Source organism: Dickeya undicola, assembly GCF_000784735.1.
In the GTDB taxonomy this organism is placed as follows: domain Bacteria; phylum Pseudomonadota; class Gammaproteobacteria; order Enterobacterales; family Enterobacteriaceae; genus Dickeya; species Dickeya undicola.
Genome location: NZ_JSYG01000009.1, coordinates 115,344 through 230,686 on the forward strand (window position 1 = coordinate 115,344; position 115,343 = coordinate 230,686).

Sequence of the window (115,343 nt, forward strand, 5' to 3'; positions counted from 1 at the left end):
TAATAGCTGAAACGATTCAACTTCAGCAAGAGAGGAGCATTATGTTTCAGTTGTCACAGCACGATATTCATTTAGGTGCTTCCGCCGACAGTAAAGAGGAAGCCATCCGTCAGGTGGCTGCCGCACTGACCGAAGCCGGTTGTGTGAGCGAGGGCTATGTCGAGGGGATGCTTCAGCGCGAACAGCAGACCTCTACTTATCTTGGCAGCGGTATTGCCATTCCGCACGGCACCACCGATACGCGCGATCTGGTGCAGAAAACCGGTGTTCAGGTGTTCCAGTTCCCGCAAGGGATCGCGTGGGGCGAAGACCAGACCGCGTATGTGGTGCTGGGGATTGCCGCCCGTTCTGATGAACATCTGGCGCTGTTGCGTCAATTGACCCATGTGCTGAGCGATGATCGCGTCGCGGCCCGTCTGGCCAGCACCACGTCAGCCGATGAACTGCGTGGGCTCTTGATGGGTGAGCAACTGGCGGGAGCATTCCGTTTTGACACCTCGCTGATTAGCCTGAACGTGGCGACCGATAACCTGATGACGCTGCAAGCGCTGAACGCCGGTCGTCTGCAACAGATTGGTGCGGTCGATGCCAGCTTTGTCAGCCATGTGGTCGGCAACAAGCCGGTACATTTGGGGCAAGGTGTCTGGCTGAACGACAGCCTGAACGGCAATCTGGTCAGTGCGCTGGCGGTGAGCCGCCCGGCGGCACCGTTCACGGTGGATGGCGAAAGCGTAGCACTGTTGCTGACAGTTTCGGCCGCTGATGAGCAGGTATTCGCATCGCTGGATTATCTCAGCAAGCTGCTGATCGCCGGTAAGGCCGACAGTCTGTTGTCCGCCGACGAAGCTACCTTACTGGCGCTGCTGACCAGCGAAGAAGAGGAAGAAGAGAGCAATGCGCTGACGGCGGAATTTACCATCCGCAACGAGCACGGGCTACATGCGCGTCCGGGCGCGATGCTGGTTAACGTCATCAAGCAGTTCTCCAGCGAGATCACTGTGGCAAACCTCGACGGCACCGGCAAACCGGCCAATGGCCGCAGCCTGATGAAAGTGGTGGCGCTGGGCGTCAAGAGCGGTCACCGCCTGCGCTTTACCGCTAACGGCAGCGATGCTGAAGTAGCGCTGAAAGCCATTGGCGATGCCATTCAGTCCGGCCTTGGGGAGGGTGCAGCATGAGCAGGCGCGTTGCCACCATCACCCTGAATCCCGCCTATGATTTAGTTGGGTACACCCCGGAAATTGAACGCGGCGAAGTCAATCTGGTTCAGACCACTGGCCTACATGCCGCAGGTAAAGGCATTAATGTCGCCAAGGTACTGAAAGATCTTGGGATTGATGTCACCGTGGGTGGCTTTCTGGGTAAAGACAATCAGGATGGTTTCCAGCAACTGTTCAGTGAACTGGGCATTGCTAACCGTTTCCAGGTGGTGCCGGGGCGTACTCGCATTAATGTCAAACTCACCGAACAAAATGGTGATGTGACCGACCTGAATTTCTCCGGTTTTGAGGTAACACAGCAGGACTGGCAGCGTTTCGTCAACGATTCGCTGAGCTGGCTGGGGCAGTTTGACATGGTTGCCGTTAGCGGCAGTCTGCCGAGTGGTGTTGACCCGGATGCGTTTACCGACTGGATGTCGCGTCTGCGCAGTCAGTGTCCGTGTATTATTTTTGACAGCAGCCGCGAAGCGCTGGTGGCAGGTTTGAAAGCCTCGCCGTGGCTGGTGAAACCTAACCGCCGGGAACTGGAAATTTGGGCTGGACGTAAGTTGCCCACGCTGGCGGATGTGGTGGATGCGGCGCACGCGCTGCGTGAACAGGGTATTGCCCATGTCGTGATTTCGCTGGGAGCGGAAGGTGCGCTGTGGGTTAATGCGTCCGGTGCGTGGTTAGCGAAACCACCGGCCTGTGAAGTGATCAGTACAGTAGGTGCGGGTGACTCCATGGTGGGGGGATTGATATATGGCTTATTGATGCGTGAGTCCAGTGAACACACGTTGCGCCTGGCTACTGCGGTGGCAGCATTGGCCGTCAGTCAGAGCAACGTAGGCATTAGCGATCGTCCGCAGCTGGCTGCGATGATGGCGCGTGTCGATCTAAAACCATTTAACTGACAGCAGGAGATAAACAATGAAAACGCTGCTGATACTTGATAAATCACTGGGACTGGCGAAAAGCCGTCTGGTGAAAAATTTGCTTGGTGCTGCTGCTGCTAACGCAGGACTTACCCTCACTGAGCAGTTTGCCGATGCGGAGCTGGCCATTGTGCTGGGCGCACCCGTACAGGCAGACAGTGGTCTGAATGGCAAGAAAGTGTTCGCCGGGGATAGTGAACTGGCGTTGAGCCAACCGGCGGTGTTTCTGGAACAGGCTAAAGCGCAAGCTCAGCCGTATCAGGCACCTGCTGCCGCTGTGGCAACGGCTGCGGCCCCGGCTGCGGCTAAGCGCATCGTGGCGGTGACCGCCTGCCCAACCGGGGTAGCGCATACCTTCATGGCGGCAGAAGCGATTGAAAGCGAAGCGAAAAAACGCGGCTGGTGGGTGAAAGTGGAAACCCGCGGTTCCGTGGGCGCTGGCAACCCGATAAGCCCGGAAGAAGTGGAACAGGCTGATCTGGTGATTGTCGCGGCGGACATCGAAGTTGATCTCGGCAAGTTTGCGGGCAAAAAGATGTATCGCACCTCCACCGGTCTGGCACTGAAGAAGACCGCGCAGGAGTTTGACAAAGCGCTGTCCGAAGCCACAGTGTTCCAGCCGTCTGCGCAAAGCGGTGCAGCGGCCGGTGGCGAGTCCGCCAAGAAAGGCGGCGCAGGTCCGTATCGTCACCTGCTGACCGGCGTGTCCTACATGCTGCCGATGGTGGTGGCCGGTGGTTTGTGTATCGCCTTGTCGTTCGTGTTCGGTATTACCGCGTTCAAAGAAGAGGGGACGCTGGCTGCTGCGCTGATGAAAATCGGTGGTGGTTCGGCCTTTGCCCTGATGGTGCCGATTCTGGCCGGTTATATCGCGTTCTCGATTGCTGACCGTCCCGGTCTGACGCCAGGTCTGGTCGGCGGTATGCTGGCTGTTAGCACCGGTGCAGGTTTCCTCGGGGGGATTATCGCTGGTTTCCTGGCCGGTTATCTGGCGCGTGCTATCAGTAATCATGTGACGCTGCCGCAAAGTATGTCGGCGCTGAAACCGATACTGATTATCCCGCTAGTCGCTACGTTGATCACCGGTTTGATCATGATTTATGTGGTGGGCACGCCAGTGGCGAAAATCCTGACCGGTCTGACCGGCTGGTTGCAGTCCATGGGCACCGCCAATGCGGTTATCCTGGGCGCGATTCTGGGTGGCATGATGTGTACCGACATGGGTGGCCCGGTGAACAAGGTGGCCTATGTATTCGGCACGACGCTGCTGAGTAGCCAGGTGTATGCGCCGATGGCCGCTGTTATGGCTGCCGGTATGGTGCCGCCGTTGGCGATGGGTCTGGCGACCTTTATCGCCGCGAAGAAATTCACTGCCAACGAACGTGAAGGTGGTAAAGCGGCGGTGGTGCTGGGGCTGTGCTTCATCTCCGAAGGGGCCATTCCTTATGCTGCTCGTGACCCGATGCGTGTGCTGCCGTGCTGTATCCTGGGCGGCGCGCTGACTGGCGCGATCTCCATGGCGATTGGCGCGAAGCTGATGGCACCGCATGGTGGTCTGTTTGTGCTGCTGATTCCGGGTGCGATTACACCGGTACTGGGTTATCTGCTCTCCATCATTGCCGGTACGGTAGTGGCTGGCGTGCTGTACGCGGTGCTGAAACGTCCGGAAGAGCAATTGGCTAAAGCCTGATTGCTGTTAACCTGATGACCAACGCCAGTCTTGCGACTGGCGTTTTTTTTATGTTTTTTCCGCCGCGTCGGGTAATAGCGGTATGATTTTGCCGTGCAGTAAAGGGAATAAGGAGAGCCGTATGCCGCGTCATCATGCCAGTCGTGGAATTTTGGTGCTGGAATCACCCTGGGAGCTGGATGAGCACGATGCTAACCGTTCATCCGTTGTACCATTTATTGAAGGCATTGCCAAAATCGCCGGTGATACCGAGGTGTATTACGCGAATTTCTACGATAAGACGAGTTTTCACACTGCGCTGCATTGCCTGTGCAAGATCCCGTTCAAGAACATTATTATTTATGTCGCCGCCCACGGTCAGGGAAAAAAGCTTGGCGGTACACATATTCGGGATGTTCTCGTACCGATTGGTAAATTGTCCCACCATTTCAATATTACCGGGCTGTTACTCGGCGCGTGCTTCGTGGGTGCCCATACCGACTTGATAGAAACGTTCACCAGCGGTAATCATCTGCGCTGGTGCGCCGGATATGCGTCAGAAACCGAATGGCTTACCGGCACGTTGATTGACTGCGCCATCATCAATCAGATGCTGTCGCTAAAAAAGAGTGCATTCGCCGATCGCGATACGATTATCGAGAATCTGGCGCTGGCGATTTCTCCCTTCCACGATAAATACGCGATTGGGCGTGATACGCACAGCAAGCCGATGCAACTGCGCGATGCCTTTCAGTGTGTGGTGCAACCCAGCGGCCAGGGGCATAAACCGCGCACGGTATCGGACAAGATATTCCAGCGGGCAGTACAATTGCGGCGGCAGGAAGTCGAGTAGGTGGAATTAGAGCGGTTAGGCGGCCTAAAAACAGGCCGCGACGTGAGGGTTCAGGCGATGTCGGCAGACGATTGCTGTGATTTCAGCCAGGCGATTTCCTGCGCCCAGATATCTGGGTTGATGGTTTCCAGAATCAGTGGAATACCGTCAAAGCGTGGGTCGCGCATAATATAGCTGAACACGGTTTTACCGATATTGCCTTCCCCCAGGCTGTGGTGACGGTCAACCCGGCTGTTGAATTCGCTTTTCGCGTCATTCAGGTGCATACCGCGCAAATAGCGGAAACCGACCAGTCGCTCTAGCTCGGCGAATGTACGCTCGCAATCCGCTTCGGTACGCAGGTCATAGCCGCCCGCAAAAGCGTGGCAGGTATCGATGCAAACGCCGACCCGACTTTTGTCTTCCACCTGATCAATAATTTCTGCCAGATGTTCAAATCGAAATCCCAGGTTGCTGCCCTGACCGGCGGTGTTTTCGATCACTGCAGTCACGCCGCGGGTGGCCTCCAGCGCCAGATTAATCGACTGGGCGATGCGGCTCAGACAGGCACTTTCGTCGATCTGACGCAGGTGACTGCCGGGATGGAAATTCAGCAGTGTGAGCCCCAGTTGCTGACAGCGTGACATTTCGTCGATAAACGCCGTCTGGGATTTCTGCAACGCGTCGTCGTCCGGGTGCCCCAGATTGATCAGGTAACTGTCGTGCGGCAGAATCTGCGCCGGGGTGAACCGATACTGTGCGCAGGCGGCCTGGAAACGATCGATGACATCTGCCGCTAACGGCGGTGCCTGCCACTGGCGCTGATTTTTGGTAAACAGCGCAAATGCGGTGGCACCGATGTCATGGGCGCGGGCAACCGCTTGGTCCACGCCGCCCGAGGCGCTGACGTGGGCTCCGACATATTTCATGCTTTTCTCCTTTTTATGCCCGCGCATTATGACATTACAGCCTGACTGGCTGTAGGTTTGTTTCACTCCTGTTGTTTCAGTCATGTTGTTTCGCTCAGGCGAAAAGATGTTGCACTCCAAGGTTGATGGCCGCGCCGCCGATCACCAGCCAGATAAATAAAACCGCGGCCAGCAGCAATGGCTTGATACCGGCCTGTCGCAATGTGCTCATGCGCGTAGCCAGACCCAGTGCCACCATCGCCATGGTCAACAACGCATTATCCAGTTGCGTCAACATGGCGACCCAGCTTGCTGGTAGTACGTTCAGCGAATTCACCCCGCACATCAGTATAAAACCCAGGGCGAACCACGGATAACCAGCGGTAACGGATGCCGTGGCCTGCTGCGTGGGTTGATGCTGTTTCACCCACAGGCCGAGAAGGAACAGAAACGGTGCCAGCATCATCACACGCAGCATCTTGCCGATAACCGCGGTGTTCTCGGTCACCGGCGCAATGGCGTGACCGGCGGCCACCACCTGCGCGACTTCATGTACCGTTGAGCCGAGGTAGAGTCCGAAAGTCTGCGGGGTAAATAACCAGCCGCTATACTGGATAAAATGCTGATACAGCCACGGGTAAAGAAACATGGCGGTGGTGCCGAACAGCACCACCGTTGATACTGCCACCGCCACTTTGTCAGCGCTGCTTTTCAGTACCGGTGCGGTAGCCAGCACGGCTGCGGCACCGCAAATGCTGCTGCCAGCGCCGATCAGCAACACCGTGTGTTTATCCAGCCGGAACCAGCGTTGTCCCAGCCAGCAGGCGAGCAGCAGGGTTGAGGAGAGCGTCAGCAGGTCGATCACCAGACCGGTGGCACCGATGGCGGTGAGTTGCTGAAAGCTGAGTTTAAAACCGTACAGGATGATGCCCCAGCGCAGCAGGTGATGCCGGGACCACTGAACGCCAGTTTCGCACCAGGGTTGCAGATGCGCATAGACCGTATTGCCCAGTATCATCCCAACCAGTATGGCCAGCGTCAGGGAACCCAGCCCCAATCCCGCTATGGCTGGCTGGCCGGATAACCCTAGCACGCCTCGTGCCAGCAGACCGGTCAGGATGATGCCGGTCAACAGGTGGCCGATGGCGGATAAGGGAGAAAAACGTTGTGCCCTGGAAGCAAATGAAAACATAGTCATACCCACTCTGGGTGATAGAGGTTGAGGGCACAGCCTATGATCAGCAGACTTAAAATAGAAATTGATTATATATTTATAACCTATAGATATTTACGATAAGAGCCCCTATGCATATTACGTTACGTCAACTGGAAGTGTTTACCGAAGTCCTGAAAAGTGGTTCAACAACGCAGGCATCGGTGGTGTTGTCGCTGTCACAGTCGGCTGTCAGCGCGGCGCTGGCTGATCTTGAAAGTCAGTTGGGGGTACAACTGTTTGACCGTGTTGGCAAACGGCTGGTAGTCAATGAACACGGCCGCCTGTTGTATCCTAAAGCGTTGGCGTTGCTGGAGCAGTCGGCGGAAATCGAGCAACTGTTCCGGCGCGATAATGGCGCGCTGCGTATTTATGCCAGTAGTACCATCGGCAATTATTTGATGCCCGCGATGATCGCTCGTTACCGTCAGGATTTTCCGGCCATTCCGCTGGAGCTGTACGTGGGCAATACGCAGGATGTGGTCAATGCCGTTTCCGAATTTCGGGTCGATCTGGGGTTGATTGAAGGGCCGTGCCACCATCCCGACCTGATTACCCAGCCCTGGCGGGAAGATGAGCTGGTGGTGTTTTGTGCGCCAGGCAACCCGATGATTCATCATGAATTTACGTTGCATATGCTGGCGGATGCCCCCTGGATCCTGCGTGAGCACGGCTCGGGAACGCGCGAAGTGCTGGACCACCTGCTGTTGGCGCGCCTGCCGCATTTCCGGCTGGTGATGGAGTTGGGCAATTCGGAGGCGATCAAGCACGCGGTGCGGCACGGTATTGGCATCAGCTGTCTGTCGCGCCATGTGATTGCTGACCAGCTTGAGGCTGGCACGCTGGTGGAACTGCCGGTTCCGTTGCCGCCGCTAAATCGCACACTGTATCTGGTGCATCACCGTCAGAAACATTTATCCGGCGTGTTGCAATGCTTCCTGGGGTACTGTCAGGGTGATGACGGTATCTAAACAGACTGGCAACACCGATGTAACGAACCGGGTATCAAGTCAGAGGGATTTCTTATGATACCGGGTGAGTTATGAAGCTCTCTTATAATCCGCGCGGTGCGCTATTCAGCGGGTAGCGGATTGCCTACAATCCGCCCTCAAATTTTCAAGGGCATGGATTGTAATGGCTCAACATGACACTCACTCCGCCGAACAGCGGGGAACCACACTGCGCCGTGAGTTGAAAGCGCGGCATTTGACGATGATCGCCATCGGCGGCTCGATCGGCACCGGATTGTTTGTCGCGTCTGGCGCGACGGTGTCGCAAGCCGGCCCCGGCGGTGCGCTGCTGTCCTATGCGCTGATCGGCCTGATGGTCTATTTCCTGATGACCAGCCTTGGCGAGCTGGCGGCATTCATGCCGGTTTCCGGCTCGTTCTCCACCTATGGCGCGCGCTATGTGGAGGAGGGGTTTGGCTTCGCGCTGGGCTGGAACTACTGGTACAACTGGGCGGTGACCATCGCGGTTGACCTGGTGGCAGCGCAACTGGTGATGGGATACTGGTTCCCGTCGGTGCCCGGCTGGGTGTGGAGTGCGCTATTCCTGTCGCTGATGTTTTTACTGAATTACATCTCCGTCAAAGGGTTTGGCGAAGCGGAGTACTGGTTCTCGCTGATTAAAGTGACCACCGTCATTCTGTTTATTGGGGTTGGGCTGCTGATGATCACCGGTATTCTGCGCGGTGGCGAGCACGCGGGCTGGCACAACTGGCAGATTGGTGATGCGCCGTTCGCCGGTGGTTTTTCCGCCATGATCGGCGTGGCGATGATTGTCGGCTTCTCGTTCCAGGGCACCGAGCTGATTGGCGTAGCGGCGGGAGAATCAAAAGACCCGCAGACCAACATTCCGCGTGCGGTTCGTCAGGTGTTCTGGCGTATTCTGCTGTTCTATATTTTTGCCATCCTGATCATCAGCCTGCTGGTTCCTTACACCGATCCGAACCTGCTGCGCAATGATGTGAAAGATATCAGCGTTAGCCCGTTCACGTTGGTGTTCGAGAACGCGGGCCTGTTGTCGGCAGCGGCGGTGATGAATGCGGTGATCCTGACGGCGGTGTTGTCAGCAGGGAATTCCGGCATGTACGCGTCTACCCGTATGCTGTTTACCCTGGCGCAGGAAGGTAAAGCCCCCGCGTGTTTTGCCCGGTTGTCTAAAGGCGGTGTGCCGCGCAATGCGCTCTATGCCACCACGGTAGTGGCAGGGATGTGCTTCCTGTCTTCCATGTTCGGTAACCAGACGGTGTACCTGTGGCTGCTGAATACCTCCGGTATGACCGGGTTTATCGCCTGGTTGGGGATTGCTATCAGCCACTACCGTTTCCGCCGTGGTTACGTCATGCAGGGGCGTGATTTGCGCTCGCTGCCGTACCGTTCCGGTTTCTTCCCGCTGGGCCCGATCTTCGCTTTCGTCCTGTGCCTGATTATTACACTGGGGCAGAACTATCAGGCGTTTCTGGCTGACAAGATCGACTGGTACGCGGTGACGGCGACTTACATCGGTATTCCGTTGTTCCTGGTTATCTGGCTTGGCTACCGGGTAGTAAGAGGATCGCGGATGGTGAAATACAGCGAGATGACGTTCCCAGAGCATTCATCGTCAGAACACCAGTAATCATGTATTAAGAAACAAAAAAGCCAGTCGGGTTTTTCGACTGGCTTTTTTTATGCGTGCGGGTTAATAACGCGTTTTATGAACGAGAACGACGCCACTCAAACGCGGGAATGCACCAGCCGCACGTGGCGGTAAACGCTGAGCAGGGTGGCGAACAGTGCCACCAGCACCAGCGGTGCGCCGACATAACCGATTTTATCCATCCCCAGATGCAGGCTGACCTGGCTACCCAGCAGCGCGCCGCCGCCGATACCAAGGTTGAACAGGCCGGAGAAAATCGACATGGCAACATCACTGGCGTCAGGCGCGAGCGACAGCACTTTGGCCTGCATTGCCAGCCCGATGGACATCATCGCCAGCCCCCACACCAGACACAACAGCGTCAGGCCGAACGGATAACCGGACAGCGGCATCAGTAGTATCAGGCAGGCCAGCAACAACAACATGGCGGTCACCAGAAAGCCAATCGGGAAACGTTCGCTGTAACGGCTGTAGAGCATACTGCCCACGATCCCGGCGCAACCGAACAGCAGCAATATCAGGGTGGTGAAGTTTTCCGGCAGACGGGCCACCGTTTGGATAAAGGGTTCGATGTAGCTGTAAGCGGTGAAATGCGCGGTCACCACCACCACGGTCAGCAGGTAGATGCCGACCAGCGCCGGGCGGCGGAACAGCTTAGGCACGCTGGATAACGAGCCGGAATGTTCGCTTGGCAGCAACGGCAGCAAGCGCGCCAGCATCATCATAGCGACTGTGGCACCGGCGGCAATGGTCAGGAAGGTGACGCGCCAACCCAGATACTGACCAATCACCCGCCCTAACGGCAACCCCAGCACCATCGCCAGCGACGACCCGGTGGCGATCAGCCCCAGTGCCTGCGCGCGTTTGCCGGGCGGCGCCATGCGAATCGCCAGCGAGGCGGTAATCGACCAGAATACTGAGTGCGCCAGCGCCACCCCGGCACGGGAAATCACCAGCACGGTAAAGTTCCAGGCCACGGCAGACAACAGGTGGCTGACAATAAACAGGCCAAACAGGCCAATCAGCAATTTACGACGTTCAATACCGCTGGTCAGCAACATACAGATCAGCGAAGCCACCGCCACGATCCAGGCATAAATAGTAATCATCAGGCCGACATCTTCGGTTTTCATGGTAAAGGTGTTGGCGATGTCGCTCAGCAGCCCCACCGGAATAAATTCCGTGGTGTTGAAGATAAACGCGGCTACAGCCAGCGTCACCACGCGTAACCAGGCGGTGGAGCGTGAGGAGGGAGCGGATGTCATAGTCAGGTTCCAGTCGGGTATTGCACATTGCGGACGGCCTATTGTAGTCAATGGATGATGACAATGCGATGTAGATCACACTTATGCGTGGAGTTTTTTTGTGTGCAGCGGGGGATGTTAACACGGTGGAATAACACCCACCGATGCGAGCCGGTGGGTGGGGGCGACGGTGTTTCTGGCGTCAGCGTTTCTGGAAATAAGTCATCGCCAGCGCCAGCGCCAGTACCAGACCTTTGATGATATCCATGGCGTAGTACGGCACGGACAGCATCACCAGCCCGTTTTGCAGCACGCCGAGGATCACCGCGCCGATCAGCGTACCCAGCGCATTGGGTTTGCCGGAGCCCGCCAGCGAAAAACCGATATAGGCGGCGGCCACCGCGTCCATCAGGTAACCCCCGCCCGCGTTGACCTGCGAAGAACCGATACGAGACGCCAGCAGAATGCCGCCCAGCGCGGCCAGCAGTGACGACAGCAGATAAGCCAGCACGCGGTAGCGAGCGGTGCGAATCCCGGCCAGCCGGGCAGCTTCCGGATTACCGCCAATCGCGTACATGCGGCGGCCGTGCTTGGTCAGCGACATATACAACTGCACCAGCACCGTCACCACCAGCATGATCACCACAATCACCGGCACCTGTCCTAGCGTGGCGAACACCTCGGGGATCACGCCTTCCGCCATTTCGCCGCTCGGCAACAGCATATTTTGGGTGATGGAGCCGCCGTAGCTGTAGGTCATGGCGACGCCCTGAATCACGAACAGGCTGGCTAGCGTTGCCAGCATGTCGGGAATCCGCAACACCACAATCAAAAAGGCATTGAACAGCCCCACCAGCAAACACAGCGTCAGTGTCAACACAATCGCACCGGTGGTGCCAAACCCGTGCCAGACGAACAGTGAGATAACCAGCGCGTTCGCCAGCGAGGCGGTGGAGCCGACCGACAGGTCGAAACCGCCGACCGACAGTGAAATGGAAACGGCTATCGCGATCACCGTGACGATGGCGATAGAACGCAGGATGTTGATGATGTTGTTCGGATCCAGGAAATTGTCCGACGCCAGCCCGAACAGGGCGATCAGCGCGACGACGGTAATCAGCATCCCCCATTTGTAGAACAGGTCAAACAGGCGGTGATGGAAAGGAAGCGCACCGTTGGGCGCGTCGTTGGATGCAAGTGGCTGACTCACGCGGGAGTTCCTCCGGTTGAATAAAGTAACAATGTCTCTTCGTCGGCGTCGGTGCCGTCCAGTTCGGCGACGATACGCCCGTCCCACAGCACACAGATCCGGTCGCACAGGCCGACCAGCTCGGAGAACTCACCGGAGGCGTAAATCACGCCTTTGCCTTGCTGCGCCAGCGAATCGATCAGCGTAAACAAATCCTGCTTGGCCTTGATATCCACGCCTTTGGTGGGCTCATCCAGAATCAGCACCTGCACGTCACTGCGCAGCCATTTACCGATCGCCACCTTTTGTTGATTGCCGCCGGACAGGCGGCGCAACCGCTGTTGTGGCCCACTGGTGCGGATGGTCAGCCGCTGGATCAGCTCGCGGGCCCAGGCCAGTGCCTGACCGTGCCCGAAAACGCCGTAGCGGGAAAAGCTGTCGCTGGCGCTGATGCTGAGATTCATGGTGACGGATTCGTCAATAAAGATGCCTTCTTTGCGTCGCTCTTCCGGCACCAGCGCGATACCTTGCTGGACCGCGTCGGCCGGTGACGTCGGGTGCCAGGCTTTCCCCTGATAGCGCCCGGAATCGATGCGGCTGCGGGCGGCCCCGAACAGCGCCTTGCACAGCTCGGTCTTACCCGCACCAGCAAGACCGGCGATACCGAGAATCTCGCCTTTACGTAGCCGGAGCGAAATGTTGTGCAGCAGGGTATCGTCATGCAGGCCATCCACCTGTAATAACGTCTCTGCGTCAGTGAGCGTGCGACGAGGCGGGAAAATATCATTCAACTGATGGCCCAACATCCGCTCGACAATTTCTCCGCCACTCAGCCCTTGCATGGGGCCGCTGCTGACAAATTGCCCATCGCGCAACACGGTCAAGGTATCGCAGATGGCTTTCAGCTCGTGGATACGGTGCGAAATAAAAACGATGCCGATGCCTTCCTGTTGCAGACGACGCACAACGGTGAACAGCCGGGCGCTTTCTTCCTGGTCGAGCGGGGCGGTGGGTTCGTCAAGAATCAGAAACCGGCAGCGGTGGGAGAGCGCGCGTGCCAGCAGGATTTGCTGTTTTTCCGCCAGCGTGCACTGCTCCAGCCGCTGGCGGACATTGATGCTGACCCCCAGTTGCGTCAATAAGGCTTGTGCCTGTTGGTAAAGCGCTGACCAGTTGAGCACGTGACCACGCTGTGCCAGCTGGTCCAGCATGATATTTTCCGCCACCGACAGTGTAGGGACCAGGGCGGCGTCGACTTCCTGCTGAACCAGATGAATACCGTGGCGTTTGGCGTCGCGGGGAGAATGAATTGCAACTTTTTCGCCATCCAGCAGGATATCTCCACTGTAATGGTCATAAGATCCAGAAAGAATCGCCATCAGCGTGGATTTTCCCGCGCCGTTAGCACCGGTCAGCGCGTGGATAGATCCGCCTTCCAGCGTGAAATTCACCTGTCTGAGTGCCGGGAATCCGGCAAAAGAGATGGAAATGTAGCGCATTTCCAGACGCGAATGCGATTGTATGGACATAATTGACAACAACGGGTTCTTAACAGCGATAATGACGGGAGGTCGACGTTGAAAAATATCACATTAACCGCAGAATGGAATGCCTGAATGGGCTTGCGGACGTCCCAGCGCAGAAATGAAAAGGCATAACTTAAGTAAAAACGTTATTAAGACTGGAACGGCTTATCCGTAAAGATGGTTTTTTTACGCCGGGTTTCAGGCTAAGCAGCGCGTTATTAATACAAAAAATTTATTCAGACAGGAAGATATCCGTAATGAGTACCACTGATATTCGGGTCCAGGTGGGGCCGGCCAACTACTTTTCTTTCCCAGGGGCTATCGACAAGCTGAACGAGTTTTATCCGGACGAGATACTGTCGCGTGCGTTCTGGATACATGGCGAGCGTGCGCTGGCGGCGACGCGTGAGTATTTGCCGACGGCGTTCTCTGCGCCAACGGCCCGGTCAGCCAGTTTTGATGCACATTGCAGCGAAAATGAAATTGCGCGCTTGACGGCGGCGGCGGGGGATGACCGCACTCTGGTGATTGGCATTGGTGGCGGTGCGGTGCTGGATACCGCCAAAGTGGTGGCGCGTCGTCTTGGTTTGCCGCTGGTGGCGATTCCGACCATTGCCGCGACCTGCGCCGCCTGGACACCGCTCTCGGTCTGGTACAACGAGGCTGGGCAAGCGCTGCGATTCGAGATTTTCAACGATGCCAACCATCTGGTCTTGGTGGAACCGCGTATTTTGCTGGCGGCACCGGTGGAATATCTGCTGGCGGGGATCGGCGATACGCTGGCGAAATGGTATGAAGCCGTGGTGTTAAGTCCTCAGCCGGAAACCCTGTCGCTGACGGTGCGTCTGGGCTTGCAGACCGCGCAGGATATCCGCGACGTGCTGCTGAATCAGAGTGAATCCGCGTTGAAGGCGGCGCAGAGCGCCACGCTGAACCAGGATTTTCTGGATGTTGTCGACGCGATTATTGCTGGCGGCGGCATGGTCGGGGGCTTGGGCGAGCGTTACACCCGAGTGGCGGCGGCACATGCGGTTCATAACGGGTTGACGGTATTGCCACAGACGGCGCATTTTCTGCATGGCACCAAAGTGGCCTACGGCATTCTGGTGCAGTGTGCGCTGTTGGGGCAAACCGATACATTGCGCCAGTTGAAAGCGGCGTTTCGGGTCTTCGGGCTGCCGGTATCGCTGGCGGAGCTGGATGTGGACATTAGCGATGAAGCGGCATTGCAGGCGGTTATCGCCCGGACGTTGCAGACTGGCGAATCCATTCATTATCTGCCCGGTCCGCTGGATGCTGACACGCTACTGACCGCGTTCCAGACCGTGGAACAGGTAAGGTAAACGGCTGATAAAGCAACGGGGCGGTTTTTAAACCGCCCCGTCATTGAGGATTGTGTTATTGCAGTTTGTCATACGGAAAGGAATTCCTGATGTAACGTGCGTAATAACGCGCTTTGGCGTTAGAGGCCATCAACTCCTCATAAATCATTCGTGCTACGTTTTTGTACTGATACAAACTACCGTTCAGTAATTCTACTTCTAATGTGCTGGTTTCCGAATCGTAACCTACGGCAAACAACTCGGTGGAAGATACACGTTTGCGTTGCAAAACAAATTGCTCCCTGTTGGTAGTTGCGGCGTAACGGCAATGTTACTTGCTGTATTTTTTTTGGTCAATGTCGACGCCAGAGGGTCGAAAAATCGTCAAACAAAACAGACGAAAACATACAAGAAAAGCCTGGATCCTAATCCCAATAGGTGTAATTAGCGCAGCCAGTTTGGGCTCGGAACAGCACGCAGAACCTGGTTCGTACACGCAGTACGTGAAGATTTAGAGCACAGCCCAGAGACAAAACGGCAAGTAAAATAGCCTATTGGATAGGCTCTTATTATTTCTCTATTTCACCTGCATCTCAGCAGGTGATGTCACGTTTACAGGAATCTATCCGTCAGTCAATGATTGGCTGTCAGGATGGATTCCCGCTTTGGTGGCGATCACGTTTTTAATGCCATACCGGCATATCAGTGGTGGTTCAATCTGAACCGTCTGCTGTGCCGGGTATCGCATTATTAAACAACTCTGATCAGTTCGACTGCAAGTGCTTTGCATGAAAACGCAGATGGTCTTCGATAAAGCTGGCGATGAAGTAGTAGCTGTGGTCATAACCCGGCTGAATCCGCAGCGTCAGCGGCCATTGCCGTGCGCTGGCGACGGCTTCCAACTGCTCAGGCTGAAGCTGGACTGGCAGGAAGCTGTCGCTGTCGCCCTGGTCTATCAACGTCGGCAGCGGCGCGTCGCTGTGAGCGAGCAGGTGGCAACTGTCGTACTGCAACCACTGCTGCTGGTCATCGCCCAGATAGGCGCTGAAGGCTTTTTGCCCCCAAGGCACCTGCGTCGGGTTGACGATCGGCGCGAAGGCCGATACCGAACGAAAACGCCCCGGATGGCGCAGCGCCAGCATCAGCGCGCCGTGCCCGCCCATCGAATGACCGCTAATAGCGACGCGATCGCTGGCGCTGACGTGCTGACGCACCAGCGACGGCAGTTCGTCGCTGATATAGTCGAACATACGGAAATGCCGGTCCCAGGGCGATTGCGTGGCGTTGACATAAAAGCCTGCGCCTTTACCCAGGTCGTACTGGGCATCGTCCGCAACGTCATCGCCGCGCGGGCTGGTGTCTGGCATCACCAGCACCAACCCCAGTTCCGCCGCTACCCGCTGGGCACCGGATTTAGTCGTAAAGTTCTCGTCGTTGCAGGTCAGCCCCGACAGCCAGTACAGCACCGGCGGCGGAGCCTCCCCGGCGAGGGGAGGATAAAATACGCTGAAAGTCATGTCGCAGTTCAACGTGGTGGAGGCATGGCGGTAACGCCGTTGCCAGCCGCCGAACAACCGGTGTTCTTCCAGCAATTCCAGTGACGCAGTCATGGTGTGCGAGTGTCCCGTCATCAGTTGAAATGAACCACGGAGCGAATGGATTTCCCTTCGTGCATCAGATCGAATGCTTCGTTGATCTGCTCAAGCGGCATGGTGTGAGTGATGAAGTCGTTGAGCTGGAATTCACCGTCCAGATAGCGCTGAACGATTCCCGGCAACTGGCTACGGCCTTTGACGCCACCGAAGGCGGAACCGCGCCATACGCGCCCGGTCACCAACTGGAACGGACGGGTGGCGATCTCTTCGCCAGCGCCCGCCACGCCGATGATGACCGACTCGCCCCAACCTTTATGGCAACATTCCAGCGCAGAACGCATCACGTTGACATTACCGATACACTCGAAGGAGAAATCCACGCCGCCGTCGGTCATGTCGACGATCACGTCCTGAATCGGTTTGTCGTAGTCTTTCGGATTGACCAGATCGGTCGCGCCCAGTTTGCGGGCCAGCTCGAACTTGCTGGTGTTAAGGTCGATACCGATGATGCGACCGGCACCCGCCATTTTCGCACCGATAATGGCGGACAGACCGATGCCGCCCAGACCGAAGATCGCCACGGTGTCGCCCGGTTTCACCTTGGCGGTGTTGGTCACAGCACCCATGCCGGTGGTCACGCCGCAACCCAGCAGGCACACTTCTTCCAGCGGTGCTTCCTTATTGATTTTCGCCAGCGAGATCTCCGCCACCACGGTACGCTCGGCAAAGGTCGAGGTGCCCATGTAGTGGAAAATCGGCTTGCCGTCTTTGAAGAAACGGGTAGTGCCGTCCGGCATCAGACCTTTGCCCTGGGTGGCGCGGATGGACTGACACAGGTTGGTTTTGCCTGAACGACAGAATTTGCACTCGCCGCACTCCGGGGTGTACAGCGGGATGACGTGGTCACCGACCGCCACGCTGGTCACGCCTTCGCCTACCGCTTCCACGATACCTGCGCCTTCATGGCCGAGGATCGTCGGGAAAACGCCTTCGGGATCCTTACCCGACAGGGTGTAGGCATCGGTGTGGCAAACGCCACTGGCGAGAATACGCACCAGCACTTCGCCTTTCTGCGGCGGCATCAGGTCCACTTCTTCAATAGACAACGGCTGGTTGGGACCCCAGGCGACAGCGGCACGGGTTTTGATCATTTGCATGGTGAAGCTCCTTTATTCAGAGTGGCATAGCCGCTGGAGTAACAACGCGGCTACCAGGGATAATGCGGCATTGACATTGAATGCCGACAAGAAATGCATCAGGCGCCGATTTCAATCATCAGTTTCTTCAACGCCTCGACATTGGGACCGAAGGCGTCCCGCCGCCAGATAAGCCAGGTGCCAACGGATGCGATGTCCGTTGGCAGGTGGTGGACCTGGACTTGCTGACCGGCAGGCAGTGCTTCCAGTACGCTGAGTGGCACCATCGCCACGCCGCTGCCGCTCGCGACACCCGCCAGCAGGGCGCTATACGACGGCATTTCCAGCACGGCGGTAGGGGAGATGCCCTGCCCGCGAAACCAGCCTTCCAGCCGCTGGCGGTAGCCGCAGCCGGATGAGAAAACCAGCAACGGCAGGTTACGCACCTGCTCCGCCTGAGAAACGGGCGGCAGGCCGACGGCGGTAATCAGTGCCAGTTGCTGCGAAAAAACCCGACAGCTGTTGATGGCGTCATGATTAATCGGCCCGGTCACCAGCGCCGTAGCCAGTTCACCGGCGTTCACGGCGTCCAGCAACGCGCCGCAGGTGTCGCTACGTAGTGCGACCTGAACCTGCGGATAGCGGCGGTGGTACAGCGCCAGTAATTCCGGCAATACCGTGATCAGCAGACTTTCCACTGCGCCCAGCGCGAACAGACCGGCGGGTTCACTGGTGTGCGCCATCGCCAGTGCTTCATCGCTCAACGCCAGAATACGCTGGGCGTAACACAGGAAATTATGGCCTGCGGGTGAAAGGCGAACGCGCTGGCGCTCACGAATAAACAGATCTGTCCCCAACTCCTGTTCCAACTGGCGCAACCGGGTGGTGAGGTTGGAAGGCACGCGGCTGAGTTGTGCAGCGGCACGCACCAGTGAGCCGGTTTCCGCCACCAGACAGAACATACGCAGTTGAGTGAGGTCCATATATTCTCTTTTTGTGAATAACTTTGTGTGAGTTGTTTATTTTTATTGAGTGTAGCGGTTGTGGACGACGCTGGCAACCAGGTTATTTGCCTGTTTAGGGTTTTACCGGTGTAGTGCCTTAGCATTCGCGTTATTGGGGGGCTGAGTACGACATCCTTACGTACTGCGCTTACGCCTCGCACCGTCCGAGTACGAACGGGCTACGTGAATGACACCGGGTGGGATAGGCGCTTATTTTTTGTGACATTTAAATCCGCCGTTGGGTCATAGCGCGGCTTTTTTTTTATCGCAGACTAAGGATAAGATGGGATTCGGGTTTTGGCACGGAGCCTGTTTATTCCCCTTTTTTCCTTGTGACATCCAATGGACGACATAGACGGTCGTAATTGACTGATCTCCTACCCGTTATACCCGCCATATTTCAATTGCGGATGTGTTGGCCGCGTTCCCTGAATCCCGTCTCTTACCCGTGTAAGTGACAGGGGGCCGCTGGGTGGCCGCCTGAGCGCGACTTGAATGACTTAGGGTAAATAGCTCCATGCATCCTTGCGCCATCGCGTTTTCTGCGCTGCGGATGAAACATTATTCAAATCAGACACACACTATCTGGATATCATGATGCGCATGTTAAAAAATATCACCATCAGGGCCATGCTGTTAATCATCCTCATCGGATTGACCTTAATCTGGGGAGGGAGCGCGATTACCACTATCGTGTCATTAAATAAAATCGAGTCCTTATTGGATATCAACCAGACCGAGAAAAAGAATTACACGCTGCTGTCCAATGGCCGTGAAGCTTTTACCCAGTCCATTGCGCTGATTAACCGCAGTACGCTGTTCCAGCAACGGGGGGATAGTGCGCAAGCGCAGGCGTTGTTGCAAAACGTGCAGAGTAACCTTGATAGCACCCGAGCGCTGCTGACAGCTTTTCGCGCGGCCAGCCATGACGGCATCAACGCCACGCTGGCGGGACAAGTCGCCGAGGCGTGGGATAACGCCATTTCCCAGGCGCTGATGCCGATGCTGAGCGCCAGCCGCGCCGGTCGTATCGACGAATACCAGCACTATTATCTGGACGTGTACCCCGCGCTGGCGCAGGCGTTTGGCAGCAAGGTGGCGCAGTACGGCGAGGCGATACAGGTCGACGACTCGTTGAGCAAAGCGAATCGTCTGGCCGCCATCAGCCGGGATGTGCTGAGCGCCGCCCTGATGTTGGGATTGCTGACATTGCTCCTGTGCGATCGCTATCTGGTTAACTATTTGGTGAAACCGGTAGGAGATATCAAACGTCATCTGACGGCCCTGACGGAAGGGCGTCTTGGTGCGGATCTGCAGGAATTCGGCCGTAACTGCGTCGGGCAACTGATTCCCTACATCCGGCAGATGCAAGGCAATCTGCGCGATACCGTGAGTGTGATTCGTGACAGTTCGGCGGCATTGCATGTCGGTGCGAGCGAGATTAAAAGCGGCAATGACGAACTGGCTAGCCGGACGGAAGAACAAGCCGCAGCGTTGCAACAAACCGCCGCCAGTATGGAACAGTTGAGTTCTACGGTTATCCAGAACGCGGACAACCTGAAGCAGGCAAGTAAACTGGCGCAGGAAGCCACCGAGCGCGCGCTCAGCGGCGGTGAAGCGGGTAAATCGCTGGAAGCGATGATGAAAGGGATTTCTGACAGCTCACGTCAAATCAATGACATTATCACCCTGATCAACGGTATCGCGTTCCAGACCAATATTCTGGCGTTGAACGCGGCGGTGGAAGCCGCTCGTGCTGGTGAGGCCGGGCGTGGTTTCGCCGTGGTCGCGGGCGAGGTGCGGAATCTGGCGCAGCGTAGCGGCCAGGCGGCCAAGGATATCGGCGCACTGATTGGTGATTCCGTTCAGCGCGTTGAAGCAGGCTCGATCCAATTGACGCAGGCTGGCGCGGCAATGAGCGATATTATTAACAGCATTATGAGCGTGGATGCGTTGATCCGCGATATCGCTTCAGCGTCTGAAGAGCAGAAAAATGGCATCATGCAGGTCAGTCAGGCGGTGACAGAAATGGACAGTGTGACCCAGCAAAACGCGGCGCTGGTAGAGGAAGCGGCATCATCGGCGGCATCGCTGGAATCCCAGGCCCAACAACTGGCGGACGCCGTTACCGTCTTCAGTTTGTCAGAAGAGGAGCACCGCTATTCCACTCACGGAATGCGGCCTTCTTCACCCCTGGCATTGGGCGCATCGCTGTCCCGATAATGTTTATGGCTGGGTCGTGAACGCCACGGCATCTTGCTGAGCAATCGTGTAATAAGAACCACCTGTCCAGTACCGGTGGTTTTTTTATGCCTGATGCGTATTCGTTCAATACGTTCCTGTTACCTGACGAGGTTAGGAACGCATGATGACAGCAATAGGTAATATTAATAAAGTGAGAAACTAATGGGTATATTAAATGAGTAGCGCGTAGATAGTTAATAATGTGATCGTCGACGACATTGCCTTTTTTAATTTAAGGCTTGCTTAATTTTTATAGAATAGTCTTCTTAATAAATATCACAGGGCTGTAAATTGATTTGTTGAGTGACAAAAATAATAAATTGAAGTGCAAGTGCACTCGTTTAATGGGTAATGGTTTATACCGGAAGGATTAGTGCTGTGACTAAATTGCATTGCTGAGCTTACCGGATTCATCAGGGTTTTTCTTGTCCCAACGCGTAAATAGGTAAGTGATATTAAAGGATCTGCATGATTGCATGGTGGCAACTAACGCAGGTGACTATTGGCTAATAGACGTGCCATGCACGCAGAGAATGATTTGGAGGCTGTCATGAACTTCTTAAAAAATATTACTGTCAGAAAAATGATGTTAATTATCCTGGCGCTGTTTACTGTCGTGTGGGGAGTTGCAGCCGCATTTACTTTGTATTCAATTGACAATGTCAATGGTTTATTAGGTGACAATCAGGATCAAAAGAAAAGCTATGCCATTCTGGTTCACGGCAGTGATCAATCTTCCCGTGCGGTAACACGTATGTCGCGCGTACTGGAATTTATACATCAAAGCGATGTGGATAGCGCCCGCAAAACATTAAGCTCTGCGACGGATGCGCTGAACAGTGCCAAAGAAGCGTTGGTGCAGTTTAAGCAGAGTCGGCAGGTTGGTGTCAGCAATGAACTGGTTCAGCAACTTATTGCCTCATGGGAACAGGTGCTCAGCAAGGCAGTCGAGCCGATGATGAACGACTTGAAAGACGGGCGCATTGATGAGTTTGAAAAAATATTCCTGAAGCAGTATCCAGCGATGAGTGTGGCATTTGGTGAATTAACCGAAAAATACGCTGCCGCTATCCAGTCTGACAACAGCATGATGGAGGTTGAAAGCCAACTCATGGTGAGCCGAAATGTATTACTGGCTGCACTGATTCTCGGTGTTATCGTGCTGTTCCTGAGCGACCGCTACATGGTGAATTATCTGGTCACGCCGATCGGCCAAATCAAGCGTCATCTGGAATTGCTGACTAACGGGAAACTTGGTGTAGAACTGAACGAATTCGGCCGTAACTGCGCCGGTCAGTTAATCCCCTACATCCGGGCGATGCAGCACAGTCTGCGTAATACGGTACAGACTATTCACACTAGCTCGTCGGTGATTTATACCGGCACCAGCGAAATCCGCCTGGGAAATGACGAGCTGTCGCGCCGTACTGACCAGCAAGCGGCGGCGTTGCAGGAAACCGCCGCCAGCATGGAAGAGTTGACCTCGACGGTGAAAAACAACGCCGATAACGTGCATCAGGCACGGCAGATTTCGGACCAGGCGCAGCAAATGGCGCGGCAAGGTGGGGACATTACCGACAGCGTAGTGACCACGATGCAGAGCATTTCCGACAGTTCCCGTAAGATTGCGGATATCACCAATGTGATTAACGGTATCGCGTTCCAGACCAATATTCTGGCGCTGAACGCCGCGGTAGAGGCCGCTCGGGCTGGCGAGCAAGGGCGTGGTTTCGCGGTGGTGGCCGGGGAGGTGAGAAATCTGGCGCAGCGCAGTGCGCAGGCGGCTAAAGAAATTGAGACGCTGATTGGCGAGTCGGTCAGCCGGGTAAATACCGGCTCGGAACTGGTGCAGGAAGCGGGTAACGCGATGAAAGTGATTATTTCCTCGGTGTCGCGGGTACACGACCTGATGGGTGAGATTTCGGCGGCCTCTGATGAACAAAGCCGGGGGATTGCGCAAATCGGTCAGGCGGTAACTGAAATGGATGGCGTGACGCAGCAAAATGCCGCACTGGTGGAGGAAGCCACCACGGCGGCGGCCTCACTGGAAGAGCAGGCGCGGAGTCTGACTGCGGCGGTGGCGGCGTTTGACCTCGGTGATGAGCCTATGACACAGCGCACCCCGCGAGTGAGTACACCGGCGCTGAAACGGCCTGCGAAAACTGCTTCGGTTAGTGCGCGGTCAGTTGTTACGACGTCCTCCCAGGAGGGGTGGGAAACGTTCTGATTCACTTCGATTGTCTCATGCTCTCTCAGAATGAATGCATCGGCTTGCCGATGCATTCTACTTTATGGGGACAGCGTCATTTTTATGTAGTGGTTACCGTCAAGATGGTTACCCGGTTTTCAATAACGGGAGAAATTAAAAATAAGGAAAAACAAAGAGCCAATAACGTGATCCTGGTCGGTTTTGCTGTTTTATTTTAAGGCTTACTTAATTTTCAAACGGTAGTCTTAACGATGAAGGTACATTGAACGTATCGCGGTCATGAGAGTGAGTACGGTGACTAAAAAGGAGTGTAGGTTTATTTCACCGTTATCATGATGGAGTAAATATTGTTATTAGCTTGTAGTAAATAATTTTATTGAATTGGGGTTTTTCTTGTCACAATGAGCAGCAGGTGCACAGTGATGAACAATGCATCTCTTTACACTGGGGAATACCAACTGCAGGTGGCTATAACTAAGCAAGCGCTGATGCGCGACTAATTATCTGGAGCCTGTCATGAACATTTTACGACACATTACTGTCAGACGAATGATGTTAATTATTCTGGTGCTGTTTACCGTCATCTGGGGGATTGCATCCATTTTTACGTTGAATTCATTTAGCAGCATGAGCAGTTTGCTGAATGATGGCATGGCGCAAAAAAAGACTTATTCGGTGCTGGTTAAAGGCAACGATCAATATTTTCGTTCGGTAACCCGGATGTTGCGTGCAGTAGATTTCCTGCAAACGGGGGATACCGACAATGCACAGAAAACTCTCAGCTCCTCTGCCACTGCGCTAAAAAATAGCCAAGAGGCGCTGGTGCAGTTTAAAAGCAGCGAACATATTGGCGTGGACAAAGCTGTCGTGCAGCAGATGGCCGATGTCTGGGGACAGTTGCTGCAAAGTGGCGTGGAGCCGATGCTGACAGCAGCTAAAGAAGGTCGGATGGACGATTTTCGCCAACTGTTCCGCAAACAGTACCCGCCATTGAGCGTGGAATTTGGCAACGTGGCGGAGAAATACGCAACGGCAATTCAGTCTGACGACGCGATTATCGCTGCATCGAAGCATATTGCCCTCAACAAGAATTTACTGTTGGTGGCCCTGATTATTGGCGTTATCGTGCTGTTCCTGAGTGACCGCTATCTGGTGAATTATCTGGTTACGCCGATTGGTCAGATCAAGCGTCATCTGGAATTGCTGACCAGCGGCAAATTGGGTGTGGAACTGGATGAGTTCGGCCGTAACTGTGCGGGTCAACTGATCCCCTACATCCGGGCGATGCAGCACAGCCTGCGTAATACGGTACAGACCATCCACGCCAGTTCATCGGTGATTTACACCGGCACCAGCGAAATCCGCCAGGGTAATGACGAGCTGTCGCGTCGTACTGACCAGCAGGCCGCCGCGTTGCAGGAAACCGCCGCCAGCATGGAAGAGTTGACCTCGACGGTGAAAAACAATGCGGATAATGTGCGTCAGGCACGGCAGATTTCAGACGAAGCACAGCAAATGGCGCGGCAAGGTGGGGATATTACCGACAGCGTGGTGACCACCATGCAGAGTATCTCCGACAGTTCCCGCAAGATTGCGGATATTACCAACGTGATTAACGGAATCGCTTTCCAGACTAATATTCTGGCGCTGAACGCGGCGGTAGAAGCGGCACGAGCGGGCGAACAAGGGCGTGGTTTCGCGGTGGTGGCTGGAGAAGTGAGAAATCTGGCGCAGCGCAGTGCGCAGGCGGCCAAAGAAATTGAGACACTGATTGGCGAGTCCGTTAGCCGGGTGAGTACCGGGTCGGAACTGGTGCGGGAAGCGGGTAGCGCCATGGAAGTGATTATCTCCTCGGTGTCACGAGTACATGACCTGATGGGTGAGATTTCGGCGGCGTCTGACGAACAAAGCCGGGGCATTGCGCAAATCGGTCAGGCCGTGACGGAAATGGACGGCGTGACGCAGCAAAACGCGGCGCTGGTACAGGAATCCACCATGGCGGCGGCCTCGCTGGAAGAACAGGCGCAGAACCTGGCAACGGCGGTGGCGGCGTTTGACCTCGGCGATGCACCTGCGGCGCTGCGCTCACCGCGAGCGAGTGCTCCGGTGCTGAAACGACCGACGATGAAGGCTTCGCTGCCAGCGACGGCCAGTTCATCTAACGGTGACTGGGAAACGTTCTGACGTATTCACAATACTGGCTTTATCTTCTTCAATGCACCGGCTAGCCGGTGCATTTGTTTTTTATACGCCAAACTGCTCACCACGAAGCGCGACCTCTGGATAGCGTGAGACGGTTAATGAGACGCCTGCGCACTTTAATAATTTCTTATCGCTTCTATACTCGTTTGACACAGACTGAAATATTTGGAAACCAGATGTTGAGCACCAGCGATGCCGTCGGGCTGGTGCGGCTGTGCCGTTCTGGTGTCGAGTTGAATATCATTTTGATTTTTCAAACAGTATTCGTACCAGAAACCGTCATTGTCGGGACTGACGTTTTCCGATGATTTTTGTTGAGTCCGCTATTTTCTTGTCAGGGTATGAAGTGGATGGCTGTGGCGAGGGATGCGTCTGGCTACAGTCAGGGTTGACCCAACGCAGGTGGCTACTATTAAACATGTGCTTAACGCGCGATTCATTGTCCGGAGCCTGTTATGACTTTTTTAAGAAATATTACGGTCAGAAGAATGATGCTGGTAATTCTGGCACTGTTTACCGTTATCTGGGGTATCGCCTCTATTTATACATTGAATTCTTTCAGCGGTATGAACAGCTTGCTGGATAACACAATAGAACAAAAGAAAAGCTATTCGAATCTGGTCACTGGCAATGATCAGTATTTCCGCTCGGTAACACGGATGATGCGGGTGGTCGATTACCGGCAGGCTGGTGATACTGACAATGCGCAAAAAACGCTGATCTCGGCGACCACCGCCCTGAAAAATAGCGAAGAGGCGCTGGCGCAGTTTAGAAGCAGCGGGCATGTTGGTGTGGATGAAGCACTGATGAAACAGATGATTGATGTCTGGAGCCGACTATTGCAGAACGGCATGGCTCCGATGTTGGCAGCGGTTAACGAAGGTCGGAATGCTGATTTCCAGCAGCTTTATCGCCAGCAATATATGGCGCTAAGCGTGGAGTTCGGCGATGTAGCGAATAAATACGTCAACGCTATCCAGTCGGACAATACCATCACGGCGTTGAAGGAACACATTGCCTTTAATAAAAACGTGTTGGTGGTTGCCCTGATCTTTGGCGTTATCGTGTTATTCCTGAGCGACCGCTATCTGGTGGCTTATCTGGTGAAACCGATTGGTCAGATTAAGCGTCATCTGGAATTGCTGACCAGCGGTAAGCTTGGCGTAGAGTTGGATGAGTTTGGCCGTAACTGCGCCGGTCAGTTGATCCCCTACATCCGGGCGATGCAGCATAGTCTGAGTGATACGGTGCAGACCATCCATGACAGTTCATCGGTCATCCATACCGGCACTGGCGAAATCCGTCAGGGTAATGACGAATTGTCGCGTCGTACTGACCAGCAGGCGTCTGCGCTACAGGAAACCGCCGCCAGCATGGAAGAGTTGACCTCGACGGTGAAAAACAACGCGGATAACGTGCGTCAGGCTCGACAAATTTCGGAAGAAGCACAGCAAATGGCGCGGCAAGGCGGGGATATTACCGACAGCGTGGTGACCACCATGCAGAGCATCTCCGACAGTTCCCGCAAGATTGCCGATATTACCAGCGTGATCAACGGTATCGCCTTCCAGACTAATATTCTGGCGCTGAACGCGGCGGTGGAAGCCGCGCGGGCTGGCGAGCAGGGGCGTGGTTTTGCGGTGGTGGCCGGGGAAGTGCGCAGTCTGGCGCAGCGCAGTGCGCAGGCCGCCAAAGAAATTGAGACGCTGATCAGTGAATCGGTTGGCCGGGTGAATACCGGGTCTGAGCTGGTGCGGGAAGCCGGTAGTGCCATGGAGATGATTATCTCTTCGGTGTCGCGGGTGCATGACCTGATGGGGGAAATTTCGGCGGCGTCTGACGAACAAAGCCGGGGCATTGCGCAAATTGGTCAGGCCGTGACGGAAATGGACGGCGTGACGCAGCAAAACGCCGCGCTGGTACAGGAAGCCACCACGGCAGCGGCCTCGCTGGAAGAACAGGCGCAGAATCTGGCGGCGGCGGTGTCGGCGTTTGACCTGGGGAATCGGGGCTCACTATCATCACCTGCCCGCATTGCTGCTCCGGCGTTAAAACGGCCTGAACTAAAACGACCTGCATTGAAAGCAGCGTCCTCCTCTCAGGGAGACTGGGAGACGTTCTGAGCCGATGACAGGTCAAGGCGTTATTTGTGCACCGGTTTTCCGGTGCATTTTTTATCCAAGCGACGGGTTTTTGGGGATGATTTTTTGTGAATTGTCAGGCGGATTCTCTCATTTTTTTCATCCCTGCCTATACTTGCAATGAGTTAACAGCAGTCGGCGGCGGCAGAAATAGTTTATTGCTGCGGGATAGGCTGATTGAGGCTGTTCTCGTTATTCGCCATCTCTTTCCCTTTGGGGAAATGGACTCTGAAAGTTATGCACAGCCGTATTTAAAACGTAACCGCTGTTCTGTTAATCAATGAACTCTGGAAATAGCCAATAACGTTCGGGAGTGATTATGACCTTTCTAAGAAATATCAGCATAAGATTTATGATGCTGTTTATAATGGGTTTTTTTGTAGTGTTGTGGGGGGGCGTGTCGGGATATAGTTTGTATTCATTAAAGCAGGTCACGCTATTACTCAATGCTAACTCAGACCAGGGAAGAACCTATAGTTATCTCACGTATGGTAATGACCAATACTTTCGGTCGGTAACACGCATGGCGCGAGTGATGGATTATTTGCAATTTAACGATGCTGAAAATGCCAAAAAAACATTAGATATGGCACTGACAGCAATCAATAACAGTAAAAATGCACTGAATAAATTTAAAGAAGCGCCACAGATTGGTATTGATAAAAAGATTTCAGATGAAATGGTATCAAGTTGGTCAGCATTGCTTACAACGGCAATTGAACCTATGTATTCCGCCTTGCAAAAAAATGATTTAGATACCTTCCGCAGTATATTTCGTAAGATCTACCCACCAGCCAGTTGGGCGTTTGGTGACGCAGCGCAAAAATATACGGCGATAGTGACCAGCTCTGATTTCATTAAAACGGTGAACTCACACAATAGCTGGACGCAGAATATCCTGATTCTGGCGTTGATTATCAGCGTGTCGATTTTTTTGGTTAGCGAACGCTACCTGACTAAGTATCTGGTCAATCCGGTTGCCATGATCAAAGCACATCTGGGGCAGCTCATCGCGGGGCGATTGGATCTGCATCTTGCGGAATTTGGCCGCAACTGTGCTGGGCGTATTATTCCAGATATCAAACAGTTGCAACATAGTTTGAAAGATACTGTCTCGTTGATTCGTGATACCGCTGAGGGGATTTATCAGGGGGCGACCGAAATCAGGCAAGGCAATAATGACCTGTCTGGTCGAACCGAACAGCAAGCCTCGGCATTGCAGGAAACCGCCGCCAGTATGGAACAGCTCAGTTCCACCGTGCAGCACAATGCGGAAAACGTGCATCAGGCAACCAAGCTGGCGCATGAAGCCACCGATGCAGCGAAGCAAGGCGGGAAAATTACCGATAGCGTGGTGGAAACCATGGACAGTATTACCGCCAGCTCCCGCAAAATTGCCGATATTACCTCCGTCATCAACGGTATTGCCTTCCAGACCAATATTCTGGCGCTGAATGCTGCGGTGGAAGCTGCACGAGCCGGTGAGCAGGGGAGAGGATTTGCGGTGGTGGCCGGAGAAGTGCGTAGTTTGGCACAGCGTAGTGCGCAGGCGGCCAAAGAGATCGAGGGGTTGATCGCTGAATCGGTATCTCGGGTGGACATCGGATCATCGCAGGTCAAACAGGCGGGGGACGCGATGGGGACGATTATCACTGCCGTGTCGCATGTTAGCGACCTGATAGCGGAAATAGCCTCGGCATCGGACGAACAGAGCCGGGGGATTTCGCAAATCGGGCAAGCGGTTAACGAAATGGACGGCGTAACCCAGCAGAACGCCACACTGGTGCAGCAGGCGATGGCGGCGATTACCTCGCTGGAAGAGCAGGCGCGGCAATTGACGCAGGCTGTCGAGGTATTCCATCTTGGGTCTGAACACCAGACAACCGCCGCGCGTACACGTCCGGCGGATAACATGGCGTTGAAGCGCCCAGCACTGAGGGGCTCTACCCCGGCGCTGCCACCAGCCCGCCAGGCTAACGGGCAGGATAACTGGGAAAAATTCTGATCCGGCCTGATCGCTCGCCGTGTTCGTGGTAACGGAGACGGCGAGCGTGGTGTGTGTCGTGGTCAGAACGGTGGCAAGTTGAAGTCTTTTCATCAGTCATGACGCACAATCACTGGATAATCATCATACACTCCATTAGAGTTGTGGCCGACGTTAGCCCCAGGCAACGTCAGACTGAGAGACACCTGCTGGAGAAAAACATGTCGGTTGTATTAACCAAAGAAGCGGCTATGGTTCACGAGGCGCTGCTGGCGCGTGGCCTGGAAACCCCTCTGCGCGGCAAGATGCTGGAGAGTGAAACCCGTAAGCGCCTCATCGCTGAGCACATGACGGAAATCATGAACCTGCTGAATCTCGATCTGGAAGACGATAGCCTGGCAGAAACGCCTCACCGCATCGCCAAAATGTATGTAGAAGAGATCTTTTCCGGTCTGGATTACGCCAATTTCCCGAAAATCACCATTATCGAAAACAAAATGAACGTGGATGAAATGGTGACGGTGCGCGACATCACCCTGACCAGCACCTGCGAGCACCATTTTGTGACCATCGATGGGAAAGCCACGGTGGCGTACATCCCGAAAGAGGGCGTGATTGGGCTGTCTAAAATTAACCGCATTGTGCAGTTTTTCTCCCAACGTCCACAAGTGCAAGAGCGCCTGACTCAGCAGATTCTGGTGGCGTTGCAGACACTGCTCGGCACCACCAACGTGGCGGTGTCGATTGACGCGGTGCATTATTGTGTCAAAGCGCGCGGCATTCGCGACGCGACCAGCGCCACCACCACCACGTCGCTGGGCGGCCTGTTCAAGTCCAGTCAGAATACCCGGCAGGAGTTCCTGCGCGCGGTACGCCACCATCAACACTGATCACCCCGGCGGTGTGTCTTCTGGCGGCCGGTGTCGGCCGCTATAAAATCATGGGCATTTGCCGTGCCAGTCACTACAATTCGCTGATACTTCCCTGTATTTGCTAAAAGTCATGTCGTTACCGCCGCATTCTTCATCCCGTATCCCTATGTTGGACTTCGCCCGTGGCCTGGCGATGCTCGGCATTCTGTTAATGAATATTGTCTCGTTCGGCCTGCCGCACGCCGCCTACCTCAACCCAGCGTGGCAGGGGCCGCCTTCCACAGCGGATGCCTGGACGTGGGCGCTGATGGATATGCTGGCACAGGGAAAATTTCTCACCCTGCTTGCCTTGTTGTTTGGTGCCGGATTGCAGCTGTTGCTCAACCGCGGCAAACGGTGGATCCACGCGCGCTTGTTCTGGTTGATGGTGTTTGGTCTGTTTCACAGCATCTTTATGTGGGACGGTGACATCCTGCTGGATTATGGCCTGATCGGCCTGGTGTGTTATGGCCTGTTGCGACACGCCGACAGTACCCGCATGTTGCTGCGTACCGGTGTGGTGTTGTACCTGATGGGGCTGGCGATGTTGGTGGTGTTGAGTCAGGTGCTCAGCCCGGACGGCGGTAGTTTCTGGCAGCCGGGGGCGGCCGAGGTCAGTTATGAAGCCTGGTGGCTGGCGCAAGGTGGGGCGGAAGCCTGGCGTAATCGACTGTCGCTGCTGAATGAAAGCCTGCTGTCGTTGAGTATCCAGTATGGCTGGTTGCTGGCGGGGGCGATGTTAATGGGGGCGGCGCTGATGCGCAGCGGCTGGCTAAGAGGGCAGTTCAGCCAGCGGCATTATCGCCGCGTTGCGTTATGGTTGCTGCCGTTGGCGTTGTTGATTAATGGGTTGGGTGTTGTCGCACAATGGCAACTGCAATGGGACTACCGCTGGTGCGGCTTGCTGTTACAAATCCCGCGGGAAGCGGGTGCCCCCCTGCAGGCAATTGCGTATCTGGCACTGTGTTACGGCTTTTGGCCGACATTGGCGAACTGGCGGCTGACTCGCTGGATTGTTGATGTCGGGCGTATGGCGTTAAGTAGTTATCTGTTACAAACCCTGATTTGTACCACGCTGTTCAACCGCTTCGGTTGGTTTATGCAATTGGATCGCTCACAGCTCCTGCTGGTGGTGCCTGCGGTATGGCTCTGTAATCTGCTGGTGGCTCGTTTCTGGCTGAGAACTTTCCGTCAAGGGCCCGTAGAGAGCATTTGGCGCTGGCTGACGGCTCGGGTTGCCGGGCCGGTTTCAGCGCCATCGACGCGTGAGTCCTGATCAGCGGGATGTTGACGGTGACGGTTTCTGCCGTAGCGGTGGCTCTACGCGTGAATCCTGGTCACTCATGAATTCCGGTGGCACCGCCGGGTAACTGGGTTCGTCATCCGAAATCTTGTACTCGGACGGAATCGGCACCTGCGGCCCCAGAAAGCGTGGCTCACGCTTGAGAATATAGAGATCGAACAGGGTGCCCAAACGGGCACCGAATTCCCGCATTCGTACCTGCCAGATATCCTTGGGTGACGGCACCGCGAAGCACTGTGCCTGAATGCCTTTGTGCAGCGCGATAAAGAGCGCCCGTTCACAGTGGAATCGCTGGGTAATAATGGTGAAGTCGTTGGTATCGAACACTTTGCGGGTTCGCACGATGGAGTCCAGCGTGCGGAATCCGGCATAGTCCAGCACAATATTGGTGGGCGGCACCCCGGCGGCGATCAGGTCGCGCCGCATGGTCATAGGTTCATTATAACTTTGTTGGGCATTGTCACCGCTCAGCAGCAGGTAGCTGACCTTACCACTGTTGTAGGCGTTGAGCGCGCCCTGAATCCGGAACAGATAATACTGGTTGATAACACCTGCGCGATAATATTTGGCGGTGCCTAATACTACCCCCACCTGACGTGGCGGCAGATCCTGCACATCCTCGTAAATGTAGGGCGCGGTGCGCCAGCTGATACAACGATCAAGCAGAAAAGCGCCGCAGGCCATCACCAGAATGGCGGTGAAAAGACCGAATATCAGGCGTTTCCACATGCTGCTGCCTTTGTCCGCATGGAGTAAATAGTCATGAGGCAAGGCTACTTGAGGTGTCAGAGCGACGCAAGGTGAACTGTCCGGAAGCGATAAACGTTGCTGGTTTTTTGGTCAGGATGGCAGGGGGAAAGCACCAGTCGGGTTATTAACCCGACTGGTTGAGACGGTATCAGACCAGGCTGCCCCACAGGTCGTATTCGTCAGCGTATTCGATTTTCACGGTAACCAGGTCGCCTACTTTGACTCGGTTTTCGCCGTTCAGGTAGACGGCACCGTCGATCTCCGGCGCATCTGCCATACTGCGGCCAATCGCGCCTTCTTCGTCGACTTCATCGATCAACACTTTCAGTTCGCGGCCCACTTTGGCTTGCAGACGCTGGCTGGAAATCTGTTGTTGTATCTGCATGAAACGGTGATAACGTTCTTCTTTCACCGCTTCCGGCACCTGATCCGGCAGGTCGTTTGCTGCCGCGCCTTCTACCGGGCTGTAACGGAAACAGCCTACGCGATCCAACTGCGCTTCCTGCAAGAAATCCAGCAGCATCTGGAAATCGTCTTCGGTTTCGCCGGGGAAGCCGACGATAAAGGTTGAACGCAACGTCAACTCCGGGCAAATCTCGCGCCAGCGCTTGATGCGTTCCAGCGTTCGTTCCACCGCACCGGGGCGCTTCATCAGCTTGAGGATTTTCGGGCTGGCGTGTTGCAGCGGAATATCCAGATACGGCAGCACCTTACCGGCCGCCATCAGCGGAATAATCTCATCTACATGCGGGTAGGGATAAACATAGTGCAGACGTACCCACAGCCCCAGTGTCGACAATTGTTCGCACAGGCTGACCATGCTGGTTTTCACCGGTTGCCCGTTCCAGAAACCGGTACGGTGCTTGACGTCGGCACCATAGGCAGAGGTGTCCTGGGAGATAACCAGCAGTTCCTTCACGCCTGCATCCGCCAGTCGTTTAGCTTCATCCAGCACGGAACCGATTGGACGGCTGTCCAAATCGCCGCGCATCGACGGAATGATACAGAAGGTGCAACGGTGATCGCAGCCTTCGGAAATTTTCAGATAGGCATAGTGGCGTGGGGTCAGTTTCACGCCTTGTGCCGGAATCAAGCTGGTGAACGGGTCGTGTTCCGGCTTGGGGACGTAGTGGTGCACATGGTTCAGCACCTGCTCGTAGCTGTGCGGACCGGTGATCTCCAGCACGTTGGGGTGCACTTCGCGAATCTGATTCTCTTTTGCGCCCAGACAGCCGGTGACAATCACCTTGCCGTTCTCATTGAGCGCTTCACCAATCGCTTCCAGTGATTCCTGCACCGCACTGTCGATGAAACCGCAGGTATTGACGATCACCAGGTCGGCGTCATCGTAGTTTGGCACCACCTGATACCCTTCAGTACGCAGTTCGGTCAGGATGCGTTCAGAATCCACCAGATTTTTCGGGCAACCGAGGCTGACAAAGCCAATCTTGCGGGACAGGTCTTTGCCGACACCACCGGATTGATCGCCCAAGGCTTTTTGCGGAGCCGATAGCGTGGTGGTCTGGGATGGATCGAAGGTGTTAACAGTCATAGCGTCTCATACGTCGGTTTGGGGCGGAAAAATGCGGCGGATTATACCTGAATCATCGCCAGGAAACAGTCCCGTATGATTATAAAATAATCAGCAAGAACCGCGAACCGGTGACCGGCCCGGTTTGGGGGAACAGGATGCAAATTTGAGTAAATTTTACCTGGCAGTTTGGTTCAACATGCTATTTAGTTTTACGTTCTATGTCGTTTTACATGTGGTGGTTTTATCGCCACACCTATAACAGGGAGAACCTGCATGTTTTTTCCCCGCATTCGTCTTCTTACCCTGCCGTTGCTGGCGGTGGGCTGGTTATATTCCATGAATCTGTTTGCCGCACCAACCGTCACGGTGTTGCAGGATAATCTTAATCATCCGTGGTCGCTGGCGTTTTTACCGGATGATCAGGGATTGTTATTGACGGAGCGATCCGGCCAGTTGCGGTACTGGCAGGCTGGTAAAGGGCTGTCGGCACCTATCGACGGCGTTCCGGCGGTGTTTGCCCGTTCACAAGGCGGCTTGCTGGATGTGGTACTGTCACCGAATTTCCGGTTGGATCGCCGCGTATACCTGAGTTATGCCGAACCGGGGCCGGAAGGGCTGGCAGGCACGACGGTGGGATTTGGCGTGCTGTCGGATGACCTGCGGCAGTTGAATAACTTCACCGTGATTTTCCGGCAACTGCCGAAGCGTTCGACCGGTGCGCATTTTGGTGGGCGCATGGCGTTTGACCGAGAGGGGCATCTGTTTATCGCACTGGGCGAAAATCAGCAGCGTATGCTGGCTCAGGATCTGGGCAGCCTGCAGGGCAAACTGGTGCGCCTTACCCCCGAAGGCGAAGTGCCGGTGGATAATCCGTTTGTTAACCACTCCGGTGCCAGGCCGGAAATCTGGTCCTACGGATTGCGCAATCCACAGGGATTGGCGTTGAATCCGTGGTCCGGTGATATCTGGGAAAGTGAACACGGACCACGCGGTGGTGATGAAGTGAATATCCCCCGGCCGGGCGAAAATTACGGCTGGCCACTGGCGACCTACGGTATCGATTATTCAGGGCAAAAGATTACTGAATTTCAGGGAACGGAAGTCGCTGGCACGGCCAATCCGGTCTATTACTGGAAAGTGTCGCCCGCCATCAGCGGGATGGCATTTTATAACAGTGGTCGTTTCCCAGCCTGGCGGCATTCGTTATTCATTGGTGCATTGGCCGGTACGAGTCTGATCCGGCTGTCACTGGAAGGGGATCGGGTTGTGGCGGAAGAGCGTCTGCTGGCGGAGAGAGAAGAGCGTATCCGTGATGTGCGGGTGGGGCCGGATGGCTATCTTTATGTGCTGACCGATCAGGATAACGGTAAATTGCTGAAAGTCGGGCTAGCGGAGTGATGACTCCGGTATAACGGAGCACCCGGATGGGTGCTCCGTGCAAAATTAGGTTAGTGGCAGCATCACGGTCTGACGGAATGCGTCTCGTTCGGTTAACTGCTGATACCAGCGTTCCAGATGCGGACGAGGCTGGCGGCTAATCGGCAGGTTAAACCAGCTATAAGCGATGCACCCTAACGGAATGTCGCCAATACCGAATTCATCACCGGAAAGCCAGCGCTGTTTTGCCAGCACCTCATCGGCGATAGCAAACAATTTTTCGCATCCGGTGATACCGGTTTCGACATCTTGCATATTGCGTTTTTCCGGCGCGGTGCGCACCAGGTTGATAAAGACCTGCTTGTAAGGCTCAGTGAACCCCGCAGCCCAATCCAGCCATTTATCGATACCGGCCTGTGTCTTCGGGTCGTGATGCCAGAAGCGGTCCTGACCGTATTGCGCAGCGAGGTAACGCACGATGGCATGAGATTCCCACAACACCAGGTCGTCATCCTGTAGGCAGGGCACCAGCCCGTTGGGGTTCATGGACAGATAGTCCGGGTCACGGTTGCGGCCGAATTGCCCGCCCGCTGGCACCAGTTCATACGCCAACCCGAGTTCTGCCGCACACCAGCGTGCCTTCTTCACATTGGTCGAATTTTCACGACCCCAGATTGTCAGCATCACATCACTCCTTACCGTTGGTTTTTTACGCAATGACGTCGTGGTTATCATACCGCCTGACGCTCATGTGCATGTCAGTGCTTTAATAACGCGGTTATCACTATACCCATAGCCGTGGAGGGATGTAACCGCTTCTGAGGTGGCGATTTATTCGTCATTCTGTGTAACAGACAGACAGGAAATATTGATATAGCTTTTTTCTATTTACCAATCAGACTGATATTTCCAATAATAACCGCTATTTATTAGCAGACGGGATAACTATTACATGACATTAACCCATAGTATGACATTCACCCATTCGATTCGCGCCGTGCTGACGGTCGCGCTTTTGGCTTCTGGGACCTCGCTGGCGCTGGCGCAGAGCGACCCGCACACTATCGTATTTGGCGTGGCACCTGGGCCATACGGGGATATGGTGAATCAGGCCATTAAGCCGGAATTGACCAAAAAAGGTTACAAGGTGGTGGTGCGTGAATTCAGCGACTACGTGCAGCCCAATCTGGCGCTCTCTAACGGCAGCATTGACGCTAACCTGTTCCAGCATACGCTGTATCTGGAAAAATTCTCCGCCGACAAAGGGCTGAAACTCACGCGTCTGATCACGGTGCCGACCGCCAGTATGGGGTTCTACTCCCGTAAAATTACCTCGCTGGATCAACTGAAGAAAGGCGATGTGATCACCCTGTCCAACGACCCGACCAATCTGGCGCGTGGCTTGCGTTTCTTGCAATCGTTGGGGCTGATCACCATCAAACCGAATATCGATCCGACCAAAGCATCGGAAAAAGATATTCAGGACAACCCGCGTGAACTGGTGTTCAAGCCACTGGAGGCGGCACAACTGCCGCGCACGCTGGATAGCGTGACCGCGTCGCTGGTGAACGGCAATTTTGCCATCGCCGCCGGGCTGAAACTCTCCTCCGCGTTGAAGCTGGAAACGCTGGATGAAAACCTGAAAAACGTGATTGCGGTACGTACCGATGATCTGGACAAGCCGTTTGTGAAAGAGATTAAAGCGGTGGTGGAGTCCCCGGCGTATGCTGCGGTGATTAACGATCCGGCGACAATGTTTAGCCAGTTTCAGCGTCCTGACTGGATGACGGCACAAACACCGGTGGCAGCCAAATAACACCCACCTGAAGCTGATGGTGACTGAGGTATGACGCTATCGCAGTACGTCGATTCAGAATAAGGGTCGCGTAGTTTCAGTATGAGCCGGTCTTCGACCGGCTTTCTGTTTTTCTTCTATTGGTTATCAGGAGTCATGCGGATAATGATTCAATTAGAAAATATCTGCGTAGCATTTCCCCAGGAAAAAGGCGCGAGTGCGCGTGTAGTGGATGATGTCAGCCTGCACATTCGCCAGGGAGAGGTGTACGGAATTGTCGGAGCCAGTGGGGCGGGGAAAAGTACGTTGCTGCGCACCATTAATCTGTTGCAACGCCCGGTTTCCGGCCAGGTGCGGGTCAATGGCGTGCAGGTCAGTGACCTGAGTGGTCAAGCGCTGCGTACCGAGCGCCAGAAGATTGGTATGATTTTTCAGCATTTCAATTTGATGCAGACGCGCACCGTGGCGCAGAACGTGGCATTCAGCCTACGCGCCGCCGGTAAACCGACATCGGTTATCGATCAGCGGGTTCCGGAAATTCTGGCGCTGGTCGGGCTGGCGGATAAAGCAGAGGCCTATCCTTCACAGTTGAGCGGCGGCCAGAAACAGCGTGTGGGCATCGCCCGTGCTATCGCCAATCACCCGGACGTGTTGCTGTGTGATGAGCCGACGTCGGCATTGGATCTGGAAACGTCGTCGGCGATTCTGGCGTTGCTGAAAGAGATTAATCAGAAGCTGGGTATCACTATCGTGTTGATCTCCCACGAAATGAGTGTGATCAAGGCGATTTGCGATCGGGTGGCGGTGATGACCGGCGGTCGTGTCGTGGAGGAGGGGGATGTGTTCGATATTTTTGCCACGCCGCAACATGCTTTTACCCGGCAACTGGTGTCGCATACCCTCAATCTGGAACTACCGGCACGGTTGAAGGAGGAACTGCGTGGCACCTTGCTGAAAATCCTGTTCATTGGCGAGTCGGCCGAGCAACCGGTGCTGTCGGATGTGGCGACCCGATATGGCGTATCGGTCAATATCCTGCACGGTAAAATCGAGTACATCGGTCATCGGGCGTTAGGCATTCTGGTCGCGCTGCTGACCCATCCCAACGACGAGCAGGTCGTGGCGGATGCGGTGAAACATATTCAACAACGCACGGCTCAGGTGGAGGTGCTGCATGGCTGATTTGCTGGTCGATCTGTTCAATGCTTTTGGTGAAACCTTCCAGATGGTAGGGATTTCGACACTGTTTGCCCTGTTGGGCGGCTTACCGCTGGGATTCCTGATCTATGTAACCGACCGACATCTGTTCTGGGAAAATCGGTTTCTCTATTTGTTCGGTACGGTGCTGGTGAATATCATCCGTTCGATTCCGTTCGTCATTTTGCTGGTACTGTTGTTGCCGCTGACCCAGTTCCTGCTGGGGAATACCATCGGTCCGGTAGCGGCGGCGGTGCCGATGTCAGTGGCGGCCATTGCGTTTTACGCACGTCTGGTCGACAGCGCCCTGCGTGACGTGGATCCGGGAATTGTTGAAGCGGCGGAAGCGTTTGGTGCCAGTCCGTTGCGTATCATTTGTACGGTGCTGTTGCCGGAAGCTCGCGCAGGGTTGCTACGCGGGTTGACCATTACGCTGGTCAGTCTGATTGGCTACTCTGCAATGGCCGGGATTGTCGGCGGTGGTGGTGTGGGCGACCTGGCGATTCGTTTCGGCTATTACCGCTACGAAACCCAGGTGATGGTGATGACGGTGATTGCGTTGGTTATCCTGGTTCAAATCGTACAAACGTTCGGTGACTGGCTGGCAAAACGGGCAGACAAACGCGAACGTCGTCGATAATTAAACATTACTGGATAATCTACTTAGTAACCAGGCCGCGGATATCGTTCTACCGCGGCCTGGAAAATAAGTTTTCGTTATGCGAAAAATGATATTATTCTTTCTGCTACCTGTTTTGCGGCTTTTCTGTTTTCGAGGTCAAGGAAGTGGCCCGCTTCAGGAATCGTACTGAATTCGCAAACCCTGATATATTTTTCCATTTTCTTGATATCGTCAGCGGTAGTGTACTCGTCATTTTCGCCGTTCAGGAAAAGCACTTCAGCATTAATGTCTTTGAATATCTCGATATACTGCTCTTCCTTGAGTGTGAGTACCTGATCAATATGGAAGTTGACCTGCTGGAACGCAAATTCGCTCATGGAAGAAATGTGTTTCAGATTAATGTGCTTTAATAAAGGCGGCAGGAATTTACCCACTTCATTATTGAGCAGCTCTGCTGCATTTTCGAATTCTTTCGAGTGAATATAATGCCTTGCGCGTTGGATATAATCCCGCATCTTGTCGTTAAGATGCGCAGAGAATGACGCGATTACCGCTTTCTTGATGTGTTTGGGCTTGTTTGACAGCGCAAGCATTGAAGACAGGCCACCCCACGAAATCGACAGGATATGGTCTGGTTCAAATGTGTCAATGAGATGAAGCAAAATGTTGACTTCATCATTTTTTGTTATGACTCTATCCAGCGTATTGTGAGGCAGGGATTCACCGATAAATGGCAAATCAAAAAGAATGATATTAAACCTGCCGGACAGGTTTTTGACGGTATTTTTGAATGCTGCTGTTGTCGATAGTGCTCCGTTAACCATAATAATGGTTTCATGTGCAGGATCGGAAATATGCTTTTCAACATATATTTTCCATGAGTCATATGTGACAATGCATTTTTCTATGGACATGATAAATTCCCTTTTGTTTGCCCGGCCAAGGCATGGCGCTATCGTTAGATCGTTTCTATTTGTGAGTTTTAACCGAATTAATAATTCTCCCTCTGAAAAAAATGAAGGAAAACCGGTTCCATCCTTGTTATTAATATATTGACATGATTAATTTATCACATTATTTGGGATGAGATAAATGCCACTTTATTTATTCGCAGCATTAAGCTTTCCAAAAAGAAATAATGGATTAAAAATGTTGACTTAAGCAGTATGTGAAGATGATTTGGTAAGTAATTTTTATGATTTCGACAGGTGTGCCGGTGCGGGCAAACTTTGGTGGTGTAAACAGGGGCATTATCGCCTGTTAGTAGTGAATCTGACTGTGCTTTTGGGTCAGATTTGGCTGATTTTTTATTTTCTTTGACGAACTTTACAGAGTGAATGATTTTATTCTCAGGTATGGCGGGCTACCTTAGTACAGGTCGGACTGGGTAAACCTTTTGATCCTCTTCACTTTTAACCATTTATGGGCAGCGCGCATGAAGATAGTGACACCTCTCATTTCCTGGGGGCGGCTGGTCGTGGTCGCCGCCGCAGTGCTGATGATGGCTTCGCCGGTACTTCGAGCTGAGCAGATGCCGCCTCCGCCGCAAATCGAGGCTAAAGCCTTTATTCTGATTGACTCCGCCAGCGGGCGGGTACTGGCTGAGTCGAATGCCGATGCCCGGTTGGATCCCGCCAGCCTGACTAAAATCATGTCCAGCTATGTGATTGGGCAGGCCATCAAAGTGGGGAAGATCACGCCGGAAGACAAAGTCACCGTGGGGAAAGACGCCTGGGCTACTGGTAACCCGGCGCTGCGCGGTTCATCGCTGATGTTCCTCAAACCGGGTGATCAGATTGCGGTGTCCGATCTTAATAAAGGCATTGTGATTCAATCCGGCAACGATGCCAGTATCGCACTGGCGGATTATGTTGCTGGCAGTCAGGATGCGTTTGTCAGTCTGATGAACCAATACGCTGCCAGGCTTGGGTTGACGAATACCCATTTTCTCACTGTTCATGGGCTGGATACGCCAGGGCAATACAGTACCGCGCGCGACATGGCGCGCCTGACGCAGGCGCTGATCCGCGACGTGCCCAGCGAATACGCGCTGCACAGTGAAAAAGAATTTACGTTCAATAATATCCGCCAGCCGAATCGTAACCGCCTATTGTGGAGCAGCAATCTGCGTGTGGATGGTGTGAAAACCGGGTATACCGATGGGGCGGGGCACAGTCTGGTGGCGTCCGCTGTTGAGGGTGACATGCGGCTGATTTCGGTCGTGCTGGGTGCGCCGTCCGACGCGGTGCGCTTTCGGGAAAGTGAAAAGTTGCTGACCTGGGGATTCCGCTTCTTTGAAACCGTGACGCCAGTGCGTAGTGATACGCCATTCACCACGTCGCGGGTATGGTTCGGCACGGAAAAACAGGCCAGGCTGAGTGTCGCGCAGGATGCCGCACTCACTGTACCGAAAGGGCAAATGAAAAATCTGAAGGCCAGTTTCACGTTGGCGCAGCCACAATTGCGGGCACCGTTGAAGAAAGGGCAGGTGGTCGGCACCATTGATTTCCAACTGGATGGCAACAGTATCGGCCAGCGCCCGCTGGTGGTGATGGAGGATATACCGGAAGCCGGTTTCTTCAGCCGGTTGTGGGATCGCGTGCTGATGACGCTGTCCGGTTGGTTGGGCGGGTTATTCGGTTAACCGGCTTTGAACGTGAGCGGATGGCCTTGTCGGGTCATCCGCCGGGTGGACCGCGCTAGTCTCTGGGGGTTAGCAACCGAATGTTGTTAGCTTTGAGATAATGTGTGCAGCCAGCATCTGGTGTGCGATTGGTAATCACCGTATCAAATAAGGTCAGCGCACCGATGCGTGCCGGTTTGCGTTTGCCGAACTTGCTGCTATCCGCCACCAGAATCACTCGTTGGGATAACGCCATCGCGCGGTGTTTCATCGCCAACTCAGCGAAGTTAAAACAGGTGGCACCGGCCTCTGGGTCGATTCCTCCCGCTGAGATGAATGCTTTGGTCGGGCAGATCTGATCCAGTTCATGCTGGCGTCCCAGCGGAGTGAAAATAGCATTGTCAGGATGGAATTCCCCACCGCATAGGATTACCCGGCCGTTCGGCTTGCTCTGTAATGCCAGAAACGTGTTGAGCGAATAGCAAATACCGGTGAACGGCAGATCATCGGGAATAGCGGCAATGATAAAAGGAATGGTGGTGCCGCAGTCAAAAAACACGGTATCGTTCGGTTCGATGCAGGCGGCGGACAGTTCGCCCACGATACTTTTTTCCACCACGTGCTTGGTCTGCTGGTCGGAGACAAAATAACTGGTTGCGCCGTTGGTTTTCAGGTCACAAACCACGTAGCCGCCTAACAGCACGACCGATGCTTCCGGTTGAGCGTTCAGGTCGCGTCGGACGGTCATCTCTGAGACGCCGAGCAGAAGCGCTGCTTCTTTCAGGTGCAGTTTATCGGCCTTTTTTAAAGCCTGAGCCAGTTTGTTGAGCCGTGCTGCACGACGCGTTTCCATGTTTTTCCTCGATTATGCCTGTCAGACGTGCCCCGATGCAGGATCTCCACCATGCACTACGCCATCCTTCATGGCAATTGCCTGAATGGTGATACGTGATGGGGGTGAAAGTGAATGCACCGGGGATGGTTAACCGCAGGCCATGTGCGCTGACTGCTCAGCAGATGGGACATTAATATAACCTTCATGAAAGGTGGGGCGCAAATCCATCATGAAAATGTTATAACGCACCGGACCTTATTAGATCGGCTAATTAACGTAGATAAAACAATGGGAAATTGTGTGGCGGGGATGGATGACAACAGCGGTCGCCATTAAAGCCATTAAAAAAGAAAATGCCCGTCGCTCTTGAACCTAACCGGCGTGAACGACGGGCTCCTCAATTCAGGGATATCAAAGAAAAGCAGTGGCACTTATTCAGACTTTACCTCTGGAAAAAAGTTCTGCGCTTTTCGAAAAAAAAATTGACGTTGATTTACAAACCGACTCAACCGGGCAGTTGCGGCCAGATGATCACAATCAACGACCCGGCCAGCGTCAACAAGACGTTGGCGATGGCGTAAGTACCGGCGTAGCCCAATGCCGGAATATTACTGCGAGCGACATCGCTGATGATCTCCATCGCCGGGGCACAGGTACGTGCGCCCATAATGGCGCCGAACAGTAATGCCCGGTTCATGCGCAACACATAAGCGCCAAACAGAAAACAGATGACGACCGGCAACAGGCTGACGAGCAGTCCGGACAACACCATCTGGATGCCGATGTCGCCGAAGCTATGGTTGATAGTGCTGCCAGCACTGAGCCCGACACCGGCCATGAAAACCATCAAACCGAACTCTTTCACCATATTCAGCGCACCCTGTGGGATGTAACCGAACGTCGGGTGGTTAGCGCGCAGAAAACCGAGCATGATGCCGGAAAACAGCAGGCCTGCCGCGTTACCGATGCCGAAAGAGAAATTGCGGAACTGAAAAGTGATCAGCCCCACCATGATGCCGATGATGAAAAAGGCGCAGAAAGCCAGCAGGTCGGTAACCTGGCTATGAATGGAAATAAACCCGATGCGGTCAGCGATGCTTTTTACCCGGCGAGCGTCACCGCTAACCTGTAAGACGTCGCCTTTGTTCAGCACCACACCGTCGTCGATCGGCATTTCAATCTGGCTGCGGACGATGCGGTTGAGGAAGCAACCGTGGTCGGTCAATTTCAGTTGGCTCAGGCGTTTACCCACGGCGTTGTGGTTTTTCACCACAATTTCCTCGGTCACGATCCGCATATCCAGCAGGTCGCGCTCAAACACTTCCTTGCCATCACGGAAATTAGGATTGAGGCGGGCGTGAGCGTCCGGGTAGCCCACCAGTGCGATTTCATCGCCTAATTGCAGTACGGCATCACCATCCGGCGTTGCCAGAATGCCATTGCGGCGGATACGCTCAATGTAGCAGCCGGTTTGACGGTAAATGCCCAGTTCGCGCAGGTTTTTGCCGTCAGCCCAGGCCACCAGCTCAGGCCCGACCCGGTAGGCGCGAATGATTGGTAAGTAGATCTTGCGCTGACTGTCGGCATCCAGCCCACGTTCGCGAGCAATCTGTTGGGCGCTGGTTGGCAGATCCTGATGTTGCAGTTTGGGCAGATAGCGGGCACCGAAAATCAAACTGACCAGGCCTATCAGGTAGGTCAACGCGTAGCCCAGGCTCAATTGTTCCTGCGTCATCGCGAGCTGTGGTCCGAGACTGATGGTGTTGCGCAGCGTATCCCCGGCCCCCACCAGCACCGGTGTTGATGTCATGGCACCGGCGAGCATACCGGCAGTCAGGCCGATTCCCCAGCCGAATACCTTGCCCAGCACCAGCGCGATCAGCAATGCGCTAGCGACCATCACCAGCGCCAGCATCAGGTAATTTTTGCCGTCACGAAAAAAAATTGAGAAAAAATTGGGCCCAGCTTCTATGCCAACGCAGAAAATAAACAGCATAAAGCCGAGGTTGAGCGCGTCGGTATTGATAGCGAAATGCTGTTGCCCGAGTAACAACGACACCACCAGAACGCCAATAGAATTGCCGAGTTGAACCGAACCAAGCCGCAATTTCCCCAGACAAAGACCTAAACAGAGAACCACGAACAGCAGCAGAATGTAATTCCCGTTTAACAAATCAGCGACGTTTATATTCATGGAATGTAACTTGTTGTTTACTGGTAAATTATTGATATAAAAAATAATTTAGACTAAATTTACCCCATTGCAGGGGTTCCGGCCATGTCTGGACGACAACATGATGATAAGAAAGGCTTGACCCTGTTACTCATTATCCGGCAATGCCCCGAAATAGCGGCGGCATCGTCTGGTATGGCAACGCCATTTTAGTGATTTCTCCAGCGGACAACCAGCTGATGATGCTGATAAATCATCTCATCGCTGGCTTTTCGTCCCATCAGGGATACCGGCCGCGGCATGATTGATATGGGCGACGATCGTCACCCGTCATGCGTGGTTTCAGTCTATTTCGGGGAGGCTCACATGACAGGAAACAACAGAGGGTGGCTGGGCGTGGTCAGCTGTTTTGTCTTGTTTACGCTGGTGTTTCTAAGTCAGAAACTGCGAATTGTCGGTACGTCACTGGAAGACGGTTTCCGGGGCGACCCTGGGATGCTGCTGTTTTTGCTACCGGGGATGGTATCGAGCTATCTGTCGCGTAACCGGCGATTGCATTATCCCCTGATGGGTGCGTTGGTGGCGATGCCGGTCTGCTTGCTGGTGCTGCAATTGTGGCAGTTTTCCAGTTTATCCTTCTGGCAGGAGCTGGCTTATGTTAGCAGCGCGGTGTTCTGGTGCTTGTTGGGGGGGCTGATGTATCTGTTCTTGCGAGCGGTCAGTCGACACTATTTTCACTAGGCTATTCTTGCTGGTGAGGTTTCTGGCTGTGCTCTCTGTGCGATAAAGAGAACGGCTTACTTTTGCAGGCGGGGAAGTAAAAATCCGCCTTGATTAAAGGCGGATTTTTGCCAGTAACCGGGATTACTGGAACAAATTTTCTCTGGCGTAGGCTTCGAAGTCGGTGCAGCCGCCAATGTGTTTTTCATCCAGGAAAATCTGAGGAACGGTTTCCACCGGTTTACCGACCGTTTTGGACAAGTCAGCTTTGGTGATGCCTTCCGCGTGAATGTCAACGTAACGGTAATTGAAATCGTCACGCTCTTCGGTCAGTTTTTCTGCCAGATCTTTGGCGCGGACACAATAAGGGCAGCCGGGGCGACCGAAAATAACAGCGTACATGTGAACTCCTTACGTTCTAATTTTTCCGGGTTGCCCTGTCATCAGGGAATACCCAGGTTGTAAACGGTTTCTCGTCAACCGCGTTACTATTTAGTATAGCCAACCGCGCTACTATGCCTGCAATCAGGGGTGATCTGAAGCAGTCATTGCCTGTCATAACGATTAGTGTCATCTATTGCAAACCGGTTTAACGCCAAATATGGCCTAAAATTACTGGCGGCCTGATGGTCCGATACCATACGCGTCATACGTCAGGTTGCAGCCAACGCGCGGCGCTGTGCACCCGCAGAGGGGGCATCCTGCAACGTAGATTATTTAGGGTATACTTGCCACTTAATGCCGAAAGGTATGCCGATGGTCGTTTTATCAACAGAACGGCGACACCGGGTGGCTGTACGCCGGTATTGCGCTTGTCTGCCAGCGTTTCGCGTCGGAAAGCGCAACCGGTGTTATGTCATCTCAACATTATGTTTCAGGGATATTCAACGTGACGCCAACCATTTCACTGTTATGCCAGCACCGCTCTATCCGATCGTTTACCGAGCAGCCGCTTAGCGATGAGCAGCGCGGTGCCATCATCGCCGCCGCGCAGAGCGCGTCCACCTCCAGTTTCCTGCAATGCAGTTCGATTATCCGTATTACCGAGCCTGCATTACGCTCACAGTTGGTGCATCTGACCGGCGAACAGCCTTGGGTCGGGCAGGCCGCGGAGTTTTGGGTGTTCTGCGCCGATTTTCATCGCCATCAGCAGATTTATCCGCAAGCGGAACTGGGGCTGGCCGAACAGTTGTTGCTCGGTTGTGTCGATACCGCGCTGATGGGGCAGAATGCGCTGGTAGCCGCCGAATCGTTGGGATTGGGCGGTGTTTTCATTGGCGGTGTGCGCAATCAGATTGCCGAAGTAACCCGGTTGCTGGCGTTGCCGCAACAGGTATTGCCGCTGTTTGGCTTGTGTCTGGGGTATCCGGCCGCGCAGCCTGATCTCAAACCGCGTCTGCCTGCGGCACTGGTGGTGCATGAGAACCGCTATCAGCCGCTGGATCACGCCGTACTGGCGGAATATGACCAGCATATTGTCGAGTATTATCGCCACCGCGACAGCAATCAGCGTATGGAAAGCTGGAGCGACCAAATTCGGCGTACCCTCAGTAAGGAACGTCGTCCATTCATGCTGGACTACCTGCGACAGCAGGGCTGGGCCACCCGATAGCACCGGAGCGCTATGAAAATCGCTATTCTGTCACAGGACGGTTCTCTCTATTCCTGCAAGCGGTTATGCGAAGCGGCGGAGGAACGGCAGCACAGTATTGAGGTGATCAATCCGCTGTCGTGCTATATGAACATTAATTCGGCCGCGCCGTCCGTTCATTATCGCGGGCGTCAGTTAGCGCAGTATGACGCCGTGATTCCGCGCATCGGCGCTGCGATTACCTTTTACGGTACGGCCGTGTTGCGCCAGTTTGAAATGCTGGGCAGCGTCGTACTGAATAACGCGATGTCGGTGATTCGCGCCCGCGACAAACTGCATTCACTACAATTGCTAGCCCGGCAGGGCATTGATTTGCCGATTACCGGTTTTGCGCACTCGCCGGACGATACCGCCGATCTGATCAAGATGGTCGGTGGCGCGCCGCTGGTGGTGAAACTGGTGGAGGGCACGCAGGGTATCGGCGTAGTACTGGCGGAAACCCACCAGGCGGCGGAAAGTGTTATTGATGCCTTTCGTGGCCTGAACGCTCACATTCTGGTGCAGGAATATGTGCGTGAAGCTCACGGCAAGGATATTCGCTGTCTGGTGATCGGCGATCGGGTGGTGGCGGCGATTGAGCGACAGGCTAAACCGGGCGACTTTCGCTCTAACCTACATCGGGGTGGGTCAGCCAGCCGGGTACGGATCACGCCGCAGGAGCGCGCAATTGCGGTCAAAGCCGCAAAAACATTGGGACTCAATGTGGCGGGTGTTGATATACTGCGGTCGGCGCGTGGGCCTCTGGTCATGGAGGTCAACGCGTCGCCCGGGCTGGAAGGCATCGAAACCGTCACCGGGCTGGATATCGCAGGGATGATGATTGACTACATTGAACACCATCACCGTGCGGCATCTCGTTCGGTCAGGGCAGGGTGAATGCCTGGCGCGGACGCAGTCTTTTGGGCGCGTAGCCGCGTGCCGAATGGTCAGTCAACGATGAGGATTGACCCTCTATTCCTGGGTTAGGCATTGCGTAGGTCAGGATTTTTTATCATCCATGAAATATGAGGCGGTCAGATGGATTCAATCATCGTCCCTGATTTGAATTTGCTTCGGCGGTGGCTGGATCAACTGGGCATCATTTACTTCGAGTGCGACTCTTGTCAGGCTTTGCATCTGCCGCACATGCAGAATTTTGATGGCGTGTTCGACGCCAAAGTCGATATGGCTGACAGCGTGATCCTGTTCTCTGCGTTGGCGGAAGTGAAACCGACCGCCTTGATTCCGCTGGTGGGTAACCTGAGCCAGATCAACGCCAGTTCGTTGACTGCCAAGGCCTTTCTCGATATTCAGGACGACAACCTGCCTAAATTGATCGTCTGCCAGACATTCAGCGCCGGTGCCGGTATCACGCTGGAGCAGTTCCGCCATTTCATGCAGCAGGCTGAGGAGCAGATCTCCATGGTGATCATGGAAGCCAGTGCCAATAATCTGCTGTTTTTAGGTGATGAGGAAGAGAGCCCTGCTGAGCGTTTTAATACCTCAAGCCTGCACTGATCGCGTTATGTATCAATAGCCGACCATCAGCTTTTCTTATTTTATAAAACCGCATTTAATGCGGTTTTTTATTGTCTAAGCCAGATGTTTTCCTGCGTTTGTCGTTTCAGGACGCAGCACATAGATAGATTGTGAATAAATAATCGATAAAACCTGTTTTTTGTATTCCGGTATGGTACGGGCGTAACAGTGCGGTTATGCTTTATTTCTGTATGGTTCAGATAATAACGTCATGGTCGGCTGTGTTTTAACGATGAAAAAGCGGGTGCATAGCCATTCATCGTGTCGTCGTTCTGAGCCTGGAGAAACAGCGAGCGGTGTTGTTTCCAGGCACCGTGCATTCACCCCCCTATATTTACCCCTGGTATGGAGGAAGGAACGGATGTTCACCCAACGTAAAAAATGGCTTTCGGGTGTGTTAACCGGCTTAATGATGGCCGCGTCCGTCACCGCGTCTGCGGAAGAGAAAACGCTGCACGTCTATAACTGGTCTGATTATATCGCGCCGGATACGCTGGAAAATTTCCAGAAAGAGAGCGGTATTAAAGTCGTGTATGACGTGTTTGACTCCAACGAAGTGCTGGAAGGCAAACTGATGGCCGGCAGCACGGGGTTCGACCTGGTAGTACCTTCCGCCAGCTTCCTGGGGCGTCAGATCAGTGCCGGTGTCTTCCAGCCGCTGGATAAGAGCAAACTGCCGAACTACAAAAACCTTGATCCTGAGCTGATGAAGCTTATCGAGGAACATGATCCGGGCCATAAATATGCCGTACCGTATCTGTGGGCTACCACCGGTATTGGTTATAACGTGGATAAGGTCAAAGCGGTTCTGGGTAAAGATGCGCCGGTCAACAGCTGGGATCTGGTGCTGAAACCGGAAAACCTGGAAAAGCTGAAGAGCTGCGGCGTTTCCTTCCTTGATGCACCGGCTGAAATTTATGCCACGGTGCTCAACTATCAGGGTAAAAACCCGAACAGCACCAGTGAGGCCGATTACACCAAAGATGCGACCGACCTGCTGTTGAAATTGCGTCCGAGCATCCGTTACTTCCATTCGTCCCAGTACATCAACGATCTGGCCAACGGCGACATTTGCGTGGCTATCGGCTGGGCTGGTGACGTCATGCAAGCGGCCAACCGTGCGAAAGAAGCGAAAAACGGCGTGAACATCAGCTACAGCATTCCGAAGGAAGGGGCGCTGGCGTTCTTTGACGTGTTCGCGATTCCGAAAGACGCCAAAAACCTGGATTCAGCGTATCAGTTCCTCAACTATCTGCTGAAGCCGGAAGTGATCGCCAATGTCAGTAACCACGTGTATTACGCTAACCCCAACAAGGAAGCGACCGCGCTGGTGAAAGAGGAAGTGCGTGACAACCCGAACATTTATCCGCCTGCGGATATTCGTGCCAAGCTGTTTACGCTCAAGGTGCAATCACCGAAAATCGATCGCGTGATTACGCGTTCGTGGACCAAGGTGAAAAGCGGGAAATAACCGCCACCTTTGATTCCACTTCATGCGACAGGCGGGTTAATCCCGCCTGTTTGTGCTATTTGTATTAGTGTCGTAGCCATGTGGCTACGACTTTGTTCTGCTTCTGCCGGAGAGCAATATTAAGTGAACGAAGCGATTCCCCGCCCCCAACCCAAGCCTCAGAAAGCGGCCACACCGTTGCTGGAAGTGCGCAACCTGACTAAATCCTATGACGGCCAGTTCGCGGTCGATGATGTCAGCCTGACCATTTATAAAGGCGAGATTTTTGCCCTGTTGGGTGCCTCGGGGTGTGGTAAATCCACACTGCTGCGTATGCTGGCGGGGTTTGAACAGCCTAGCCAGGGTCAGATTGTGCTGGACGGGCAGGACCTGTCTCTGGTGCCGCCTTACCAGCGCCCGATCAATATGATGTTTCAGTCTTACGCGCTGTTCCCACACATGACGGTGGAGAAGAATATCGCCTTTGGCCTGAAACAGGACAAGCTGTCGCGCGGTGAAATCAAAGATCGCGTGGAAGAGATGCTGACGTTGGTGCACATGCAGGAGTTTGCCGGACGCAAACCGCATCAGCTTTCCGGCGGGCAGCGTCAACGCGTAGCGCTGGCGCGCAGCCTGGCCAAGCGTCCTAAACTGCTGTTGCTGGATGAACCGATGGGCGCGCTGGATAAAAAACTGCGTGACCGTATGCAACTGGAAGTGGTCGACATTCTGGAGCGGGTCGGGGTGACCTGCGTAATGGTGACACACGATCAGGAAGAAGCGATGACCATGGCGGGCCGTATCGCTATCATGAACCGCGGTAAATTCGTGCAGATTGGTGAGCCGGAAGAGATCTACGAAAACCCGAACAGCCGGTTTAGCGCCGAGTTCATCGGGTCGGTCAATATGTTCGAAGGATTGCTTAAAGAGCGCCAGGACGATGCGCTGATTGTGCAGAGTCCGGGGCTGGTGCACCCGCTGAAGGTCAACTCCGATGTTTCGGTGGTGGACGGTGTGCCGGTGTACATCGCGCTGCGTCCGGAAAAAATCATGCTGTGCGACGAGGTGCCAGCCGATGGCTGCAACTTCGCGGTAGGCGAAGTGGTACACATCGCTTATCTGGGCGATCTCTCGATTTACCACGTGCGGTTGAACAGCGGTCAGATCATCAGCGCCCAGTTGCAAAACGCCGACCGTTTCCGCAAAGGTTCGCCGACCTGGGGGGATGAAGTCCGCCTGTGTTGGGATGCGGACAGCTGTGTGGTGTTGACGGTATAACGGGGGAAGACGCAATGGCGATGTTATCTGAACAACATGAACCGCCGGGCCAGCCGATGAGCCCGTTGCGCGCCACGCTGGCGCGGCTGCGTCTGGCGCATGGCCGCAAGCTGGTGATCGCGCTGCCGTATCTGTGGTTATTGTGCCTGTTTATGCTGCCGTTCCTGATCGTATTCAAGATCAGCTTTGCGGAAATGGCACGCACCGTGCCGCCTTACACCGACCTGCTGGAGTGGGCGGAGAACCGCCTGCAAATCAGCCTGAATATCGGCAACTACCTGCAACTGCTGTCCGACCCGCTGTACATCGACGCTTACCTGCAGTCGCTGAAGGTGGCGGCGATTTCCACCCTGTGCTGTCTGGTGGTGGGGTATCCGATGGCCTGGGCGGTGGCGCACAGCAAGTCGTCTACCCGCAACATTCTGCTGCTGCTGGTGATTCTGCCGTCATGGACGTCGTTCCTGATCCGCGTGTACGCCTGGATGGGCATTCTGAAAGACAACGGTATTCTGAATAATTTCCTGATCTGGTTAGGGGTTATCGATCAGCCGCTGGTGATTTTGCATACCAATCTGGCGGTGTATATCGGTGTGGTCTACTCCTATCTGCCGTTTATGGTGCTGCCGATCTACACCGCGCTGACCCGCCTCGATTACTCACTGGTGGAGGCATCGCTGGACTTGGGCGCTCGCCCGGTAAGAACCTTCTTCAGCGTGATTGTGCCGCTCACCAAAGGTGGCATCATCGCCGGGTCGATGCTGGTGTTTATTCCAACCGTCGGCGAGTACGTCATTCCTGAGTTGTTAGGCGGGCCGGATAGCATCATGATCGGTCGCATCCTGTGGCAGGAATTCTTTAATAACCGTGACTGGCCGGTGGCGTCGGCGGTGGCGATGGTGATGCTGTTCCTGCTGATTGTTCCGATCATCTGGTTCCACAAACATCAGAATAAAGCGGCGGAGGATCAGGCATGAATAATTTACCGGTCGTGCGTTCGCCGTGGCGGACACTGATTCTGGTGCTGGGATATAGCTTCCTGTATGCGCCGATGCTGATGCTGGTGATTTACTCCTTCAACAGTTCCCGTCTGGTGACGGTATGGGCAGGGTGGTCTACCCAGTGGTATCGCGCGCTGTTTGAAGATTCAGCCATGATAAGCGCGGTGATGCTCAGCCTGACCATTGCGGCGGCCTCGGCCACTATGGCGGTGGTGCTGGGCACGCTGGCGGCGGTGGTGATGGTGCGTTTTGGCAATTTCCGCGGTTCTAACGGGTTTGCTTTTATGCTGACTGCGCCGCTGGTGATGCCGGATGTCATCACCGGGCTCTCGCTGCTGCTGCTGTTTGTGTCGCTGGCGCAAGCCATTGGCTGGCCTGCCGAGCGCGGTATGCTGACCATCTGGCTGGCGCACGTCACCTTCTGTTCGGCGTATGTCACCGTGGTCATCAGCGCGCGTCTGCGCGAGTTGGATCACTCGATTGAAGAAGCCGCGATGGATCTGGGCGCGACGCCGCTGAAAGTGTTCTTCATCATTACCGTGCCGATGATCGCTCCAGCACTGGTGTCTGGTTGGTTGCTAGCCTTTACGCTGTCACTGGATGATCTGGTGATTGCCAGTTTTGTCTCCGGTCCTGGTGCCACCACCTTGCCGATGCTGGTCTTTTCCAGCGTAAGAATGGGCGTTAACCCGCAGATTAACGCACTGGCATCCCTGATATTGTTGGTGGTAGGCATTATTGGTTTGATTGCCTGGTGGTTTATGGCCAGGGCGGAAAAACAACGTCAGCGCGATTTGCAAAAAGCGAGACGTGGCTGACGATAACGCGGTTCCCGCCCGGTATTTGCCAATTCTCAGCGCGCCGCCATACTTTCTGGTGGCGCGGTGATTTCAGGGGGAACGCAATCATACTGTACGGTAAACGGGAACTGCTGCGGCGGGGGCTGTTCGCTCCAGTCGCGATTATGGTAGCGGGGTCGGCGATTATCGCTACCCGCTGTCTGGGGATTGTCCTGACCATCAGCGAGCTGGGACTGAGCGGCTTTGGCGGCTGGCTCAGCAGCAGCGCTAAACAGTGGGACAGCACGCTGGTGCTGCTGGCTGCGTTGCTGGTGGTGTGTCTGGAAATCCGCTGTGGGTTTGCGGTGCTCAGCGGGTTGAACTGGGGACGTTGGTGTTTCCTGTTAACCCAGTGCCTGGTGACGGTTTACATGCTGGCCGCATCGCTGGTGGAGTTTCTGCCGCCGATCTTTCATGTCAATGGCGATGGCGTCGGTGAAATCCTCAACCATCTGCTGATGCAGCGGTTGCCGGATTTTCTGCTGATTTTGCTCCTGTTCCTGCCCCGACGTAGCCAGCGTTTTTTTACGCGGCATCCCTAACTTTCCCGCACGGGGGTGATACAATCAGCCCCCTTTTGATGTTGACGACAGATTTCAGATTTTCCATGCAATGTGCCCGCTATAACGACGGTTCGTGCCGTTCCTGCCAATGGCTGGAAATCGCCTATTCGCAGCAGGTGAGCGATAAGCAGCAACACCTGATCGGATTGCTGTCCGCCCATCCGGTTCAACAATGGCTGACGCCGGTAACCTCGGCGGACGTCGCCTTTCGCAATAAAGCCAAGATGGTGGTCAGCGGCAGTGTAGAACGCCCGCTGTTGGGGATGCTGCACCGTGACGGTTCGGCGGTGGATCTCTGCGACTGTCCGTTGTATCCCGACAGCTTTGCGCCGGTATTCGCGATACTGAAAGCGTTCATCGCCCGTGCCGGTTTAACCCCCTATAACGTCGCTCGGCGGCGGGGGGAATTGAAATACCTGTTGTTGACGCAAAGCACCCTGAGCGGCCGCTTCATGCTGCGTTTTGTGCTGCGATCCGAAACCAAGCTGGCGCAATTGCGCGCCGCGTTGCCCTGGCTGCAACAGCAGTTGCCGCAACTGGCGGTGATATCGGCGAATATTCAGCCGGTTCATCAGGCGATACTGGAAGGGGAGCAGGAGATTCCGCTGACGGAAGCGCAGGCGCTGGAAGAGCGTTTTAATCAGGTGCCATTGTATATCCGGCCGCAAAGTTTCTTCCAGACCAACCCGCAGGTGGCGGCGGCGCTGTATGACACCGCGCGGCAGTGGGTGTCAGCGTTGCCGGTCCACAGTCTGTGGGATCTGTTTTGTGGCGTAGGCGGATTCGGCCTGCATTGCGCCAGCCCCGACACGCCGCTTACCGGTATTGAGATCAGCCCGGAAGCCATCGCCTGTGCCCGGCGTTCAGCGGCGCAACTGGGGCTGACAGCGGTCAGTTTTGCCGCGCTGGATTCCACCTGCTTCGCTGTGGGTGAGGCTCAGACGCCGGACCTGGTGATCGTCAACCCACCCCGGCGCGGTATTGGCGCTGAATTGTGCGATTACCTGAGCCACATGGCACCGCCGTATCTGTTGTACTCCAGCTGCAATGCCGAGAGCATGGCGAGAGACATTGCGCGCCTGCCGACGTATCAAATACAGCAGGCGCAGCTATTCGACATGTTCCCGCATACCGCGCATTACGAGGTGCTGGTGCTGTTGCAACGGCGCGTTTAACTGATACCGGCAGCAACCCGTAGCCCGGCGTTTACTGCTGCGGGAACCATTTGTCGTTGATGGCCTTGTAGGTGCCGTTGGCTTTGATGCCATCCAGCGCGTGGTTCAGTTTTTCCAGCAGCGCCTGATTGTCCGGGCGAACGGCAATCCCCAGTCCGATGCCGAAATAAGCCGGGTCGGTGACTTTTTCGCCGACAGGAGCCAGGTCTGGGTTGGCTTTCAGCCATTCGTTCACGACCGCCGTATCGCCGAATACGCCATCCAGACGGCCGTTTTTCAAGTCTATCAATGCATTCTGATAACTGTCATAGGGAACGGTTTGCACTTCCGGGTGCTTTTCCTGCAAGAATTTCTGGTGCGTGGTGCCGTTTTCCATGCCGATGCGTTTACCTTTCAGGTCCGCCAGTGTGTGGAATTTGCCTTTCTGAGCAATCACAATCGCCGAATTGGCGTAATAAGGCTGGGTAAACGCGACTTGCTTGCTACGTTCCGGCGTGATGTCCATGCCGGAAATAACCGCGTCATAGCGGCGAAATTTCAGCGCTGGGATCAGGCTGTCGAATGCCTGATTGGTGAAGCTACAGGTAGCCTGCATCTGTTTGCATAGCGCGTTGGCGAGATCGATATCAAACCCGACGATCTGGTTACCGGCATCCAGTGATTCGAACGGTGGGTACGTTGCCGATGCGGCGAAGCGAATGGTATCCGCTGCTGTGGCGTTAAAGATCATGGCGCTAAAGGTGGTGCTGGCCAGCAGGGCGGCAAGGACGAGCTTCTTCATGTCGTACTCCAGATTAACTGATGTTTATCAACGTAATGGTCGTTGAAAAGGATGACGACACCATGCCATTAAATGTATTTATATGCAAATATTATGATTATAAATTCATTTTTGTTTGTGATATGGCAGTGTGTTTACGGTATTTATCGGATAATTGAATAAAAATAAAGCTGATTTGTATTGGTGGGTAGACTGACTATGATGCATAAAAAACGCCGACATAAGCGTCGGCGTAGCCAGTCATTGGATTATTTTTATTGCTGATTTAGGTGTTGCGCCGTTCAAAACGCAATGCGCGACGTTCGACCAGACGCATCAGTAGCGTCAGCAAGCCATTGACGCATAGGTAGACGATACCTGCCGCGCCAAACACCAACACATCATAGGTGCGGCCGTACAGTAGCTGGCCGTAGCCCATCACTTCCATCAGCGTGATGGTGTACGCCAACGAGGTGCCTTTGAACACCAGAACCACTTCGTTAGAGTAGGAAGAGAGTGCACGCTTGAACGCAAACGGTAGCAGGATGCGTAACGTCTGGCGTTGATTCATGCCCAGTGCGGCGCAGGATTGCCACTGCCCGGACGGAATTGCTCTTACTGCGCCATAGAACAACTGGGTGGTATAAGCTGCGCTGTTAAGCGCCAATGCACTGACCGCACACAGCCACGGCTGAGACAGCAAACTCCACAGCCAGTCGATTTGTCGAATCGACGCGAACTGACCGGGGCCGTAGTAGATCAGGAAAATCTGCACCAGCAGTGGCGTACCGGTGAACAAGGTGATGTAACCTTTGGCTATCTGCGATGCGACCGGGGTCTTCAGCGTCAGGATCACCGTCAGTAATAACGACAGCAGTAACGCCAGCAATAGCGCAGCCAGTGTCAACCAGAGGCTGGTGTGCAGCCCTTTCAGCAGTTCAGGAATGTAACTCAGCATCAGGACGGCCTCCGTTCAAAGCGCGTGGCGCGAGCTTCAATCCTGTTCAGGATGGCCTGACTCAGCAAGGTAATCACCAGATAGATCGCCGCGGCAATCATGTACCAGGTAAAGGGTTCCTGGGTACGGGTGGCGATACTTTTGGTTTGTAGCATCAGGTCGTTGACGCTGATAAGCGATACCAACGCGGTATCTTTCAGCAGCACCAGCCACTGGTTACCCAGCCCCGGCAACGCATGACGCCACATTTGCGGCATGATCAACCGACGGAAAATCACGCTGTTGCTCATGCCCAGCGCCTGCCCAGACTCCCATTGACCGCGTGGCACAGATTTCAGCGCACCACGCAAGGTTTGAGACGCGTAGGCGGCATACAGCAACGACAGCGCAATGACACCGCACAGAAACGGGCTGACTTCAAAGTTATCAATATTCAGTTTGACCGGTACTTGCGTCAGGCCGAGATTAAGCGTGAAGCCATCGGACAACATCAGCAGCAACTGCGACGAACCAAAATAGATAAACAGCACCACCAGAATTTCCGGCAGGCCGCGTAGCAGGGTGACAACAGCAGTGCCGCAGGCGCTGACGACTTTCCAGCGTGCCGTTTCCCATAAAGCAAACAACATCGCCAATAGCAGACCCAGCACCAGGGCACAAACGGCAAGGCCGACGGTCATCCCGGCGGCGCTTGCAAGAGGTTGGAATTCAGTCATTGAGTCTTAGTCGGCTTACTGCTGGAACCATTTCTTGTAGATGGTCTGGTAAGTGCCATCCTGTTTGATCTTGTTCAGCGCATCGTTGAATTTTTTCACCAGTTCGTCGTTGTTCTGACGCACGGCAATCCCCAGCCCGATGCCAAAGTAGTCTTTATCGGTAACTTTGGCACCCACAGAGTCCAGATTGTCGTTCTGTTTCAGCCATTCGTTTACGACGGCCGTGTCACCGAAGACCGCATCCAGACGACCGTTTTTCAGGTCCAGCACCGCGTTTTGGTAGCTGTCGTACGGCACCACGGTGATGTCTTTATGCTTGTCCAGCAGATATTTCTGGTGGGTGGTGCCGTTCTGTACCCCGACACGCTTGCCGTTCAGTGCGGCGACATCGGCCAGTTTGCCTTTCTGGGCGATAAACAGCGCCGAGTTTTCATAGTAAGGCTGGGTAAAGGTCACTTGTTGCTGGCGTTCCGGCGTAATGTCCATACCGGCAATCACCGCATCGTAACGGCGGAATTTCAAACCGGGGATCAAACTATCAAATGCCTGATTGCTGAAAGTACAGGTGGCCTGGATCTGTTTGCACAGCGCGTTAGCCAGGTCGACATCGAACCCGACGATCTGGTTACTGGCGTCCACCGATTCAAACGGAGGGTAGGACGCTTCAGTGGCAAAACGGATAGTTTCAGCTGCACCAGCGGAAAGGCTTAACCCGCCGAACAGCGCGGCAACGAACAATTTTTTCATTTTATTATCCTTATCTATCAGTGAGATAAATAGCCAGCAAATTCCGGAGTTTGTGGTTGGGTAAAATGCGAGGCGTCGCCTTGTTCCACAATCCGGCCGTTTTCCATGTACACCACGCGGCTGGCGGTTTTACGTGCGAAATCGACTTCGTGGGTGACGATGACCTGAGTAATGCCGGTTTCGCTCAGTTCCTGAATAATGCTGACGACCTGAGCGGTGATTTCTGGATCGAGAGCTGCGGTCGGCTCGTCAAACAGCAGTACCTGCGGCTCCATCATCAGTGCGCGAGCGATGGCGACACGCTGTTGCTGGCCGCCGGACAGATGCAAGGGGTAGCGGTCGGCAAAGTCGCTCAGTCGCAAACGGCTTAACAGTTTGTTCGCGCGCTCCTGCGCCTCCTGACGGCCCAATCCCAGCACGCGGCAGGGCGCTTCAACCAGGTTTTGCTGTACGGTGAGGTGCGGCCACAAGTTGTACTGCTGGAATACCATGCCGACGTTGCGGCGTAGTTCACGAATGGCGTTTTCAGCAGGTGTCTGGCTGAAATCGAAGGTATTGCCGCTGATACTGAGCGTACCGGAACGGGGTGTTTCCAGCAGGTTTAGCACCCGCAATAACGAGCTTTTACCGGCTCCGCTTGGGCCCAGTAACACCAGTGTTTCTCCGGATGGACAATCAAGGGTGACATCGAACAGCGCCTGATGTGCGCCATAGAAACAGTTAATGCTGTTTAGTTGAATACTCATGCGCAAGAATTGAATAGACATTGATGCCGCAAATGGTAGCCTCGGCAGAATAGTTATGCAATCGTCGTGGGTTAAAATTTGCAAATACACGACTTATTGTCGATATTTTAGCACAAAATCGTGCTTTGCTGCGGCAGCGGGCTGATTTGTCAGGGCTGGAGCCGATTTGTGGCGGACAATCATCAGGCATCCGCAAGCCCTGCCGTAGTGAACTACGTTGCGGAAAAGCACGATTGATGACGTCTGTGTTGTAAAAAAGTCTTTTAGTGGCAGAGATTGCTATAAAAGCGTAATCAGGCTGTGAGATATACAATCGCTGGCTGCAAAATTATCTAAGACGAGGAAGCATGATGCAATTATCCACTACGCCAACCCTGGAAGGACACGTCATTGAGAGCTACTGCGGCGTGGTGACGGGCGAAGCCATCCTTGGTGCCAATATCTTTCGGGATTTCTTCGCCAGTATGCTGATGGTGTCGGTCAGCGGCACCGCGGTAGTGGTTCGCCGCTCATGAGCCGCGGGCACATCGTGGTGACATGGCGAGGTGTGGTGCTGATGGCACTAACGTTGCTGGCAGGCTGCCAGACCCGCGAGCGTTATCTCGACGAAGGCGACTACCAGTTGGATCAGTCGGTGTCGTCTGTCAGCCGGGGAGAGCGGGTACGTTTTCTGGTCTTCCACTACACAGCCGAAAATTTTGGCAATTCGCTGGAAAAACTCACCGCTGAACATGTTAGTGCGCATTATCTGGTGCCAGCTTACCCAACACCGATGAATGGTAAGCCTGTGGTGTGGCGACTGGTGCCGGAGTCGCAAGCGGCCTGGCACGCAGGCACTAGCTATTGGCGCGGTTACAGTCAGTTGAACGCCACCTCGATCGGCATCGAGCAGGAAAATCCCGGCTGGCGGCAAACAGCGTCTGGCACCCGCTGGTGGCAGCCTTATACCCCGCAACAGATCACGCTGGTGACCCACCTCGCTCGGGATATCATCGCCCGTCACCATATTGCGCCGCAGGATGTGGTGGGGCACAGCGATATTGCTCCCCAACGCAAGGTTGATCCAGGGCCGCTGTTTCCCTGGCATCAACTGGCGATGGCAGGCATTGGTGCCTGGCCGGAACCGCAACGGGTGCATTTCTATCTCAGAGGACGACCAGAATCTACACCGGTGGACAGACAAGTACTGCTGGAAAAACTGGCCTGTTATGGCTATGAGGTTAATCCGGGCATGAATCCACACCAGCAACAGCAGGTCGTGGCGGCATTCCAGATGCATTTCCGGCCGCAACGGTATGACGGTGAGGCCGATGCAGAAACCGAAGCCATTGCCGATGCACTGCTGGAAAAATACGGAACGGCGTCCTGCCACAGGACTGGCGTCGGGCGATAACCGGCTCCCGGTGAGGTAGCAGCACCAGACGGCTTAGTCGTTGTCGGGGAGGCGTGAGATATCCCGGTGTTCGGCCTCTTGCGCCAGTACGGCGATACGGCGCGCCATACCACGAAACACAAACAGATGCGCAGGCATCATCAGGAACCAGTAACCCAGCCCACGCCTGCCAGCAGGATGCCACCAGGCACGAACATCCAGCACCCGATAGGTGCCGCGATCATCAATAGAGAAAACCAAACGCCCCAGCCCAGGTGCTTTCATGCCAAACAGCAACACCAGTTGCTGATGCGGCTTAACCCGGATGACCTTCCAGCCATTGACGAAGTCACCCTCCATCAATTCAGCTCGCTCCGGGCGGCGGTAAATCACCTGATTGCCGCAAAAATCATCTATTCGGGCACGGATTGCCCACAGCACATTGGCGTAAAAATAACCCTCACGGCCGCCGACCTGCTGGACTATCTGCCACAGGGCCTGACTGTTGGCTCCGGTTTTATGGCTGTAGCCTGCCTGCTTGGGGTAGAACGCATAATTAGGCTGCCAGCGGGCCAGAACATCGGGGTCATACCCCCAGTCAGGGTGTTGCGCTGCGGCTTTTTCGTCAGCCAGCGTAGCCCGCACCGCTTCATCAAACGTGAGCAACCGTTGTGGAATCAGACGACGCAGTTCGGCATCGTCCATCGGCAGGTCGTGGCGTAACCCCTGTACCAGCGCTCGGGCGGTAGAACCGGGAACGGAGGTGACCATGTTCAGAAACCAGGAGGATACCAACCCGGTCGGCACCGGAATCGGCAGCAATAGGCGGCGTTTTCCGGTAATACGAATGAATCGTTCGAACAGGGTCTGATAACTCAGGTATTCCGGCCCGGCAGCATCGAAAACCCGATGATGCTCCGAAGGAGCGTGTCGCAGTTCCGTCAGGTAGGTAAGCAGGTTTTCCAGGGCAATCGGCGAGGATTTTGAACGCACCCAGCGCGGCGGCGTCAGCACCGGCAAATTGTTCACCATATCGCGCAGGATTTCGAAGGCAGCGGAGCCGGGGCCGACGATAATACCCGCACGCAATTCGGTAACCGGAATGCCGCTGCTGCGCAGAATGTCACCGGTCAGCTTACGTGCCTGCATATGAGTAGAAGGATGGTGATCAGCTTGTGCAGAACCGAGATAGATGATCTGTCGAATGCGGCTGGTTCGCAGCACTTGCCGCAGATTCTGCGCTGACTGGTATTCCCGTTCCAGGAAATCGGCCCCATCACCCATGCTGTGTGCCAGATAATAGAGGGTGTCTGCCTGCCAGAGCCCTTCCGGCAGCGTGTACGGCTTCATCAGATCAATGTATTCACAGCGTATACCCGGAAGGTTCAGTACCGCCAGCGAATCGATGTGACGCGACGCCGCAATCACGGTTTGCCCTTGCTGACTGAGACGCGAAAGGAGATGGCGGCCGATGTAGCCACTGGCACCAAGGATCAGAATCGGGGCGGGTTTGATGGTCATGATGGTGTTTGCTCCTGCCACAACAGCGCGATTGAAACTGCAGCGGTGTCCCTGTCGATGTTCACACCCGCAATACGATATCAATACAGCCTAATATAGCCGGAAGCAGAAAGGGGAAAAACCCCGCTTTAACGGTTTATTAACGAAAGTGCGGGGTGGATCCAGAGTGTGGTGCACGCCGTATGATTGCGGCGTGCTGAAGTGTTAGACCAGTTCTACATCGCCTTGCAACTGGCAACTACAGGCGAGTACATAGCCGTTTTCAATGTCGTCAGGTGTTAGCGTCATGGTGCTGGTGGTGGTGTAACTGCCGCTGAGAATTCGGGTCTTGCAACTACCGCATACCCCGGCACGGCAGGCTGCGTTTACCGGTAACTGGTGGCTTTCCAGTGCTGCCAGCAGGCTGATGCCGATCGGGACTTTCAACTGCTGCAACGAATGACGGATGGTCATGGTCAGTTGTTCGCCATCGTCGTCCACGGCATTCTCTGGCGCACCGAACTGCTCTTTGAAGATGCGCGTAGGTGGCACGCCAGCCTGTAGACAGAATGTCTCTACCTGTTGCATATAGGGTTGCGGGCCGCAAGTCATCACGGTGCGACTGGCGATATCCGGCACCTGTTGTGACAGGAGTGACTCCGTGAGACGGCCGCTGAGAAAACCGGCTTCAGCCTGCTGTTCCGCCATCAGGATCAGTTGCAACTGCTGTGGGTAACGCTGGCGGAGTGCCTGCCATTCGTCGGCAAAAATCACGTGCTGTGGGGAACGCACATTGAAAATGACCTGAACATTCGTATTCGGGCGATTGACCAGCAACCAGCGGGTCATCGACATGATGGGGGTTACGCCGCAACCTGCCGCCATCATCAGGTAACGGTCACTGACGGCATGGGTGCAGGTGAATTCACCCTGTGCATCGGAGATCCACAAATAATCGCCAGGTTTCACCTGCTCGGTCAGCCAACGCGAGCCAGTGCCGTTGTCCAGTCGACGTACCGTGAAGGTAATAAACGGGCTGAGTCCGGGCGAGGAGGACAGGGTATAAGCACGTAACGTTTCACTGCTGTTGGCGATGCTGACCAACGCGTACTGGCCGGGTTGCCAGGGGTAAAAGTCATGGCTGATCAGGGAAAGCGTCCATACATCCGGCGTTTCCTGATGAAGAGAGTGCACCTGCATACGGTTAGGGCACTGCGGGGTAGGCATGGTCATGGCTGTCTCCATAACAGCCTTCCGCCGGGTTGCTGCGGAAGGCGAAGGTCAACAAATAATCAGACGGCGAGGATCTCGTTGAGATCCTGTTCCACCGTGGTGATGGCGCGCATACCAAACTTCTCGTTCAGGATCGCCAGCAAGGATGGGGTCAGGAAGCCTGGGGCGGTCGGGCCGGTGTAAATATTTTTCACGCCCAGCGCCAGCAGCGTCAGCAGAATGACAATGGCTTTCTGTTCAAACCAGGACAGTACCAGACTCAGCGGCAGGTCGTTGACGCCACAGCCCAGTTTTTCCGCCAGATTGACCGCCAGCATGATGGCGGAGTAGGCATCGTTGCACTGGCCGACATCCAACAGACGCGGCAAGCCTTCCAGCGTACCGAAGTCCAGTTTATTGAAACGATATTTACCGCACGCCAGCGTCATGATCAGACAATCCTGTGGCACACTGCGGGCGAAATCGGTGTAGTAGCTGCGTTCAGTGCGGCTGCCGTCGCAACCGCCGACCAGAAAGACATGGCGCAGTTTCTTGCTGGCGACCAGATCAATGACGGTATCAGCAGCATTTAACAGGGTCTGACGGCCAAAACCGACGGTAATCAGGTGCTCGATTTCACTGTACGGGAACCCCGGCAGTTGCTGCGCCTGAGCGATCACGGCGCTGAAATCATCGCCTTCGAGGTGCTGCGCGCCCGGCCAGCCGACGATGCTGCGGGTCCAGATACGGTCGGTATACTGGCCTACGTTGGGGTCGATGATGCAGTTAGAGGTCATCAGGATCGGGCCAGGGAATTTGGCGAATTCACTTTGCTGATTCTGCCAGCCGCTGCCGTAGTTGCCGACCAGATGGGCAAATTTCTTCAGTTCCGGATAGCCGTGTGCTGGCAGCATTTCGCCGTGGGTATAAATGTTAATGCCGGTGCCTTCGGTCTGTTCCAGCAGCATACGCAGGTCTTTCAGATCATGACCAGAAATCAGAATCGCCTTACCTGCGACAGGCCGAACGTTAACCTGGGTCGGCTGCGGATGTCCGTAGGCGGAGGTTTCCCCCTGATCCAGTATCGCCATTACGCCGAAATTCATTTTGCCAATAGCCAGTGCGTTGCCGAGCAGGGTGTCGACATCGGTGGGCGCAGTGCCGAGCCAGGCCATAAATGCATGGAAGTCAGCGTACAGTGCATCATCGTGCTGGCCCAGCACGTGGGCATGTTCCATATAGGCGGCGGCACCTTTCAGGCCATACAGACACAACATGCGTAATCCGTGAATGTCCTCGCCGATAGCGGCTTTATCTTTATCAAGCGCGAACATCGCCGCCTGTTGCAGTAGCGTCGGAATATCATCGCCCGCCAGTTGCAGCTCCGCCATGGGATGATCGACCGTGATGGCGGCGTCTAGCAGCCGACAACGGGTAGCCAGCCCCTGGCGCAGGTTAATTGCTTCGCGGGCGTAGCCGATGATACGCGGTGAATCAAAATTCACATTGGTTAAGGTGGCGAAGAACGCGCGGGGCGCAAAATTGTCGATCTCATGGTCAATGATGCCCAATGCGCGCGCCTGCAGCGCCCAGGCGGACAGCCCCTGGAGAACGGCGACCAGCAGGTCTTGCAGGTCAGAGGTTTCGGCGGTCTTGCCACACATGCCTTGCGCGTAAGCGCAGCCATTGCCTGCCGGGGTTCGGATGGTCTGTTCACATTGCACACAATACATAATGGCTTCCTTTTTTAAAGTTGCATTTATAATGCCTGTTTAAGAGCATAGAACGGTTTGCGGGTATCTAAAAAGATCTTTTCCAGGCAATTTGAGGCGAAGTTGATTTAGCGCAATTTTTACTTGTGGATGACAATCACTCGCATCCACGTGCATTTTTATGCGTCGCGAGGCAGATCCGAGGCATAGGGCTTGACCCTGCCGCGTTTTTATCGTCATTCTCGTTAAAAGACCACAGAACAGGAGGCACGGATGTATCTGGAAAGAGTCGAGATTCTTGGATTCCGTGGTATTAACCGACTGTCGCTGACGCTAGACGACAATACAGTGCTGATTGGCGAAAATGCCTGGGGTAAATCCAGCCTGCTGGATGCACTGTCGCTGTTGCTGACGCCGTCACCACCGCTTTATCACTTTGATCTGCAAGACTTTCATTTTACGCCGGGTAACGAAACCAGCCGCGAGCGCCACCTGCAGGTGATCTTCACGTTTTGTGAATCTGCACCCGGTCATCATTTGGCTCCCCGCTATCGTTCGTTATCGCCGGTATGGATCAAGGGCGAAGGGCGGTTGCACCGCGTTTTTTATCGTTTGGAAGGGGAAATGGATGAAAGCCAGGCGATCTTCACCTGGCGCAGCTTTCTTGATGCCAATGGTCAGGCATTGCCGCTGGACAATATTGACTGGCTGGCTAGCGAAGTCGTTCGTCTGCACCCGGTGCTGCGTCTGCGTGACGCCCGCTTTATTCGTCGTTTTCGCACCGGCACGTTGATGCCGCAAATCGATGATAACGATCGACTATCGCGCCAGTTTGAAACTCTCGTGCGTGAATTGGCGCAAAATCCTAACCGGTTGACCAATCAGGAACTGCGGCAGGGCTTGGTGGCGATGCGCCAACTGGTGGAGCACTATTTTTCCGAACAGGGCGCGGACCCGAACGATCGGCGGCACCATCGCCATGCCCGTGCGGGTAATGGTCAGGCATGGCGCTCGCTGGATAACATCATCCGTATGATTTCTGGCCCTAATAGCCGCAGCCGCCGTATTATCCTGCTGGAGCTGTTTTCCACCCTGTTGCAGGCCAAAGGCTCCGCCGCGCTTGATCCACACGCCCGGCCGCTGCTGTTGATTGAAGACCCGGAAACCCGACTGCACCCGATTATGCTGTCGGTGGCGTGGGGGCTGCTGACGCAGTTGCCGCTGCAAAAAATCACCACCACCAACTCCGGTGAACTGCTGTCGCTGGTGCCGGTAGAGCAGGTTTGCCGTCTGGTGCGCGAATCGGCGAAGGTTGCGACCTACCGTATTGGCCGTCAAGGCATGACACAAGAAGACAGCCGCCGTATTACCTTTCATATTCGGTTCAATCGCCCGACGTCGTTATTTGCACGTTGCTGGCTGTTGGTGGAAGGTGAAACCGAAGTCTGGATGCTCAGCGAACTGGCGCGCCAGTGCGGTCACCACTTCGAGGCGGAAGGCGTGAGGGTGATCGAGTTTGCGCAGGTGGGGTTAAAACCGCTGCTGAAATTCGCTTATCGCATGGGCATCGAATGGCATGTGCTGGTGGATGGCGACGATGCTGGGAAAAAATATGCCGCCACAGTGCGTAGCCTGTTGCAGTCGCAAAACGAGTCCGAACGCGATCATTTGACCGTACTGCCTGCGTTAGACATGGAACATTTCATGTATCGCAACGGGTTTAGCCAGGTTTATCACCGGGTTGCACAGTTGCCGGAGCCGGTGCCACTGTCTATGGCGAAGGTCATCACCAAGGCGATTCACCGTACCTCCAAGCCGGACCTGGCGATTGAAGTGGCGTTGGAAGCGGCATCTCAAGGCGAATCGGCTATTCCGCCGCTGATTCGCAGCATCTTTTCGCGTGTACAGTGGCTGGCGCGCGGGCGCGCGGACTAGCTCTGTTGCTCCATTGGGGTGAGTGGTCGTGTGGCAAGCGTGGAAAGAAGAGAAAGAATACCGGCCGCTTTACGACCGGCATTGGACTCGTTTTACCTGGTCACAAGAATTAAAGGAGAAAGACCGGAAAGCGTGGGGGGAACATTCAGGCGACCGTTTCGCCGACTACCGGCACGATCAGACTGGCGTGATTTCCTTTCGGCCCTTGGTGCACGGTAAATTGCACCACCTGACCGGCTTTCAGCGTCCTGTAGCCGTCCATCTGAATGGTTGAATAGTGGGCGAAGATATCTTCACCACCGCTCTCAGGACAAATAAAGCCAAAGCCTTTGGCGTTATTGAACCATTTAACAGTACCTGTCTCCATGAATCTTCATCCTTCGCTAGAGTGTTCTCTAAGGTGAGGTTATTGGGTTAAGGCAAAACCGAATTGATTAAAACGGCATCAATTCAACTCTACACTCTAGTGAAATCGACCTTGCCGTCAAGCACTCGAATCCGACACGTTGCAGCCGGTTTGTGAAAATTTGATACAGATAACGCTATCGTTGGGTTTTATTGCCGTTAATATCAGGAAGTGTGTGTCTTTGGGGTCTGAGCGATTTTGAGCGGGCGGTGATACAATAAAAATCAGGTATGCTGCTGTGAAGGCAGCCAGCAGAGTAAGTATCAAAACTGATTTGGGTAGAAGATGGGAAATCATAGCACCGGGGCGCAGACCGACGACCTGACCAAAGAGCATTATACTGAAGCCTTGCAGCCGCCATCGATGTATAAAGTGATACTTAACAACGATGATTACACGCCGATGGAATTTGTTATTGACGTTCTGCAAAAGTTCTTTTCTTATGATATTGAACGTGCAACACAACTGATGCTTACGGTTCACTATCAGGGCAAGGCCATTTGCGGCGTCTACAGCGCTGAGGTGGCTGAAACCAAGGTGGCGCAGGTGAACCGTTATGCCCGGGAGAACGAGCATCCATTGCTTTGTACGCTAGAAAAAGCCTGAAATAGGGCAATTTATTGGGGGAGGTGCCTATGCTCAATCAAGAACTGGAACTCAGTCTCAACATGGCTTTCGCCAGAGCGCGCGAGCACCGGCATGAGTTTATGACCGTGGAACATTTGTTGCTGGCACTGCTCAGCAACCCCTCCGCACGAGAGGCTCTCGAAGCCTGTACGGTCGACCTGGCAGTTCTGCGTCAGGAACTGGAAACCTTTATCGAACAGACCACACCCACACTGCCGCAAAATGATGAAGAACGGGATACCCAGCCGACGCTGAGTTTTCAACGGGTGCTGCAACGCGCGGTGTTCCACGTGCAATCGTCTGGGCGCAGTGAAGTATCCGGTGCCAACGTGCTGGTCGCTATCTTTAGCGAGCAGGAGTCTCAGGCTGCCTATCTGCTGCGCAAGCACGACGTCAGTCGGTTAGATGTGGTGAATTTCATTTCTCACGGCACGCGCAAAGAAGAGAGCGGTCCGGCGGCAAACCCGGAAAATCCGGTTAACGAAGAACAGGCTGGCGGGGAGGAGCGTATGGAAAACTTCACCACAAATCTCAACCAGCTTGCCCGCGTAGGCGGTATCGACCCGCTGATCGGCCGCGACAGCGAACTGGAGCGCACGATTCAGGTATTGTGCCGTCGCCGTAAAAACAATCCGTTGTTGGTGGGCGAATCCGGCGTGGGGAAAACCGCTATCGCCGAAGGGTTGGCCTGGCGCATTGTGCAGGGTGACGTGCCGGAGGTGATGGCTGATTGCACGCTCTATTCGCTGGATATTGGCTCGCTGCTGGCGGGCACCAAATACCGTGGCGACTTCGAAAAACGCTTTAAAGCGCTGCTCAAGCAACTGGAGCAGGATCAGAACAGCATCCTGTTTATCGACGAGATTCACACCATTATCGGTGCTGGTGCGGCTTCCGGCGGCCAGGTAGACGCCGCTAATCTGATCAAGCCGTTGCTGTCCAGCGGCAAGATTCGCGTGATTGGCTCCACCACGTATCAAGAATTCAGCAATATCTTCGAAAAAGACCGTGCGCTGGCACGCCGTTTCCAGAAGATCGACATCACCGAGCCGAGCGTGGAAGAGACGGTGCAGATCATCAACGGTCTGAAACCGAAATATGAAGCGCACCATGACGTGCGGTACACCGCCAAGGCGATTCGCGCAGCGGTGGAACTGGCGGTGAAATACATTAATGATCGTCATCTGCCTGATAAAGCGATCGACGTGATCGATGAAGCGGGTGCGCGCTGCCGCTTGTTACCGGCGAGCAAGCGTAAGAAAACCGTCAATGTGGCGGATATTGAGTCGGTCGTTGCCCGCATCGCTCGCATTCCGGAGAAAACCGTTTCCGCCAGTGACCGTGATGTACTGCGCAATCTGGGCGATCGTCTGAAGATGCTGGTGTTCGGGCAGGATAAAGCTATTGAGGCGCTGACTGAAGCCATCAAGATGAGCCGTGCCGGATTAGGGCATGAGCGCAAGCCGGTCGGGTCGTTCCTGTTTGCTGGTCCAACCGGGGTCGGGAAAACGGAAGTGACGGTTCAACTGGCGAAAGCGCTGGATATTGAGCTGCTGCGCTTCGATATGTCTGAATATATGGAACGCCACACGGTCAGCCGTTTGATCGGTGCACCTCCGGGTTACGTGGGTTACGATCAAGGCGGCCTGCTCACCGATGCGGTGATCAAACATCCGCATTCGGTGCTGCTGCTTGATGAAATCGAGAAGGCGCATCCAGACGTGTTCAACCTGTTGTTGCAGGTAATGGACAACGGCACGCTGACCGACAATAACGGCCGCAAGGCGGATTTCCGCAATGTGATCGTGGTGATGACCACCAATGCCGGGGTACGGGAAACCCAACGTAAGTCCATTGGTCTTATCCAGCAGGACAACAGCAGCGATGCGATGGAAGAGATCAAAAAAGTCTTCACGCCGGAATTCCGCAACCGTCTGGACGGTATCATCTGGTTCAACCATCTGTCGGCGGAAGTGATTCAGCAGGTGGTGGACAAGTTTATTGTCGAACTGCAAGCGCAGCTGGATGCCAAAGGCGTGTCGCTGGAAGTGAGCGAGGAAGCACGCAACTGGCTGGCGGAAAAAGGCTATGACAAAGCGATGGGTGCTCGGCCGATGGCTCGTGTCATCCAGGAAAACCTCAAGAAACCGCTGGCTAATGAACTGTTGTTCGGTTCGCTGGTCGACGGCGGTTCTGTGAAAGTGGAACTGGATAAGGCAGCGCAACAGTTGACGTATCGCTTCCTGAGCGCGCAAAAGACCAAAGCCGAAGGCGCGGTTCACTGAGTGAGTTGATTACGCCGCTACGCTAAAAACGCAAAAGGGCATCGTCAGATGCCCTTTTTCATGTCGGTCGCATTCATCATGTTCACCACACCCTTTATCTGGCTGTACTTACAGCAGTGTCTAAATTAATAGGCGGGTAAGTTATTGACCGGCTTAAAATGCAAACGCCCTCACCGAAAGGCAAGGGCTGAGAGGTAAACACCCTGGCGCATCGCCTCAGGCGATAGCGCGGTTGTTAACGGCTACGGAAGACAATGCGGCCTTTGCTCAGGTCGTACGGGGTCAGTTCCACAGTCACTTTGTCACCCGTCAGGATGCGGATATAGTTTTTACGCATTTTACCGGAGATATGAGCGGTAACCACGTGCCCGTTTTCCAGCTCAACGCGGAACATGGTGTTGGGCAGCGTATCCAGCACGGTGCCTTGCATTTCAATATTGTCTTCTTTGGCCATCGAATCCTCTAGGTTTAAGTACCTTAGTTTTTAACCGGCAAGATAATGCCGAAAAACCCTCATTATGTAAAGGCGCGTAAGTCACTGCCGCTCATTTATCCCTTTCAGAAGGGATATCGATCATCGGAGCATCCAGGAGTTGTGGATGCCAGCAACCGTCGATTAATACAGCCTGTTGCAGCCGGTTCAACGCCTGCAGAAACTCGCGTCGGGGAATGTCACAGGCACCCAGCGAGGCAGTATGGTCGTTGAGCACCTGGCAATCAATTAACTGACCACCGTGGCGCACAAAATGATGCAGAAACGCTGTCAGCGCGTATTTGGACGCGTTATCCGCCCGGCTGAACATTGACTCGCCGCAAAATAGCGCGCCTTGAGCGATACCGTACAAGCCGCCCACCAACTGGGTGCCATACCAGACCTCGACCGAGTGCGCCAGACCAGACCGGTGTAACTGCACATAGGAGCGCACGATGTCCCTGCCAATCCAGGTGCCTTCCTCGCGCTCGCTGGCGCAGGCGGCAATCACCGCTTCAAACGCCTGATTCAGTGTGACCCGATATGCGGTGCGGCGAATGAACTTTTTCATGCTGCGGCTAAGGTGAAACTGCGCCGGGAACAGTACCGCCCGTGGGTCTGGGCTCCACCACAGGATCGGTTCCCCAGGTGAAAACCACGGGAAAATCCCCTGCCGGTAGGCGCTTAGCAGGCGCTCGGGTGACAGATCACCGCCATAGGCCAGCAACCCATTCGGGTCACGCAGCGCGGTTTCCGGGTTGGGAAACTGCAGCGAAAACGGAGACAGTTCATACAACAGCATGTGCGCACCTCGGTCTACAGGTGTTGATGAAATTGCCAGTAGCGCCCTTGTAACGCCATCAGGCTATGGTGCGAGCCCTGTTCCACCAATTGTCCGCCATCCATCACGCATAGCCGGTCCATGCTCTCCAGCCCGTTCAGGCGATGGGTGATGACGATCAGGGTCTTGCCCAGACAGTGCTGACGTAATAATTGCAGTATGCGCTGTTCGGTATCGGCGTCGAGCCCTTCGGTCGGTTCATCCAGTAATACCAGTGGTGCCGGGTGGAGTAGGGCACGCGCTACACCGATGCGGCGTTGTTCACCACCGGATAACTGGCGTCCCCCTTCGCCCAACCAGGCGTTGAGCCCCTGATCCTCCAGCAGTTTCTCCAGCCCGACTTGCGTGAGCACCGCCTGCAACTGCTCATCGCTGGCCGCCGGGGCAGCCAACCGCAGGTTTTCCCGTAGTGTCGCGCTGAAAATATGCACCCGCTGTGGCACCACGCTCATGGCATCACGCAGCGCAGACTCCGGGAATGCCGCGATCGGCGTGTCATTAAGACGGATTTCACCGGTATTGCAATTCCAGGCGCGGGTCAGCAATTGCAACAGTGTCGATTTGCCGCAACCGGTACGGCCCAGCAACGCGACATGTTCGCCCGGCGTAAGCGTCAGCGAAATCCCGCTCAGTGCTGGTTGGGTTTGTTCCGGGTAGGTAAAGCTCACTTTATCCAGCGTCAGTTGAACCTGTTCCAACGGCGAAGGGCCCTGAGACGGAAAAGCGACTGGTGGGTGCAGTTTCAGTAGCTGGTCGACGCGATGCGCTGACGCGACAACTTGCCCAATATGCTGGAAGGCACCAGCGACGGGGGCCAGTGTTTCGAACGCGGCGAGCGCGGCGAATACAAACAGTGCGATGAGTGCACCTGGCTGATGATCGCCGCCGACGCCATCAGCCGCCAGCCACAACAGTAAGGTCGCGGTCAGGCCGCTGGCGGCAATCAGAATGGACTGTGACAACGCACTTAGCTCGGCCTGTTGACGTTGCCGTTCAAACCAGCGTTGCTCCAGTTTTTCCAACTGCTGGCGAAAGGGAGCCAGCGCGCCAAATACCGCCAGTTCAGCCTGCCCTTGAATCCAGGTGGTCAGCTGTACCCGATAGTGGGCGCGCAATGCGGTCAGGTCGGCACCAATCGGTTGTCCTGCCCGGTAAAACACCAGCGGCAACATGACCAGCAGCGTCAGCATGATGGCGGCCAGTGTCAGTGCCAGCGATGTGTCCAGCCAGCTCAAGCCATAGGCCATCACCAGAATCACGATCAGCGCACTCACCAGTGGCGAGATTACCCGCAGGTAAAGATGGTCTAGCGTATCCACATCTGCCACCAACCGGTTGAGCAGTTCGGCCTGACGAAAACGAATCAACCCACCCGGAGCCAATGGCAGGATGCGACTAAAGGTGAATACGCGCAGATGCAACAGAACACGAAAGGTGCCATCGTGGCTTACCAGGCGTTCAAAGTAACGACTGGCGGTACGCAGAATCGCCGCGCCGCGCACCCCGGCTGCCGGGAGCATATAGTTGAATGTGGCTAGCCCGGTCAGACCGGCGATGGCTGATGCGGCCAGAAACCAGCCTGACAGCGTTAACAGCCCGATGCTTGCCAGTAGGGTTAGAATCGCCAGGACGATACCCAGCCCAAGCCTGAACCAGTGACGGCGATACAGCGCCAGAAAGGGTTTGAGTACCTGCATTGTCCGGATCTTTTCCATTTCACAGTTCTCCCCGACGTTGCGCCAGCAAATCGGCAAACGGCCCAGTTACCTGACTCAGGGTCAGGTAGTCACCTTGCTGGACCAACTGGCCGTTGACCATGACCCAGACCTCGTCATAGTCCCGAATCTCGCTCAGTTGATGGGTCACCAGCAATGTGGTCTGAGCGTGCGATGCTTCACTCAGCGCGCTCATCACCCGCTGTTCGCTGTGCGCATCAAGGCTCGCTGAGGGCTCATCCAACAACAGTAATCGGCATGGGTGCAGCAAGGCGCGTGCCACCGCGACACGCTGGGCCTGACCGACTGACAGCCGTGCGGCACCATCGGCCAACAGGGTATCCAAACCTTGCGGTAACTGGGGGAGAAATTCGTGCACATAAGCGCGCTCAAGTGCGTGTCGCAGCGTATGGTCACTGGCCTCCGGGCGGCCCAACAGTACGTTCTGGCGCAGCGTGGGTTCCGGCAAGTGAGGATTTTGCCCCACCCAACTCAGGTGTTGACGCCATGATGCAGACGACAGCGTGCGTAGCTCCTCGCCATTCACCGTCAGTGAACCGCGATAAGGTAGAAAACCCAGCAACAGGTTCAGTAGCGAGCTTTTCCCGGCACCGCTGGGGCCGACCAATGCGACGCGTTGCCCCGCGTTCAGTTTAAAGGAGAGCGGCCCGGCCAGTGTTTTGCCAGAGGGTGACAGAATAATCAGATCCTGGGCTACCAGTGCGACAGGCGTATCACTGTGAAAGTGATGCGTACCGACACCGTTTTCCTCGCTTTCGGCCGTCATAAACCGGTGCAGTGCTTCCGCCGCCCCGACCGCTTGCGCCTTAGCGTGGTAAAACGTACCGAGATCGCGCAGCGGCTGAAAGAACTCCGGGGCCAGAATCAGCACCAGAAAGCCAGCAAACAGTGTTACGCCAACGCCGTAGCTGCCAAAATTCAACTCGCCCAGATATGAAAAACCGAAATAAACCGCGACCACCGCAATCGATATTGATGCGAAGAATTCCAGCACGCCGGAAGACAGAAAGGCCATACGCAGCACTTCCATCGTGCGACTACGAAACTGTTCCGACGCCTGGCGAATCTGTGCGGTTTCTGCCTCGCCGCGATAGAACAGGCGCAGAGTATCCAGACCACGTAGTCGATCAAGAAAATTGCCACTCAGTCTGGCCAGCGCCTGAAAGTTGCGGCGGTTGGCATCGGCGGCACCCATGCCGACCATTGCCATGAACAGCGGGATCAACGGGGCGGTAGCTAACAGGATGACCCCTGCGGCCCAGTTCACCGGAAACACGATAATCAGGATTAGCACCGGAATCAGTACGGCCAGATACATCTGGGGTAGATAGCGGGCGTAGTAATCGTGCATATCGTCCACTTGCTCCAGTATCAGCGTGGCCCAGCTACCGGCCGGTTTTCCCTGAATCCAGGCCGGACCTAGCTGTTGCAGTCGATCCAGAACTTGCTGACGGATATGCTGGCGAATCGTCTGACCGCAGCGAAAACCGACTCGCTCCCGTATCCCGTTGATCAACGCCCGCAATACGAACGTTGTTGCCAGTAGCAGAAAGGTCGTGGTCAGTTCATTGCGTGGGGTGTGGGTGATAATCAAGGCGTGCAGCAGTGAAGCCAGTAACCAGGCCTGCGCCATAATCAGCAGGCCGCTTGCCAGACCGAGCATCAGCGATAGTCGCAGCCAGCGGTGTGCCAGACGGCTTTGCTGTTTCAGCCAGCGGGTCAGTTCTCGTTGTCGGGTGTCTTTCATCAGGTGCTGATCGCTTCCAGTTGGTACATGAAAATAACGCTTATATAACCGTTACTTAACATAAGTGCGGGCGTAACGGTGGCGATGCGCCATGTTACCGCGGCGGCGAGGTTGTGCAAACGAAAAGCAGGCGGCGGAACGGGGTGCCGATCAATTTTTACAGTCACGAACGACAATAAAAAACCCGGACGTGATCACGCCCGGGTTGGCATTACTGGTCATCAGGGCTTACTTGACGAGGGCGTCCAGATAGCGTTCGGCATCCAGTGCGGCCATGCACCCCGTCCCGGCAGAGGTAATAGCCTGACGATAAATGTGGTCCATGACATCACCAGCGGCGAATACACCAGGAATACTGGTCTGAGTCGCGTTGCCGTGAATGCCTGACTGTACCTTGATGTAGCCGTTTTCCAGTGCCAGCTGATCACCGAAGATGGCGGTATTCGGGCTGTGACCGATAGCGATAAACACGCCCGCCACGTCCAACTGTTCGGTTACCCCAGCTGCGTCGCGCAGACGCACACCTGTTACCCCCATATCATCGCCCAGCACTTCATCCAGCGTGCGATGGGTATGCAGCACGATATTGCCACTGCTGACCTTCGTCATCAGGCGGTCGATCAGGATTTTCTCCGCGCGGAAGCTGTCGCGACGGTGAATCAGATGCACTTCGGCGGCGATGTTGGACAGATACAGCGCTTCTTCCACGGCAGTATTACCACCGCCGACGACCGCGACTTTTTGGTTGCGATAGAAGAACCCGTCACAGGTTGCGCAGGCGGAGACGCCTTTCCCTTTGAACGCGTCTTCAGATGGCAGACCCAGATAGCGGGCGGATGCGCCGGTAGCGATGATCAACGCGTCGCAGGTGTACTCGTCGCTGTCGCCGAACAGGCGGAAGGGCCGGGTTTGCAGGTCGACTCGTGTGATGTGGTCAAAGACGATTTCGGTATTGAACTTGGCGGCATGGGCGTGCATACGCTCCATCAGCAGCGGACCCGTCAGTTCGTCTGGGTCGCCGGGCCAGTTTTCCACTTCGGTGGTGGTGGTTAACTGACCGCCTTTTTCCATGCCGGTGATCAGCAAGGGATTTAGGTTTGCCCGCGCAGCATAGACCGCGGCGGTATAACCGGCCGGGCCTGAACCCAGAATCAATAATTTACGGTGTTTGGCAGTGCTCATGAGTTCCTCATTCACTCGAACGGACGATATAACTGATTGTAAGGAAATTACCTGCGTAAAAAAAGTGTAGAGGAATGTTGTTGGCTATCGGTTCCATCGTTACGAAATATTGGCAGCGGGCGGCTAATCGTCTCGACGGCGGCAGGTAGTGTGTAAAAACGCTGCCCGAATGGACCGTCAGGAGTGAATCTGGCACTTTCTTCTGATTTTAATTGTTTTGCTTTGACAATCGGCTGCTCTTTTGCGAAAACATCCTTGGAAGAGGAAATTTTTTGTATGTGAATAGTTGAATGCTCCGGCTTTTATGCGTTTGGGGTCTATAGCGACGGTGCTTGATTGCCGATAGCTAACCGGCGTTTTGCGACGTTTCTGGGAAACGCGGTCGGATCAGAGCATGAACACATTACAAAAGGCAGGGGTCTTCTTTAGGGGTGGCTCTGGTACATTGAGGTTGGTCAGAGACAGCGGTTAAACAGGGAAGGATGAAGAGAGACAATAAGAATGGTAGACACGAAAAAACGTCCGGGAAAAGATCTTGATCGTATCGATCGTAATATCCTGAACGAATTGCAAAAAGATGGACGTATCTCCAACGTGGAGCTTTCCAAACGGGTCGGCCTGTCGCCAACTCCGTGTCTGGAACGTGTTCGTCGTCTGGAACGACAGGGTTTTATCAATGGCTATACCGCGCTGCTAAATCCGCATTATCTGGATGCGTCATTGCTGGTGTTTGTTGAGATTACGCTCAACCGTGGCGCGCCGGATGTGTTTGAACAGTTCAATGCAGCCGTGCAGAAGCTTGAGGAAATTCAGGAGTGTCATCTGGTTTCCGGGGATTTTGACTATTTGCTCAAAACCCGTGTACCGGATATGTCGGCATACCGTAAGTTGCTGGGAGAAACGCTGTTGCGTCTGCCAGGCGTGAACGATACCCGCACCTATGTGGTGATGGAAGAAGTGAAGCAAAGCAACCGGCTGGTCATAAAGACTCGCTGACGGCAAGGGTGCATAACCCGATAAATTCAGTTACACTCCTGTGAATATGTACAGTATGGCGCCGGGGAAGACTCGGCGCTTTATCATGAAACATTTACAGGGAACCTGGAGAGACGCTTGAGCCAGGAATATACAGAAGATAAAGACGTCACGCTGACAACACTCAGCGCGGGTCGACGTTTACTGGAAGCGATGTTAATCGTTGTGGTGCTTTTTGCCATTTATCTGGCAGTGGCGCTGTTAAGTTTCAGCCCTTCGGATCCCAGTTGGTCGCAAACTGCCTGGCATGAACCGATTCATAATCTGGGGGGCGGGGTAGGGGCCTGGCTGGCAGATACCCTGTTTTTCATTTTTGGCGTACTGGCGTATGCCATTCCTGTCGTCATGGTGTCGTTATGCTGGGTGATCCATCGCCAGCGCGGCCAACGCGCGACGTTGGATTACTTTACCCTTTCGCTGCGCCTTATCGGTACGCTGGCCCTGATTCTGACTTCGTGCGGGCTGGCGGCGCTCAACGTAGATGACATCTACTATTTTGCCTCCGGTGGCGTGCTGGGCAGTTTGCTCAGCAGCTCGATGATTCCGCGTTTCAATAATATTGGCGGCACCATGATTCTGCTGTGTGTCTGGGCCGCCGGGTTGACGCTGTTCACTGGTTGGTCCTGGCTGACGATAGCTGAAAAGCTAGGGGCAGGGGTGATGGCGTGCCTGACACTCTTTTCCGGCCGTCGGCGTGAAGATGATTATCTTTACGATGAGGAAGAAGAAGAGGTTGATGAATCCGCCGTGGAGGCGCGTCGTACTGCTGCGCCTCACCAGGAAGACGTCACCACAATGCCGTCTTCGGCTGAGGACGATGAGGACGATGTGCTGTTTTCCGCTCCCGGTGTGGCGGCCGCATCAGACCCGGTCATTGCTGCATCGGTTGTGGCCGGAGTACCGGTTGCAGAAGATGTGTGCGATATCGCATTTGCCGCTGCGGCAACACCTGAAACGACAGATGCGGAGCTGGTGCTGAAGCCGCACCCTGAACCGCTTGCCGTTACGCCATTAGCCGAGCCTGGATCTTATGTCCCGCCAGTGGTAACGCCTGCACCTGAATGTAGACCGGGAACTGATGTCTCTTCGGTATTACCTCCGGCACCCGCACCTAGTGAGACAATGCCGGTATCGTCTGGGCTTGCGTCCTCACTGTCCGAACCGTTGCCGGACTGGCAACCACTGACCTTGCAGGCCGATGACCGTATCGCCCGCACGGCAGCGGCGGCAGTGACAGCGGCGACGGTTGTTTCGGGAAGCGTTGGGGGGGCTCCTGAGACGAAACCGGAATCGCAGAATGTAACGCCGTTTATGCCAGCATTCACCACCGATGAAGACAATAACCCACAGGTCAAGCGCGGTATGGGGCCGGAATTACCTCGGCCGAATCCGGTGCGTATTCCTACGCGCCGTGAACTGGCATCGTATGGCATCAAACTCCCCTCACAGCGGTTGGCTGAACAGCAGGCCCGTGAAGCGGAGCAACAGGCACAGGCCGCCCACACTGAGCAAACCGACGCGTCGGCGTCGTTTGCCGCGCCGGTGCCCTTGCCAGACCATGTGGCGGCCCAGAGTCTGGCGTCTGACGATGAACAGGATGCGTTGATACAAGACGCAGCGTTACGACAGGCGTTTGCTGACCAGCAACGCGAACGCTACGGCGAAACCTATCCCGATCATGAAGAGGACGAGGAAACGCTGTTGCAGGCGCAACTGGCACGTGATTTTGCTGCGATGCAACGTTCTCGCTACGGAGAAGTGCATGAGCCGGATACGGAACAGGCTGCCCCTGCGATTTTTGCGGTTGAGCCGCCCACGGTGGCGCCTGCTGCGGCAGAAACCAGAAAGCCTGACATGAAGCCGAAAACCGAGGCTCCGCTGGACAGCGCCTTCGCCATTTCACCTTTTGCCGACCTGGTGGATGACGGTCCTCTAGAGCCGCTGTTCACGCTGCCGCCGCAGGAGAGTTTCCCTGAGCAGCAGGCGCAACCGCCAGTGACAGCATCTGCGTTGCAGGCTGCCGTGCCGAATGAGCCTGAAGCGGAAGCTGAATCGCCATCAATTATGGACAGCCTGATTCATCCGTTCCTGATGCGTAACGACCAACCGTTGCAGAAGCCGACGACACCGTTGCCATCGCTGGACCTGTTGACGCCACCTTCCATGAATGACGCGCCGGTGGACCGGGACGCGCTGGATGACATGGCGCGCTTGATCGAAACCCGTCTGGCGGATTATCGCGTTAAAGCGACGGTGGTGGATTACCACCCTGGCCCGGTGATCACCCGATTTGAACTGGATCTGGCACCGGGCGTCAAAGCGGCCCGCATCTCCAATCTGGCTAGAGATCTGGCGCGCTCATTGTCGGTCGTGGCGGTGCGCATTGTAGAGGTTATCCCCGGCAAACCCTACGTCGGTCTTGAATTGCCGAATCGTCATCGCCAGACGGTGTTCCTGCGGGAAGTGCTTGATTGCGACCGATTCCGTGACAACGCTTCGCCGTTAGCGGTCGTGCTCGGCAAAGACATTTCCGGGCAACCGGTGGTGGCTGACCTGGCAAAAATGCCGCACTTGCTGGTGGCAGGGACTACCGGTTCCGGTAAGTCGGTCGGCGTCAACGCCATGATTATCAGTATGCTGTACAAAGCAACACCGGCAGATGTTCGCTTTATCATGATCGACCCCAAAATGCTGGAACTGTCGGTGTATGAGGGGATTCCGCATCTGCTTACCGAAGTCGTGACGGACATGAAAGACGCCGCCAATGCCTTGCGCTGGTGCGTGGGTGAGATGGAACGCCGCTACAAGCTGATGTCGGCGCTCGGCGTGCGTAACCTCAGCGGTTATAACGAACGCGTGATGCAGGCGGAAGCGATGGGTCGCCCGGTGCCGGACCCGTTCTGGAAGCCGGGTGACAGCATGGATACCCAGCCGCCAGTATTGGAAAAACTGCCGTATATCGTGGTGATGGTGGATGAGTTCGCCGACCTGATGATGGCGGTAGGCAAAAAAGTGGAAGAGCTGATCGCTCGACTGGCCCAGAAGGCGCGTGCCGCCGGGATTCATCTGGTGCTGGCGACGCAGCGCCCGTCGGTGGATGTGATTACCGGCCTTATCAAAGCCAACATCCCTACCCGTATCGCTTTTACCGTGTCGAGTAAGATCGACTCCCGTACCATCCTCGATCAGGGGGGGGCGGAATCGCTGCTCGGCATGGGGGATATGCTGTACATGGCACCCAACTCCTCGATTCCGATTCGCGTTCATGGTGCGTTCGTGCGTGATCAGGAAGTTCATGCCGTAGTGCAGGACTGGAAGGCGCGAGGTCGTCCGGAGTACATCGACAGCATCATTAGTGGTGATGACGACGGTGAGGGCGGTAGCCTTGGTTTTGACGGAGACGAAGAACTGGATCCGCTGTTTGATCAGGCGGTGTCCTTTGTCGTGGAAAAACGCCGAGCCTCGATTTCTGGGGTGCAACGCCAGTTCCGCATCGGCTATAACCGTGCGGCCCGCATCGTCGAGCAGATGGAAATGCAGGGTATTGTCAGCGCGCCCGGCCATAACGGCAACCGCGAGGTGCTGGCACCGCCGCCGATGGAGTAATGTTGAGAGTGGTGTATCTCCCTGCAAAGAAACGTAAAAATAGCGGGTAACAGACAATTCGCCTGTCATGCCATGCCCGGCTGGGCTACATTAGCGTTCAACTAAAGCAACGTTCAACTGACGTGGCGTTTAACTGAAATCGGCTCCCGTCGGGAGCCGCGACGCGGTAAGAATACGCAAAGGATTTTTTGTATGATAAGAACAGGGTTGATGGTCGGTTGCTTATTGACCAGTCTGGTTTCCGGTGCAGTCTATGCCGATGCGGCCGGTGATTTACAGAGCCGTTTGAGTAAAGTGAACAGCTTCCATGCCAGTTTCACGCAAAAAGTCACCACGAATGATGGTGCTGCGGTGCAGGAAGGTGCGGGTGAACTGTGGGTAAAACGCCCGAATCTGTTCAACTGGAAAACCACGTCGCCGGATGAAAGTACGCTGGTGTCCGATGGTAAAACGCTGTGGTTTTACAACCCGTTTGTTGAGCAGGTGACAGCAACCTGGGTGAAGGATGCCACTGGTAATACGCCGTTCATTCTGATCACCCGCAACGACCCAAAAGACTGGGGTAAATACAACGTGACCCAGAAAGGGGATGACTTCGACCTGACTCCCCGTGCGGCGAATGGCAACTTGAAACGGTTCTCCATCAACGTGAGCAGTGACGGCATTATTCACAGCTTTACCGCCACCGAACAGGATGGGCAGCGCAGCGCTTATGCGCTGAAAAATCAGCAAAATGGCGATGTAGACGCCGCGAAGTTTCGTTTTACACCACCGAAAGGTGTAGCGGTGGACGATCAGCGTCAGTGAGGCGTGTGTGAGCAACCTGTCACTCGATTTTTCCAGTAATCAGTTCCAGCCATTGGCCGCGAGGATGCGGCCAGTCAAGCTGTCACAATATATCGGTCAACAACACTTGTTGGGGCCGGGTAAACCGTTGCCGCGCGCGATTGAAGCAGGGCAGCTTCACTCCATGATTCTGTGGGGGCCTCCGGGGACGGGTAAAACGACACTGGCCGAGTTGATTGGGCGCTATGGACACGCCGATGTGGAACGGATATCCGCGGTAACTTCTGGCATCAAGGAGATTCGCGAAGCGATTGAGCGCGCGCGCCAGAACCGTGATGCCGGGCGTCGTACCATCCTGTTTGTGGACGAAGTGCATCGCTTCAATAAAAGCCAGCAGGATGCGTTTCTGCCGCATATCGAAGATGGCACCATCACGTTTATTGGTGCCACCACCGAGAACCCGTCGTTTGAACTGAACTCGGCGTTGTTGTCTCGCGCTCGTGTCTATCTGCTTAAAGCGCTGAGTGCTGACGACATCGAACAGGTGCTGGAGCAGGCGCTACAGGATAAAGAGCGCGGGCTAGGTGGACAACAGATTGTTCTGCCAGAGGATACTCGTCGCCTGCTGGCTGAGCTGGTAAACGGCGATGCCAGGCGTTCACTGAACCTGCTGGAAATGATGGCCGATATGGCTGAAATGGATGCTAGCGGTCAACGCCGGTTGACCTCGGCATTGTTGAAGGAAATTTCCGGTGAGCGTAGCGCCCGTTTTGATAATAAAGGCGATCGCTATTACGACCTGATTTCCGCACTGCATAAATCGGTGCGTGGTTCAGCACCCGATGCTGCATTGTACTGGTATGCCCGCATCATTACCGCAGGGGGTGATCCACTTTATGTGGCCCGCCGTTTATTGGCGATTGCTTCCGAGGATGTGGGTAATGCCGACCCGAGGGCGATGCAGGTCGCGATTGCTGCCTGGGACTGTTTTACCCGCGTTGGTCCTGCGGAAGGCGAGCGAGCTATCGCTCAGGCAATTGTCTATCTGGCGTGTGCGCCGAAGAGTAACGCGGTGTATATCGCATTTAAATCTGCGATGCGTGATGCCCGCGAAAAACCGGACTATGACGTGCCGGAGCATTTGCGTAATGCGCCAACCCGCCTGATGAAAGAGATGGGGCTCGGTGCCGAATACCGTTACGCGCATGATGAAGAGAACGCTTACGCCGCCGGTGAAGTCTATTTCCCACCTGAAATGGCAGAAACTCACTACTATCAGCCGACTTCGCGGGGGTTGGAGGCTAAGATTGGCGAAAAGCTGGCCTGGCTCGCTGCTCAGGATCAAAATAGCCCGACAAAACGCTACCGCTAGCATTAACGTTGCGGTAAGGTTATTGCGAGATTTTCTGCTGCACGGTGCTGTTGTCGGCACCCTGTAATTATCGATATCCCCTTAATAATACAAGCACAGGACTAGCATGCTCGATCCCAATTTACTGCGTAATGAGCTAGACGCAGTTGCCGAAAAATTACTGGCTCGCCGAAATTTTAAACTGGATGTGGAAGCACTGCGTACGTTGGAAGAACGCCGCAAAGTGCTTCAGGTCGAAACGGAAAATTTGCAGGCAGAACGTAACTCCCGATCGAAAGAAATCGGGGCGGCTAAATCGCGTGGGGAAGATATTGAGCCGCTGCGTCGCGAAGTAAACACGCTGGGTGAAAAGCTGGACGTTGCTAAGACTGAGCTGGAAAAGGTTCAAAGCGAGATTCAGAATATTGCGCTGACGATTCCTAACCTTCCTGACGACTGTGTGCCGCTGGGTAAAGATGACTCTGAGAATCAGGAAGTCTTTCGTTGGGGTGAACCTCGGCAGTTTGATTTCCCTGTGCGCGACCATGTAGACCTGGGCGACATAACGGGCGGTTTAAGCATGGCGCTAGGCGTGAAGTTGACCGGTTCCCGTTTCTCGGTGATGAAAGGCCAGGTAGCCCGGTTACATCGTGCGTTGGCGCAGTTTATGCTTAATCTGCATACTGCTGAGCATGGCTATGAGGAGGCGTATGTTCCTTATCTGGTCAACCATGCCACCTTGTATGGCACAGGGCAGTTGCCTAAGTTTAAAGAAGATCTGTTTCACACCCGCCCACTGGAAGAAGAAGCTGAAACCAGCAACTATGCGTTGATTCCCACTGCGGAAGTGCCGTTAACCAATTTGGTACGTGATGAAATTCTGGATGAAGAGTCGCTGCCGATCAAACTAACCGCGCATACACCATGCTTCCGCTCTGAGGCTGGCTCGTATGGTCGGGATATGCGCGGTCTTATCCGTGTACACCAGTTTGATAAAGTCGAAATGGTGCAGGTCGTCCGTCCTGAAGATTCCATGCAAGCGCTGGAAGAACTGACCGGTCATGCGGAAAAAGTACTGCAACTGCTGAAACTGCCGTATCGCAAGGTGCTGCTGTGCAGCGGTGATATGGGCTTCGGCGCGTGCAAAACCTATGACCTGGAAGTTTGGCTGCCCGCGCAGAATACTTACCGTGAAATCTCTTCCTGTTCCAACTGTTGGGATTTCCAGGCTCGTCGTATGCAGGCGCGTTGCCGCAGCAAGGGCGATAAGAAAACTCGTCTGGTGCATACTCTGAACGGTTCTGGCCTGGCGGTAGGCCGTGCGTTGGTCGCGGTGCTGGAAAACTACCAACAGGCAGATGGCCGGATTGAAGTGCCGGAAGTGTTGCGTCCTTACATGAATGGCCTGCAATTTATCGGTTAATACCGCCATTGCTACGGCACTGACTTGCTGACTAAAGCGCCTTCTGGGGCGCTTTTTTTATGGTTAAAATCCCCTCTTATATTGTGGTCATGATTCGCGGAATTGTCTGATTCCGGTCAAATATCGGTATGGATGAGTGGATTCAGGCATCCTCTTATGGAGAGCTGTCTCGTAGGGTTCTAAGTTTTTGTCGTTGCACTGGCTGGTACTGAACTCATCCGAGGAAAGAGCAGGTAGTGGCACGATAATAACGCACGATAACAACAAGGAGGGAAACCTCCTGAAGAAGTCAACGAGGTCATTTATGCCAAAACATATCGTTAGTCTGACAGGACGGTTGCTAGGCGCTTTACTCTATTATTCACCGGATGATGAGCATAATGCCGTATGGATTGAGCGCCTGAGACATCAGACGTGGCAGCAGGCATGGCCATGCGGCAACCGGGCGGACATCGCCACTGCCGCCCGGCAGATTCAGCTTGGCTTGCAGCCGGGCTACGATGAATCGTTATCGCTCGCCTGGCGACAATTATTTAATAGCGGCGAGGGGGTTCCTGCTCCGCCCTGGGGGTCCGTATATCTTGATCGGCACAATGTGTTATTTGGTGATTCGACACTGGCATTGCGGCGTTGGCTGAGAGAACTGGGGATTGAACCGCGCTGCGATCGGCATGAACCGGAAGATCACATTGGTTTGATGCTGATGCTGGCGGCGTGGTGTGCGGAAAATCAGCCAGATAGCTTGTCAGAATTGCTTACCGAGCATTTGCTACCTTGGGCGATGCGCTATTTGGATTTGCTGGAGTGCCATTGCCGCCACCCATTTTATCAGGGCGTTGCGTGGTTAACCCGCATCACGCTGCAAGATTGGCAGGCACGTTTCCAATTGCCCCAGATGGAAAGGGTACTGTTCTATTGACGGAGTTTTTAGTGAATAGCGCTTTATTGAACCTGGTTTTATGGGCGGTTGCTGTCGCAATCTGGTGGGAATGCCGTCGGGTAGAAGTCCTGACGGCGGAGTGCTGAGCCATATTGCTTGTCACACCCCTGATGGATAACGGGTCAACATATGCGCTATTTTAACCGTAGCGGGCAGCGCGTTGCCAGGCTGGCCGCGCTCGCATCGCGTCCAGCAGACGCCAGAGATTGGTTCGCGACGGGGTGAGCCAGCCACGCTGGGCGGCAATATCCAGTGGAAAGCCCATCATGATGTCTGCGACTGAAAATTCATCGCCAGCCAGCCAGCGAAATCTCCCCGCTTCCTGTTCCAAAAAATCATAATGCAGATTGAGCTGGGTCGTGACCATACTGCGAATCGGCCAGCCAAATGGCCCCATCTTGTGAGCAACCAGTTTTAACAGCATGGCCGACATCAGCGAGCCTTCAGCGTAGTGCATCCAGTAGCGGTAACGCCAGAAATTTGAGCTGTCGTGCGATGGTGCCAACTGCGGGCCAAATGTGGCGACCAGATATTCCAGGATTAAACCGGTTTCCGCCAGCACCTGTCCGTTGTGTTCTACCACTGGCGCTTTCCCTAGCGGATGAATATCACGCAAAGTACACGGGGCGCGCATGGTGGCTTTATTGCGCTGATAATTGATCACCTCATAAGGGACATCCAGCTCTTCCAGTAGCCATAAAACCCGCTGTGAGCGGGAGGTATTCAGATGATGAACTCGAATCATGGGACGTCCTGTTGATGGCGAGAAGCTGTGCTTACCAGGCTAACAACCCGCTGTTTCCCGTTGTGCAGTAACAATGGAAAGCGGGTTGGGCGTAGTAGTTCACTGATTTTCTGCCACCAGTTTTGCCAGATAGTCATGCCAGTCGTCAGGACGACCCAGCCAGGGGGCAATATTTAGTGTGGTGAAGATATCGTCTACCGCGAAGACGAGTGTTGGAAAACCAGCCCCCCCGGATTGAGTAAGCCATTGGCGGCTTTCTTCGATATGTTTGCGAGTGGGTAACCCGCGCCAGTGAGTACAGGCATTCTCGAAGTCGTCCAATGGCAGGCCGATCTCTACCGCCATTTTCATCAGTACCGGAGGATCGGCGATACGTAATCCTTCAACATAGTGGGCGCGTTGCAGACGCTCAAGCAGGTCAAGCCCGCGGCCGCCCAGCTCTTCTGCTGCCAGAATCGCGGTGGTGGGTGGCTCGGAGTCCAGCGTCGCTGTCACATCCCACAACAGGCCGTTGAAGTAACCATCACCAAACGGCTGACCGCTCATCTGAGCAATGCGGCGATCATGCGGCTGAACATAATCTCGCCATTCTGGAGTAATGCGACGGCGGTTCGGGCCAGTCATCATTCCGCCAGCGTGCAGCACAACAGGCAACCCTTCGATTTTACGGGCTGCATGGATTAACGGCGCTGCGGCGTAACACCAACCGCACAGAGGGTCGAAGATGTAGTGTAGCCTGTTCATTCATACGCTCCGTTGTTGCCCGGTGTACCGGGTACATCAGAAAAGGGAAACGACTGATTATCGCGCCACGCGCCTTTCCGAGAGAGTGTGGGAATGGCCGCCCGTTATTATCGCCTTTGTGGCGCTCTACCTTAATTATTGTCTATTTCCTGAGAGTTAGCAGGCAATGACATAATTTTCTGTCCTGGTTCTGCGATCAGGGATCGCAAACCTGAAAGAAAAGTAACCCGTCCTGACAGCAGAGGCGATCCGCTGGTGGTCGCCTCTGCTGTTTTGCTGGTGGCTCTCAGGGCCACTGCATCTCGCCTTTGATGACCTTGGCACCCAGCTCCAACGATGCAGGTTCGCTGAGGTCTGGGTAGGCGCGCTTCATCGCTTCGATCAGTGCTGTACTGTTGGCCGACGACGAGACGTTTTGCTCGAAGGTCTTCAGGTACTGGCGGGTGAAGTCCACATTTTTCGGTGACCAGGGCGCGGACCCGTCTTTGTTCGGCAGGTAGTGGCTTGGCACCACGGTGGTCGGGTTGAGCTTATCAATCGCATCCAGGTCTGCCAGCCAGTGCTGACGTGAGGCTGCCGTCTGCGTGTCCGCCACCCATACATGGATATTCGCCGAGGTATGCACACCACCAACGACGGTTTTTAGTGAAGGGATCCAGACGAAGGTACGGTCTGGTGTTGCACCTTTTAGACCCACGATGTCAATGGCGTTGCCTTCGAGCGTCAGATGGTCCGCATTCAGCACCTGCGGCACGACTACCTGTTTAGGCGCGTTTTCTTTCAGAATTGGCCCCCAATAAGCCACTTTTTTGTCTTTGGTTGCATTAATTGCAGCGATGGTTTGTGGCGTTGCGACGATCTGTGCGCTAGGGAACGCGGCCTTCAGCACATCCAGCCCGAAATAAAAATCAGGATCGTGATGACTGATATAGATAGTTTTCAGGTTCTTGCCGGTAGCACGGATTTTTTCCACCAGCTTTTCGGCATCATCACGCTGGAACTGGGCATCGATCAGTAAGGCATCGTGCTCACCAGTAATAATCTCAGACGATACTGGGAAGACGGATTTTTCACCGGGGTTGTAAACCTCCATTTTCAGTGCGGCGGAGGCGGAAAACGCCATGGAAGCGAAGAGTGTGGCCAGCAGGGTTTGTTTTAACACGGTAATACTCCTTCCTGAATAAGATGGCGTCATGGTAAGTTTCATTTTTATAAAGAAAAACCCCACTTTACAAACAACTTTGTTGCATAAAACGGACGAATGATGGATAGAATTCTTGCTGCCCGAGTCTTTGTCACCATTACTGAACAGGGGAGCCTGACGGGGGCAGCGCAGGCATTGGACATGTCGCGTGCGATGGTGACGCGATATCTGGCGGAGATGGAGCGCTGGGCCGAAGCGCGATTATTGCATCGCAGCACCCGCCAACTGAGCCTGACCGGTGAGGGGGAAACGATATTGCGACACTGCCGCGAGTTGCTGGCGGTGTCACAAAAATTGGAGATGCCTTCCCGCGGTAGAAAGGAACCGTCCGGGTTGATGCGACTGACCTGCTCCCCATCACTGGCTCAAACGACACTGGTGGCAGCGATCAGTGCCTATCTGCGGCGTTATCCCAAGACGGCTATTGATCTGCAGGTAGCGAGCCATACCCTGAATCTGATCGAGGATCGTATCGATCTGGCGATTCGTATTACCAACCAACTGGATTCAGGGCTGATTGCGCGTCGGCTGGGGGGATGTATGTCGGTTGTATGTGCCGCGCCATCCTACCTGGCTGCGCAGGGTACGCCACAGCGAGTGGAGGATTTGGCGGTGCATAATTGCCTGACTTATTCCTTCTTTGGCAAAAGTCTGTGGCGCTTCACCCGTAAAGGTGACGCCGTAGCGATACCCGTTAGCGGTAGTTTCAGCGCCAATGATTCGCTGATGCTGCTGGAAGCCGCGTTAAATGGCGCAGGCGTCACGTTGCAGCCGCTCTATTCCGTCACTGATCTGATCGCTAGCAAGCGGCTTATTGCCTTGTTTCCCGAGGCGCAACCACAAGAGCTGGACATTTATGCGGTCTATCACTCCCGCGAACGAATGCCATCTGCGCTAAGAGCCTTGGTGGATTTTCTGGCGGAATGGTTTGACAGCAACCTGGAATGGAGGCGGGTTTCCCATCGTTAAAATGCTTGCTGTTTTGCAGGCGTGTTGGCGGATGAGCAAATTGTGCGGCAGAGGATAATAAGGCGATTGACTTTGCCATTGCCAGTGGCATGATGCGCGCAAATTATCTTCTCTTTCCGGTTTGTCTTCCCATGTCAACCACCTATACGCGCCCGGTTTTACTGCTGCTCTGCGGGCTGTTGCTGCTTACTGTTTGTCTGGCCGTTTTGAATACGCTGGTGCCGTTATGGCTGAATGATCGCCAATTGCCGGTCTGGCAGGTTGGCGTGGTGGGCTCGGCCTATTTCAGCGGAAACCTGCTGGGAACGTTGGTAGCTGGCGGGTTGATTCGGATCTATGGCTTTAACCGTAGCTATTATCTGGCGACGTTGGTGTTTGGGCTGGCGACTGCGGCGCTGGCGTTGTCACCGGATATCGGAAGCTGGATCCTGTGGCGCTTTGTCGCTGGGGTCGCTTGCGCGTTGATTTGGGTGGTAGTGGAAAGCGCGCTGTTGTGCAGTGGCAATGCGCTCAATCGGGGGCAACTGCTGGCTGCTTACATGATGGCCTACTATCTGGGCAGCGTGGTGGGGCAGTTGTTGCTAGGGATGGTGCCAACCGCACTGTTTAGCATTCTACCCTGGTTGGTTGCCCTGGTGCTGCTGGCGGTATTGCCACTGCTGTTTGCCCGTATTCCACCGCCACAGCCCGTAACCCAGCGTATCAATGTCTGGCGCATGTTGCGTTATCGCACTGCCCGATTGGGAATTCAGGGATGTGTAATTTCCGGGATCATTCTTGGCTCATTGTATGGCCTGATGCCATTGTATCTGGCCCATCAAGGCATGAGCGACGCCAACGTTGGCTACTGGATGGCGTTATTGATCAGCGCCGGTATCGTCGGACAATGGCCGGTCGGGCGGATGGCGGATCGTTATGGACGATTACTGGTGCTACGTGTTTTGGTATTCGCTGTCATTCTCGGCTCGCTGGCGATGCTGGTTCCTGGGCGATACGGCATGGCACCGTCGCTGTTTCTGCTCGGTGCTGCCGGGTTCACGTTATATCCGGTGGCGATGTCGTGGGCTTGTGAAAAGATAGCGCCCAGTGAGTTGGTCGCCATGAACCAGGCGTTACTGCTCAGCTATACCATCGGCAGCCTCTGCGGCCCCAGTTTGGCTGCAATGTTGATGCAGACGTATTCCGACCAGCTACTGTTCGTACTGATTGCGGTGGTATCGCTGGGGTATCTGATCATACTGCTGAAAAAAGCCGACCATCACCCCCGGCCACTGGCGGTGTAAGTCATGTCCGGATCGCCGGGTTCATGACCGGTGATGGCGGCCGTTCAGGGAAGGCTGACCGGCTTCAACGATATTGTTCCACAGGACTTCGGCGACCGGGCTCAACCGCTGTTTAGCATTACGGACCAGATAAAAAATACTGCTGAGTTGCAGGTTTTCTGGCGCAACAGCGGTCAGCTTCCCTTCCTGGACCCAACGTGACGCGTAGTGGTCTGGCAGGAAGCCCACATGAGTGCCAGCCAGAATCAGCAGCATACAACTTTCCTCGCTACCGGCTATGTTCTGTTGTCCTTGTTTAGCCACTGGCCCCAACTGTTTACAGATTTCACTCATCGGGTAACCACCAAGCAGCAGTCGCTTCGGGTTCAGAGTACCGTCGCGCCACTCTTGCCCGATGCGTTCGGCATGTTCGGCTGCGGCGTAAAATGAACTGTACTCAATGAATGCAGGCTGGAAGAAGATATCTGGCGGCACATCGGCTGGCAAAACGGTTAGTACCACATCCAGTTCGCTGTTACGTAGCTGCTCCATCAGTGCGTGATGGTCATTGATACTCAGGTTCATCGATGCATCGGGACTTAACTCGAACAAATGATGAATTGCCCGCGAAACGGCTTGATCCGGATGAGAGACGATATTATCCAGACAGCCAATTCGTACTTCGCCGATCAGCTCATGCTTGATGCGAGCCAGACGGTTGGCAAAGTCATCGAGTGTAGCAATCACTGAGCGAGCTTCCTGATAGACCAATTCGCCTTCGGTCGTCAGCGAGAATCCGCCTCGACCGCGTTCACACAGAATCAGCCCCAGAGTATCTTCCAACCGGGAAAGGTAGTGGCTGAGTACTGGCTGGCTTAGCCCGGTGGCGTCCTGGGCATTGGTAATGCCTTTTTTTTCAACAATCTTGCAGAACAGTTTTAGCCAGCGAATTTCCAGTTTGTCGAGCCGCATAAATGTGCCCCTGAACACATAGCCATTTTAAATATCACATTGAAGTAAATCGATTTTATTCAACGCATTTTCCCTTTATGGCACGCGCAGCTGCCTAGCTTGGGCGGTGTCCACATTGCAATACAATAATGTGGCTATGCGCGACATCAGGGGCCTTTTTAGTATGGCTTATCAAACTGGATATACCGTTACCTGCCATATAATATCCATGATTATCCATTTTCTGGCTGTGCGTTTGCTTCTGGTTGTGCACAAAGAAAAACACAAAGAAACAAGGCCATTTATGCCATACGAACAATCAACGTAACAGGCTGAGGTTTAAAGACGCGATGCTCCGGAGAGATACTCGTTACCTGCTATTCTCTCGCTGATTGTGATGTCAGATAAGCGTGGCGCGTTCAGAAGGAAGGGTGATTCGGCCATGTGCTATCGGCGGATGTGTAGCGAGTAGGGCACAGTAGTTGTTATCAACGTCAGCAGATTTTAGTCTACGGCTGACGTTAATGCGGGCTGACGGTGCGGCTTTGGTGGAGAGGCGTATTGGGTGTGGTTCAACCTGCGCGACTCTCCACTGGAAATGAACGGTTAGTACACTACCTTGTGGCCGTAACCGGTCAGAATAGATTTGATTCGGTCCATGGTATCTGCTTTGGGCGGTTTGACGCCATCCAGCTTGTATTCCTCGCCCATCGCCGTCCATTTGTGTTTGCCCAGCTCGTGGTAAGGCAACAGTTCAATCTTCTCAATGTTATGCATATCTTTGGTGAACTCACCCAACTGATGAGCGGAAGCGTCGTCATCGCTCCAGCCGGGGACCACTACATAGCGAATCCAGGTGCGTTGGTTACGCTTGGCGAGGTAACGGGCAAAATCCAGTGTACGGTGGTTGGATACCCCCACCAGATTTTGATGCACCTCATCATTGAGTTGCTTGAGGTCGAGCATGACTAAATCTGTCGCGTCCAGTAGTTCGTCAATAACCGGGTCGTAACGACGGACAAAACCATTGGTGTCCAGGCAGGTATTGATACCTTGCTCGTGACAGGCCCGGAACCAGTCGCGGACGAACTCTGCTTGCAGAATAGCTTCACCACCTGATGCCGTTACGCCGCCGCCAGACGCATTCATAAAATGGCGGTAGGTCACCACTTCCTTCATCAACTCTTCTACGGTCACTTCCTTGCCACCATGAGTATCCCAGGTATCGCGGTTGTGGCAGTAGAGGCAACGCATCAGGCAACCCTGGAAAAAAGTGATGAAGCGAATACCGGGGCCGTCTACGGTGCCACAGGATTCAAAAGAGTGAATGCGACCAATAACTGACATGCAAGGTTTCTCCAGGTTGGGCCGAGAAATAGCGGCCTTCGATGAGCACAGTAACGACACTGCGGCACGGACAGCCACAATATTCGCTCTGTGTCGAATCTGTTTTGTCAGCCCGCCAGTCTGAAAATAGCTGGCTGACAAAACAGGTTCTGATTTTTCGGTGGGAGCGGTGAAAAAATTTCCAGAAGAAACTTTTAACGCTGTTAGTGACAAGCCATAAGGAGAATAGACAAGACACCCGTTATAAAAAGGCTCCACCGATGTGGAGCCTTTAGTTTACGCCTTTTCAGACAGACATGTAATTACATGGACTGAGTGAAAGTACGGGTGATAACGTCCTGCTGCTGTTCTTTGGTCAGCGAGTTGAAGCGAACAGCATAACCAGAGACACGGATGGTCAACTGCGGATATTTTTCCGGGTTTTCCATGGCGTCTAACAGCATTTCACGGTTCATCACGTTGACGTTCAGGTGCTGACCGCCTTCGATGCTGGCTTCGTGGTGGAAGTAACCGTCCATCAGGCCTGCCAGGTTGGTTTTACGCACGTCGTCGTCTTTACCCAACGCATTCGGCACGATAGAGAAGGTATAGGAGATACCATCTTTCGCGTAGGCGAACGGCAGTTTAGCCACAGAGGTCAGAGAGGCAACAGCACCTTTCTGGTCACGGCCGTGCATCGGGTTGGCACCCGGACCGAACGGTGCGCCAGCGCGACGACCATCCGGGGTGTTACCTGTTTTCTTACCGTATACCACGTTGGAGGTGATGGTCAGTACGGACTGAGTCGGGGTGGCACCACGGTAGGTATTCAGTTTCTGAATTTTCTTCATGAAACGTTCAACCAGGTCACAAGCCAGGTCGTCAACGCGCGGGTCGTTGTTACCGAACTGCGGGTATTCACCTTCGATGTCAAAGTCGACAGCCAGACCGTTTTCGTCACGAATCGGTTTAACTTTCGCGTACTTGATAGCAGACAAGGAGTCAGCAGCAACAGACAGACCTGCGATACCACAAGCCATGGTACGGAACACGTCACGGTCATGCAGCGCCATCAGTGAAGCTTCATAGCTGTACTTGTCGTGCATGTAGTGAATGATGTTCAGTGCGGTGACGTACTGTTTAGCCAGCCAATCCATGAAGTGATCCATACGATCCATCACTTCGTCAAAGTGCAGTACATCGCCTTTGATCGGTTCGGATTTCGGACCTACCTGCATTTTCAGTTTTTCGTCCACACCGCCGTTGATTGCGTACAGCATGGTCTTCGCCAGGTTAGCGCGGGCACCGAAGAACTGCATTTGTTTACCCACGACCATCGGGCTTACACAACAAGCGATCGCGTAATCGTCATTGTTGAAGTCCGGGCGCATCAGGTCATCGTTCTCGTACTGCAGAGAAGAGGTATCGATAGACACTTTAGCGGCGAATTTTTTGAAGTTCAGCGGCAGTTTTTCAGACCACAGGATGGTCATGTTCGGTTCCGGAGACGGCCCCATGGTGTACAGGGTGTTCAGGAAACGGAAGCTGTTTTTAGTGACCAGAGTACGGCCATCCAGACCCATACCAGCCAGAGACTCGGTTGCCCAGATCGGGTCGCCAGAGAACAGCTCGTCGTACTCCGGAGTACGCAGGAAGCGAACCATACGCAGTTTCATCACCAGGTGGTCGATCAGTTCCTGAGCGTCCTGTTCGGTGATTTTGCCTGCTTTCAGGTCACGTTCGATGAAGATATCCAGGAAGGTGGAGACACGACCGAAGGACATCGCGGCACCATTCTGAGATTTCACCGCAGCCAGGTAGCCGAAGTAAGTCCATTGAACCGCTTCTTTGGCGTTGGTTGCCGGGCCGGAGATATCACAGCCATACTTCGCTGCCATCTCTTTGATCTGTGACAGAGCATGGTGCTGGTCAGCGATTTCTTCACGCAGGCGGATAGTCGCTTCCAGATCTTCACCATTTTCCAGTTTGGTCTGCAGGGAAGTGAACTGGGCGAATTTGTCTGCCATCAGGTAGTCGATACCGTACAGTGCAACACGACGGTAGTCACCGATGATACGGCCACGGCCATAGGCGTCTGGCAGACCGGTCAGTACACCAGATTTACGGCAGCGCAGGATATCCGGGGTATAAACATCGAATACGCCCTGGTTGTGGGTTTTACGGTATTCGGTGAAGATTTTTTTCAGTTGCGGGTCCAGTTCGCGGCCATAAACCTTACAGGAACCTTCAACCATTTTGATACCGCCGAACGGAATCAGTGCACGTTTCAACGGCGCATCAGTTTGCAAACCGACGATTTGTTCCAGTTTCTGGTCGATATAACCGGCATCATGAGAGGTGATGGTAGCAGCGACATTGGTATCGAAGTCAACCGGCGCGTGAGTGCGGTTTTCCTGTTTGATGCCTTCCATAACGGCATCCCACAGTTTAGTGGTTGCCGGGGTAGCGCCAGCCAGGAATGACTCATCACCTTCATACGGTGCATAGTTTTTCTGAATGAAGTCACGTACGTTGACACCATTCTGCCATTCGCCTTTGCTAAAACCTTCCCAAGCCTGGGCGAGATTCTGATTAAGTTCGGTCATATTACACCTACCTTTGATTTGGATTTTTGTAACCCGACGTTGCGGCCGACAGCAGCTTAGTGCTGATCTCCACCGCGCAAATAGATGACCCAGTAAGTCAACCCTACCAGTAATCCACCGCCAATGATGTTGCCGATCGTGACAGGAATCAGGTTATCGACAATAAAATTGCTGACGGTCAAGTGCTCAAACTGGCCCGGCGTCATACTAATGGCGTGCCAGAATGTATCCGGAGCGAAGTTCTTAATTACAATCCCCATTGGGATCATGAACATGTTTGCGATGCTATGTTCAAAACCGCTGGCGACGAACATGGCGACCGGCAGAATCATTGCCAACATCTTGTCGGTCAGAGTACGACCAGAGTAGCTCATCCACACCGCCAGACAAACCATCAGGTTTGCCAGAATCCCGAGGCACAGCGCTTCAACAAATGAGTGCTCCAGCTTGTGGCTGGCGGTTTGCAGTACATTCAATCCCCAGGCACCATTTGCTACCATGTACTCGCCGGAAAACCAGATCAAGGCTACGAAGAACAAGGCACCGATCAGGTTACCAGCATAAACGTTGAGCCAGTTTGCCCCCAACTGCTTCCAGGTGATACGGCCGCTAGCCTTGGCAATCACAGTAAGCACCGTAGAGGTAAACAGGTCTGCGCCACAAACCACTACCAGCATCAGCCCCATAGAGAAGCAGATGCCTCCTACCAGTTTAGCCATGCCATATGGCATGGATGAAGAACCGGTAGTAGCGGTGATGTAAAAAACGAACGCTATTGAGATGAATACACCGGCGGTAATCGCCAGGAAAAATGCAGTAAGCGGTTGCTTAGTTGCTTTATAGACACCGGCATCTTCAGCAACTTTCGCCATCGCCGACGGTAATAACAGGGTGAAGGGGTTGTCAGCTTTCACACTAACTCTCTCTTAAAAATTATCTACGTTGTGATACTAACAAAGGGTTATTCGTCATAATTTGACGTGGATCATACCGCTGGAATTTATTAGGCTGATCAGGAGCGAGTTTAAGGGGTAATCAGCATCTAATCAATTGATTTAATTGTAAAAAAAATTTTTTAAAAATTACAAAAACAGTTGAATTTAGAGGCTGGGATTAACGATTTGGCGTTAAATAAAATAAGTTTTTGTAGTGATTATACACACGAGGTTTATATTATTTAATTTGTTATTTACCGTTTTATAACAACACTGCCTTTATCAAAAATAAATATCCCTCATGACGCAATATACCCATATTAAAATAAGGGATAAGCAAGGCGTAAAAATTAAGATTACGCGTGCCCCCAGCGCTGATCAGTAAAAAAAGTATACCCACCGTATTCACGTCACAGGTGTGTTGGCTGAATTACTCGGCCATTCCATGGTCCTCACCTCTTCGGGGCCGCCGCCAGCCGCGTTCAAATCGGCTTACGCCAATTGACGCTCTCTCGAATCGCTTACCTGAATAAGATCATCGAGATTCACTCACTTGCCGCGTAACAAGGCTCTTATAAACCTGACCTTAAAGGGTTAACGCGTTTTGCCCTGCATATTGCGGGTATCTATGAAAAAAATGCAGGCATTATCTGTGATGAATAGGTAGCTGACCGAACGCGACGGGGCGCCCGGTCAGTTACAGCGGTGATTTATTTCACCGGCCAGTGCTGGCGTTTAGCACGTTGCAATTTTTCATAAGCCGCCAGCAATGACTGATGAGCTGGCAGCGCCTTCAAATCAGCATCAACAGCGAACAGGCCATAAAAGCACTGTTCACCGACAATGGCAGCGCTTGCAGCGTCAACGGCGTCCTGTCCGTACATACGCACGAAGGTATCGTAGTATTGAGCGGGGTCGCGTTCAGGCTCCAGCGCCAGTTGCAGCAGCGTTTGCAAGCAGCGGTAGTAATTACTGCGTGCTGGAGCAAAAACAGACTGGTTGAAATCCAGTGACCATTCTGCCCAGCTCAGCGCCTGTTCCAGGTCGCCGCCAGCCAGGGCCAGCATGGATTTCAGTTCGCCAATGCGCAATGTGAACCAACCGTTGTCTTTGCCGGTCGCAATTCCTAACAGCTCGCGTACGCGGGTGAAATCATCCAACCCTTCGTCATCCAGTTGCTGCAACATGGCCAGATAATCCGCTTTTTCCCATTGGCTGTCCGGCAGGGACAGCAGGGTTTCACGCAGATGCGCGCCCATACTGTTGTTCGCCAGCAACAGGTCTTCCGCTGGGTAGATGTCCGACATGCCTGGAACCAGAATACGGCAGGCGTACACCGACAGGTGCTCGTAATCCGCGATATACACTTCTTTATCTTCTTTATTGAAGATCGCCATCAGCGTTGCAAATTCTTGCTCGGTGGTGCCGCTGAAGTTCCAATCGGCGAACGTGTAGTCAGCCTGGGTTTTAAACAGATCCCAGGAAATCAGGCCACTGGAATCGATAAAGTGAGTTTCCAGGTTGGTATGCTCCGCAACTTCTTCATTGTCGAATGTTGGCGGTGTAAAAACGTCCAGGTCTTTCAGTCCCCGACCTTGCAGCAATTCGGTGACGGTACGCTCTAAGGCGACACCGAAATCCGGGTGTGCACCAAACGAGGCAAAACAGGTGCCGTTGGCTGGGTTGAACAGCACCACGCAGATCACTGGGTACTGGCCGCCGAGAGAAGCGTCATAGGCGAAAATCGGGAAGCCTTCCTGCTCAAGCGTGGCAATAGCCTCCACTACGCCAGGATAGCGTGACAGCACATCGTCCGGTATTGCCGGAAGGCTGATGGCTTCGGCGATAATACGATTCTTCACATAGCGTTCAAAAACTTCTGACAACCCCTGAACCCGTGCTTCATTACGGGTATTGCCTGCGGACATACCGTTCGACACATACAGGTTGCCGACGATGTTCATCGGGATATACACCGTCTGCTGGTCGGACTGACGGGTAAACGGCAGGGCACAGATACCGCGGTTATGGTTGCCTGATTGCAGGTCCACCAGATCGCTGGCGACCAATTGTTGTTCCGGGTCATAAAAGGCGTGCAGGCGTGCATCCAGAATGCCTTCTGGCAAGCTGTCGTCTTCGGGCAACGGGAACCACTTCTCGTCAGGGTAATGCACGAAGTCACCTTCGGCGATCTGTTGGCCCAGATAGAAATCGGCAAAAAAGTAGTTGGTGGACAAACGTTCGAAGTATTCGCCTAGCGCGGAAGCCAGAGCGGCTTTCCGGGTTGCGCCTTTGCCGTTGGTGAAACACAGTGCGCAGTCGCGGTCACGAATATGTACCGACCAGACGTTGGGCACCGGATTCAGCCATGAGGCTTCTTCGATGTTGAACCCCAGGTTGAGGAGCTGCTGTTGAAAACGGGCGATGGAATCTTCCAGGGCGGCGTCTTTGCCTGGGATAAACGTTTGGGTCATGGTTCGAACCTGAATGTGTTATGAGGAGGCTGCATCATACGTGGTTTTGTGTGCTGACTCTATCCTGCATGTTGCGTATTGCGCGGCGTATTCCGGCGATGATGTAACAGATGTATCGCCGGGGACGATAACAGGCGAACGAGCGCGCAAGTTTTCCGACATCAGGGGCAATAAGCATTGCAGGCAGGAAAAACGAGTGATAAAACCGATAGCAGGGTAAACTGATGCGACTTAGACAGGTTGCTATTTATAGTGATAGGTGGTGAGGGGAAATGACTCAGGTTTTTAATTTTAGTGCTGGTCCGGCCATGTTACCGGTAGAAGTGTTGCGTCGTGCAGAACAGGAACTGTGCAACTGGCATGGGCTGGGTACGTCGGTGATGGAGATCAGCCACCGTAGTAAAGAATTCATGCAAGTGGCCAGCGAGTCTGAGCAGGATTTGCGTGACTTGCTGAAAATCCCCTCGAATTACAAAGTATTATTCTGTCATGGCGGTGCCCGAGCGCAATTTGCAGCGGTTCCACTCAACCTGCTGGGCGATAACACCAAAGCCGACTACATCGATGGCGGTTACTGGGCACACAGCGCGGTCAAGGAAGCTGAAAAATACCTCACCCCAAATGTCATTGACGTGAAAACTCGCGTTGATGGTCTGCGCGGTGTGAAACCGATGAGTGAGTGGGCACTGTCAGATGATGCGGCCTATGTTCATTATTGCCCGAACGAAACCATTGACGGTTTGGCGATTGAAGAAACGCCGGATTTCGGTGACAAAATTGTGGTGGCGGACTATTCCTCTAGCATTCTTTCCCGCCCGGTGGATGTCAGCCGCTATGGTGTAATTTATGCTGGCGCGCAGAAAAATGTTGGGCCAGCCGGACTCACGTTGGTGATTGTGCGTGAAGACCTGCTCGGTAAGGCGCGCCGTGAGTTGCCGTCGATTCTGGATTACAAAATCCTGGCTGAGAACGATTCCATGTTCAACACACCGCCGACGTTTGCCTGGTATCTGTCCGGAATGGTGTTCAAGTGGCTGAAAGAACAGGGCGGCTTGCTGGAGATGGAAAAACGTAATCAAGCTAAGGCTGAACTGCTGTATGCCGCGATTGATGGCAGCGATTTTTATCGTAACGACGTAGTGCTGAACAGCCGTTCCCGCATGAATGTACCGTTCCAGCTGGCTGATGCGGCATTGGATCCGGTGTTCCTGCAGGAGGCCCAGGCTGCTGGTCTGCACGCACTGAAGGGCCACCGTGTTGTAGGTGGTATGCGTGCATCTATCTACAACGCTATGCCGTTGGAAGGCGTAAAAGCGCTGACTGAATTCATGGTCGACTTTGAGCGTCGCCACGGCTGATAAATATATACCCTAAATCATTCGAGTTGCAGGACAACCGACTGGTGTGTTGAACAACGCTACGCTTGGCCCTTTGGGGTTAGATTCACTGGAGCCTTGTAACGCCGCTGAGGCACCTGCACCTTGACGTATAACGGGTATAGCGCAATAACGTGCTGCTTCTGATTTTAAACCCCGGTGTCTGGCCGGGGTTTTTGTGTTAACTCTTGGAGAACATGTTTCACATGCAGGAATCCCTGACCCTACAACCGATTTCATTAATTAATGGCACGATCAATCTGCCAGGTTCCAAAAGCGTTTCTAACCGTGCGTTGCTGCTGGCAGCATTGGCCAAAGGCACAACTCATCTGACCAACCTGTTGGACAGTGACGATGTTCGTCATATGCTTAATGCGCTAAGCGCATTAGGGGTTGAATACCACTTGTCGGACAGCCGCACGGAGTGTGAAATCGTTGGCGTGGGAGGCGCACTCACGGCGTCTGCACCACTGGAACTGTTTTTAGGGAACGCTGGGACTGCAATGCGCCCGCTGGCTGCTGCGCTGTGTCTGACGGATGCCGAGATCGTGCTGACCGGTGAACCTCGCATGAAAGAGCGTCCGATTGGTCATCTGGTGGACGCGTTACGTCAAGGGGGAGCCCGCATCGACTATCTGGAACAGGAGAATTATCCGCCGCTGCGTCTGCAAGGGGGCTTCAACGGTGGCGATATCAGTGTAGACGGTTCAGTATCCAGCCAGTTTCTCACCGCGTTGCTAATGGCGGCACCGTTAGCGGCGCAGGATACGCGTATCAGCATTAAAGGTGATCTGGTTTCCAAACCTTATATTGATATCACTCTGCACATGATGGAAACATTCGGCATCACGGTGCTCAATAACGATTACCAGACCTTCGTGGTCGCCGGCAATCAGCATTACCAGTCCCCCGACCATTATCTGGTGGAGGGTGACGCATCGTCTGCCTCTTATTTCCTGGCGGCTGCGGCTATTCGCGGAGGGACAGTACGTGTGACTGGCGTAGGTCGCCAGAGCGTACAGGGCGATATCCGTTTTGCCGATGTGTTGGAGAAAATGGGCGCGACAATCCGCTGGGGGGATGACTATATTGAATGTCAGCGCGGTAGTCTCCACGCCATCGATATGGATATGAATCATATCCCTGATGCGGCAATGACCATCGCGACGGCTGCGTTGTTTGCCGATGGTGGAGCAACGACATTGCGTAATATCTATAACTGGCGCGTAAAAGAAACCGATCGTCTGACGGCGATGGCGACGGAGCTGCGTAAGGTCGGCGCTGAAGTAGAGGAAGGGCACGACTACATTCGCATTACCCCGCCAACGCAACTGAAAGTAGCCGAAATCGGCACGTATAATGACCATCGTATGGCGATGTGCTTTTCGCTGGTGGCCTTATCTGACACGCCGGTGACCATTCTTGACCCTAAATGTACCGCTAAAACGTTCCCGGATTACTTTCAGCAACTGGAACGCCTGAGCCAGCACAACTGATAGTCTGACGCACAGAACTACGTTATGGCTCTGTGCGTCAACATTTAGCGTTATACTCTGGGTATCACAATATTTTCCCGATCTTCTGCAGTAATAAGTCTTTAATTTCACGCTTGCTGCCACAGCAGGGTATAATGACTTATTGTTTTGTCTACAATGACATGCGATTTCCCTGTTTTGTAAGGAGTGAGAGATGGCGGTGACTGCACCGGTAATTACGGTTGACGGGCCAAGTGGTGCGGGCAAGGGAACCCTTTGCAAGGCGCTGGCCAACGCGCTGCAGTGGAATCTGCTGGATTCCGGCGCGATTTATCGTGTGCTGGCGTTGGCAGCCCTGCATCATCAGGTGGACATTGCCTCTGAGGAGGCGCTGGTGCCGATAGCATCACATCTGGATGTGCGGTTTGTGCCGGAAGACGGGCAACTGAAAGTGATCCTGGAAGGCGAAGATGTCAGCAATGAGATTCGTAGCCAGGAAGTGAGTAATACAGCGTCTCAGGCCGCCGTATTTCCGCGGGTGCGTGAAGCGTTGTTGCGTCGCCAGCGCGCTTTTCGTGACATGCCGGGGCTGATTGCTGACGGTCGCGACATGGGAACGGTCGTGTTCCCCGATGCGTCAGTGAAGATTTTTCTGGATGCCAGCGCGGAAGAACGCGCCAAACGTCGAATGCTCCAGTTGCAGGCGAAGGGGTTTAATGTTAACTTTGAACGTCTTTTGTCCGAGATCAAAGAGCGTGACGAGCGTGACCGTAATCGACCGGTTGCGCCGTTGGTGCCAGCACCGGATGCATTGGTGTTGGATTCCACACATATGACGCTGGATGAAGTGGTCGGGCAGGCGCTGACGTATGTGCGCCAGATATTGCCTCAATCGGCCTAATATTATTTTTTACCTCGCCGCAAGGATGTGGCGGGGATGTGAAACAACCCCATCGAGCAGGATGCCAGATGGACGTTAAATTTAAAAACCCAAAGATTATCAACATGACTGAATCTTTTGCTCAACTCTTTGAAGAATCCCTGAAAGAAATTGAAACCCGTCCGGGTTCCATCGTTCGCGGCGTTGTGGTTGCTATTGACAAGGACGTTGTCCTGGTTGATGCCGGCCTGAAATCTGAATCTGCCATTCCGGTAGAGCAGTTCAAAAACGCTCAGGGTGAAATTGAAATCCAGATTGGTGATGAAGTAGACGTAGCTCTGGACGCGGTAGAAGACGGCTTCGGCGAAACTCTGCTGTCTCGTGAAAAAGCTAAACGTCACGAAGCATGGCTGATGCTGGAAAAAGCTTACGAAGAAGCTGCCACTGTTACCGGTGTTATTAACGGTAAAGTGAAAGGCGGTTTCACCGTTGAGCTGAACGGTATCCGTGCGTTCCTGCCGGGTTCTCTGGTTGATGTCCGTCCGGTACGTGACACCCTGCATCTGGAAGGCAAAGAGCTTGAGTTCAAAGTGATCAAGCTGGACCAGAAACGCAACAACGTTGTGGTTTCCCGTCGTGCCGTTATCGAATCTGAAAACAGCGCTGAGCGCGATCAACTGCTGGAAAACCTGCAGGAAGGCATGGAAGTCAAAGGTATCGTCAAGAACCTCACTGACTACGGTGCATTCGTTGATCTGGGCGGCGTTGACGGTCTGCTGCACATCACTGACATGGCCTGGAAACGCGTTAAGCATCCGAGCGAAATCGTCAATGTGGGCGACGAAATCACCGTTAAAGTGCTGAAATTCGACCGCGAGCGTACCCGTGTATCTCTGGGCCTGAAACAGCTGGGCGAAGATCCGTGGGTTGCTATCGCTAAGCGCTACCCGGAAGGCACCAAACTGACCGGTCGCGTAACCAACCTGACTGATTACGGCTGCTTCGTAGAAATCGAAGAAGGCGTTGAAGGTCTGGTACACGTTTCTGAAATGGACTGGACCAACAAAAACATCCATCCGTCCAAAGTGGTTAACGTGGGCGACGTGGTGGAAGTTATGGTTCTGGACATCGACGAAGAACGTCGTCGTATCTCCCTGGGCCTGAAACAGTGCAAAGCCAACCCGTGGCAGCAGTTCGCTGAAACCCACAACAAGGGTGACCGCGTAGAAGGCAAGATCAAGTCCATCACTGACTTTGGTATCTTCATCGGTCTGGATGGCGGTATTGATGGCCTGGTACACCTGTCTGACATCTCCTGGAACGTAGCTGGCGAAGAAGCCGTTCGCGAATACAAGAAAGGCGACGAAATCGCTGCTGTGGTTCTGCAGGTTGATGCCGAGCGTGAGCGTATCTCCCTGGGCGTGAAACAGCTGGCTGAAGACCCGTTCAACAACTACCTGTCTGTTAACAAGAAAGGTGCAATTGTTACAGGTAAAGTCACCGCAGTTGACGCCAAAGGTGCTACAGTTGAATTAGCCGATGGTGTTGAAGGTTACCTGCGCGCCTCTGAAGCTTCTCGTGACCGTATCGAAGACGCCACACTGGTTCTGAACGTGGGTGATGAGATCGAAGCCAAATACACTGGCGTTGATCGCAAAAACCGCGTTGTTAGCCTGTCCATCCGTGCTAAGGATGAAGCTGACGAGAAAGATGCAATCGCTTCTGTTAACAACAAACAGGAAGAAGGCAACTTCTCTAACGCCATGGCGGAAGCTTTCAAAGCTGCAAAAGGCGAGTAATGACGGTGGGTTGGGCGGCATCGTTTGCCGCCCGATCTTAAACGGTAGTAAGTTAACGTGGCAGTAATTGACCACATGCTTGGAGGAATCATGACCAAGTCTGAACTTATCGAAAGACTTGCTGGACAGCAATCTCATATCCCGGCCAAGGTGGTTGAGGATGCGGTAAAAGAGATGCTGGAACAGATGGCCACTACGTTGGCCAGCGGTGATCGCATTGAAATCCGCGGGTTTGGCAGTTTTTCACTCCACTACCGTGCACCGCGTGTGGGTCGTAATCCGAAAACTGGCGAGAAAGTGGAACTGGAAGGCAAATACGTTCCGCATTTCAAACCGGGTAAAGAATTACGCGATCGCGCCAACATTTATGGCTGATTAACCAGCTGTAACGCCTGTTTCATAGATAGCACCCAGCCGGGTGCTATTTTTTTGTCTATAGAAAACCCCCAGCCTAGCTGGGGGTTTTCTATAGACAAAAAAGCCCGCTTTACCGACGATAAAGCGGGCAGGGTGAATTACTTCGTGTGGCGTGCTTTCAGGTTCTGAATGATTGTGCCCAGATCCAGGTTTTGATCTTGCAACAGCACCAGCAGGTGATACATCAAATCGGAGGCTTCATTCGTCAGTTCGTCGCGGTCATGCACCGTGGCCGCCAGCGCGGTTTCCAGACCCTCTTCGCCGACTTTTTGGGCGATGCGTTTGGTGCCGCTGGCATATAACTTGGCTGTATAAGAACTGGCTGGATCGGCGTGCTTGCGCTCCGCCAGAAGTTGCTCCAGTTGGTACAAAAACTGCCACTGCGTTTCTGCCGGGTGGAAACAGCTGTTGTTTCCCAGATGGCAGGTCGGGCCAATCGGGTTGACCAGAATCAGTAGCGTGTCGTTGTCGCAATCCGGCGTGATCGAGACAACATTGAGAAAGTGGCCGGAGGATTCGCCTTTGGTCCACAGTCGTTGCTTGGTTCGGGAGTAGAAGGTCACTTTGCCGCTGTCTTCCGTTACCTTCAGCGCTTCCTGATTCATGTAGCCCAGCATCAGCACTTCGCCGGAAACCGCATGTTGTACGATGGCGGGTAACATGCCGTCAGTTTTTTGCCAGTCGAGCTGGTTTCGTTGTTGTTCGGTTAACACACCCGGATCTCCACGCCTTGTTGCTTAAGGAACTGTTTGAGTTCGCCAATATTGATAATTTGTTTATGGAATACCGAGGCAGCCAGTGCACCGTCTACCTCCGCATCCTGAAATGCTTCCAGAAAGTGCTGCATGGTGCCAGCACCGCCTGAAGCGATCAGTGGAACATGGCAGACGTCACGCACTTGCTTGAGTTGCGTCAGGTCATAACCATTACGCACGCCGTCCTGATTCATCATGTTCAGTACGATTTCCCCAGCACCGCGCTTCTGTACTTCCTGCACCCAGTCGAGCGTTTCCCACTGCGTCACACGGGTCCGTTTTTCATCGCCGGTATACTGATTGACATGATAGCGGCCAGTTGCGGCGTCATGCCAGGTATCGATGCCGACGACGATGCATTGTACGCCGTAGCGATCCGCCAGACGTGAGATCAGGTCAGGATCTGCCAATGCGGGCGAATTAATGGAAATTTTATCCGCGCCGAAAGACAAAATTTGCCCGGCGTCTTCCACGCTTTTGATGCCGCCGGCCACGCAGAACGGAATGTCGATCACTTCCGCTACGCGGGACACCCAGCTTTTATCTACCACGCGGCCGTCGGATGACGCGGTGATATCGTAGAACACCAGTTCGTCGGCACCTTCCTGCGCGTAACGCTGAGCCAGCGGTACGATATCACCGATGATTTCGTGATTACGGAACTGGACACCTTTCACCACCTGGCCATCACGCACGTCCAGACAAGGGATTATCCGTTTTGCCAGCATGAAATCGCCTCCGTCACGTTGAATTTACCTTCCAGCAAGGCCCGACCGACAATCACGCCTTGTACGCCGCTGCCGCGCAGCGCGGCGATATCCGCCAGCGAGCCGATGCCGCCGGATGCCTGAAACGCCACCTGCGGATAGCGGGTGCTGATTTCACGGTATAGCGCGACGTTGGAACCCTGTAACGTGCCGTCGCGGGAGATATCCGTGCATAGCACGTGCTTCAGACCGAAGGGCAGATAACGTTCTACCGTTTGCTCCAGTGTGATGCCGGAGTTTTCCTGCCAGCCGCTGATGGCGATGTTTTTAACACCGTTGGCATCAATACGGACGTCCAGTGCCAGCACCAGTGCCTCTGCGCCATAGCGGGTGAACCATTGTTGTACCTGTTCCGGCTGTTTTACCGCGGTGGATCCGATCACCACCCGGCTGGCACCGGCGGCCAGCAATGCATCCACATCCTGCTCGGTACGGATACCGCCGCCAACCTGTACCGGCACGGAAACGCCAGCCAGCAGTGTTTTCAGCAACGGAATCTGACGCGCCGCTGGGTCTTTGGCACCGGTCAAATCGACCAGATGCAGTACCTGCGCCCCTTGCTGCTGGTAATCCTGCAAGCGGGGTAGCGGGTCGCTGCCGTATTGGCGCTGTTGACCATAATCGCCCTGATGCAAACGGACCACCTGTCCATCAATCAGGTCTAATGCGGGAATAATCATGTCCGTTTACATCTCCAGAAAATTCTTCAGTAGCTGGGCACCGGCAGCGCCAGAGCGTTCCGGGTGGAACTGAACGCCATAGAAGTTATCCTTCTGTACCGCGGCGGTAAAGGCATCGCCATAGTGAGACTGGGCAATGGTATTGGCGCAAACCGGCATGGCGTAGCTATGCACAAAGTAGAAGTACGAGCCGTCCGGAATATCGCGGAACAGGCGGTGACCAGCCTGTGGTGTCACCTGATTCCAGCCCATGTGCGGCAAGGGCAGGCCGCGATCGACCATCTGCACCACCGGCGTATCGATGATACCCAGCGTATCCACACCGTTACTCTCGTCGCTACGGCTACCCAGCAACTGCATACCAAGACAGATGCCCAGTACCGGCTGGGTACAGGCTTTAACCAGGTCGATCAACTGGCGTTCGGCCAGTTGATCCATCGCGGCCTGTGCGGTGCCGACGCCTGGCAGAAACAGTTTATCGGCGCGCAGCACCACTTCCGGTTCGCGGCTGACCTGTGGGTCATACCCCAGCCGCTTAACCGCGTACATCACGGAAGACAGATTGGCGCAACCGGTGTCCAGAATCACCACATTCATCACAGCACTCCTTTGGAGCTGGGCAAGGTGTCACCTTCCACCCGGATGGCCTGACGCAGTGCCCGGCCAAAGACCTTGAACAGACTTTCGACACGGTGATGGTCGTTGCGGCCCTTGGTTTTCAGGTGCAGCGTGCAGCCCATCGCGTAGGAGAGAGAACGGAAGAAGTGCTCCACCATTTCAGTGCTGAGATCGCCGACACGCTGATAGTTGAACTCTGCTTTATATTCCAGATGTGGGCGGCCGGAGATATCGAGCGCGCAGCGCGCCAGACACTCATCCATAGGCAGCACAAAGCCGAAACGACCGATGCCACGTTTGTCGCCCAGCGCGTTATTCAGCGCTTCACCCAGCGCCAGTCCGGTGTCTTCCACCGTGTGGTGATCGTCGATGTACAGATCGCCTTTTACGTCGATATTCATACGAAAACCGCCGTGGGTGGCAATCTGATCCAGCATGTGGTCGAAAAAGCCAACACCCGTATGGATCTTGCTGCCGCCTTCGCGGTCCAGCCAGACGTTAACGTCAATGGCGGTTTCACGGGTGACGCGGTTGACGTGAGCATGGCGGTCGCGTTTGATCAACTGGGATGTAATTGCCTGCCAGTTAAGGCCGTCGCGTTGGTAACGCAGGCCGGTGATACCCATGTTCTGCGCCAGTTGGACGTCGGTTTCGCGGTCGCCAATCACGTAGCTGTTGGTGCTGTCCATCACGTTGTCTTTCAGGAACGCGTCCACCAGCGCAGTTTTGGGTTTGCGGCAGTCGCAGTTATCGCCGGGGAAGTGCGGGCAAATCAGCACTCGCTCGAAACGCACACCCTGTGAGGTGAAAATCTGCATCATCAGATTGTGCGGCGGATCGAAATCCTCCTGCGGGAAACTACTGGTGCCCAGGCCATCCTGATTGGTGATCATCACCAGTTTGAAACCGGCCTTTTGCAGAGAAAGCAGTGACGGAATGACATCCGGCTCCAGTGCCAGCTTATCCAGCCGGTCTACCTGAAAGTCTTCGGGCGGTTCGGCAATCAGCGTGCCGTCACGGTCGATGAAAAGATACTTTAATCCCACGGTGATTCCTCAAATTATGCCGTTTTTCCGGATAACGCCTGCAAGGCGCTGATAACGCGCTCGCACTCATAACGGTTGCCGATGGTAATGCGCAGACAACCCGCCAACCCCGGCTGTTTGTTCTGATCGCGTAAAATAATGCCCTGATCCCACAAGGTTTTGAAGACGCCTGGCGAATCGGCGAAGCGCACCAGCAGGTAGTTGCTTTTGCTGGCGTATACCGTTTCTACGTTTGGCAGAGCGTTTAGCGATTCACTCAGCCAGCGGCGGTTTTCGATCACCTCGGCCACATTGCGGCGCATGTCCGCCAGCCCGGCCTCGCTCAGCGCTTGCGCGGCGATATCCGCTACCGGCAGCGCCAGTGGGTAGGGGGCGATCACTTTGAGCAGCAGTTGAATCACCTCGGTGCTGGCGAGGGTGAAGCCGCAACGCAGACCGGCAAGGGCGAACGCTTTGGACAGCGTGCGCAACACCACCTGATGTGGGTATTCCGCCAGCCAGCCGACCGTGCTCGCCTGCGGGCAAAACTCGATGTAGGCTTCATCGATGGCGACGATGGCTCGGCCACGCGCCAGTTCCAACAGGCGGCGCAGATCTTCCGGGTTGATCAGGTTGCCGGTTGGGTTATTGGGCGAACAGACATAAATCACTTTGACGTTATCCAGCGCGCCTTCGATAGCGGCCAGATCCAGTTGCCAGTCGGCGGTTGACGGCACGACGCGGCGCTCCACGCCGAAGGTTTCCGCGCTGACGGCGTACATACCGTAAGTCGGCGGGCAGAACAGAATGGCGTCTTTACCCGGTTCGCAGAATGCGCGGATCAGCAGCTCGATGCCTTCGTCCGCGCCGCGGCTTACCAGCACCTGCTCCGGTTTTACTCCGGCATAGGCAGCATAGCGTTCAATCACCTGCACAGGCTGGCATTCCGGGTAACGATTCAGCGTTTGTAAGGTCAGTTGGTACTGCGGCGCTTGCGGGTATTCGTTGGCGTTCAGCCAGACATCGCCATTACCGCCCAGGCGGCGCGCGGATTGATACGGGGTAAGGCGGCGGACGTTGTCGCGAGCCAGATTCTCAATACTCATGCTTGCTCCTTGAGGGCGTTGACGCGCAGGGTAACGGCGTTTTTGTGGGCGGTCAGCTGCTCGGCTTGCGCCATGATTTCAATGGTTGACGCCAGCCCCAGTAAACCTTGCGGCGACAGCTGTTGTACCGTCATGCGTTTCTGGAAATCCGCCAGCCCCAGACTGGAGTAGGTGGCGGTATAGCCGTAGGTCGGCAACACGTGGTTGGTGCCGGAGGCATAGTCGCCAGCAGATTCCGGTGACCAGTCACCCAAAAAAACCGACCCGGCGCTGGTGATACGCTCGACAAGCGTTTCGGCAGTGCGGGTTTGGATAATCAGGTGCTCCGGGCCGTATTGATTGCTGATGTCGATGCATTGGTCCAGATCACGCGCGACGATCACCCGGCTGCTCGCTAGCGCCTGACGGGCAATGTCCGCGCGGGACAGCGTTGCCAACTGGCGCTCCACCGCGTCGATTACCGCTTGTGCCATGTCGGCATCCGGCGTCAGCAGAATAACCTGCGAATCCGGGCCGTGTTCCGCCTGTGACAGCAGATCGGAGGCCACAAAATCCGGCGTGGCACCGCTGTCGGCAATCACCAGCACTTCGGAAGGACCGGCTGGCATGTCGATGGCCGCACCGTCAAGCAACTGGCTAACCTGACGTTTAGCTTCCGTCACATAGGCATTACCGGGGCCGAAAATCTTGTCCACTTTCGGCACGCTATCGGTGCCGAACGCCATCGCGGCAATCGCCTGCGCGCCGCCCAACTGGAACACTTCCTGCACACCACACAGTTTTGCCGCATACAGGATCTCGTCGGCGATCGGTGGCGGTGAACACAGAATCACTCGCTGGCAACCGGCGATGCGCGCTGGTGTTGCCAGCATCAATACCGTGGACAGCAGCGGAGCGGAGCCGCCCGGAATATACAGGCCGACGCTGGCGATTGGTCGGGTTACCTGCTGGCAACGCACGCCCGGCTGGGTTTCCACGCTGATCGGTGGCAGTTTTTGCGCGTTGTGGAAGGTTTCGATGTTACGAACGGCGGTCGCCATCGCTTGTTTGATGTCGTCGCCCAGTCGTGCAACGGCGGCGTCAATGGTTTCGGCGGATACGCGCAGGCTGTCAACCTGCACCTTGTCAAAGCGGGCGCTGTATTCACGCAGCGCAGCATCGCCGTCATCACGCACCTTTGCCAGAATCTCGCCGACAATCGCGCTGATGCGATCGGAAGCGGAGATCGCCGGGCGGGTCAGCAACCGGCGCTGCTCCTCTTCGGTGCAGCTCTGCCAGTCAATCAGGGTGTTGAAGCGGTTGCTCATGGCGTTACTCCATCATCTTCTCAATCGGCAACACCAGAATAGAGCTGGCGCCCAGCACTTTCAGTTTTTCCATGGTTTCCCAAAACAGGGTTTCGCTGCTGACCATGTGCATAGCGACCCGATTCTGATCGCCTGCCAGCGGCAGAATGGTGGGGCGTTCAGCACCCGGCAACAGCGCGATGACTTCGTCCAGGCGCTCGCTGGGCGCGTGCAGCATGATGTACTTGGATTCGCGCGCCTGAATCACGCCCTGCATACGGGTTAACAGTTTGTCGATCAGCTGTTGTTTCTCGGTTGGCATCTCGCCATCACGCTGAATCAGGCAGGCTTTGGAGCGGTAAATCACTTCGACTTCGCGCAGGCCGTTGGCTTCCAGCGTCGCGCCGGTAGAAACCAGATCGCAGATGGCGTCAGCCAGACCAGCGCGCGGTGCCACTTCTACCGAACCATTGAGCAGACAGGATTTGAAATTGACGCCTTGCTTATCGAGGTACTGTTTGAGCAGGTGCGGGTAGGAGGTCGCGATACGTTTGTTGTGCAGACATTGCGGGCCGGTGTATTCCTCGTCGAGCGGCATCGCCAACGACAGGCGACACCCGCCGAAATCCAGACGGCGCAGCGTGAAGTAACGCGGGTCTTCGCCCTGTGCGCGGCGGTTGAGCAACTCTTCTTCCAGCACGTTTTCGCCGATGATGCCTAAATCTACCACGCCGTCCATGACCAGCCCCGGAATATCGTCATCGCGTACGCGCAGAATATCGATAGGCATATTTTCGGCAAACGCGATCAGGCGCTGCTGGTGCAGGTTGATTTTAATGCCGCAGCGGGCCAGTAGTTCCCGAGAGTCATCGCTCAAGCGGCCTGATTTCTGCATCGCGATACGTAAACGTGTTTTATCCAGCATGTGAACCTCAATTTATCCTGTCTGTGATGCCTGTTAAGCAGGCTTTTTTAAAAAATTCCGGCCAAAAAAAAGCCCCCGGAATCGATCTTCCGGGGGCTTTTCTTACGCGTCTACCGCCACTGGAAGATCTGAGTGTCTTCCAGCACCTATCGCCTGAAAGACTAGTCAGGGTGATGGTGATGATGGTGGTTGAATTTAACGCGTAACATGAATTTGTCTCTTTGTTGTCAAAGTAGAGTGATGTTGTCTGTTGGTTAACCTAAACCATGTTGATGTGGTAGCGCAACATTTTTTTACCTCGCAGTGTACAAATCATATGGTGTGCCAATCATCGTGTGTGCAAATCACATTGCCGCCAAATGGGTGATAAAGGTACATAATGAAAAGTGCGGAATAGGCATCCGGAAACAGACATGCCGGAAGGGTAGGAGAACAACGATGAAAAAGGTAGCGATAATCGGACTAGGCTGGCTGGGTATGCCGCTGGCGCAGGCATTACAGAGCCGGGGGTATCGGGTGGTGGGCAGTAAGAGCACGGATGATGGCGTGACGGCGGCACGTCTGTCCGGGGTGGAATGCTATCGCCTGTGTCTGACACCGGAGCTGGAGTGCGAGCCGGACGAACTGGACATACTGCTGAATGCGGACACACTGATTATCACCTTGCCGCCGGGGCGCCTTGAACGGGCTGGTGGCGCTTATCTGCAAGCGGTGCAGCAGGTGGTAAACAGCGCGCTGGCATTAGGCGTGCCGCGCATTATGTACACCAGTTCCATTTCAGTCTACGGGCCGCTCAGTGGCCGGGTAAAAGAAAACAGCCCGTTGCAGCCGGAAACCGGTACAGGCAAGGTTCTACTGACGCTGGAACAGTGGCTGCACGCGTTGCCTCATACCGAGGTGGATATTGTGCGGCTGGCCGGATTGGTGGGGAATAATCGCCATCCGGGACGTTTTCTTGCCGGGCGACGTGATTTACCCGATGGCAGTCACGGCGTCAATCTGGTCCATCTGGAGGACGTGATCGGTGCGATTACGCTGTTGCTGCAACGTCCGCATGGCGGGCATCTCTATAACTTGTGTGCACCGGTGCACCCAGCTAAACAGGATTTCTATCCCGCGCAGGCGCGCCAGATGGGGATGGAGCCACCACAGTTTCTGCCAGGCGACCCCGCACAGGCCCGATTGATTGACGGGCAACGGATCTGTAGCGAACTGGGGTTTGAATATCAGCATCCAGACCCGATGACGATGGTGTTCTAGGCCAGATGGCTGCTGCTTCTTCTCATTAACCACCGCCACCGCTGATTTTCGTGTGAGCCCAAAAGACACGGCCCGTCAAAGGCGGGCCGTGTGTCAGGATAACGTCGGAACGCTCAACTAGAGCGATCACACGCTAGCGTGCTAAAAGGACGCCCAGTCGTCCTGATGATTTTTAGCGGCCGGTTTTGCCGATGCTTTACCCGCGGCGGGCAGGGCTTGCAGTGGGCGGCGCGGGTTACTTAGTGCCGTTGGGCGCGGTGACGGTGCTGAGGATTCAGATAACCGGAAGGTGGCGACCAATTTTTCCAGCAGCATTGCCTGTTCTTCCAGCGTATTGGCGGCTGAGGATGACTGTGAAACCAGCGCCGCGTTTTGCTGTGTGGTGCTGTCCAGTTCGGTGATGGCGCGGGAAATTTGTTCGATACCACGGCTTTGCTCTTCTGAGGCAGAAGAAATCTCGCCCATAATATCGTTAACGCGGGATACCGAGTTGACGATGCTATCCATGGTTTGTCCCGCTTCCGCTACCAGCGTACTACCGGCATTGGTTCTTTCTACGGATTCGGCAATCAGGGCGGCGATATCTTTGGCAGCCTGGGAGCTACGCTGGGAGAGGTTGCGCACCTCGCCAGCAACGACGGCAAAACCACGCCCTTGCTCACCGGCACGGGCGGCTTCCACAGCGGCGTTCAGCGCCAGAATGTTAGTCTGGAACGCGATGCTATTGATGACAGCTGTGATATCGGCGATTTTTCGCGAACTGGCGGCGATATCATCCATGGTTTTCACCACGTTTTGCACCACTTCGCCGCCTTTATGCGCATTTTGGGAGGCGTCGGAAGCAATCTGGCTGGCATGACGGGCATTTTCCGTGTTGTTCTTCACCGTGGAAGTCAGCTCTTCCATGCTGGCGGCGGTTTGCACTACGGCGGCAGATTGTTGCTCTGTTCGGGAGGCGAGATCGCTATTACCGGCGGCAATATCAGCAGCAGAGTGGGTGACATGCCCCACGCTGTCGCGGACATCGGAAATCATCTGACGCAGACGGTCATTCATGGCAGCCATCGCAGCGGTCAGTTTACCCAGTTCATCGTGGCGATCCACGTTGATAGTGGCGGTCAGATCGCCACTGGCGATGCGCTCTGCCAGCATCAGGTTATGCATTACCGGGCGGGTGATCTGGCGAATAATATAGACGGCAATCAGGATACCGATGATCACCGCGACTAACCCGATCAGCAGTGTAATGTTGGCCGAACCATACGCCAGCGCATCATTCTGGTTTTTTACCGTCGTGATCAGGGACTTGATCACTGCACTACTTTTATCCCCACCGATCTTCACGGCATTTTCCGCTTTTTTCAACTCGTTCCAGGCACGAGAGTAGTCCTGATTCTGCGAGGCGTATTGTCCGGTGTATTTCCAGAGGTCTTCCGCCAGTTTCTGCGTTTCGCCGGAAAGCGCCGGTAACAGGGCCTGATAAGCCTTTTGCACCTCGGCATAGCGGCTGCTAAATGCTTTGGCGGCATCGTCAGTGCCGCTAAGCTGCAATTCATACGAGAGGTTTTTCAACGACGCGGTAGCGTAAGCCAATTCATCTACGCGCTGGTATAACGCGGTGTCCAGTTGCTGATTTTGCAGGCCGTCGCGAAAGCTTTTGACGGCATCCTGCGCATTCAGCGTGGCGATTTGCTTTCTCAGCGCGACCACCTGCTGCGTAGCGGTTGACATATCTGCGACCGATTTCTGGAAATCCACCATGATCTTGTCCAGATCGTTGATGTAACCGAGTTCGTCACTGTGCCAGGAGAGTGTGTGGGCACTTTGGGTCAGTTCGGTGGCGTGTTTGACGAAACCGGTCAGAACGGCTTGCGTATTGTCATCCGGGGTATAGAAATATTTCAGGCGGTTGATTTTGGCCTGGAAGACTTCGATGTTGATGTTGTAAATCAGATTGGTTTTTTCATAGATATCGCGAATATCGCGAAAGCGTATTGCGCTGAGTGAGGAAGCCATGACTACCAGCAATAACACTACGCCGAATCCCAGGTAGAGTTTGTGAGATATTTTGGTATTTTTTATCGCGCTGCTGAACCCCATTGCCGTACTCCTTGAAATAAATTACCTGCGTGTTGTTATTGGCCTGGTGCCGTGAACGTCGGTGCTGCATAAGTCTACATTTTTGCAACGCTCGCTCAATGTGTTATCGGTGTTGGCAGCATGGAGATTTAGTTGTGCTCACACGGTTTGATGATGTTTTGTGATGTGAAGCGGTTTATCTGGTGAAACGCCTAAGCAAATTAGGTCTGTTGACTGAAATCTATGGCTATTGGAAGGGGCGATGACTGGCGAGAGTACGCCATACTGGCAAGAAGCGGCCGGTATGGCGAGCAGGAACATGTCAATGAGAAAACGCCAATGAAAAAACGCCAATGAAAAAACGCCAATGAATGGTGCGTTAGTCGAGGTGCTTTTTGCGATAGAGCCGACGAGGGTGACCAATTTTGCCGTAGCGCATTTCTACATCCAGAAAATGGTTTTCAAGCCCAAACTCCAGATACCGCCGGGCGGTAGTTTTGCTTAATCCGGTTTTCTCCACCACTTCATCCACGGAGAACAGCGCTTGCGGGTCGTCCTGAAAAATCTGCTTGATCAGGCTAAGGGTATTTTCTTCGATGCCTTTGCTGCCCGGCCCGTTAGGTACGGTAGACGCCTGCAACTGGTAAAGCACGTCCACGTTCTGCTGATCGACGACCTTGTAGGTATGCTGGGTTTTGACGAACTGGATAAAACGCTCCAGCGATGAGCGTAACCGTGGATAAGACACCGGCTTGATGATGTAATCAAAAGCCCCGCACCGAATAGCTTGCGCGCAGGTATTCATGTCGCTAGCGGCAGTAATAAAAATCACTGAACAGTTGATGCTGCGCATCAGGTCGCTTTCGATCAACTGGACACCTTCGCCGTCCGGCAGGTAGTTATCCAGCAGCATCAGTCGGGGTTTGTATTGTTGCAGCATACGTTTGGCTTCATTCAGGGTTGACGCCGTGCCCACCACCCGCAGCGCGAAATTTTTTTCGATAAATTCTGCGTGGATATTTGCCAGCTTTCTTTCATCTTCAACGATCAATACGTCGAAGTTTTCAATGGTTCGTT

95 protein-coding genes, 3 pseudogenes and 1 other annotated feature (1 of these 99 only partly in view) are annotated in these 115,343 nt (G+C 54.5%); of the genes and pseudogenes, 49 read left to right on the forward strand and 49 right to left on the reverse strand.

Going from position 1 to position 115,343, the window contains the following annotated elements; all coding sequences use genetic code 11:
- Positions 1 to 41 precede the first annotated feature (41 nt).
- From fruB to OB87_RS04985, 4 genes are all read left to right on the forward strand, one after another.
- Positions 42 to 1,178, forward strand: a complete 1,137-nt coding sequence (gene fruB, locus OB87_RS04970) for a fused PTS fructose transporter subunit IIA/HPr protein (RefSeq protein ID WP_033568330.1) — start codon at positions 42 to 44, stop codon at positions 1,176 to 1,178.
- Positions 1,175 to 2,113: a 1-phosphofructokinase gene (fruK, locus tag OB87_RS04975; RefSeq protein ID WP_033568331.1), complete on the forward strand. Its 939-nt coding sequence runs from the start codon at positions 1,175 to 1,177 to the stop codon at positions 2,111 to 2,113. Before fruB ends, fruK begins: the two co-directional genes overlap by 4 nt.
- Before the next feature lie 16 nt (positions 2,114 to 2,129).
- Positions 2,130 to 3,824: a PTS fructose transporter subunit IIBC gene (gene fruA / locus OB87_RS04980; protein ID WP_033568332.1), complete on the forward strand. Its 1,695-nt coding sequence runs from the start codon at positions 2,130 to 2,132 to the stop codon at positions 3,822 to 3,824.
- Between the two features lie 121 nt (positions 3,825 to 3,945).
- A complete protein-coding gene (locus OB87_RS04985; protein WP_033568333.1) occupies positions 3,946 to 4,656 on the forward strand; it encodes a hypothetical protein in 711 nt (236 codons plus the stop codon).
- Between the two features lie 50 nt (positions 4,657 to 4,706).
- On the opposite strand, the gene nfo is transcribed toward OB87_RS04985, so the two are convergent.
- Complete coding sequence (gene nfo, locus OB87_RS04990) at positions 4,707 to 5,564, reverse strand: deoxyribonuclease IV (RefSeq protein ID WP_033568334.1); 858 nt, start codon at positions 5,562 to 5,564, stop codon at positions 4,707 to 4,709.
- A gap of 94 nt (positions 5,565 to 5,658) precedes the next feature.
- Entirely contained in the window at positions 5,659 to 6,741 is a 1,083-nt protein-coding gene (locus OB87_RS04995) for a YeiH family protein (protein WP_033568335.1), read from the reverse strand.
- A 107-nt stretch (positions 6,742 to 6,848) separates the two neighbouring features.
- On the opposite strand from OB87_RS04995, the gene yieE reads away from it, so the two are divergent.
- Together yieE and OB87_RS05005 are read left to right on the forward strand one after the other, a co-directional pair.
- Positions 6,849 to 7,727, forward strand: coding sequence for a DNA-binding transcriptional regulator YeiE (gene yieE, locus OB87_RS05000; protein ID WP_033568336.1), 879 nt, complete (start codon positions 6,849 to 6,851; stop codon positions 7,725 to 7,727).
- A 163-nt stretch (positions 7,728 to 7,890) separates the two neighbouring features.
- Positions 7,891 to 9,378 (forward strand): amino acid permease, encoded by a 1,488-nt coding sequence (locus tag OB87_RS05005; RefSeq protein WP_033568337.1) that lies wholly within the window; start codon positions 7,891 to 7,893, stop codon positions 9,376 to 9,378.
- Between the two features lie 98 nt (positions 9,379 to 9,476).
- On the opposite strand, the gene OB87_RS05010 is transcribed toward OB87_RS05005, so the two are convergent.
- From OB87_RS05010 to OB87_RS05020, 3 genes are all read right to left on the reverse strand, one after another.
- A complete protein-coding gene (locus tag OB87_RS05010; RefSeq protein WP_033568338.1) occupies positions 9,477 to 10,664 on the reverse strand; it encodes a sugar transporter in 1,188 nt (395 codons plus the stop codon).
- A 181-nt stretch (positions 10,665 to 10,845) separates the two neighbouring features.
- Complete coding sequence (locus OB87_RS05015; protein ID WP_235425242.1) at positions 10,846 to 11,766, reverse strand: ABC transporter permease; 921 nt, start codon at positions 11,764 to 11,766, stop codon at positions 10,846 to 10,848.
- A gap of 83 nt (positions 11,767 to 11,849) precedes the next feature.
- Positions 11,850 to 13,361, reverse strand: a complete 1,512-nt coding sequence (locus OB87_RS05020; RefSeq protein WP_033568340.1) for a sugar ABC transporter ATP-binding protein — start codon at positions 13,359 to 13,361, stop codon at positions 11,850 to 11,852.
- A gap of 254 nt (positions 13,362 to 13,615) precedes the next feature.
- Here OB87_RS05020 and OB87_RS05025 point away from each other — a divergent pair, with 254 nt between their 5' ends.
- The gene (locus OB87_RS05025; RefSeq protein ID WP_033568341.1) at positions 13,616 to 14,701 is read left to right on the forward strand and encodes an oxidoreductase; all 1,086 of its coding nucleotides are present in this window, start codon (positions 13,616 to 13,618) and stop codon (positions 14,699 to 14,701) included.
- A 55-nt stretch (positions 14,702 to 14,756) separates the two neighbouring features.
- Here the strand turns inward: OB87_RS05025 and OB87_RS05030 are convergent, their stop codons facing one another.
- The 4 genes from OB87_RS05030 to OB87_RS05045 all read right to left on the reverse strand — a co-directional run bounded on the left by OB87_RS05030 (position 14,757) and on the right by OB87_RS05045 (position 18,394).
- The gene (locus tag OB87_RS05030) at positions 14,757 to 14,969 is read right to left on the reverse strand and encodes a KTSC domain-containing protein (protein WP_033568342.1); all 213 of its coding nucleotides are present in this window, start codon (positions 14,967 to 14,969) and stop codon (positions 14,757 to 14,759) included.
- 475 nt (positions 14,970 to 15,444) lie between these two features.
- Entirely contained in the window at positions 15,445 to 16,290 is an 846-nt protein-coding gene (fghA, locus tag OB87_RS05035) for an S-formylglutathione hydrolase (protein ID WP_033568467.1), read from the reverse strand.
- Between the two features lie 20 nt (positions 16,291 to 16,310).
- Complete coding sequence (locus OB87_RS05040) at positions 16,311 to 17,432, reverse strand: S-(hydroxymethyl)glutathione dehydrogenase/class III alcohol dehydrogenase (protein ID WP_033568343.1); 1,122 nt, start codon at positions 17,430 to 17,432, stop codon at positions 16,311 to 16,313.
- 98 nt (positions 17,433 to 17,530) lie between these two features.
- Positions 17,531 to 18,394, reverse strand: coding sequence for a LysR family transcriptional regulator (locus tag OB87_RS05045; protein WP_033568344.1), 864 nt, complete (start codon positions 18,392 to 18,394; stop codon positions 17,531 to 17,533).
- 624 nt (positions 18,395 to 19,018) lie between these two features.
- Between OB87_RS05045 and OB87_RS05050 the strand changes: the two genes are divergently transcribed.
- From OB87_RS05050 to yeiB, 7 genes are all read left to right on the forward strand, one after another.
- Entirely contained in the window at positions 19,019 to 20,638 is a 1,620-nt protein-coding gene (locus tag OB87_RS05050) for a methyl-accepting chemotaxis protein (RefSeq protein ID WP_235425238.1), read from the forward strand.
- A gap of 571 nt (positions 20,639 to 21,209) precedes the next feature.
- Positions 21,210 to 22,886, forward strand: a complete 1,677-nt coding sequence (locus tag OB87_RS05055) for a methyl-accepting chemotaxis protein (protein ID WP_033568468.1) — start codon at positions 21,210 to 21,212, stop codon at positions 22,884 to 22,886.
- A gap of 498 nt (positions 22,887 to 23,384) precedes the next feature.
- A complete protein-coding gene (locus OB87_RS05065) occupies positions 23,385 to 25,052 on the forward strand; it encodes a methyl-accepting chemotaxis protein (protein WP_033568347.1) in 1,668 nt (555 codons plus the stop codon).
- 473 nt (positions 25,053 to 25,525) lie between these two features.
- Complete coding sequence (locus OB87_RS05070) at positions 25,526 to 27,193, forward strand: methyl-accepting chemotaxis protein (protein ID WP_033568348.1); 1,668 nt, start codon at positions 25,526 to 25,528, stop codon at positions 27,191 to 27,193.
- Between the two features lie 337 nt (positions 27,194 to 27,530).
- Positions 27,531 to 29,216 (forward strand): methyl-accepting chemotaxis protein, encoded by a 1,686-nt coding sequence (locus tag OB87_RS05075; RefSeq protein ID WP_033568349.1) that lies wholly within the window; start codon positions 27,531 to 27,533, stop codon positions 29,214 to 29,216.
- Between the two features lie 200 nt (positions 29,217 to 29,416).
- Positions 29,417 to 30,085: a GTP cyclohydrolase I FolE gene (gene folE, locus OB87_RS05080; protein ID WP_033568350.1), complete on the forward strand. Its 669-nt coding sequence runs from the start codon at positions 29,417 to 29,419 to the stop codon at positions 30,083 to 30,085.
- Between the two features lie 112 nt (positions 30,086 to 30,197).
- Positions 30,198 to 31,382: a DUF418 domain-containing protein YeiB gene (gene yeiB, locus OB87_RS05085; protein ID WP_033568351.1), complete on the forward strand. Its 1,185-nt coding sequence runs from the start codon at positions 30,198 to 30,200 to the stop codon at positions 31,380 to 31,382.
- On the opposite strand, the gene sanA is transcribed toward yeiB, so the two are convergent.
- Complete coding sequence (gene sanA, locus OB87_RS05090; protein ID WP_033568352.1) at positions 31,383 to 32,138, reverse strand: outer membrane permeability protein SanA; 756 nt, start codon at positions 32,136 to 32,138, stop codon at positions 31,383 to 31,385.
- Positions 32,139 to 32,307: 169 nt separating this feature from the next.
- Positions 32,308 to 33,711 (reverse strand): 30S ribosomal protein S12 methylthiotransferase RimO, encoded by a 1,404-nt coding sequence (rimO, locus tag OB87_RS05095; RefSeq protein ID WP_167334381.1) that lies wholly within the window; start codon positions 33,709 to 33,711, stop codon positions 32,308 to 32,310.
- A 255-nt stretch (positions 33,712 to 33,966) separates the two neighbouring features.
- On the opposite strand from rimO, the gene OB87_RS05100 reads away from it, so the two are divergent.
- A complete protein-coding gene (locus OB87_RS05100; RefSeq protein ID WP_033568353.1) occupies positions 33,967 to 35,091 on the forward strand; it encodes a PQQ-dependent sugar dehydrogenase in 1,125 nt (374 codons plus the stop codon).
- 45 nt (positions 35,092 to 35,136) lie between these two features.
- Here the strand turns inward: OB87_RS05100 and OB87_RS05105 are convergent, their stop codons facing one another.
- The gene (locus OB87_RS05105; RefSeq protein WP_033568354.1) at positions 35,137 to 35,754 is read right to left on the reverse strand and encodes a glutathione S-transferase family protein; all 618 of its coding nucleotides are present in this window, start codon (positions 35,752 to 35,754) and stop codon (positions 35,137 to 35,139) included.
- 286 nt (positions 35,755 to 36,040) lie between these two features.
- Here OB87_RS05105 and OB87_RS05110 point away from each other — a divergent pair, with 286 nt between their 5' ends.
- The 3 genes from OB87_RS05110 (at position 36,041) to OB87_RS05120 (ending at position 38,702) form a co-directional block, all read left to right on the forward strand.
- Positions 36,041 to 36,886: a MetQ/NlpA family ABC transporter substrate-binding protein gene (locus OB87_RS05110; protein WP_033568355.1), complete on the forward strand. Its 846-nt coding sequence runs from the start codon at positions 36,041 to 36,043 to the stop codon at positions 36,884 to 36,886.
- A gap of 144 nt (positions 36,887 to 37,030) precedes the next feature.
- Positions 37,031 to 38,047 (forward strand): methionine ABC transporter ATP-binding protein, encoded by a 1,017-nt coding sequence (locus OB87_RS05115; RefSeq protein WP_033568356.1) that lies wholly within the window; start codon positions 37,031 to 37,033, stop codon positions 38,045 to 38,047.
- On the forward strand, positions 38,040 to 38,702 hold the full coding sequence (locus OB87_RS05120) for a methionine ABC transporter permease (RefSeq protein ID WP_033568357.1): 663 nt from the start codon (positions 38,040 to 38,042) through the stop codon (positions 38,700 to 38,702). The genes OB87_RS05115 and OB87_RS05120 overlap by 8 nt, the downstream gene beginning before the upstream one ends.
- Positions 38,703 to 38,779: 77 nt before the next feature.
- Here the strand turns inward: OB87_RS05120 and OB87_RS05125 are convergent, their stop codons facing one another.
- Positions 38,780 to 39,598 carry an alpha/beta fold hydrolase gene (locus OB87_RS05125; protein ID WP_033568358.1) on the reverse strand — a complete coding sequence of 273 codons (819 nt, stop codon included), beginning with the start codon at positions 39,596 to 39,598 and terminating at the stop codon, positions 38,780 to 38,782.
- 521 nt (positions 39,599 to 40,119) lie between these two features.
- On the opposite strand from OB87_RS05125, the gene OB87_RS05130 reads away from it, so the two are divergent.
- A complete protein-coding gene (locus tag OB87_RS05130; protein WP_033568359.1) occupies positions 40,120 to 41,328 on the forward strand; it encodes a serine hydrolase in 1,209 nt (402 codons plus the stop codon).
- Between the two features lie 55 nt (positions 41,329 to 41,383).
- Here the strand turns inward: OB87_RS05130 and deoR are convergent, their stop codons facing one another.
- Both deoR and OB87_RS05140 read right to left on the reverse strand, forming a co-directional pair.
- Positions 41,384 to 42,160, reverse strand: coding sequence for a DNA-binding transcriptional repressor DeoR (gene deoR / locus OB87_RS05135; protein ID WP_033568360.1), 777 nt, complete (start codon positions 42,158 to 42,160; stop codon positions 41,384 to 41,386).
- Positions 42,161 to 42,647: 487 nt separating this feature from the next.
- Positions 42,648 to 44,336 carry an aspartate:alanine antiporter gene (locus tag OB87_RS05140; RefSeq protein ID WP_033568361.1) on the reverse strand — a complete coding sequence of 563 codons (1,689 nt, stop codon included), beginning with the start codon at positions 44,334 to 44,336 and terminating at the stop codon, positions 42,648 to 42,650.
- A gap of 345 nt (positions 44,337 to 44,681) precedes the next feature.
- On the opposite strand from OB87_RS05140, the gene OB87_RS05145 reads away from it, so the two are divergent.
- Positions 44,682 to 45,056: an inner membrane protein YbjM gene (locus OB87_RS05145; protein ID WP_033568470.1), complete on the forward strand. Its 375-nt coding sequence runs from the start codon at positions 44,682 to 44,684 to the stop codon at positions 45,054 to 45,056.
- Between the two features lie 123 nt (positions 45,057 to 45,179).
- Here OB87_RS05145 and OB87_RS05150 read toward each other — a convergent pair whose 3' ends face one another.
- Entirely contained in the window at positions 45,180 to 45,437 is a 258-nt protein-coding gene (locus OB87_RS05150) for a GrxA family glutaredoxin (RefSeq protein WP_033568362.1), read from the reverse strand.
- A 487-nt stretch (positions 45,438 to 45,924) separates the two neighbouring features.
- On the opposite strand from OB87_RS05150, the gene nfsA reads away from it, so the two are divergent.
- The 9 genes from nfsA to rlmC all read left to right on the forward strand — a co-directional run bounded on the left by nfsA (position 45,925) and on the right by rlmC (position 54,507).
- The gene (gene nfsA / locus OB87_RS05155) at positions 45,925 to 46,647 is read left to right on the forward strand and encodes an oxygen-insensitive NADPH nitroreductase (RefSeq protein ID WP_033568363.1); all 723 of its coding nucleotides are present in this window, start codon (positions 45,925 to 45,927) and stop codon (positions 46,645 to 46,647) included.
- A 12-nt stretch (positions 46,648 to 46,659) separates the two neighbouring features.
- Positions 46,660 to 47,562 carry a 30S ribosomal protein S6--L-glutamate ligase gene (gene rimK / locus OB87_RS05160; RefSeq protein ID WP_033568364.1) on the forward strand — a complete coding sequence of 301 codons (903 nt, stop codon included), beginning with the start codon at positions 46,660 to 46,662 and terminating at the stop codon, positions 47,560 to 47,562.
- Positions 47,563 to 47,703: 141 nt separating this feature from the next.
- The gene (locus OB87_RS05165; protein WP_033568365.1) at positions 47,704 to 48,183 is read left to right on the forward strand and encodes a YbjN domain-containing protein; all 480 of its coding nucleotides are present in this window, start codon (positions 47,704 to 47,706) and stop codon (positions 48,181 to 48,183) included.
- 382 nt (positions 48,184 to 48,565) lie between these two features.
- A complete protein-coding gene (gene potF / locus OB87_RS05170) occupies positions 48,566 to 49,675 on the forward strand; it encodes a spermidine/putrescine ABC transporter substrate-binding protein PotF (RefSeq protein ID WP_033568366.1) in 1,110 nt (369 codons plus the stop codon).
- Positions 49,676 to 49,798: 123 nt separating this feature from the next.
- The gene (gene potG, locus OB87_RS05175) at positions 49,799 to 50,932 is read left to right on the forward strand and encodes a putrescine ABC transporter ATP-binding subunit PotG (RefSeq protein WP_033568367.1); all 1,134 of its coding nucleotides are present in this window, start codon (positions 49,799 to 49,801) and stop codon (positions 50,930 to 50,932) included.
- A gap of 14 nt (positions 50,933 to 50,946) precedes the next feature.
- Complete coding sequence (potH, locus tag OB87_RS05180) at positions 50,947 to 51,906, forward strand: putrescine ABC transporter permease PotH (RefSeq protein WP_033568368.1); 960 nt, start codon at positions 50,947 to 50,949, stop codon at positions 51,904 to 51,906.
- Positions 51,903 to 52,748, forward strand: coding sequence for a putrescine ABC transporter permease PotI (gene potI, locus OB87_RS05185; protein WP_033568369.1), 846 nt, complete (start codon positions 51,903 to 51,905; stop codon positions 52,746 to 52,748). The genes potH and potI overlap by 4 nt, the downstream gene beginning before the upstream one ends.
- Before the next feature lie 146 nt (positions 52,749 to 52,894).
- A complete protein-coding gene (locus OB87_RS05190; RefSeq protein WP_235425239.1) occupies positions 52,895 to 53,311 on the forward strand; it encodes a YbjO family protein in 417 nt (138 codons plus the stop codon).
- A 65-nt stretch (positions 53,312 to 53,376) separates the two neighbouring features.
- A complete protein-coding gene (gene rlmC / locus OB87_RS05195; protein WP_033568370.1) occupies positions 53,377 to 54,507 on the forward strand; it encodes a 23S rRNA (uracil(747)-C(5))-methyltransferase RlmC in 1,131 nt (376 codons plus the stop codon).
- Between the two features lie 31 nt (positions 54,508 to 54,538).
- Here rlmC and OB87_RS05200 read toward each other — a convergent pair whose 3' ends face one another.
- From OB87_RS05200 to artP, 5 genes are all read right to left on the reverse strand, one after another.
- Positions 54,539 to 55,288, reverse strand: a complete 750-nt coding sequence (locus tag OB87_RS05200) for an arginine ABC transporter substrate-binding protein (RefSeq protein WP_033568371.1) — start codon at positions 55,286 to 55,288, stop codon at positions 54,539 to 54,541.
- A gap of 265 nt (positions 55,289 to 55,553) precedes the next feature.
- On the reverse strand, positions 55,554 to 56,225 hold the full coding sequence (gene artM, locus OB87_RS05205) for an arginine ABC transporter permease ArtM (protein ID WP_033568372.1): 672 nt from the start codon (positions 56,223 to 56,225) through the stop codon (positions 55,554 to 55,556).
- Complete coding sequence (gene artQ, locus OB87_RS05210; protein ID WP_033568373.1) at positions 56,225 to 56,941, reverse strand: arginine ABC transporter permease ArtQ; 717 nt, start codon at positions 56,939 to 56,941, stop codon at positions 56,225 to 56,227. The genes artM and artQ overlap by 1 nt, the downstream gene beginning before the upstream one ends.
- A 15-nt stretch (positions 56,942 to 56,956) precedes the next feature.
- On the reverse strand, positions 56,957 to 57,688 hold the full coding sequence (gene artJ / locus OB87_RS05215; protein ID WP_033568374.1) for an arginine ABC transporter substrate-binding protein: 732 nt from the start codon (positions 57,686 to 57,688) through the stop codon (positions 56,957 to 56,959).
- A gap of 17 nt (positions 57,689 to 57,705) precedes the next feature.
- Positions 57,706 to 58,434: an arginine ABC transporter ATP-binding protein ArtP gene (gene artP, locus OB87_RS05220; RefSeq protein WP_167334383.1), complete on the reverse strand. Its 729-nt coding sequence runs from the start codon at positions 58,432 to 58,434 to the stop codon at positions 57,706 to 57,708.
- 350 nt (positions 58,435 to 58,784) lie between these two features.
- Between artP and OB87_RS19705 the strand changes: the two are divergent.
- Positions 58,785 to 58,901, forward strand: a pseudogene (locus OB87_RS19705) (heavy metal-binding domain-containing protein); the annotation flags it as partial.
- Between the two features lie 44 nt (positions 58,902 to 58,945).
- The gene (locus OB87_RS05225) at positions 58,946 to 59,827 is read left to right on the forward strand and encodes an N-acetylmuramoyl-L-alanine amidase (RefSeq protein WP_033568376.1); all 882 of its coding nucleotides are present in this window, start codon (positions 58,946 to 58,948) and stop codon (positions 59,825 to 59,827) included.
- Positions 59,828 to 59,860: 33 nt separating this feature from the next.
- Here OB87_RS05225 and OB87_RS05230 read toward each other — a convergent pair whose 3' ends face one another.
- The 3 genes from OB87_RS05230 to hcp form a co-directional block, all read right to left on the reverse strand.
- Positions 59,861 to 61,327, reverse strand: coding sequence for a DUF2867 domain-containing protein (locus tag OB87_RS05230; RefSeq protein WP_050515641.1), 1,467 nt, complete (start codon positions 61,325 to 61,327; stop codon positions 59,861 to 59,863).
- 204 nt (positions 61,328 to 61,531) lie between these two features.
- Positions 61,532 to 62,539 carry an NADH oxidoreductase gene (gene hcr / locus OB87_RS05235; RefSeq protein WP_033568377.1) on the reverse strand — a complete coding sequence of 336 codons (1,008 nt, stop codon included), beginning with the start codon at positions 62,537 to 62,539 and terminating at the stop codon, positions 61,532 to 61,534.
- Between the two features lie 59 nt (positions 62,540 to 62,598).
- Entirely contained in the window at positions 62,599 to 64,251 is a 1,653-nt protein-coding gene (gene hcp / locus OB87_RS05240; protein WP_033568378.1) for a hydroxylamine reductase, read from the reverse strand.
- A gap of 252 nt (positions 64,252 to 64,503) precedes the next feature.
- Between hcp and OB87_RS05245 the strand changes: the two genes are divergently transcribed.
- Positions 64,504 to 66,165 carry an ATP-dependent endonuclease gene (locus tag OB87_RS05245; RefSeq protein WP_033568379.1) on the forward strand — a complete coding sequence of 554 codons (1,662 nt, stop codon included), beginning with the start codon at positions 64,504 to 64,506 and terminating at the stop codon, positions 66,163 to 66,165.
- Positions 66,166 to 66,310: 145 nt separating this feature from the next.
- On the opposite strand, the gene cspD is transcribed toward OB87_RS05245, so the two are convergent.
- Positions 66,311 to 66,532, reverse strand: a complete 222-nt coding sequence (cspD, locus tag OB87_RS05250) for a cold shock-like protein CspD (RefSeq protein ID WP_022633331.1) — start codon at positions 66,530 to 66,532, stop codon at positions 66,311 to 66,313.
- A gap of 324 nt (positions 66,533 to 66,856) precedes the next feature.
- On the opposite strand from cspD, the gene clpS reads away from it, so the two are divergent.
- Entirely contained in the window at positions 66,857 to 67,177 is a 321-nt protein-coding gene (gene clpS / locus OB87_RS05255) for an ATP-dependent Clp protease adapter ClpS (RefSeq protein WP_033568380.1), read from the forward strand.
- A 29-nt stretch (positions 67,178 to 67,206) separates the two neighbouring features.
- Positions 67,207 to 69,483, forward strand: coding sequence for an ATP-dependent Clp protease ATP-binding subunit ClpA (clpA, locus tag OB87_RS05260; RefSeq protein WP_033568381.1), 2,277 nt, complete (start codon positions 67,207 to 67,209; stop codon positions 69,481 to 69,483).
- A 235-nt stretch (positions 69,484 to 69,718) separates the two neighbouring features.
- Here the strand turns inward: clpA and infA are convergent, their stop codons facing one another.
- The 5 genes from infA to trxB form a co-directional block, all read right to left on the reverse strand.
- A complete protein-coding gene (gene infA, locus OB87_RS05265) occupies positions 69,719 to 69,937 on the reverse strand; it encodes a translation initiation factor IF-1 (RefSeq protein WP_002211347.1) in 219 nt (72 codons plus the stop codon).
- 91 nt (positions 69,938 to 70,028) lie between these two features.
- A complete protein-coding gene (gene aat, locus OB87_RS05270) occupies positions 70,029 to 70,757 on the reverse strand; it encodes a leucyl/phenylalanyl-tRNA--protein transferase (protein WP_033568382.1) in 729 nt (242 codons plus the stop codon).
- Positions 70,758 to 70,771: 14 nt separating this feature from the next.
- Positions 70,772 to 72,493 carry a heme ABC transporter ATP-binding protein/permease CydC gene (gene cydC / locus OB87_RS05275; protein ID WP_033568383.1) on the reverse strand — a complete coding sequence of 574 codons (1,722 nt, stop codon included), beginning with the start codon at positions 72,491 to 72,493 and terminating at the stop codon, positions 70,772 to 70,774.
- Positions 72,494 to 72,512: 19 nt separating this feature from the next.
- On the reverse strand, positions 72,513 to 74,279 hold the full coding sequence (cydD, locus tag OB87_RS05280; RefSeq protein WP_033568384.1) for a heme ABC transporter permease/ATP-binding protein CydD: 1,767 nt from the start codon (positions 74,277 to 74,279) through the stop codon (positions 72,513 to 72,515).
- Between the two features lie 228 nt (positions 74,280 to 74,507).
- The gene (gene trxB / locus OB87_RS05285; RefSeq protein ID WP_033568385.1) at positions 74,508 to 75,461 is read right to left on the reverse strand and encodes a thioredoxin-disulfide reductase; all 954 of its coding nucleotides are present in this window, start codon (positions 75,459 to 75,461) and stop codon (positions 74,508 to 74,510) included.
- Between the two features lie 501 nt (positions 75,462 to 75,962).
- On the opposite strand from trxB, the gene lrp reads away from it, so the two are divergent.
- The 7 genes and pseudogenes from lrp to dmsD all read left to right on the forward strand — a co-directional run bounded on the left by lrp (position 75,963) and on the right by dmsD (position 84,581).
- A complete protein-coding gene (lrp, locus tag OB87_RS05290) occupies positions 75,963 to 76,457 on the forward strand; it encodes a leucine-responsive transcriptional regulator Lrp (protein WP_010277211.1) in 495 nt (164 codons plus the stop codon).
- A 192-nt stretch (positions 76,458 to 76,649) separates the two neighbouring features.
- Positions 76,650 to 77,087 (forward strand): annotated as a pseudogene (locus OB87_RS21150) (DNA translocase FtsK 4TM domain-containing protein); the annotation flags it as partial.
- A 1,017-nt stretch (positions 77,088 to 78,104) separates the two neighbouring features.
- Positions 78,105 to 80,102: pseudogene (locus OB87_RS05295) on the forward strand (DNA translocase FtsK); the annotation flags it as partial.
- A 192-nt stretch (positions 80,103 to 80,294) separates the two neighbouring features.
- Positions 80,295 to 80,909 (forward strand): outer membrane lipoprotein chaperone LolA, encoded by a 615-nt coding sequence (lolA, locus tag OB87_RS05300; RefSeq protein ID WP_200884271.1) that lies wholly within the window; start codon positions 80,295 to 80,297, stop codon positions 80,907 to 80,909.
- Positions 80,910 to 80,916: 7 nt separating this feature from the next.
- A complete protein-coding gene (locus OB87_RS05305) occupies positions 80,917 to 82,260 on the forward strand; it encodes a replication-associated recombination protein A (RefSeq protein WP_033568387.1) in 1,344 nt (447 codons plus the stop codon).
- Between the two features lie 106 nt (positions 82,261 to 82,366).
- Positions 82,367 to 83,662, forward strand: coding sequence for a serine--tRNA ligase (serS, locus tag OB87_RS05310; RefSeq protein WP_033568388.1), 1,296 nt, complete (start codon positions 82,367 to 82,369; stop codon positions 83,660 to 83,662).
- A 304-nt stretch (positions 83,663 to 83,966) separates the two neighbouring features.
- Positions 83,967 to 84,581: a Tat proofreading chaperone DmsD gene (gene dmsD / locus OB87_RS05315; RefSeq protein ID WP_033568389.1), complete on the forward strand. Its 615-nt coding sequence runs from the start codon at positions 83,967 to 83,969 to the stop codon at positions 84,579 to 84,581.
- Between the two features lie 160 nt (positions 84,582 to 84,741).
- Here dmsD and OB87_RS05320 read toward each other — a convergent pair whose 3' ends face one another.
- From OB87_RS05320 to OB87_RS05330, 3 genes are all read right to left on the reverse strand, one after another.
- Positions 84,742 to 85,347: a glutathione S-transferase family protein gene (locus tag OB87_RS05320; RefSeq protein WP_033568390.1), complete on the reverse strand. Its 606-nt coding sequence runs from the start codon at positions 85,345 to 85,347 to the stop codon at positions 84,742 to 84,744.
- A 99-nt stretch (positions 85,348 to 85,446) separates the two neighbouring features.
- Positions 85,447 to 86,091 carry a DsbA family protein gene (locus OB87_RS05325; protein ID WP_033568391.1) on the reverse strand — a complete coding sequence of 215 codons (645 nt, stop codon included), beginning with the start codon at positions 86,089 to 86,091 and terminating at the stop codon, positions 85,447 to 85,449.
- A 286-nt stretch (positions 86,092 to 86,377) separates the two neighbouring features.
- Positions 86,378 to 87,253 carry an MBL fold metallo-hydrolase gene (locus tag OB87_RS05330; protein WP_033568392.1) on the reverse strand — a complete coding sequence of 292 codons (876 nt, stop codon included), beginning with the start codon at positions 87,251 to 87,253 and terminating at the stop codon, positions 86,378 to 86,380.
- 102 nt (positions 87,254 to 87,355) lie between these two features.
- On the opposite strand from OB87_RS05330, the gene OB87_RS05335 reads away from it, so the two are divergent.
- Positions 87,356 to 88,264, forward strand: coding sequence for a LysR family transcriptional regulator (locus OB87_RS05335; protein ID WP_033568393.1), 909 nt, complete (start codon positions 87,356 to 87,358; stop codon positions 88,262 to 88,264).
- Between the two features lie 131 nt (positions 88,265 to 88,395).
- Positions 88,396 to 89,547 carry an MFS transporter gene (locus OB87_RS05340; protein ID WP_033568394.1) on the forward strand — a complete coding sequence of 384 codons (1,152 nt, stop codon included), beginning with the start codon at positions 88,396 to 88,398 and terminating at the stop codon, positions 89,545 to 89,547.
- Positions 89,548 to 89,568: 21 nt separating this feature from the next.
- On the opposite strand, the gene OB87_RS05345 is transcribed toward OB87_RS05340, so the two are convergent.
- The 5 genes from OB87_RS05345 to ycaO all read right to left on the reverse strand — a co-directional run bounded on the left by OB87_RS05345 (position 89,569) and on the right by ycaO (position 97,818).
- Positions 89,569 to 90,498 (reverse strand): LysR family transcriptional regulator, encoded by a 930-nt coding sequence (locus tag OB87_RS05345; protein ID WP_033568395.1) that lies wholly within the window; start codon positions 90,496 to 90,498, stop codon positions 89,569 to 89,571.
- Positions 90,499 to 91,083: 585 nt separating this feature from the next.
- Complete coding sequence (pflA, locus tag OB87_RS05350; protein ID WP_033568396.1) at positions 91,084 to 91,824, reverse strand: pyruvate formate lyase 1-activating protein; 741 nt, start codon at positions 91,822 to 91,824, stop codon at positions 91,084 to 91,086.
- Positions 91,825 to 92,126: 302 nt separating this feature from the next.
- Entirely contained in the window at positions 92,127 to 94,409 is a 2,283-nt protein-coding gene (gene pflB, locus OB87_RS05355; RefSeq protein WP_033568397.1) for a formate C-acetyltransferase, read from the reverse strand.
- Between the two features lie 56 nt (positions 94,410 to 94,465).
- Entirely contained in the window at positions 94,466 to 95,323 is an 858-nt protein-coding gene (focA, locus tag OB87_RS05360) for a formate transporter FocA (RefSeq protein WP_033568398.1), read from the reverse strand.
- A 731-nt stretch (positions 95,324 to 96,054) separates the two neighbouring features.
- Entirely contained in the window at positions 96,055 to 97,818 is a 1,764-nt protein-coding gene (ycaO, locus tag OB87_RS05365) for a 30S ribosomal protein S12 methylthiotransferase accessory factor YcaO (RefSeq protein ID WP_033568399.1), read from the reverse strand.
- 272 nt (positions 97,819 to 98,090) lie between these two features.
- Between ycaO and serC the strand changes: the two genes are divergently transcribed.
- From serC to ihfB, 5 genes are all read left to right on the forward strand, one after another.
- Positions 98,091 to 99,176: a 3-phosphoserine/phosphohydroxythreonine transaminase gene (gene serC, locus OB87_RS05370; RefSeq protein WP_033568400.1), complete on the forward strand. Its 1,086-nt coding sequence runs from the start codon at positions 98,091 to 98,093 to the stop codon at positions 99,174 to 99,176.
- Positions 99,177 to 99,400: 224 nt separating this feature from the next.
- Entirely contained in the window at positions 99,401 to 100,690 is a 1,290-nt protein-coding gene (gene aroA, locus OB87_RS05375) for a 3-phosphoshikimate 1-carboxyvinyltransferase (RefSeq protein WP_033568474.1), read from the forward strand.
- 193 nt (positions 100,691 to 100,883) lie between these two features.
- Entirely contained in the window at positions 100,884 to 101,570 is a 687-nt protein-coding gene (gene cmk, locus OB87_RS05380; RefSeq protein WP_033568401.1) for a (d)CMP kinase, read from the forward strand.
- 104 nt (positions 101,571 to 101,674) lie between these two features.
- A complete protein-coding gene (gene rpsA, locus OB87_RS05385; RefSeq protein WP_033568475.1) occupies positions 101,675 to 103,348 on the forward strand; it encodes a 30S ribosomal protein S1 in 1,674 nt (557 codons plus the stop codon).
- A gap of 90 nt (positions 103,349 to 103,438) precedes the next feature.
- The gene (gene ihfB, locus OB87_RS05390; protein WP_012884945.1) at positions 103,439 to 103,723 is read left to right on the forward strand and encodes an integration host factor subunit beta; all 285 of its coding nucleotides are present in this window, start codon (positions 103,439 to 103,441) and stop codon (positions 103,721 to 103,723) included.
- A gap of 140 nt (positions 103,724 to 103,863) precedes the next feature.
- Here ihfB and hisIE read toward each other — a convergent pair whose 3' ends face one another.
- The 9 genes from hisIE to hisL all read right to left on the reverse strand — a co-directional run bounded on the left by hisIE (position 103,864) and on the right by hisL (position 111,136).
- Complete coding sequence (gene hisIE, locus OB87_RS05395; RefSeq protein WP_033568402.1) at positions 103,864 to 104,478, reverse strand: bifunctional phosphoribosyl-AMP cyclohydrolase/phosphoribosyl-ATP diphosphatase HisIE; 615 nt, start codon at positions 104,476 to 104,478, stop codon at positions 103,864 to 103,866.
- The gene (gene hisF, locus OB87_RS05400) at positions 104,472 to 105,248 is read right to left on the reverse strand and encodes an imidazole glycerol phosphate synthase subunit HisF (RefSeq protein WP_033568403.1); all 777 of its coding nucleotides are present in this window, start codon (positions 105,246 to 105,248) and stop codon (positions 104,472 to 104,474) included. The genes hisIE and hisF overlap by 7 nt, the downstream gene beginning before the upstream one ends.
- A complete protein-coding gene (gene hisA / locus OB87_RS05405; RefSeq protein ID WP_033568404.1) occupies positions 105,230 to 105,967 on the reverse strand; it encodes a 1-(5-phosphoribosyl)-5-[(5-phosphoribosylamino)methylideneamino]imidazole-4-carboxamide isomerase in 738 nt (245 codons plus the stop codon). The genes hisF and hisA overlap by 19 nt, the downstream gene beginning before the upstream one ends.
- Positions 105,968 to 105,973: 6 nt before the next feature.
- Positions 105,974 to 106,564, reverse strand: coding sequence for an imidazole glycerol phosphate synthase subunit HisH (hisH, locus tag OB87_RS05410; protein WP_033568405.1), 591 nt, complete (start codon positions 106,562 to 106,564; stop codon positions 105,974 to 105,976).
- Positions 106,564 to 107,631 (reverse strand): bifunctional histidinol-phosphatase/imidazoleglycerol-phosphate dehydratase HisB, encoded by a 1,068-nt coding sequence (hisB, locus tag OB87_RS05415; RefSeq protein ID WP_033568406.1) that lies wholly within the window; start codon positions 107,629 to 107,631, stop codon positions 106,564 to 106,566. Before hisB ends, hisH begins: the two co-directional genes overlap by 1 nt.
- A 14-nt stretch (positions 107,632 to 107,645) precedes the next feature.
- Positions 107,646 to 108,716 carry a histidinol-phosphate transaminase gene (gene hisC / locus OB87_RS05420; protein ID WP_033568407.1) on the reverse strand — a complete coding sequence of 357 codons (1,071 nt, stop codon included), beginning with the start codon at positions 108,714 to 108,716 and terminating at the stop codon, positions 107,646 to 107,648.
- Positions 108,713 to 110,023 (reverse strand): histidinol dehydrogenase, encoded by a 1,311-nt coding sequence (gene hisD / locus OB87_RS05425; RefSeq protein ID WP_033568408.1) that lies wholly within the window; start codon positions 110,021 to 110,023, stop codon positions 108,713 to 108,715. The genes hisC and hisD overlap by 4 nt, the downstream gene beginning before the upstream one ends.
- Before the next feature lie 4 nt (positions 110,024 to 110,027).
- Positions 110,028 to 110,927: an ATP phosphoribosyltransferase gene (gene hisG / locus OB87_RS05430; RefSeq protein ID WP_033568409.1), complete on the reverse strand. Its 900-nt coding sequence runs from the start codon at positions 110,925 to 110,927 to the stop codon at positions 110,028 to 110,030.
- A 63-nt stretch (positions 110,928 to 110,990) separates the two neighbouring features.
- Positions 110,991 to 111,113, reverse strand: a sequence feature (His leader region).
- Complete coding sequence (gene hisL / locus OB87_RS20535) at positions 111,089 to 111,136, reverse strand: his operon leader peptide (protein ID WP_107760798.1); 48 nt, start codon at positions 111,134 to 111,136, stop codon at positions 111,089 to 111,091. (Overlaps the previous feature by 25 nt.)
- A 229-nt stretch (positions 111,137 to 111,365) precedes the next feature.
- Here hisL and OB87_RS05440 point away from each other — a divergent pair, with 229 nt between their 5' ends.
- The gene (locus OB87_RS05440) at positions 111,366 to 112,187 is read left to right on the forward strand and encodes an SDR family oxidoreductase (protein WP_033568411.1); all 822 of its coding nucleotides are present in this window, start codon (positions 111,366 to 111,368) and stop codon (positions 112,185 to 112,187) included.
- 141 nt (positions 112,188 to 112,328) lie between these two features.
- On the opposite strand, the gene OB87_RS05445 is transcribed toward OB87_RS05440, so the two are convergent.
- Positions 112,329 to 114,287, reverse strand: a complete 1,959-nt coding sequence (locus tag OB87_RS05445) for a methyl-accepting chemotaxis protein (RefSeq protein ID WP_033568412.1) — start codon at positions 114,285 to 114,287, stop codon at positions 112,329 to 112,331.
- A 358-nt stretch (positions 114,288 to 114,645) separates the two neighbouring features.
- Positions 114,646 to 115,343, reverse strand: the 3' portion of a protein-coding gene (locus OB87_RS05450; protein ID WP_033568413.1) for a response regulator. Its footprint extends 28 nt past the window's final position; the window shows 698 of its 726 coding nt (coding positions 29–726); its start codon lies beyond the right edge, outside the window; it ends in the stop codon at positions 114,646 to 114,648.

Coding starts and splice junctions, on each gene's coding strand:
- fruB (WP_033568330.1), top strand. CDS start 42: ATGTTTCAGTTGTCACAGCACGATATTCATTTAGGTGCTTCCGCCGAC.
- fruK (WP_033568331.1), top strand. CDS start 1,175: ATGAGCAGGCGCGTTGCCACCATCACCCTGAATCCCGCCTATGATTTA.
- fruA (WP_033568332.1), top strand. CDS start 2,130: ATGAAAACGCTGCTGATACTTGATAAATCACTGGGACTGGCGAAAAGC.
- OB87_RS04985 (WP_033568333.1), top strand. CDS start 3,946: ATGCCGCGTCATCATGCCAGTCGTGGAATTTTGGTGCTGGAATCACCC.
- nfo (WP_033568334.1), bottom strand. CDS start 5,564: ATGAAATATGTCGGAGCCCACGTCAGCGCCTCGGGCGGCGTGGACCAA.
- OB87_RS04995 (WP_033568335.1), bottom strand. CDS start 6,741: ATGACTATGTTTTCATTTGCTTCCAGGGCACAACGTTTTTCTCCCTTA.
- yieE (WP_033568336.1), top strand. CDS start 6,849: ATGCATATTACGTTACGTCAACTGGAAGTGTTTACCGAAGTCCTGAAA.
- OB87_RS05005 (WP_033568337.1), top strand. CDS start 7,891: ATGGCTCAACATGACACTCACTCCGCCGAACAGCGGGGAACCACACTG.
- OB87_RS05010 (WP_033568338.1), bottom strand. CDS start 10,664: ATGACATCCGCTCCCTCCTCACGCTCCACCGCCTGGTTACGCGTGGTG.
- OB87_RS05015 (WP_235425242.1), bottom strand. CDS start 11,766: ATGCTGATTACCGTCGTCGCGCTGATCGCCCTGTTCGGGCTGGCGTCG.
- OB87_RS05020 (WP_033568340.1), bottom strand. CDS start 13,361: ATGTCCATACAATCGCATTCGCGTCTGGAAATGCGCTACATTTCCATC.
- OB87_RS05025 (WP_033568341.1), top strand. CDS start 13,616: ATGAGTACCACTGATATTCGGGTCCAGGTGGGGCCGGCCAACTACTTT.
- fghA (WP_033568467.1), bottom strand. CDS start 16,290: ATGACTGCGTCACTGGAATTGCTGGAAGAACACCGGTTGTTCGGCGGC.
- OB87_RS05040 (WP_033568343.1), bottom strand. CDS start 17,432: ATGCAAATGATCAAAACCCGTGCCGCTGTCGCCTGGGGTCCCAACCAG.
- OB87_RS05045 (WP_033568344.1), bottom strand. CDS start 18,394: ATGGACCTCACTCAACTGCGTATGTTCTGTCTGGTGGCGGAAACCGGC.
- OB87_RS05050 (WP_235425238.1), top strand. CDS start 19,019: ATGTTAAAAAATATCACCATCAGGGCCATGCTGTTAATCATCCTCATC.
- OB87_RS05055 (WP_033568468.1), top strand. CDS start 21,210: ATGAACTTCTTAAAAAATATTACTGTCAGAAAAATGATGTTAATTATC.
- OB87_RS05065 (WP_033568347.1), top strand. CDS start 23,385: ATGAACATTTTACGACACATTACTGTCAGACGAATGATGTTAATTATT.
- OB87_RS05070 (WP_033568348.1), top strand. CDS start 25,526: ATGACTTTTTTAAGAAATATTACGGTCAGAAGAATGATGCTGGTAATT.
- OB87_RS05075 (WP_033568349.1), top strand. CDS start 27,531: ATGACCTTTCTAAGAAATATCAGCATAAGATTTATGATGCTGTTTATA.
- folE (WP_033568350.1), top strand. CDS start 29,417: ATGTCGGTTGTATTAACCAAAGAAGCGGCTATGGTTCACGAGGCGCTG.
- yeiB (WP_033568351.1), top strand. CDS start 30,198: ATGTCGTTACCGCCGCATTCTTCATCCCGTATCCCTATGTTGGACTTC.
- sanA (WP_033568352.1), bottom strand. CDS start 32,138: ATGTGGAAACGCCTGATATTCGGTCTTTTCACCGCCATTCTGGTGATG.
- rimO (WP_167334381.1), bottom strand. CDS start 33,711: ATGACTGTTAACACCTTCGATCCATCCCAGACCACCACGCTATCGGCT.
- OB87_RS05100 (WP_033568353.1), top strand. CDS start 33,967: ATGTTTTTTCCCCGCATTCGTCTTCTTACCCTGCCGTTGCTGGCGGTG.
- OB87_RS05105 (WP_033568354.1), bottom strand. CDS start 35,754: ATGCTGACAATCTGGGGTCGTGAAAATTCGACCAATGTGAAGAAGGCA.
- OB87_RS05110 (WP_033568355.1), top strand. CDS start 36,041: ATGACATTCACCCATTCGATTCGCGCCGTGCTGACGGTCGCGCTTTTG.
- OB87_RS05115 (WP_033568356.1), top strand. CDS start 37,031: ATGATTCAATTAGAAAATATCTGCGTAGCATTTCCCCAGGAAAAAGGC.
- OB87_RS05120 (WP_033568357.1), top strand. CDS start 38,040: ATGGCTGATTTGCTGGTCGATCTGTTCAATGCTTTTGGTGAAACCTTC.
- OB87_RS05125 (WP_033568358.1), bottom strand. CDS start 39,598: ATGTCCATAGAAAAATGCATTGTCACATATGACTCATGGAAAATATAT.
- OB87_RS05130 (WP_033568359.1), top strand. CDS start 40,120: ATGAAGATAGTGACACCTCTCATTTCCTGGGGGCGGCTGGTCGTGGTC.
- deoR (WP_033568360.1), bottom strand. CDS start 42,160: ATGGAAACGCGTCGTGCAGCACGGCTCAACAAACTGGCTCAGGCTTTA.
- OB87_RS05140 (WP_033568361.1), bottom strand. CDS start 44,336: ATGAATATAAACGTCGCTGATTTGTTAAACGGGAATTACATTCTGCTG.
- OB87_RS05145 (WP_033568470.1), top strand. CDS start 44,682: ATGACAGGAAACAACAGAGGGTGGCTGGGCGTGGTCAGCTGTTTTGTC.
- OB87_RS05150 (WP_033568362.1), bottom strand. CDS start 45,437: ATGTACGCTGTTATTTTCGGTCGCCCCGGCTGCCCTTATTGTGTCCGC.
- rimK (WP_033568364.1), top strand. CDS start 46,660: ATGAAAATCGCTATTCTGTCACAGGACGGTTCTCTCTATTCCTGCAAG.
- OB87_RS05165 (WP_033568365.1), top strand. CDS start 47,704: ATGGATTCAATCATCGTCCCTGATTTGAATTTGCTTCGGCGGTGGCTG.
- potF (WP_033568366.1), top strand. CDS start 48,566: ATGTTCACCCAACGTAAAAAATGGCTTTCGGGTGTGTTAACCGGCTTA.
- potH (WP_033568368.1), top strand. CDS start 50,947: ATGGCGATGTTATCTGAACAACATGAACCGCCGGGCCAGCCGATGAGC.
- potI (WP_033568369.1), top strand. CDS start 51,903: ATGAATAATTTACCGGTCGTGCGTTCGCCGTGGCGGACACTGATTCTG.
- OB87_RS05190 (WP_235425239.1), top strand. CDS start 52,895: ATGGTAGCGGGGTCGGCGATTATCGCTACCCGCTGTCTGGGGATTGTC.
- rlmC (WP_033568370.1), top strand. CDS start 53,377: ATGCAATGTGCCCGCTATAACGACGGTTCGTGCCGTTCCTGCCAATGG.
- OB87_RS05200 (WP_033568371.1), bottom strand. CDS start 55,288: ATGAAGAAGCTCGTCCTTGCCGCCCTGCTGGCCAGCACCACCTTTAGC.
- artM (WP_033568372.1), bottom strand. CDS start 56,225: ATGCTGAGTTACATTCCTGAACTGCTGAAAGGGCTGCACACCAGCCTC.
- artQ (WP_033568373.1), bottom strand. CDS start 56,941: ATGACTGAATTCCAACCTCTTGCAAGCGCCGCCGGGATGACCGTCGGC.
- artJ (WP_033568374.1), bottom strand. CDS start 57,688: ATGAAAAAATTGTTCGTTGCCGCGCTGTTCGGCGGGTTAAGCCTTTCC.
- artP (WP_167334383.1), bottom strand. CDS start 58,434: ATGAGTATTCAACTAAACAGCATTAACTGTTTCTATGGCGCACATCAG.
- OB87_RS05225 (WP_033568376.1), top strand. CDS start 58,946: ATGAGCCGCGGGCACATCGTGGTGACATGGCGAGGTGTGGTGCTGATG.
- OB87_RS05230 (WP_050515641.1), bottom strand. CDS start 61,327: ATGACCATCAAACCCGCCCCGATTCTGATCCTTGGTGCCAGTGGCTAC.
- hcr (WP_033568377.1), bottom strand. CDS start 62,539: ATGACCATGCCTACCCCGCAGTGCCCTAACCGTATGCAGGTGCACTCT.
- hcp (WP_033568378.1), bottom strand. CDS start 64,251: ATGTATTGTGTGCAATGTGAACAGACCATCCGAACCCCGGCAGGCAAT.
- OB87_RS05245 (WP_033568379.1), top strand. CDS start 64,504: ATGTATCTGGAAAGAGTCGAGATTCTTGGATTCCGTGGTATTAACCGA.
- cspD (WP_022633331.1), bottom strand. CDS start 66,532: ATGGAGACAGGTACTGTTAAATGGTTCAATAACGCCAAAGGCTTTGGC.
- clpS (WP_033568380.1), top strand. CDS start 66,857: ATGGGAAATCATAGCACCGGGGCGCAGACCGACGACCTGACCAAAGAG.
- clpA (WP_033568381.1), top strand. CDS start 67,207: ATGCTCAATCAAGAACTGGAACTCAGTCTCAACATGGCTTTCGCCAGA.
- infA (WP_002211347.1), bottom strand. CDS start 69,937: ATGGCCAAAGAAGACAATATTGAAATGCAAGGCACCGTGCTGGATACG.
- aat (WP_033568382.1), bottom strand. CDS start 70,757: ATGCTGTTGTATGAACTGTCTCCGTTTTCGCTGCAGTTTCCCAACCCG.
- cydC (WP_033568383.1), bottom strand. CDS start 72,493: ATGCAGGTACTCAAACCCTTTCTGGCGCTGTATCGCCGTCACTGGTTC.
- cydD (WP_033568384.1), bottom strand. CDS start 74,279: ATGAAAGACACCCGACAACGAGAACTGACCCGCTGGCTGAAACAGCAA.
- trxB (WP_033568385.1), bottom strand. CDS start 75,461: ATGAGCACTGCCAAACACCGTAAATTATTGATTCTGGGTTCAGGCCCG.
- lrp (WP_010277211.1), top strand. CDS start 75,963: ATGGTAGACACGAAAAAACGTCCGGGAAAAGATCTTGATCGTATCGAT.
- lolA (WP_200884271.1), top strand. CDS start 80,295: ATGATAAGAACAGGGTTGATGGTCGGTTGCTTATTGACCAGTCTGGTT.
- serS (WP_033568388.1), top strand. CDS start 82,367: ATGCTCGATCCCAATTTACTGCGTAATGAGCTAGACGCAGTTGCCGAA.
- dmsD (WP_033568389.1), top strand. CDS start 83,967: ATGCCAAAACATATCGTTAGTCTGACAGGACGGTTGCTAGGCGCTTTA.
- OB87_RS05320 (WP_033568390.1), bottom strand. CDS start 85,347: ATGATTCGAGTTCATCATCTGAATACCTCCCGCTCACAGCGGGTTTTA.
- OB87_RS05325 (WP_033568391.1), bottom strand. CDS start 86,091: ATGAACAGGCTACACTACATCTTCGACCCTCTGTGCGGTTGGTGTTAC.
- OB87_RS05335 (WP_033568393.1), top strand. CDS start 87,356: ATGGATAGAATTCTTGCTGCCCGAGTCTTTGTCACCATTACTGAACAG.
- OB87_RS05340 (WP_033568394.1), top strand. CDS start 88,396: ATGTCAACCACCTATACGCGCCCGGTTTTACTGCTGCTCTGCGGGCTG.
- OB87_RS05345 (WP_033568395.1), bottom strand. CDS start 90,498: ATGCGGCTCGACAAACTGGAAATTCGCTGGCTAAAACTGTTCTGCAAG.
- pflA (WP_033568396.1), bottom strand. CDS start 91,824: ATGTCAGTTATTGGTCGCATTCACTCTTTTGAATCCTGTGGCACCGTA.
- pflB (WP_033568397.1), bottom strand. CDS start 94,409: ATGACCGAACTTAATCAGAATCTCGCCCAGGCTTGGGAAGGTTTTAGC.
- ycaO (WP_033568399.1), bottom strand. CDS start 97,818: ATGACCCAAACGTTTATCCCAGGCAAAGACGCCGCCCTGGAAGATTCC.
- serC (WP_033568400.1), top strand. CDS start 98,091: ATGACTCAGGTTTTTAATTTTAGTGCTGGTCCGGCCATGTTACCGGTA.
- aroA (WP_033568474.1), top strand. CDS start 99,401: ATGCAGGAATCCCTGACCCTACAACCGATTTCATTAATTAATGGCACG.
- cmk (WP_033568401.1), top strand. CDS start 100,884: ATGGCGGTGACTGCACCGGTAATTACGGTTGACGGGCCAAGTGGTGCG.
- rpsA (WP_033568475.1), top strand. CDS start 101,675: ATGACTGAATCTTTTGCTCAACTCTTTGAAGAATCCCTGAAAGAAATT.
- ihfB (WP_012884945.1), top strand. CDS start 103,439: ATGACCAAGTCTGAACTTATCGAAAGACTTGCTGGACAGCAATCTCAT.
- hisF (WP_033568403.1), bottom strand. CDS start 105,248: ATGCTGGCAAAACGGATAATCCCTTGTCTGGACGTGCGTGATGGCCAG.
- hisA (WP_033568404.1), bottom strand. CDS start 105,967: ATGATTATTCCCGCATTAGACCTGATTGATGGACAGGTGGTCCGTTTG.
- hisH (WP_033568405.1), bottom strand. CDS start 106,564: ATGAATGTGGTGATTCTGGACACCGGTTGCGCCAATCTGTCTTCCGTG.
- hisC (WP_033568407.1), bottom strand. CDS start 108,716: ATGAGTATTGAGAATCTGGCTCGCGACAACGTCCGCCGCCTTACCCCG.
- hisD (WP_033568408.1), bottom strand. CDS start 110,023: ATGAGCAACCGCTTCAACACCCTGATTGACTGGCAGAGCTGCACCGAA.
- hisG (WP_033568409.1), bottom strand. CDS start 110,927: ATGCTGGATAAAACACGTTTACGTATCGCGATGCAGAAATCAGGCCGC.
- OB87_RS05440 (WP_033568411.1), top strand. CDS start 111,366: ATGAAAAAGGTAGCGATAATCGGACTAGGCTGGCTGGGTATGCCGCTG.
- OB87_RS05445 (WP_033568412.1), bottom strand. CDS start 114,287: ATGGGGTTCAGCAGCGCGATAAAAAATACCAAAATATCTCACAAACTC.